The following is a 115,343-nucleotide window of genomic DNA, read 5'->3' as shown; positions in this document are numbered from 1 at the left end:
CGGACAGCCGCAAGGCTGAGGAAGAAGGACCGGTTCACCGCGCTCTTTCACCACATCAATGTCGATACACTGCGGGCGGCGTTCTTTGCGCTCAGGCGTAAGGCTGCTCCCGGAGTGGATGGCATGACGTGGGAGGACTACGAGAAAGATCTCGAGCCCCGGCTCGCCGATCTGCACAAACGGGTCCAACGAGGAGCGTATCGCCCGCAACCGTCTCGCCGGACGTACATACCAAAGGCAGACGGCAAGCAGCGCCCGTTAGCGATCGCGGCTCTCGAAGACAAAATCGTCCAGGGCGCCACCGTCATCGTGCTCAACGCCATCTACGAAGGAGACTTCTGTGGCTTTTCCTACGGGTTTCGGCCCGGCAGAGGACCACATGATGCGTTGGACGCGCTCTGCACAGCGATCGAGACGCGGCACGTGAACTGGATCATTGACGCCGACATCCAAAACTTCTTTGGCGCAGTCAGTCAACCTTGGCTGGTTCGCTTCTTGGAACATAGGATCGGCGACAAGCGCATCATCCGCCTCATTCAGAAATGGCTGAAGGCGGGTGTTCTCGAAGACGGCGTCGTAGCCGCTGATGACAGGGGAACGGGTCAAGGTTCGGTGATTTCACCGCTTCTCGGCAACATCTAGCTGCACTACGCTCTCGACCTGTGGGTCAAACGCTGGCGACAGCGCGAGGTCTCCGGCGGCATGATCATCGTGCGTTACGCGGACGATGTAGTAGTCGGCTTTGAGCGCGAGGATGACGCACGTCGTTTCCTGACGCGATGCGCGCGAGACTGGAGGAGTTCGAGCTGACGCTCCACCCCGCCAAGACCCGCCTGATTGAGTTTGGTCGCCATGCGGCGGCTCAACGCAAGCAGCGCGGACTCGGAAAGCCGGAAACCTTTGCGTTCATGGGGTTCACGTTTATCTGCGGCAAATCACGCCAAGGGCGCTTCCAGCTTCAACGGAAGACCCGTAGCGACCGCTTGTGAACCAAACTCCGCGAAATCAAGGAGGAGCTAAGGCGCCGAATGCACTGGCCGATCCCTGCACAAGGGAAATGGCTGAGGCAGGTCTTGACCGGCCACTTTGCGTACTTTGCTGTCCCGACGAATGGCCGAGCGCTCAATGCGTTTCGGTTCTATCTGACCGATCTCTGGAGGCGGACGCTTCGGCGGCGCAGTCAGCGGACCTGTCTGACCTGGGATCGCATAACGCAGATCACCGATGACTGGCTCCCCAAGGCTCGCATCCTTCATCCATGGCCGAAGCTGCGCTTCGCCGTCAAACACCCGAGGTAGGAGCCCGGTGCCTTAATTGGGCTCGCCGGGATCTGCGCGGGGGGCGCCCAGTGATGGGTGTCCCTACCGCGAACAGAATGCGTTTGCGCTTTCAAGGATTTGCTTTCGGCAATATGGGCACTGCTGAGACGGCGCCCGAAGGATGAGATCGACGATGGCGAAACGTTGAGGCGGAGGCCCGTTGATTCTTTTTTTCGCCCCGCGTATGCGAGGCGATGATGTTGCAGGAAGGCGTAGGCAATCATTGTCATCAGGGCGTGGCGATGAAGACCTTGCCATGATCGCCCTTCGAAGTGATCAAGTCCAAGCTCCTCCTTCAACTGCTGATGCGCCTGCTCACAAATCCACCGTGCCTTAATGGTCTCATCGACGCTGAGGACAATGGCTCGGTTCGGGTAAAGCCAGACAATATCGCGCACCTTATCGACGAATAGCGGATCGCTCGACAGTTTAAATGTCTGGCTGCGGTGCGGCTGCAGGCCGAACGCCGTCCACTTTCGGCGGATCGTGGTGTGAGAAAAGCCAGTTTCCGCAGCCATCGAGCGGATCGACCAGTGCGTCCGTCGCGCGGCGTCGTACGCAATGTCCGCTCGATTACCTCAGCAACCTGATCGTCGTCGATGGTTCGAGGGCGGCCAGGGCCGGCTTCGTCAAGCAGGCCATCACAGCGATCCTTCAAGAATCGGCGGCGCCACTTGCCAACGGTGTGTTCATGGATGCCAAGTTTGGCAGCCACCGACTTGCTTGGCAGACCATCTGCACACCGCAGGATCGCGCGGCAGCGCTCAGATAGCGATCGGGCAACGCGATGACGACGAACCTGCCTCTCCAAGTACGCCCGCTCCTGCGGACTAAGCACCAGCGGCGCGATCGGCCGGCCTCGCACACCCGCATTCGCCACGAGCACTCTCCTCTGTAGAGATTCGAGCTATCAACCAATGTGACGAACTTGCGTTCCTGAGGACTAGCATTACAGTTGCTTTTATTGCGGGCTTCTGAATCCATGGGCAACCATGATTCGAATGTCGTGGGCGCGGGCCGCGTCGGTTGAGGAGACGCTTGCGTTGTGGGCGGCGTCGCTTCGAGAGATCAAGCAACGGATACGTCCGTTGTTCACGCAAGAGCGTGTTGCGACGAATGCAGGCCTGTTCCTGGAAGGTCTGCTCGGAGATGAGCAGCGCAAGACCGGTTGGATGCGCGCGGAGGCGGCTGGCGATCCCGGCCCATGGCGGCAGCAGGCGATTCTGGGTCGTGGAGACTGGGACGCTGATGCCCTGCGCGATATCGTGCACGACTATGTCATCGAGCATTTGGCGGATGACGATGCGGTGCTGGTGATCGACGAGACCGGTTTTCTCAAACAGGGCAAAGCGTCATGCGGAGTGGCGCGGCAATACACTGGTTCGGCAGGGAAGATCACGAACTGCCAGATCGGCGTCTTCGCTGCCTATGTTTCGCGTCATGGCCATGCGTTCATCGATCGCGCGTTGTATCTTCCGAAGGAATGGACCGACGATCCAGATCGTCTGGAAGCCACATATGTGCCTGCCGATGTCGGCTTTGCGACCAAACCAAAGCTGGCGACGAGAATGATCGCGCGCGCGATAGCCGCGTCTATACCATTCAAGTGGATTGCCGGTGATACCGTCTACGGTGTTGGCAACATCGAACAGCAACTACGTCGGGCAGGCAAAGGCTACGTGCTTGGGGTCAGCAGCGCTCATGTGTTTCGATCCTGGGGCAAGCGACCGCCGGTCGCCGGTACGGCTGCAGACCTCGCCCGGACGCGGCGCTCATCCGACTGGAAGCGCCTGTCGGCGGGAGCCGGAACCAAGGGGCCGCGGCTGCACGATTGGTGTTATCTCGAATTGGCCGATCTCGAGGCCGAGCAGTCCAACAGTGCAAATGACGGTTTGTGGACACGCGGTCTACTGATCCGTCGTCGCATCGCCGATGATGACCTCGCCTTCTTCACCACCTGGTGCCCAGCGGGAACAGCCATTGAAACGCTGGTCGCGGTCGAAGGCCATCGATGGGCGATCGAGGACAGCTTTGAAACCGCGAAAAACGAGTTCGGGCTTGATCACAACGAAAGCAGGTCCTGGCATGGCTGGCACCGTCATGTGTCCCTGGTGATGCTCGCCTTCGCCATGATGGCCGCGATCCGACATCGCGCTAATCCGCCACCGCCCAAAAAAACGAAACGGCGCCCCCCGGCAAAAGCCAAAGCATAACCACCCCACCACTGATCCGTTGGTCAATCCAGGAAATACGCCGCATTGCCATCAGACTTGCTCGAAAGCGGATTCAACCCGCACACATCATCGCATGGTCTTTCTGGCGCAGAGCTCACCAGGCTGCCGCTCAACGCGCCCACTTCAAATCAAAAAAGCAACTGTAATGCTAGGGTCTGTACCTAAATAGCGCCACGTGATTCTCTTGCCTACGTGTTGATTCGGGGGCGAGAGAATGCGCGCTGGTTTGTTTTGGCTGAACGACAGGCAATGGGCGCGTATCGAACCGCATCTGCCGAGGGGACTGACGGGGCCGGATCGGGACGACGACCGACGCATCGTCAGCGGCATCATTCACATGTTGCAATCGGGTGCACGATGGCGTGATTGTCCACGTGAATACGGCCCTTACACGACGATCTACAATCGCTTCAATCGCTGGGCCAAGCGAGGACGATGGTGCGCAATCTTCGAAGCGCTGGCCAAGCCTGGCGAAGACGGCGTCGTACTGTCGCTCGACTCGACCTCGATTAAAGCTCACCGGTGTGCCTCCGGCGGAAAAGGGGGGAGCACAATCAAGCAATCGGCCGCTCGCGCGGAGGCCGCACGACAAAAATCCATGCGCTGAGCGATCCGCTCTGTCGGCCGGTCGTCCTGCATCTGACTCCAGGCCAGGATGCCGATATCGCTGCGGCTCCCGATGTCCTGGCGCTCGCGCCACCCATGAGCGTGCTCCTCGCCGACAAAGGGTATGATGGCGACAAGCTTCGCGGCGAAATCATTCGTCGCGGCGCCAAGCCCGTAATCCCCAATAAATCTAACCGTGTCGTCATCCATCGCTTCAACAAACGCGCCTATAAAGGACGAAATGTCATCGAACGCTGCTTTTGCAGGCTCAAGGACTTCCGGCGCATCGCCACGCGATATGACAAGCTCGCCCGTAATTTTTTGGCCGCTGTTCATCTCGCCGCTCTCGTCGCATATTGGCTCAATTGAGTCTCGACCCTAGTCCCATCAGTAGGACTCGGTGAAATTAAATCAACGGCGACACAGCGCCGTAGTCGGGGAAGCGCAGAGGGCTTCCTGTTGAAATCACACGGGCCGGGTCTGCACGCGCCACCGCGCGTACACATTCAGCGCGCGAGCGGGCCACTCTCGGGCAACGTGGCCCTTGTCGGTATCGAGACCAATGTGAGCAACTTGACGCTAAACGCCGCGACGAAGTGCCTGTATAGCCTGTGAATTCACTTCGGCACGCGACTTGCTCTCTTTGCGGCATCATCACCAATCGCAGTGCGATGGTCTTCGGGACGGACTCGGCGCGCGTCGCTGTCAGTGTCTAGTCCGCTCCGACGGTTTGCTGCGGCGATAACTTAAGGGCGCTCGGTCGTGGGCCGAGACAATACAGGAAAGTGTTGGATGCGATCTGGAGTATTTCTGGTAGGAACCACGACAATTGCGCTCGTCGCAAACGGTGCTGCGAATGCGGCAGACCTTGAGCCAGAAGTGAAACTGCCGCCCGCTGTGTGGAACTGGTCGGGAGGCTATATTGGCGGGCACCTCGGCGGCGGGTACGGCCGAACCTCCTTCAGCAATCCCTACGGTCAGTCAATCTATGGCGATGTCGTCGATACCCCAGTGTTTCTCGCGGGTGGCCAGGTCGGCTACAATTGGCAGAAGAACGGCTGGGTCTTTGGTGTCGAACTCGATGCCAGCGGTGTTGTCTCAGACGGCACGAATACTTGCCTCGCCGCCTCCGGCTTTGTCGTGAGTGCAAACTGCAAGGCAGGTCCCAACGTCTTTGCCACCGGGACCGGCCGCATCGGTTACGCGTTTGGCGCGCTGGGCCACACACTGGCCTATCTCAAGGCTGGCGTAGCCTGGCAAAACAATCGGGGCGACGTCGTCAACAACGATGAAGGCGGCGCGCCACAGGAGAAAACCCATTTCGACTATGGTCGCCTCGGTGGCGTCATCGGGCTGGGCGTCGAGCAAGCGCTTACGCCTGCATGGTCGATCAACGTCGAGTATGACTATCTCCATTTCGGCGGGCCGAGTGTCGCAACGCCTCCGACGGTGCAGAATCCGCCGTTCGCAATTCTTCCGGCGAACATAACCAGCCTCTCCAGCAGCTATCACATCGGAAAGATCGGGTTGAACTACCATTTTGGCGCCGACCCGTGGGCGGTGCAATGGCCCGATGCACCGCTGTACGCAAAAGCCCCCGCCAGCGCGCCGCCGATTGCTTACACGGCCGGTTGGTCGTTCGAAGGCGGATCGCGGCTCTGGCTCAGCCGGGGACGCTTCCAATGGGACCACAGCGCAGTCGGCCTTGATGACCCCAGCATTCTTGGATCGAGGCTCACCTATCACGGACTTGACGGACTTTCCGGGGAGCTATTTGGCCGTCTCGACAGCCCGTGGGGAGTGTTCCTGAAGAGCAACGTTGGGGGTGGTCGCTTCAACAAAGGAAACATGAACGATGAAGACTGGGGCGGCGCCTATAGCAACACGATCCATGGCCAGGCAAACGGGAGGTTCACCTATTACACGGCCGATGCCGGTTACGATTTCCTGCGCGCCGCCAACTACAAGGTCGGGGGATTTATCGGCTGGACCTACTACGAACAGAACTCCGACTCGAGGGGGTGTGTACAGATAGCTCGCCCGCGTCCATGCTTGGCGCCGGACGACGACAGGGTCATTGGCAGCCAGAATACTCAGTGGAATGCAGCTCGGATCGGCCTGAGCGCCGAAACCATGCTCACCGAGCGTTGGCGTTTGAACGCTGACGTCGCTTACCTGCCCTGGACCGATTTCAAGGGGCGTGACAACCATCTCTTGCGCCCTATGACCACCTTCGCTGAGCAACGGGGCAATGGTGGCGGGGGCGTCCAGCTCGAAGGCGTGTTGTCCTACTTCATTACCAAGAACTTCAGCGTCGGCGTCGGTGGCCGCTATTGGGCGATGTGGACCAACAGGCGGAGCGACACGTTGTGCAGCGGCAGCGGCTGCGTTGGTGCACCACCCATGTTTGCGAAGCACAGCATGGAGCGCTGGGGTACGTTCTTTCAGGCGTCCTATAGGTTCGATTGAAAAGATCACACCTATAGCCAAGCTCCAGGCGTTCGACGCCCCCCAAGCTTTGGTAGTGGCCATCCACCTCCGCGCCATCTAGACGCCGGCAATATTGGCATTAGCGAACCTCGTCACGTGAGGACGGCAGCGCAAAGAACTAGCTGCAGTTGCCTTTTTGATTGGCTGCGATCCGACATCGCGCTAACCGAGTAGGCCGTAAGCGTGGCGCAAGCTTGCGAAAGATGCGCAGTTCGGTCGATCGTCGGAAAAGCTGGACGCTGATCAACTACAGCCTGTTTTGGAGGACATCGAAGAGGCCGTCGCGGCTCTCGAAGCAGCCGAGGATCACGCCAATCCAAGAACCTGCGAGAAGCGAACTGCCGAGCGCACAGCCAACCGCGGTCAGCTGCCGGAGTATTTGCCGCACATCGTCGAGGCCCTGATGCCCACTGCAACCTGCCGCCCGTGCTGCGCAGGCGTCCTTTTTGAAAATTGGGAGCGATGCCAGAGGCTCGACGTCGTACCGGCGCAGTATCGTGTAATCGTCACTCGCCGGCCCAAACTGACCTGCCGCGCTTGTCATGGCGTCGTCCTCCAGCATGCCGGTCCCGAACACTGCCCACGGAGCGGCTGGTCAGCGCATGTGATCGATGCCAAGTATCATTGGCATTTGCCGCTTTATCGCCAGGCGCAGATGTTGGCGACGCACGGCATCGCCATCGACCGTCAGCCAACCCGGTAGCCTGGCTACGTAGCGGCTCAGGGCGATCACGTCCGCAAGCGTGGTCGGCTTGGAGTGAGCACGTCTGCATACTCCTCGAGAGCCAACCTTCTTTCCTCGCTGATCGCGTCGGCGGCATCAAACTCGGGACCTGCGCCAAGTTTCGCGGATACCGATACCGCGGCGGCGTGCTGCACGGAAAGCTCGCGGTGACGCTCAATCACATCAAAAATCGTATCAAATTCAGTCGCCATGGCGCATTTGCCCCAGGCCACATTAGATCGGCACCAACCAATCCTGGTAGGTGCTTCCAGTCCTTCTCAGCGATACTGCTTGGTAGCACCCTTGGGAATTGAGCCTCTCGGGGCGCCGCGGTGGTCGGTCTCGCTTATCCAGGGGCGAAGGCTGGCCACCGAAGTTTGCAGCGCGTGGTAGGGACAAGCGCTTTCGGAGGCGTGAGCGCCGAGTCACGCCGCCAACTTCACTGGCAGCGCGGGCGCGGTAGGGACAGCGTCGGGTTCTCACTTCCCACGGCGCCGAGTCATGTCCGCGTGCCTCCAAGTCCGCGTGTGCGCCGCAGAGTGGAGCAACCATGATGCCTCGTACGATCTAAAAGAGGCCAGGCTAGACCCCCACGAGCGCTTTCTTACAAATGCGATCGAGTGCGGCTGGTCTCCCGGGAGTCTGGACCATGACGACACTCTATTTGGAGGGTTCGTTTGTCGATCAAACGCAAACGGTCGCAGCACTCAACGCAGCAAGGGGGAGACGAAAAATGAGCTTGGGAAAGATCTGCTGGACCGATCCCGATGCAACGATGGCCACGAATGCCCGCAACCGGCGGCTGGAGCCCTCTTACAAGCAGCATACGGCCGTCGATGACAAGGTCGGCGTCATTCTGGACGTCGCGGTCACAACTGGACAAACGAACGAAGGCGAGATGATCGAGCCGCAATTAATCCGCTCCAGCAATGCCGTGACTAAACACCTAGTTTGGAAAAGCAGTCGCTGTTGGAGCTTGCATACGGACGGCGCGGGCCGCTCGCCGTCGAAGGAGAGCGGCAATCGCCGTTCTTGAACCGGGCCCGTTTCTTGAGCCGCTGGTTGGCTGCTTTCGGGCGACGCTCCCTGTTGCTGATCGCGCTGCTGCTCCTCTGGTAGGCAGCTTCCAGGTTTGGATTGGTAGATCCGGTCTTCCTGCCACCGTTCACGGGGGGCATCGTACGCTTGCGCAAACCGGTGATCAATCACTACTCTTGAGCACAGCCAGCGAATTCACACGGCGCTTTGCGCCATCAGCAATCGATATGGCCATCTTCTCCGGAAATCCTTTTGGAAGCGCATTCAGCACCTGATCTATGGCTTTTGCGGCTGTATCGCCGAGCTGCTGGATGACAACCTTGACTGTTTTGTCGGGTAGACCGCAGCTTTTCGCAGTCTGCACGAAATGTCGGCCGAGAACCGTGTGGACGACGTAATGCCGGTTGCTGCCGATCGCCATGGCCAGCTTCATTTGGTTTTGGCTGATCTGCCCAGCGTCCAAGCTTGGTTGGGTCGAAATGATGTCGTAAAGCGGGGCAAGATGAAAACGTCCGCCCGGCGCCAAATGAATGCTAAAATTCTTCGCGTGGCCATCGGTGGCGGCAAGCAGCCAGAACACGATCTGCGCCTTGCAGAAAATGGTCTGGTCGTCCTCAGGCGTATCGCTGCCCTTGAGCAGATCCGAGATTTTGCGGATGCCGGGTCCGCCATCGGATTCATACTTTCGCGCGGGTGGAACGGACAGCGCCTGGCAGCAGTCTTCCTGCGGCAGCCGCAACAGGCGGTCGTCGCGCGTCCAGATGCGATCGAACCGCTCAACTGCGAGCACGCGGCGCCCGGCGAAATCGATGATGCTTGATTTGGCGACAGGCAAGCCGAGTGCCGCAACCAGCTCAAGGCACAGATGCTCGTTTTCAACGCTGCCGGTCAGGTCGATTCCGTTCGGCAACTTCCCGATCTGCGGCTTGATAATGTGCGTAGTTGCGGTCGTGCCATGAGGCACGTGCCACTTGTCTTTCCAGTAAAGCAGCGCTGTCTTTTCCTGCGCGCCCGCGAGAGAAATGCGGAAGTCCTGGTCGGGGCCGATGCCGAGCGGATTGCTGGCAAGGTTGCCGAGAATGGCGGCGATCTCCTGATCGCTAGCGGCGCGGCCATCAATCGCGCCGGCGCCCCCGGGTGCGGCACTGTCGGGAAGGAATTGCAGCGCCCCGATGCAATCGCGGCCGATTGCGGAGAGCAGGCTGTAAGCGTCGGCGCCATCAGCATGCGCGCGTTCGGCGACGCGTCGGCGGATGTCGTCATTATCGGGCAGAAGATTGTCAAAAACAGCGACGACGGGATCGCCGATATAACGATCCTCCCGCAATGGCAGCGACACGGAAACGGGGATGGCATTTTCCCACGCGAGCCACTGCTTGTCGTACTGGAAATCGACTGCGCCGCTGCTCTCGCGCCGCAGCCGCCCGACCAGCCGTGCGTTGAGGTATACGTTGAGCGGCGCACGGGCAGGGCGACGCGCCATCAGAACAGATCCTCAATCGCTTCAGCCGTCAATTTGGTGCGCGGCCGGATGACCAGCTCGAGGTCGAGCGCGGCCAGCGCATCCATCAAGATGCGCAGCTGCGTTGCAGGTTCACCGGCCTCCAGCTTCGAGACCGTCGCTTGACGCGCATGCATCTTCTCACCAAGGTCCCCCTGGGTGAGCTTCTTCTGCCGCCGGTAGCGCCTGATCCCGGCGCCAACTTGTTGCGGAGTGCGGGCGATCGTATCCATAAAGGCATGATACGCAAACGCGTATAATTTGTCAATATACGCGACCGCGAATATCTATATATTATACCTCTTCGCGTATATTTAGGCATAATACGCAATCGCGTATGAAACCCCGCGATCCCACTGCCGCTCTTATTGAAGTTACTAAAAGAGCTGGTGGCTCGAATCTGCCGGTGGGCGAGAGAGCCTCCTCGACATGTCGAACGTTCGTATCACTATCGTGCCAAGCAACTCCTTGTATCCATTTTGCTGCAATAGTAACCACAACAAATTCAATGACTTGAGGCCGGATTGTTCCCGAGCTGAGACCGGACACTAGCTCCGATCGGACCTTTGGAGTCTCGACAGCGATTGAGCTGGAAAGCTATATTAGAACATACTAAGAACTGATCTTCCGGTTGTATTTTCAAGACCCACTCTCACTAACATGGCCGTGCATTTAGCGCCGCCAACTCAGGATGAAGTCGGGCCCAGGAGCCGCGTCATTGACCTTGTTCCGCCATTTGCATGACGACGCCTTTCTAGCTTTTTCGCGCGATCACAAGCACCTGTACGCAGCGTGTCTGCTCGATCTGCACGAACGCTTCTTTTCAGGCGCGCCGTCGTTTCCGACCCCGCAGCAGGTGGTCCACGCCATCTACGACGTCATGCGAGCCAACCCCGTCCTCTGGAACGAGGGCGATGATTTGGGCAGCCTGCCGGAAATGATCTCCGCGGGACGCCGCCGGATCCGGAAGGCCGACGTCGCGCTCGCTTCCGAGAAGGGCGACAAGGCGCTCGGTCTTGCCCGACAACTGTACGCCCGGCTGCTTGTCTGGGGATGGCTTGAAGAGGAGGAATACGGGCTTCGCGTTACCGTGGACATGGCTATGGGACCGCTGCTCGTGATCCAGCGGCTCGCGAGCCTCAATAAGGATCTCTCGCAGCGATTCGGCGGCTTGATCGTGCAAATCCGCCTCAACCTGGAGGCCGTCGAAAAACTGAGGCCCGAGATCACCGACCGCAAGCAGCGCGAAGCCGCGCTCGCCGTCCGCGAGGCGCGTAATCAGGCCGACCAGTTCACTAAGAGCCTGCGGGCCATTCTGGCCGACCTGAAGCGCGTCCGACGGACCGTCATGGAGTCGAAAACAGTCGCTACCCGGCTGGAAGCCTTTTTCGAGGAGTTCGTCGAACAGCTTCTGCTGAAGGATTTCGAGTCCATCCTCACCGTCAACCATCCGTACCGCTTCCGCGACGCCATCGTCGATCTCGCGCGGAGGATCTCCTACACCCCGGAAACCATGCAGGTCCTCGCCGAGGAGTACATAGCTTCCAGCATGGCAGCCGACATCGAGGACGGTCGAATGGCCGCGGCCGACGACCTGCTGGCCATCGAAAGCATCTTCGATCAGATCGGGGAGATGTTCGACAGGATCGAGGCCTTCCGGAGGCAGCTCGAAGCCCGGGTCCGCAACACCATTAAGTACGCCGAGCGGGGCGGGCAGGGACTCGTCGGCCGGGCCGGCGACCTGGTGCGGCGCCTGGATGCCTTACTGCGGGACGGCAGGCACCACAAGGCGACAACCGAATGGAGCATCGAGCCGCTGCGGTCGCCCTGGTCGGAGCACCATCAGGCTCCGGCCAGGCAGCCACGCCGTCCCGTCGAAGCAAGGGAGCTCGCCGAGCCGCCGTCGGATCCGTTGTATGATCTGCGGAAGAAGCTCCGCCTCGAGTACATCGCTCGCATCGCGCCCCGCCCCGAGGATGTCAGACGATTCCTCGAGGGCCAGGTGCCGCCATTCGCGACCAGGGAAGCCCGCTTCATGGAAATCGATACCGTGGACGACTTTCTCGCCTTCGATTGCGCCCGCCGATATGCGCTGACAGGCGAGGTTCCGGCGCAGGTCGCGGCCGGGTTCGAACTCGAACCGTGCCCCGACACGCCACCACACGATAGCGAATGGCTCCGTTGCGCAAACTTCCTGGTCAAGCGATCGGGCGCACTCCGGAAGGCGAGGGCGGCTCATGCTCAGTGAGTTCGAAAACGTCGAGCGCTCCTTCGGCGCGGAAAAGGCAGCCGACCTCCGCAAAGCGCTGCACTTCCTGCTACGGCGGCAGTTCGTGTTCGCGGGAGACCCCCGGACCGGGACAGTCTACAACACGATCATGGACGGCCGCTTCCGCGACGTGGTCGACGGCTTCTTCGATAGTTGCGGATACCGCGTCCATCGCGATCCGGAGGCGCAGTGGGCCGGCATCGTCGCCATGGACGAGGACGTGCCGCTGCCCCGGATGAAGCTCGACGAAACCATCGTCATGCTGGTGCTGGCGGCATACTGGCAGCAGGAGGTGAACGTCGGAGCAGTCGAGGACCGGGCCGTCGTAGTGGCCACTTTGAACGACCTGTTCGATCGCTACCGCGAGATGGCGCAACACGGCGGCGGAGGCGCGATCTCGCCCGCCCGCTTCCGGGACATCCTGCGCGAGGCTGCCCAACGCAGTTTGGTCGAGATCAGTGATTTTGACGACGAGCAGCAGGACTGCGAGATCAGGATCCGCCCGATGATTAAGCTGATCAGTGGCAGCGATGCCCTCCAACGGCTTGAGCGCTACGTCCGTAGCGAGGAGGCGCGGTTTCCGCAGCCCGCAGGAGACGAGGCATGATGGAACTACGCCACCTGACGATGGTGAACTGGCACCTGTTCGACGTCGCCGACATCGACGTGACAGGACACGTCGGGGTCCTGGGCGAGAACCGGTCCGGCAAATCGACAATCCTCGACATGGCACAGGTCGTTCTCACCGGCGCGAGCCGGCGGTTCTTGCGCCTGAACGCGGTCGCCGGCGACAGCGGAAAATCGCGCAGCGGCTCGAAGCGCAGCGTCGTCGATTACTGCCTTGGCACCCTCGGCGAAGACCAGCGCCGGCGCGACGAGGCGCGCACCTACATCGCGCTCGGTTTCGAAGACACGGAAGGCGCCCGGCCACCGGTCACGATCGGCATGGCGCTCGAGGCGCGCAAGTCCGACAGCAGGGAGACCGTGCTGGCACTCTTCGTCGCCGTCGGGACCGTTCTGAGCTCCAAGGACTTCATCGAGCAGCGAGGAAAGTCGCAATTCCCGGCGCAGTGGGAGGACGTGCGCGCCCGGATCGCCGCGGCGGTCGGTGAAGGCAACTTTGTCAATCATCGCGACCGGGCGAGCGACTACGTCCGCGAGTACATGCGCCATCTTCTGCCGCATTCGCCCTATGGCGAGCAGAACGCCAGCGCCCTGCAGAAATCAATCGTCAACGCGATGACGCTCGACCACAACCAGACGGCCACGCAATTCGTGCGGAACTACATCCTCGAGGACAGTCCGATCGGCATCAAAGAGCTGCGCGAGTCGATCCAGACATACCGCAACATCAGCGAGACCATCCGGAAAATGCACCTCAGGCTCGAAGCCCTAAGGGCGCTTCGGGTCGTCCTCGGCACGCTTGAAGAGGCGCTCGAGACCAAGTTCAGGGAGGAGTGGATCGCAAAACGTGCGACTTGGCTCGCGGCGCGCGCGACAAACCTGGATTTCAAGACCACGCGGCGTACCGAGATGGCGCGCCGGGACGCCGCAGCAAAAGAACTCGAATTCATCGACGACGACGTCAAGGCCATCGATAAGGAGATCGAACGCCTCATGGCCGCGATCGCCGAGCACGATGCCAAGACCGGCAGAAAGTTCCTGCAGCAGACCGCCGATGTGGCCGGGCAGGCGGCGCACCGCGCCTCGGCGGACTTCAAGGCTCGCATGGAGAACATCCGTCGCCTGGAGCCGCTACGCGCGATGTGCGCAGACGGTTTCGAGGACTTCGTTCCTACGCTTGAGCGTCTTGTGACCGCCACCACCGAGGCCGACATCGGGGGCGTCTCCGACGAGGTCACCGCGGCCGAGAAGTCCTTCGCGGCAAGCGGCGCGAAATGGCTGCCGAAGATCGACGAAGCACGTCAAGCGATCATCGCGGAGCTTTCCGGGCTCCGCGGCCGGCGCGACGAGGTGCTCGAACGGATCCGACAGCACGCCGCCGGTGGGGCGCGCGCCTATCTCGGCGACGACACTGAACTCCTCTGCCGCAGGCTGCGGCAGAGGGGAATGGTCCCGCGCGTGCTCTGCGACATCATCGAAGTCGCCGAACCCGAGTGGGTAGGAGCCGCCGAGGCGCTCCTCGGCCGCGACCGGGAAGCCGTGTTCGTGGACAGAGCGGATATCAGCGCCGCCACGTCCATCTTCAAGGAAGGTCGCCGCGAGTTTCGCCATGCATCGCTAGTGAGCCTAAACAAGCTCGAGCAGTTCAGGGCCAAGCCGGAGCGCGGCACCTTCCCCTCGATCTTCCGGAGCCAGGATCCGGACGCGATGGCCTTCATCATGCGCCGCTACGGCAATGTCCGTCTCGCCGACACGCTCGACCAGTTCAACAGGCCCGGCCGGGCGATTATGAAGGACGGCCTCTACGACGACGGACTCGTCCGGAGCCATCGCTGGATTGAATCGTCGCAGCATAAGATCGGAAAGGCAGCCCAGGCGAACGCCCTGCGATCCCTGCAGGATCAGGCCGAGGAGCTGGGTCGGATCCTGACCGACAAGGGGAAGGAGGCCCATGCCGCGGAGCAGGCTTTTGCCGCTCTGAAGAACATCTGCGAGGGACGTAATGACCTGGGGGCTTGCGCGGCCGCCTTCGCGGCCGCGCAGACTGAGGTCGCTGAAGCTCAGGCCAGGCTCGATGCCCTCGACGGCGCGGGGGACGGCGGGCTTCGCGACAAAAAGAGGGCGCAGCAAAAGCTGAAGGAGAAGAGGCTGGAGGAGAGAAAGACACAGCAGAAGGCGTTCGGCGAGCATGACGGCGAGGTCAGGTCGGCGGAGAGGAGGCTCGGAGAGGGCGAGAACGTGCCCGGCTCCGAACTCAACCTCAGGGTCGCCCGGTCGATATACCGCAAGTTCTTCCCACTCTACTCCACCGCGAAAGGCAGGGCCGTCTACCGCGACCGCCTCGATGCCGCAGCCCAAAAGGGCTTCGCGGAGAAACACCGGGCCATCGCCGAGAAGGCCTTGAAGGATGCGAACGCGTCCGACAACGAGCGCGCCCGGATCGAGCGACGGGTCCGCGAGCTTCTTTACGATTACTTCGACCAGTTCGGAATGAGTTCGCAGGTCGGCGCGGAAAGCGAGCCGCTGCAGGAGGTGAAGCCATGGATGGAGCAGCTCATCTCGGATATCGAATCCAACGAGTTGCGCCAGTACGAAAGGCAGGCGCGGGAAGCGGCGGAGAAGGCGTCCACCCTGCTGCGCGGCGAGTTCATCAACGCGCTCACGGCCCGGATCGGAAAGATGGAGCGGGAGCTGCAATCGTTGAACCGTAGCCTCTACGCACATCCCTTCCATAACGAGCGATATTCATTCCACCGCACCCAGATGGTGGAATTCCAGCCCATCCTGAAGATCATCGAAATCGCCAAAACCTCTCCGGAGGCGCTCGATATGCTGTTCCGGGGCGACGTGCCCGATGACTTCCCGCACAAGGATACGATCGTCGCACTCGAGGCGCTGCTCGAGGACCCCGACAAGGACTTCACCCAGTTCGAGGACTACCGCAACTTCTACACCTTCGAGATCCACATGGAGGATGTCGCCACCGGCCGCTCGACCCGCTGGGAGCAGCGGCGCGGCACCGGGTCTGGCGCCGAACAGCAGGTGCCTATCTACGTTGCCATCGGCGCTTCGCTGGCGGCCGTCTACGGCAGCGCGGAGCGTCGTGCCGGCAAGCCCGCCGGTTTCGCGCTCGCCATGTTCGATGAGGCCTTCTCCAAGATGGACGGTAAGAACCAGCGGCAGATGATGAGCTTCTACAAAAACCTCGGCCTGCAGTTCGTGATCGCGGCGCCGTTCGAGAAGCGCGTCGCCGTGCTCGAGCACATGGACACCATCGTGGAGGTGGACCGCATCGGCGAGCAGTCCAGGGCCACTGTGGTGGAACTGAAAGAGAAGGCCAAGCGCGAGCTGATGGCCATCGATCCGGACCTGATGTCCGTAGATGAGCTCGCCAGCCGTCTGGCCGCCGAGTAGCCATGGCTCGGCGTTTCACGGATGCGATCGGCCTGCTGAACGACCTGCTCAACCGCTTCGAGGCCGGGGCCGCAAGCCCGATCGCCCACCCGGACTACCCCGCCTTCCCATCAGTAGTCGCGGCGGACGCCTTCCTGAAACAGATCAGGGAAGCCGAAAGTGCCGGCGCGGTCTCCCTTGGCTGGGGGCGCGGCCCCATGCGCGACCAAGTGGCACATGTGCGGCTGGCCTCGGCGCAGATCCTATACCGATATCTCCGCCGTACCCCCGCGTCGCGCATCGCGGAGGACGCCGCCGTGCGGCTTGTCGCCGGGGCGGCGATGCACGAGTCTCTGAAGAACAGCGCTTCCCAAGTTGCCGAGGTATGGGGGCGGGGGAAAACGTGGCACGGGTTCGCTTCGTCCGATGTCGAGACGCTGCGCGACGCGTTCGTTCTCGCCCAGGCCATCCTGGCCAACAAGCATCTTGGCGTCGACTACAAGACCTTCTCGAGACGAACGGTGGGTCACAGCAAAACGCTCGAACGGATCGAAGGCGCGGTCGTGCGGCTCCTGAGCGGCATCCTGGAGTTTCCGCCCGGCGCGCGGCCACGCGAGGCGCTCCGGGCAATCGGCCTTGAGCGCTTCGCACCGCCGCTGCTGATCGCGGGCAAGATCGACCTCGATGGAGCCGATCTTTCCAGGATATCTCCGCATTATTTCGGAATCACTCCGAAGGAAGCAGATCGCGTCCGCTTCCGGGAGCCGCCGGCCTACGTTCTAACGATCGAAAATTTCGCAAGCTTCAACCGGCACATCGCCGAGGCGGACCCCGGCCGATTAGGAACGACCATGTATGTCGGAGGGTACCCCTCGCTTGCCACCCAACAGGCGCTGCGGACGATCGCAGGATTGGTATCCGAACAGACGCCGATCTTTCATTGGTCGGACATCGATCCGGACGGCACCTGGATCTTCCACACCATCGAGCGCGCCGTCGACCGACCGATCCGTGCCCACCTCATGAGTGTCGAACTTGCCGAGCGTTTGGGACAAGTGCCGTTCAAAAAATCGGCACCCGCTCGATGTCCACCGGACTCCGGTATCGCGGCTCTGACAGCGTACCTGGCGGAAGATGGAGCCAAGACGCTCGAGCAGGAAGAACTCGATCCGGTCCTGCCAGAGCTCCATTAGAAAATGCGCGCGGACCAACGCGGTATCGATCCGGTTGAGCTTCCTCGGTCGACGATCTCCGTTGGCCTTTGTTCAACAACACCTGTGTTCCACAGCGAACGCCATGAGTAGGGCGGCTCCTTGCCGTGCTTCGACAATCCCATTGGCACCATAGCGACCAACGCCCCGAAGCACCGCTTCCCCCCCTCCAGAAGTGAAGAATGGGAATCTCTTGTAACCATGTGTTAGTCCGTCGATTCAAAAGCCCCAGTCGGTCAATGGTTTGTCGACAATCACCGAAACAAGACCACTAATGTTGGTGCCGTCTCCATAAACGCGCGGCGATGATCGCCTGGCAGATCGACACTTGATGTCTTCCTCGGTGGTGATGCCGACCTCGGCCTTCGCCGGGGTCACAACGCCGCTGTACCGGGCCATGTCGGGCAGCGCGGTAGCGCAGGAAAGGCAATTGTCAACTTGTCGCAAGATCAAGCGATTGGTCGATCGCGCTCGGCCTTCAAGCATCAGTCTCCGAGGAGTAAACTTAAGTTCGTTGGAGCGAGACTCGGCCGTCGCCTCGACGTGCTTAGCGCGAAGGCGCGATCGATGGCCCACAGCTCAGGCTGAAGCATCGCTCGTGCTTGCAACCGGAGGTCTGTCCGCCAAAAGCTGCAAGCGCAGTACAAGGAGGGCCGCGTGGACGCCCTTGCCGATCGATAGACCAATCCAGATGCCAACTGCGCCGAGGCCAGTCTTCAGGCCGAGCACGTAACTGAGCGAAAGCCCAACCAGCCAGTAAGCGATGCCAGCAAAGAGGAGCGACAAGCGTGTGTCCTTAAGCCACGAGGGCCGCCAGCCGCGATGCTTTGGACGGCTTCAGTCATGAAGAAGCTCGGGCCAACAAGGATGAGAGTTGCAATCACCTTGATCGTGGCGTGTGCTGGCCGATTGGCCGACGAACAGCTCGGCGATTTCAAACCGAGTGCCGACCACCGCAATCGTAGCAATCGCCGCGATCAGGATTCCGAGCAGCCTGGCGGCAGCACCTGCTCGCCTGATGCCGGATAGATCGTTGCGGCCGAGTGCGTGTCCGACGCGTACACTCACCGCCATGTCGATGCAGAACGGAATCATGAAAAGGGCAGTTGCGACCTGGAAGGCAATCTGATGGGCGGCAACGGCTGTGGTGCTGATCACACCCATCAGAAGCGCCGTCGCAGAAAAAAGGCCCGATTCCATGAAAATGGCAACGGAAACCGGCGTCCCGATCACGATGAGCTGCCGCATCAATGGCCAATCGAACTGCCACAGATATCGGAGCACCTGGTAGTCGCGGAACGGGCGACACCGTGTGACGAACCAAATCCCGGCAAGGAAAGTCGCACTGTTCACAAGGCTGGTCGCAAGGCCGGCTCCGAACAAGTCAAGTTGCGGCAAGCCGAATTGGCCGGTGATCAACAGGTAGGCCAGCGGTGCGTTGGTCGGGATGGCGGCGAGCGTGATCCACAAGGCTGGCGTTGGGCAGTTGACCGCCGACATGAAACTGCGGATCGCCAGGAACCACAATGCCGGCAAGATGCCCCAGGCCAGCCCGAACAGATATTGTTGAGCTAGTCACGCGATGGCTGGCTCGTGGCCGAGCGCAAGCACAATTTGCTGGCCCTGCAGCGGCAAAACCATGATCGGCGCCCACAGAAGGATTGCAGCCCATAGCCCCATGCGCACCGAGCGCTCCGCCGCACCACATGCTTGGGCCGCGAGCGGACCCACCGCCGAGATCACACCGGCTGCGAAGGTCACTCCGACCGACAAGATCATGTCGGCAAGCGCGGCTGCCGCCACTGCCTCGATATGGCCGATCCGCCAGATCCGTCGCGATCGTCGCGATCTGTCCGACCTGCGTGAGCGCGATCGGGGTGGCGAGTGTTGCAGTTGCGGCGAGTTCGTTGGTGAGTTGACGGCCAGCTACCCATTTCGCCAACCGACGAGGCCGCGATGCGGGCGTTTTTTCTGCTGTCTTCCTCATGAACACGCAGCCCCGGATTGCGCGCTTCAGCTATCCTTTGCCCTCGCTGACACGATCTTATCGCTGCGGTCGCGCTCGCATCATCGGCGCTATGGCCTGCGATAGCATGTTCTCACACAACAGCGCACCGCTCAAAAATGGTGAGAGCATTCTGGCGGACGTCCGCAAAATCTTCTCTCTATATTGACCGCTGCCATAATGGGCGCTGCTATGGCCCTCGTGGTTGCGGCTTTGGCTGTCTCGAAGACGTCGTTTGTTTCAAGCGCGACAACAGCACCGCGTGCAACTACGTGCTGCAGGAAAACCGACATCCTTTCTTCATAAAAACGCTCAACCGGCATTGGCATGCCGGTTGCTTGAAGATGTGATGAAACCACTTGTGACTATGATGCTCATTCAGCATCCGGTCGATGTATTCAGATGAAACTTGCCCGCTTGATCGATGGCAGAGGTCTCCTGATGCGCTTTCCAAACCGTGCGCCTGCGTCGCGAACTCTGCCATCTTCGGATCGCACTCCGGTTTGCCGGGCAGAACCCGATTGTCTTGTAAGGGCTCGCAACGAATGGTAGTCCTCAATAAGAGCGCCAGCGTAAAGGCGTCCTCAGGACGATCGTTTGCGTCGCTTTTAGCCCATGGCTCAGGGCGGGACATCTGCGACATGCGGAGCTTGAGTTCTTTGAAGCTAAGTGCCGGCCTTGCATCGGTGCTTGCAGATGGTCAATGAGCTGATGCAGAACGATTGGGATCTTGAGAAAATACTCAGGCAACAGGACGAGCTCAAGGTCAAGCTGCTTCGTGCCCAATCGGTTGTCGCCGAATGTAAGGCAGGATTGGCGGATCTGGAGCGGAGGCTTGAGCGTCGAGCGGTCTCATCGTCGATCGATGAGCGCCAGCGCAACTCTGCGGCAAACAATTCAATACGTAACGCACGACCGCCCAAATCGCGAAGCGTCGATAATCTTGTTGACCAGGATGCTGCCGTGGCGTTTTCGAGTCGATCATGGGACCGTTGAAAGCTGCCGCCGCGCACGTGCTCGGGCGTGCTCGATGCTGCTCGCCAGGTGTTAATGAATGGAGCCGTTGGTTGGCTTGCCGGTGCCTAACTCCCAATAGCCGGTCTCACCCGCGTGGCCCTCGTCGTTGTCCTCCTCACGGTCGTAGGTGTTGATCCGTAGCTTAAACTGTTCAAGGGTTTCAGTCGGTCTGATGACCTTGAAACGGAGCCCGTGTGATGGATAGCCGTATTTCCGGTCCCAACCGCGCTCGCCTGGGCTGGGCTCAGCGAAATAGGACAGCGTAACACGCATCTCTATGGGGGTGTCGAGCGGGAGTGCTTCGAACGCCTCTCGGGGCCAAGGCAAGTGGTGATAATTAATATCACTGCTCTTGATCGAGTTGTCTTCCTCGTCGAGGAAGAAAGGCTGGATTGTGTCCTCAGCCACCAAGGTCAGATTGTTCTGTGCACTATAAAACAGCGTCTCTGGATCTGGAGCACCGTAGCCAAAAGTGCGCAGTAGTCGGGTGGTGTCCACTGAACCATCCTCGTACTTGGCGCGCTCACGCATGGCGTCCGTCCAACGGGCGCTGCGCGAGCGGGCGCGTTCAATGACCACGATGGTCTGCTACGGCCGTAGGGCAAAGCACGAGACGTGCCGGGCGGTGCTGACCGCGGACGCCGACCATGCCACATCCGGCATCGCATAGATGATGACGAGGTCCGGAACAGGGCGGGTAACGGCAGTCATCTAAATTCGTGAGACGCCAGGAAGAGGGTATCCGGTGCGAATGCGATCCGGTGCCGGCCGGAGCCTCGTCAGCTTCTCGAAAGCTTTCTCAAATACTCACTGACCCACTGATCCTGGACGAGAGGCTGGCGTGGATTCACGCGCAATTGTAGATGCAAAAAAGCCGAAATCGGGGACCGGTTGGGAGCTCAATCAGTGTGAGCAGGCAGTCGTTTCGAAGCTGTTGGATTTTCGGACTATCGCAGAACACTTCGTCTTTTTCGCGCACCAGGCAAGGTGCTACTGCGCGATCGCAAGGTCCAGGCGTCTGCTGCTTCGTGTAAATGTCATCTTGCGCGCGCCAGTGACGCGCGCGGCGGCTCGATAAAGCCAGCGCTCAATACCGGAAAAGGGACGCGGCAAGGATCCGCGTGACAAAGCACGAGGAGATCAATGCCAAAGCGTTTTTGCAACTGGGCCCTTTTGTCCCTACTCACCTCCATGGTTGTCTTCCCCGCCGCGAAAGCGCAAGACCGCCGGATTATCACCGAACCTGTTGCACCTTATACGGTGTGCGACCGCCCCGTGCCGTCTGGCAAGCAAGATACGACCATGTTGCAAGATGCTATCGACCAATGCCCCTCCGGGGCCGCCGTGTATTTAGGGCGTGGCGAGTTCCGGTCGGGCCCACTCGAGATGAAATCGGGCGTGACCTTATGGGTCGGACGCGGTGCGACACTGATCGCCATCCCCGAGCCTGCTGCTTACGACAAGGGCCTCGGACAATGTGGTCGCATTGCGGAAATGGGCGACGGTTGCCGGCCATTCATCAGCTTTTCTAAAACGCGCGGCGGCGGCATCTACGGAGAGGGCATCATCGATGGTCAGGGCGGCACAATGATCGGCGGCGGCGCCGAAACCTGGTGGCAACTAGCCCGCCGCGCCCAAGCCCAGGGCGGCAATCAGAACGCCCCACGCTTGATCCAGGTCGATCATGCGCAGGACATCACGTTCTCTGGTGTCACCTTGCGCAACGCTGCCAATTTTCATGTCGCGATGAACCGGGTTGAAGGTGCCACGTTTTGGGGCCTCACGATCGATTCGCCGGCGGATGCCCGCAACACCGATGGCATCGATCTTGGCGCCAGTCAGGATGTGACCATCACCCACAGCTTGATCCGTACGGGTGACGACAACGTCGCAATCAAGGCCGGCGACAATGGCTCAAGCAGCCATATCTCGATCATTGATAATTATTTCGGTTGGGGGCATGGCATGTCGATCGGCAGCGAGGTGAATTCCGGGGCCAGAGACATATTGGTGCGTAATCTGACGCTGGATGGTACGACGTCGGGCCTGCGCATCAAGAGCGATGTTAGTCGAGGCGGTCTGGTCGAGAGCGTGACTTATGAGTACGTGTGCCTGAGGGGCAACCGGTGGCCGCTGGCTTTCGATACAAAATATGATCCGCGCGCTCAAGGCACGAGGATTCCGGTCTATCGGCAAATCGTTCTGCGTCATGTGCATGGCGACACTGGTGTGCTGCTGATGCGCGGCGTAGACGGGCGGCATGCCCTGGACGTGACACTCGAAGATGTCCGATTTGCCAATTCCGCGACTTGGCAACTTGAACATGCGAACGTCACCGCAAATCGCTCTGACGTGTGGCCCCCGCTGCCCGGACGAGCTTCACAACCGCTGCTGCGCGGATCGGAGGTATGTTCCAGGGCATTCCGCGACGGCAATCGGTAAGCACTACACCCGGCGCCGAACTAGGTGGTGAGTTCCGCATCTGGGGCCAAGATTACTGGTGTTGACGAAGGTCGGCCTCACGTCCCGAGTTGGTTGCAATTGGACGACGGTTTTGCAGGGCCGGAAATGCCAAGGTGACGCAGGTTCTGGTTTGGCGATGAAAATCTCGTGTCGATGCGCGGCGGCTATCCCGCTGAGAAACGAAGTGTAAAATCACATGCGAATTTTCGTGCCGTCTGCTGCGCTTCTGGCAGGCTGTTACTGCATCCCGGCAGCGTACGCTCAGCCCCTATTGGTGTCGCATGCCGGAAATGCAGACTATCACTCCGTGCAGCAAGCCATCGACGCATTGCCGGCGGAAGGCGGAAATGTCCGGATTGCGCCGGGCATCTATCGCGAGAAGGTCAAAATCTCCAAATCCGGTATTCATATCGAAGGGACTGGCAGGAAGCCCGAGGATACGGTCATTGTGTATGGCGACGGCGCGATTAATGCAGGAGGAACCGCCCGTTCGGCCACGCTGGATGCCGCTGGCGACGACTTCCGGCTCGAGAATCTGACCATCCAGAACGACTACGCCCTCAATCCGGCCAATCCACCCGCGCAGGCGGTAGCGCTGTCCATTACCGGAGACAGGGACGTCGTTGCGCGCGTCCGCCTGCTCGGCGCCCAGGATACGCTGTTTGCCGGCAAGGGGCCGAACGGCCGAATGTCACGACAATACTTCTCGAACTGCTACATCGAAGGGCATGTCGATTTCATATTTGGCAACGCCAAGGCCTGGTTCCGTAAATGTGAGTTGCACGGTATCGCCAATCAAGCGGTCATCTATACCGCTCAGGGCAAGGCAGCGCCGGATGAGGACAGTGGCTATGTTTTTGATCATTGCAGGCTAAGTGCCGACCCTGCCGCGCGCTATATCGCGCTTGGCCGCCCCTGGCGTCCCTACGCCACAGTGGTCTTCCTGTCGACAAAGGTAGATGCGCAGGTGATTGCGGAAGGCTGGCGCGAATGGGTTCCGGGCGAGACCAACAAGTTGAGCACGAGCTATTATGCCGAATATAGATCCTTCGGCGCCGGGGCTAACCCCTCAGGCCGCGAGCCTCACTCCCATCAACTGACACATGGCGAAGCTGCGAGATGGTCGCTGAGAGTGTTCTTCGGGGGCGCCACAGATTGGCTGCCAACAAACCATCTGGATGGAAGACAGAGCAACGTTCACGGTGAAGGGCTTCGACGGCGATCCTCGGAGGAATGACCGAAGGAGAGCCTGATTGTGATGGAAGTCTTGTGCAGCAACCCAACAGCCGCGGGGGTGCGGCGTGGCAGCGCCGGCTCTTGCTGCATGTTCAGATGAGCTCGTTACGGTCTCGATTGCTCGCTGCGAATTCCTGCCGTTCGTTAGCTTTCTAAACTGACAGCCACGGGCCGTCCGGTGCGACGATCTCATTGGTGGGCTGTCCCCACATTGCTCCAGCTCGCAGTTCATCTTGTCCGCTTTGGCGCATCGGCATCGGAAAGCTCCACGGACTGTCACGTCAGCGCCGTCGTCATCGGTCGAGAACGGCTGATTTGCTTGTTTCGGCGCCCTGCGCAGATCTCCGAAGAACGAAGTGGGCTGATGCTTCAGGGCTATCGTTGTCCGGCCGGTGATAGTCAGGCTCCTCGTAGCTCAGCAAGCAGCCGTATCCTCAATTAGCCAATACGCGCGTGCAAGTACGGTGGAATCTGACGTTCTTCCATGCCGACTCTGAAGCCGTACAAACGCATGTATCGGCTCTTCCGTCAATTCGCCCGCATCCATGCGGCCCTCGATAGCAGCCGACGAGATCCCCATGATCGCCAGATTGGCCATCGTCGCTTGGGGAAAACACCCGCTGCATGAGTCGAGCCATGCCGGTTTCTAGATCGGCGCTCCGCGCACTCGCTGCGCATCACGCGAAGGTTCTCGGCCACCAACCGGCGCACGAGAGGGAAACGCAGCGGGAATTAACAGCCTCCTGCAGCAAAGGCGGCTTCACAGGTTGAGGCCGTGATCATTGAACACCTTGTCTCTTAGAGCGCCCTTGATCTCGCGGGCGATTTCCTTGCGGATCCCGGGTCCTAACTCACGCTTGGCATCGTCAACGAGGTCGGATTCAGCGCCGCTTAGGCCCTTGTTGGCGAGCTCTTGCGTCAGCCGCCTGTCGAACTCCTCACCCATTGCATCGATGAGTTGGTCCTGCATCGTAGCATGGTCTTCAGGTGCAATGCGGCGCACCACATCGTCCCAAGGTTGCCAGTCCGTCGCCAAATAGTCGGCGAATTCCGCCGCCTCCTTGTTCCGCACGGATACTTCCGCAATGTCGACGTCAGCGTCGGTGACGTGGGAGACCTCAAAGAAGCGCATGTCCGGCGCGATGTGCTGCAGGCCCAGCCGCTCGCGCAGCTTGGCCTGATAAGCAAGAAAGACCTCAATGGCGTCGATGTCTTCGGTGTTGTAGAGCGAGCCCAGCGAGAGAGCCTTCTCCCGCGCAATCCCCTCCAGCGCGTCCAGGCGGAACATGACGCGCCCCAGATCGACGAGATCGGGAAGCCGTGCCTTGTTGTCATAGACGCCGTTCTCGACGTCTGCGATAAGGCGTGCGGTTTGCATGCCGTTCCAAGTCAAAGTTCTGCGATCCTCACAGCCGTGGTTGGCGTCCAGGGCCAGTTGAAAGTACTGCGCACGCAATTGCGGGTTTTTTGCCGCCTGTCGCAGATCATTGGCCACCGACTGCCGGAATTCTTCATTGCTAGAGTTGACGGAGTCGAACAGCTTGCCGAGAAAAAGCGCGTACTCCCGGGCGCCCGGCTCTTCTGCACTGCTTTGCCAAGCGGCCAGCACCTCTCGATCGCCCTCCTTTGGATTGCCCCTGAGCCAGTCTGCGACCGTTTCAGTGAGAGCATCGGCCTGTCCATCGTCTGTCCCGGACAGTTCACTTTCGTCCTCGCGCGAAAGGTGGACGGCCGGACCGACATAGCCCTCGGCGCTTAAGACTGTATCCAGGTTCGTCAGCACCTGCTCGGGCAGCGGATTTTCAGTCAGAACTATGCTGGTACCAGCGCCCAGCTGCGTCAGCAGGTCCTCGGGCAGACTGGTCAACTGGTTTTCGCTGACATCGAGAAACTGGAGCGAAGCAGGGAGGGTCGCCGGCAGTCCCGTCAATCGGTTTTCGCTGAGGTCGAGAAACTGGAGCGTGGCAGGAAGGACCTCCGGCAGACTCGTCAACTGATTGTGGCCGGCGTGGAGAAACCGCAGCGAAGCAGGGAGGACCTCGGGCAGATTCGGCAACTGATTGTGGCTGAGGTCGAGAAACTGGAGCGCAGCTGGTAGGGCCCCAGGCAAGCTTCTCAGCCGGTTGGAACTCGCGGCGAGGCCTCTGAGCTCGGTCGGAAGCGCGGGCAGGCCGGTCAGCTGATTGCCCCTAACGTCGAGTCGCTGGAGCGAAGCAGGAAGGCTATCGGGCAGAGTGGTAAGCCGATTGAAGGGCACATCGAGCACGACGATACCTGTCGGAAGTCTAGGCAGGCTAGTAAGAGACAGCGACTCGAGATCCACTCTTGTGGCCTCACCCCGAGCATTCAGTCGCCTTACCGCCTCTTCACGATCCTCGAGCGGACCCACCTCCGGTTCTGCAGCCCAATGCTCAAGCACCTCGTTCTCGTCTCCCTCCGCATGGGCTGAATCCGCCGAGTTTGCTGCATAGCTTGTTACGACTCCGTCCCACTGCGCCGTAGCCCCGCTTCCCGGGTCCTCTTGTTCGGAGGACCCGGAAGGGATCACATCGCCGCGCTGAATCTGTTCTGCCTGAAAACGATCCATTGAACCTCCTTACGAGACTGAGCAGGCTCAGTCCACGACGATACGTTGTAGGCCTAAGACACTTAGCTTTCGATAAGCTGACAAGAGCTATCGCCGGAAAAGGGGCAACGATGGCATCGAAGCCGGCATATCTGTCGGAGCACTGACTCGATGATGGCTGAGGGCGATTTTTCTTCCGCCTCCACGTTACCGCGGATAACCAAGGCAGGAGCGCCTTAGGCATAGAGCCCAGCGCGGCTGGCGCCTCATCTCAACCGCGGCCAGTGGAGCCTTCGGCCGAGTACGTGGCAACGAAAAGTGGCAGGCGCTCCGAACGCCAAAGCGCTGGCGGTGTCCTATGCCAAGGCAATCCGTGCCAAGCTGGTCTTTGCGAAGCTTGACCGGTTCAACCTCAAACCGGCTTGCTTCGATCACCTCTGGCAACCGAGCGACCTGGGGCTGCAGCGACACTCGTCAACTGATCAAACGTTGGTCAGAGCCTAGATTCCGGCAGGTACCCAATTGACTATCATCGGAACGCGCCACCTCCCCATGCGCCTCGGATTATCTCATCACGACGACCTGCATCGGCGAGAAGTTCATCCTGCCCGCGTTCACCTTCAACTATCGTGTTGTCTGGATGACGAGTCTCCCCACGCGCTGCAGCGACACTCGTCAGCTGATCGACAGGTAGGCCTGCTAAGGGCAGAACGCTGCCACGTTGACAGTCCTCCGGGACTTATCTGGTCAACGAAATGGCAGGAAGCCTCGCAGCAGTATCGATCAGTTTGCCGCGTGTGACCCTGTGCCGGCTCGAGTCGGGCGGGAGCCGCAGCGCACGTGCGCTGGCTCTCGAATGATCATGACAACCCGCCTGCTTCGCGACCTGGAGAAGCGGGGGTATTCTTGTTCTGACGATGGAGAAATTGATGAACACAGGACAGGCACAGTGGAGTGCAGGTTCTTCCTCGGCCGCTTCTGAGGCGGGGGAGCAGGAAAGTTACCTCAGCGGCTTCAGCCGAGCCGTGGCGGATTTGGTCGAAGCCATGACAGGATATCGGACCCCGGCCTCCGCGCGCGCGCAGATCCTGGACAACTGGGTTACCGAAGAGGGGCAGGGCGAAGCCGAGAATCGGCGACAGGGGCGCACACGAATTAGGGGGGCAGACAACACGGGCTCGCACTCGCTGGATTTGTCCTCCCTCTCCCTGACCGCTTTGCCCGCCGCCCTGCCGCCAAGATTGCTGGAACTGCGCGCCAGGCACAACGAGCTAAGCAGCCTGCCCGCTAGCTTCCCACCCGGTCTTCAGCATCTTCTCATTAGCCATAACCGGTTGACCAGTTTGCCGGAAGCTCTTCCGGCGACCCTCTCTCGGCTGGAGGTGGCCGATAACGGCTTGATCAGTCTGCCGGCCAACCTTCCGGCTGGGCTCGAGATCCTGAACGCAAGCGACAACCGACTAACTAGCCTGCCGGACGCGCTCCCGAGCAGGCTCACCTCGCTCGCGGTGAGTGGCAATCAGCTGACCGATCTCCCCAACTCCCTCCCATCGGGGCTCATTGAACTCGATGTCAGCAGCAATCAATTGGCCAACCTCCCTGCCCCCCTTCCGAGCACGCTCCAATCGCTCAATCTCAGCGGTAACCGGCTGACCAGCCTGCCTGAGGATCTTCTTGAGGGTCTGGTACCGAATCTTAGTTTCAGCTACCCGCATTTGGAGAACCTCGAGTTCGGGGATAACCCGCTGCCGGACGACGTCCTCGCTAATCTGGCGGCGGCTGAAGCGCCACCGCAGCTTGCGCAGCAATCTCTATATGAGGCTGCCGCGCACTGGCTCGCAGACGACCCGGCGACGCTGGCCGAATGGCAGCACTTTGCGGATGAGCCAGGCGCCCAGGACTACGCGCAGTTCCTGGAGAGGCTACGAGGAACCGTGAATTACGGCAATGACGAGTTTCGGCAGAGAGTGGCTGATGATCTGCGGCAGGCGGCGGCCAATCCGAGATTGCGCAAGCAGTTTTTTGCACAGGCTTCCGAGGCCAACCTGAGCTGCGAGGATCGAGTTACCTTGCACTGGAACGGTATGCAGACCGCGCGCCTCAACGCTGACGTCGAGGACGGCGTCTATGACGATCGTCTTGGCGAACTGATCCAGCGCGGCCGTGTTGCGTTCCGCTTGGAGGCGCTTGACGAGATCGCGCGCGACAGGGTCAACTCGCTCCTCAGCGTCTACCCGGACCTAGACGAGATCGAAGTCTACCTGGCCTATCAACATCGGCTGCGCGAGCCGCTCGAGCTGAGTCACCTCGCCCCTAACATGCAATACCTGGCGGTCTCTCGTGTAAGCGAGGATGATGCGACGGAGGCGCTGGACCTGGTCCGGGCGCGGGAAGCGACCCAATTCACCGACTATATGGCAACCCGCTGGCAACCTTGGGAGACGGTGCTGAGGCGCATCGCACCGGACGAACATGCAGCGATGCAGGACCGGCTCGTCGAAGCCATGGGCGAAGAGTTTCAAAGCCGTCTGGATCGGCGACTGGCCGAACATGTTCTGGTAGGCGACGTCGATGCCGAGCGGGTGCTCGGAGCCCAAGTTCGAAACCAAATCGCAGGCGAGATCAAAGGCGAGGTCATGCACCGGCTGCTCGCAGAGCGCGGCCTAGAACAATGAGACTTCTCAAGAGTCCCGCAGGGATATTTTTCATTGCTCTGTGGGGCTGCCTCAAGATCATCCTGAGCGCTCCCAAGCCGTTGACCAGATGTGTCTCGATCAGCCTGCTGTCTTTCTCATTTAGGCGATCAGGCTTGTCGAACAGCGTCAGCGGAATGGTAGCTTTCCCGACATCATGGAGCATCGCCGCGAGCCCAAGTCGCCCCACTGCTTGCTAGCGAAATCAGCGCCGCCGCAGACAACACGTAAGCAGTGCTGAAAAGCGGCCCTCGTGAGCCAATGCGAACACAGGCTTTGAATTTCGCTTTATTTGGCTGCTCGCAACATTGGCGTGAGCGGCGGCGAAGAACCATGTTGTATTTTGCCAATGACCTCGAAGCCGTGGTTTTTGTAAAAGGGAATGTGCTCGGGATTCGAGCTTTCCAGATAGGCGGTAATGCCCTGCTGATCGCATCGTTGAAGAGCGTATTTCATCAGCAATGTACCAAGTCCTTGCCGGACCCAGTTCGGATCGGCCGCGATGAGAGGCAGGTACCAATGCGGCTCGGGCGGATGATGTTCAGCCATTTCCTGCCGCAGGAGCGCCATATCTCCGGTGATCTCTGGGTTCAGGGACTGCGCCATTAGTTCGTCTAACGCGGACTCGTCTTGCTGCACGCCAGGCGGCAGCCACAGGGCTGCGGCGCGGATTCCTCCCGTGACGTATGCTGTGCCGTGCTCGAATGCTGGTCCACCAGAGGCGTCAACGAACCGAGGCATGCTCCGAAGATATTGGCTTGCGTCAGGCCAACTCCACCGCATCAATGGATCGGCGGCAAAGCCGAGCACAATTGTCCAGACGGTGCTTGTTCGAATGTTTGCATTCGCACATTTAATATCCGACTCCGCGGGCATAATGTGGGTTCCAAAATCTCTGTCTACCTGTCAGAGTTACGTGGCACGACAAAAAGAAGACGTGGCCGATCAACAGACTCCTGATATCAACCGGCTGGACTTGGGTTCCGCCCGCTGATGGCTATGTTGCGTAACGGCTCAGAAAAGATCCATAGTCCGACACCGGCTCGCCGTGCTCAGCTTCCGGAGCGCTTTTGTTTTCATTGGAGCAATCGCTGTGCCATACCGAATGTCGAGCCACGGCATCGTCAATTTAACTGACCGCTGAACTGAAGGAGGCGATTCTCAAAGGTTCGAGAGTCGGCGATAGCGCTTGTCATGGAGATGTCGCGCCAAGTCGAAAAGGCTGGCTCGTGCCAAGCACGCGTGAACTATGAAACTGGGCGCCCGTGGGGACCCAAATTCGGCGTGGCGTTCTCCGATCGGATTCGCCAGCGCGCTGCCGCTCGCCGTGACAAATGGCATCTGGACGAGATCGTTATCTCGATCCCGGGCGAACAACATTGGCTCTGGCGCGCTGTTGACCAGAATGGCTTCGTTCCCGACGTCTTGATCCAGCGCCGAAGAGACTCGCGCGGTGCTCAGCGGCTCATGAAGAAGCTCTTGAAATCCGCCGGCACGGTGCCGCATGACGATCACGGACAAGCGTTCGTACGGCGCTGCGGGGGCGAAGATGGCCTTTTACGTTGAACATCGCCAGCACAAAGCTCTCATATAGCGCGACAATCAGGGGTTCTTCCGCATATTTGGTGCAGCAGCTGGGGTTGGATAGGTTGGGCGGTCGTTCTCAGGCAGCCAGAAGGACGCGTCGACGCAATAGCGGATAGCTTGCCCGGCCATACATTTGTCGTTTGATGGCTTTGATCCTGCTGATCTGGCCTTCGACCGGACTGGTTGTCCAGGGGGTTGTTATTGCCGCTCGGACCGCGTCGATGTCGCGCGCGATGCCGTTGGCGAAGCTCTTGAGCTCGCTGGTGGCTGCTTGTGCGATCCATTTATCGAGCTCGGCGATGTCGCTGCCTCTGAGAAGAGACACAAACCGCTTCGCTAGCTCTGCTGTCGTGGCGAGTTCCGGAGCTCGCGCAAACAAGTGACCGAGGAACAGCCTGGCGTCAGCATCGATCTGATCCAGATCCCGACTCAAATACCAAGCACAGCGACGACGCGAGGGAGCTTTCCAGGTTGGGTGCGGTTGTGCTGCTCCTCCGGAGCCTGCATGGGCACGCCTGTCAGCGGCCCATCGCGCGACGGTCACCCGACTTCCAGTATAACCCTGTTGCTGAAGCTCGCGCCAAAGCTGCTGGCCCCCCTGGCAGCCGGAGGCCCACCGCGCTTCGAGCCATGCCGAGAAGGGCGCGAGAAGATGTGAAGGTCTGTGAGGACGCGAATGCTCTGGTTCGCCGCCAGCGGCCAGCCAGCGCTGAACCGTGCGCCTGTCGACGCCGAGCAGTTGGGCGATCCCAGATGTCGGGCAACCTTGCTCGCGTAGGCGACAGATTTCATCCCAGCGTTCGCGTCGTGCAGCCTTTTGATCCGCCCGCAATTGTGCAAGGCCGGGCGGGAGCGTGGAACTGCCAGTCTTCGGTCGTTGCACGGACGCCATGATTTGCACGGCGGCGGCTACGTTGTGACGATGGCGGCCGACAGCGTGGCGCAGGGCCTCACCCAGACTGTTGAGCAGGTGCCAGCGGTCCGCCACCTGCACCGCGTCGGGCGCGCCGCAGCGTGCGCCATCAGCATAAAGGCCCGCACGGTCGCGGGCTACGACCTTGATGCCCGGCCAGCGCTTCAGCCAGCGCGCAACACTGTCGGCATTACGATCGGGAAGCAGGTCAAGCACGCAATTGCGCTCCAGATCGCAGATGATCGTTCCATATCGCTGGCCACGACGCCAAGCCCAATCGTCGATGCCGACGACGGTCGGGGCCACGAAATCCGGCAAGGGAGCCGAGTGAACCATTCGGAGCAAGGTGTCGCCGCTGACCGGCATGGCCAGTTTGCGCGACAGGCGCGAGCCGGGCTCTCCGCCGACCGCAAAGCCGATCGCCAGTTGGCTCTCGCCGAGACGGGTTGTGCGTCTTGCTTTCGGCCGCACCGTTGCCGGTAGCCGCTCGGTGAATATCTGACGCGAGCATTGCGGATTCGCGCATCGAAAGCGTCGCGCCTGAAGCCGGATTTCGACCACTCGACCTTGCCATGGCAGATCGGCTAAGCGTCGCACGTAATGGCTGTGGACGCGACCCGTCTGGCAGCCGCAACAGGGACAGAGCGAGACCGCTGACTTCGGCCGAGCCACGAGCACCACCCTGTCCGTCTGGGGAAGGATCTGGACAATCGAAAGCTCGGGAGAAGTCAGCGAGCGGAAGGCATGGAGCAAGGCGAATCACGAGCGTCGACTGCGATTCCAACCTTATGCCCTTATTCGCACCGTCCGTGAATCCCGCACCTTGCACCAAATATGCGGAAGAACCCCTGATTGTCGCCGGAGTCTCACCTTGATCGCCGCCGTGCAGTGGCCGGAGCAGCAAAGGCGATTGATGCACTGGGGCGAGTCATTGGGTCAGGTGCTGGCCAGCTCAGGTGTTTCGAACTTCTTCGCCATGGCGGGCGTCTCCGCCCAGGCGTGACCGGGGATACGTTTTACGAACTCGCTAAAGACAGTAACGAACGCGGCCCGCTCGGCTTCGGCATCAAAATCCTCGGCGTCATCCGCGGCAAGTAGCGGGCGCACATCTGCCAAAAACGATGGATCTTCCAGCTTCGCCCACATGCGTTCCTCGGCCTCGGCGCGAGAAATGGCTTGGCTGGAAGCACCTAGATATTTGCCAAACAGCTCCACGATGCGTGCTGCGTCCAATCCGTCGAACAACGCAACAGCTTTCGCAAGGTCGACGAGGTCCCGGCCCTTGTCGCGTTGGAGAAGCGCGCGGAGCTTCGTTGCAAGGATTTCCTCCCGGCTGAATGATGCAATGTCCGCCTTGTCATTGAACCAGGGATTCTTAATCTCGAACGGAAACGACTTTGCTCCGTCATAAGCAATGCGCTCTCGTGTGGCTATCTCGACTTTGACGCGGATCGGCTGCGAGGCGTTTTCATCTTCGGGCTCGATGGTGAAAGTGAGTCGAGGCCCTATCTCTCCGAGGTCGCAATGCGCTCGGCCCAATTCATACCCAAAGCAGAGCCCACCACCGGACTTGCCATCCGAGACGCGGCCGCGCAGCCCGCGGCGCGTCTTGTCGGCGAGATCCTTCAGGAAGAGGGCGTTCATCGTGCCCCGGAGACCGACGTGCAGATGCGTCACGTCACCCTCCGACAGCGTAACGATACGCACACTGCCGAAAGCCATACGCTTGAACAGTCCAGCGATATCCTCCCGATCGCGGCTCAGACGATCCATCGCCTCTGCGAGCACGACGACGAATTTGCCGCGCATCGCACGCTGATCAGTTCCTGAATGCCGGGACGCAACAGCGACGCGCCAGAGATTGCGCGATCGGTATAGCGTGAGCGTCATCTGGCGACCACGCACTGAGGGTTGATCTAGTCGGCTAGGAAGATCTCGTGGAGAGGTTTGTCACGAGGTCACCGGTCACCATGTCAAGAGCGAGTTGTAAGGATGGCGATAAGGATAGGCATACGCCTATCCTTGAGGACGGCTCCGACACGCTGCGGCGCGTCGAGATCATCACGGGGACCGGCCGACGACGGCGCTGGTCGACCGATGCGAAAGCGGCGATTGTCGCGGAGAGTTTTGCGCCGGGTGCAAGCGCTTCCGGGGTGGCGCGGCGACACGACATCAGCCCGAGCCTGTTGTTTCTTTGGCGTCGTCAGACAACGCGGGCGAAGCTCGAGGAGCATGGAGGCATGCCATCAGGCTTTGTGCCGGTCGCAATCACCGACTGTGGAGGCAAATTGCCGCTATGCGAGGAGCAGGGAGCGATTGAGATCGAGGTCGGCGCAGTTCGCATCCGTGTCATGGGAACGGTCGACCGGCGAGCACTCTGCGAGGTGCTTGCGGCAGTCGGGACGGTCGGCCGATGATCGGGCCCCGCGCTGGGTTATCGATCTGGATCGCGACGCAGCCGGTCGATTTCCGTCGCGGCATGGACTCGCTGGCGATGCTGGTAAGCGAGGCGTTTGGAGCCGATCCGTTCGACGGCGGGCTGTGGGTGTTTCGATCCAAGCGCCGAGATCGCGTGAAGATCCTGACCTGGGACGGAAGTGGCCTTGTTCTCTACTACAAGAGAATCGAAGGGCAGTTCAGCTGGCCTCCGATCAAGGAAGGCGTCATGCCGCTATCTCATGCTCAGCTCTCGGTGCTGCTCGACGGCTCGGACTGGAAGCGTGTGCCGATGCGGGTTGTGGATCAACCAACACGAGCTGGTTGATCATCATCAAGAGTAGTTCGTCATTCATGCAGAGCTGTAGTAGAACGCGCTGCATGATTGATTTGCCTTCCGATCGAGCATTGCTCCAGCAAGCCGTGACGGCACTGTCGTCACGGCTTGCCGTGGTGTCGGCGGAATGCAGCACGCTGGCGGCCGAGCGTGATGTGGCGATCGCCCAACGCGATGCTGCAGTCCAGGAGAACGACAAGCTCCTGATGATCCTGTCCCAGTACAAGCGCACGATCTTTGGTCCCCGCTCCGAGACACTGGATCCCGGACAGCTGTCTCTCTTCACCATCACGGCGCAGGCGGCAGGTGCCGCCGCCAACGACGACGGGACCGGAGGCAGGCTGCCTGATGGAGCGGAAGGCCGTAGCAAGCGACCGGCGCGACGCAACCGGGGGAGGCTTCCGGAGCATTTGCCGCGCATCGACGTCGTGATCGATATCGAGAGCCACATCTGCCCCTGCTGCGGCGAGCGGCTGCACAAGATCGGGGAGACCGTCAAGGAAGCCTTCGACGTCATTCCGATGCAGTACCAGGTCAAGCGCATTGTGCGTCCGCGCTACGGCTGCCGGGGATGCCGCCAGGGTGTGCTGCAGGCACCGGCGCCGGCCCAGGCGATCGACGGCGGGATGGTGACGGAAGCCTTGCTGGCCCACATCGCGGTGATGAAATACGGCTACCAGCTGCCGCTGTATCGGCAGGAACAGATGTTCGCCGCGCAAGGCATCACGCTTGACCGGCAGACGCTGGCCTCATGGATGGGCCGCGCCGCCTGGTGGCTGAAGCCGCTTCACACGCTGTTGCGCGACACAGTGATGTCCTACCCGCGGCTGTTTGCCGACGAGACGCCACTGCCGGTTCTCGATCCCGGCCGTGGCAGAACCAAAGTCTGCCAGTTCTGGGCGATCGCCACCGATGACCGTCCGTGGGGCGGCCCCGCGCCGCCGGCGGTGGTCTACATGTTTGCCGAGGATCGCAAGGCGATCCGCGCCAAGCAGCTGTTCGGGGATTACCACGGCATCCTGCAGGTCGACGGCTATGCCGCCTACAAGGGCCTGATCAAGAACGGCGGCCGTCTGGTGCTGCTGGCGTTCTGCTTCGCGCATGCGCGGCGGAAGTTCTGGGACGTTCACGTCGCGACGAAGTCGCCGATTGCCGCGGAAGCGCTGCAACGGATCGCGATGTTCTACGCCATTGAGGATCGCATCCGCGGTCTGCCGGCGGCGCATCGGGCTGCGGTGCGGCAAACCGACACCAGGCCGCTGATCGAGGACTTCAAACCTTGGCTCGAGGCGCGACTGCTGGAAGTCTCGAAGAAGTCCGGTCTGGGCAAAGCCATCCGCTACACCCTCAACCATTGGGACGGCCTGACGCGCTTCATCGATGACGGACGCATTGAAATAGACAGCAATACGGTCGAGCGCAGCATCAAGCCGATAGGCCTGGGAAAGAAGAACTACTTGTTCGCCGGCAGTGAAGGCGGGGCCGAGACATGGGCCATTCTCGCCTCGCTCATCAACACGGCAAAGCTGCAAGACATCGACCCGCGACACTATCTGACCGATGTTCTCGAGCGCATCGTCTCCGGACGTACAAAGATCAATCAGCTGCACATGCTGTTGCCGTGGAATTGGAAGGCCGAGCGCGACAGTTCGCTGGCAAAGCTCGCCGCCTGATCAGTTCGACGGCAAGGACTCTGGAACTTCCTGCGCATCGCTGGTGTCGTCATAGATCTCCTCGCGGATCACGCGCAGCGTCATCTCGTGCAGATAAACTTGCAACGCCCTCTCCAGCTCGGTGAACTCCGGCAACAGAACTTTGTCGACGAAGCCTCGGGACGCACGGATCACCACCGTGTTGCGTCGTTGGCGGTGATAACGAAACGGCCGCAGCCCGTACCGGCGGCAAAGCGCCAAAAACAGGTGCCGCGACCATTGGTCAGGAAGTGAGAATTGCTGCTCGATCGGCGGATCGTGGCGAGCGAGCTCCGCGACCCGGGCACGCACCCGCTGTAGCGCAGCTTCCGCCGCAAGGCGCTCACCGGCAGTTCCGGCACCCGCGAACAACGCCTCGATCTTCCGAAGCTTCTCGCGCAGCTGCGATTCGCTGGTCATTCTGATCCCCGTTGCCCGCTCCGAACCGGGATCACCCCATCACCGCGCGCCGGCAGCGTCAATCATCCAGACCGCGCTATCCAGAGCATTCCGCGCAAGTCAAGCCCAGGCGCCAGTGATCCTCTCGTGACGCTCACGGTATAGCTATCGACGACCGTCCAGCCTTGCTTCTCGGCGTGCAGGCGGCACAGCCGCAACTGATCCTCGATTGAAGCGTCTCGCTGATTGTCTGATGAGTGGCGGGCGTAGAGCGCGACCTTCACGAGGCGACCTCCTTACTCCGGAAGGTGGTCCCGCGTCCGGCTATCAGTTTTGGCTCGAACGAAGTTCCGCGCGGCCTGTCGCGCCCGCAGTCGGACCAGATTGACGAGGCGTGGATCGGGTTTTGATGACGCAAGCGTAACCGGTTCGCGGGTCGCGTCGGCGACCACAAGAAGCCGTTCGGCTGTTGTACGTCTCGGTCGCGCCACGATCGCGTCCTTGTCCTAGCGCGGAATCCCCCGCTTCGCGACCATGATGCCCAGCAACAGCGCGTCGGCAAGGCAAACGAATTGGAGCGGATTCTGGCGGGTGGCAGCGCAGCGGCGGGACGCGGGGCGACCGTCGTCGTAGCCATAATATTTTTGTGATCGCCCCCTTGGAAGGGGCGTCTTGTCATGGTGGCACCCCCCGCGGCACCCATGCCTTTGAGGGGCCATCTTCATTTGGCGAGACCGATAACAATTCCACCAGCCTTGCACTCCAAAGAAAGTACGGTTATATATCTGGATATAGCACGGAGGGACGCGATGAGCAACAGTGCGCAGAAGAGAGCCCTCGAGAATTATCGTTCCCGCCTGACTAAGCGTGGCATCGCGCGGTTCGAGATCCAGGCGCTCGATGCCGACCGCGATCTGCTTCGATCCCTTGCCCGGAAATTGACGGAGGACGGTCCGGAAGCCGGGCAGCTTCGCCGGACCATACGGCAGGCAGTGGCGGGTGAGCCTCCAAAAGCGGGGGGGATTCTCGCCGCGCTGCGTCGCTCACCTATGGTCGGCGCAGACCTCGGCCTCAGCCGCCCGCGAGAAGAGGGGCGTAAAGTCGATCTGTGACGCGCTACCTCCTTGATACCAATATCATCAGCAACATCGTAAAGCCGGAGCCGTCGGACTCGCTTCTGGCTTGGATGGGTGCTCAGAAGGACGACGACCTCTTCATTGCTTCGCTTACCGTCGCCGAAATCCGCCGAGGCATCTTAGAGAAACCAAAGGGCAAGAAGCGCAATAGCCTTGAAACTTGGTTCGCGGGCCCCGAAGGTCCTCAAGCGCTGTTCGCTGGCCGCGTCCTGTCGTTCGACGAGAAAGCTGGCCTCGTGTGGGCGCGGCTGATGGCCAACGGCAAAGCCAAAGGCCGTTCGCGAAGCGCGCTAGACACAATCATTGCCGCTGTAGCCGAAGCCAACCAGTGCGTCGTCGTGACCGATAATGAAGAGGACTTCGAGGACATTCAGATCATCAACCCGCTCCGTAGCTCTGGAAGTCAGGAGGTAGGCAGGTGACGATAGCTCGGACGGTCGGGCCGATTCACTTCGAGGATTTCAGCGGCACCGAGTTCGAACGCCTCGTGTTCGCCTACCACCTTTGCGATGGCTGGACTGACGGGCAGTGACCAAGGGCGTGACATCATCGGCACACGTCCGTTCGACGACCAACCGGACGAGCGCACTGTCATTCAATGCGTCAATCGCGGCAGCCTGACCCACGCGAAGGCGGAGAAGGATATGGCCGCGGCGGTGAACGCAGTAACCGGCAAACCTGACGCCTTCAAGTTCGTTTGCCGCGGCAGTGTCTGCCCGGCGTCGCGATGAGGTTCGCGCGGCGGCCGCGAAACTGGGTGTCCCTAAAGTAGCGATCTGGTCCGGCGCGGAATTCGAGGAGCATCTCCGGCTTCGAGCCGAATTTCTCCCGCGCCGCCTAGTCGAGGGCATTCCGTTTCCCGCCAGCGAAGGCGAGCTGCGCAATTTCGTCGATAAGTTTCAGGACATCGATGACGAGCAAGCCCTCGCTTGTTCGCCCGCGAGTTCGACCGGGCAGCGTTTCGGACGCCATTCCAGCAAGAGACCAATCTACTTTCCAGCAAGCCATCGTCGAAATACACCGACTTCCCTCGCTTCACCACATCCGCGATGTGGGCATCCGCAACGCTCTGGAGCTGACGGCCCGTGAACTGGATCAGCTTCGCCGCCGATTCAAAGCGCTGCTGTCCTCCGGACAAATTAGGCCTTGCGGTTGCGGCAATCCCACTTGCCCAACCTTCACGCTTACGGACGCAGCAACTCGCGAGATGGACCGGGCGCGCGACCGGGTGCTTGCCGCTTTCCGACGGTCGTATCCCTCCTTCAAGGTCGTCCTAGAATGACGTGGCCCCGGCTTCAGGAGCCCATTAAGCTCGCCAACACGCGGCCAGATCGGGGATCTCCACGTAACCGATCTTAGCAATTTTTGTTACGTCGATGGTGGCGGCAATACTGGTCGGGCCGCAAAGATGCTCTCGGCGATCCGCCAATCGGCGGGAGTGTCGATCTCATACCATCTCAGACCATCGCACCGCACTGCCGCAAGCTTCAGGCCGCGTCGATCAATCAGATAAGCGAGCAGTTCTTCAGTATAGGCCCCCATGGCGCCGGAGCCGATGATTTCGTCCAGCGCGGGAACGATCGTGCTCCTGAGGGTCGAAGCCGCAAACCGCAGCAAATTTATCGTCTTGTAGAGGGGAGGGCCGTCAGCGGCGAGGTTTCCTGCAGTTTGTTTCATCCGGAATTCCGAAATCAAGCCACTATCCGACAGTACAACGGCTGATCCTTCCATCAATTCGTTGAACGGAGCTACGGCAGCTGCATCAGGAGCGTCGCTCTTCATCAAATAGCGCAGAACATCCTGCTCGAAAAAGACGTCTCCTTCGAGAATATAGCAGTCGCCAGATAGCAGTATGTCGCGCGCAAGCCAGCGAATAGGCACTTCCGGTACTGTCAAAGGCGGGGGAGTGGAGATACTTGATCTGAAGTGCGCCGAAGCGGTGACCGCATGCGTATTCAATAGCGTCCTTGCGGTAGCCAACGACGATCGCCACCTGTTCCACGCCGGCCGTGTCTAGATTTCGCAAAGCATTATGGAGGATAGTCGTACCGTTGACTTCGACCAAAGGCTTCGGTCGCAGATCCGTTAGCGGATGCAAGCGAGAACCGAGGCCGGCGGCGAGGATGACGGCATTCTTTGGTGCATTGATAGCCATTTCAGTCGCTTTGTCGTCGAGGGATATCTCGTCTTCGTCCCAAACGTCGAGAATTCGACGCGCTATGTCAGGCCGATCGAGCCAAAGACATCAATGGCGTTGGCCCACGCCCCCATGAGCGCTCTTCGTCGGTCCAAGATGTTGCAGGCAGTTGCGGCTGCGGCCCGAGGTCTAGGGAAAGCTTGCAAGGGAGAGGTCCCATTTCAATAAGGACGAAATGTCGTCTGTGTTGGCCGGCTCAGTGCGCTCATAGATCTCAGCAGGTTGTTGCGACGGGTGAGGGGATCGGGACGGGGCACCGCAGGTGCATAGGTCAGCCTGGTAAGAACTTGCGCGCCATGATGAATAACAGGACTGTTGACAAGTACCTCGGCGTAAGGTGAAGCGAAATGCTGTAGCGCAGCAGATGGTTGCATGGCGAGGGTCCTTCGGCAGCTTGTATGCAAATGCGCGAATGAGGCTATTGCCGGGTATCGTCAGAATGCAGATATCGCGCTTCCGCATTGGCGAGTTCATTGTACTTAAGCAATTCGAAGAGCTCATCGAGCGTCGCAATATTGGGCTCAATGCTGCCAGTGGTCTCCTCAGCGAAGATGCGACCGCAGGCCTGCCGCATAGCGGCTATTGCGGCCCGCATGGAGTGGTTGGCCCAGATCACCGTGGAAATGTGGGCCTTGCGATAGGCAGAGACCGGTGTTCGATAGTACTTCGTTGGAACAATCACCACCGGCAACCTGTTCTGCCAGGCGCGCACAAATGCAAGGATCTCGTCGGCAGCGCTCCTTCGCGAGTGAATGAGGATCGCATCGGCTCCAGCGTCGGCGTAAGCGTGAGCGCGAGAAATTGCTTCGTCCATTCCCTGGCCGCCGATCAGCGCTTCTGTGCGGGCCACAAGGACGAAGTCTCCCGCGACTGTATCCTTCACGGCGCGCAAGCGGCTAGAGAATTCATCGATGTCCGCGAGGGGATGCAGATCACCAACGAACGAGTTCATCTTCGGAAAGCAGCTGTCCTCCAGCGCGATCCCGGCAGCGCCACGCTGACGAAGTTTGCGCGCCAGCAGGCGAGCGTTGTTAAAGTTGCCGAAACCACCGTCCCCATCGACCAGAACCGGCAGCTGGCTCGAATCCACGATCCGCTCGACGACGTCGACCAGTTGAGTCCAGGACGCTTCATTGGCGTCGCGGTAGCCCAGAGAGGAGGCTATCGATAGGCCCGATGCCCAGAGGCCCTTGAAACCTGCGCGCTTGGCGATCGCGGCCGACAGACCGTCATGTGCTTCCATGAGAAACGAGAGTTCGCGGCTACAGCAGACCTGAGCGCGTAGCATGTCGACAAGCGAGGAAGCACCGGATTGAGTGAAGCCGTTGGTGAGGACAGATAGTGACTGGTCTTGCATGCTGAGTCCTCGTGCGCTTGGCCGGCCGACGATCGTCATGGAACGTGACATGTGTCTGTCATCTAGATCAATTGCGCAGGTTGGTAGTTGACGCGATCTCAAGCTGTCGGACCCCCCGCTGCAGATGCGCAGGAACTCCGGCTAAGGCCAGACCATCACCGGATCATCAATCGTTTTTGGCGGAAGTAAGCTCCTGCGCTTAGGACGTCTGCCCGCGCGCGCACCGGCTCGGTGTACCAGCATTCCGCGATCCTCGATTGCTCGAGCGCTCGGGTACGAACGAGGAGATGGATGCGTGTCTGAACCGGAGACGCCAGCGGGCTAATGATTGAACCGAGCCAAATGCTCTGATGTCGGCTATGCAACATGCTGTCGCTTTCACGACCCGTCCGATTGGACAAATAGCGTTCAAAAATCAAGCTGAGCGATTGGCACAAGCCTTGATGGAGGCGTGCAAGCAGCAACCCGTGTGCAAGGAGCGGCAGTGGTGGCTTACAAGAGCATTGGATCTAAGTGCAATGTCCGCAACGAGTACGGGGTCGACCGTTCCAGAGATGCAATGTCTGGCAACGCGCGGGTGGTATTGTCCGCATGATCGATTATTGGATACTGGTTCGGGACAACATCGCTGCGCGCTCGCGTTGCGGCGCTGCGCCTTTTCCGGGTCCTGTACCGGCCGGCAACCATATTCGTGAGGCCGTCGAATTCAGATGGATCGAGGCGGAGGTCCGGCGGATGGATTCCGATGGACCAACTGCAGCCGATTGGCGGAAGGTCAGCACGCTGTCGCTCAATATTCTGACGAAGCAATCAAAAGACATTCTGGTTGCCTGTTGGGCAGCCTATGCTTTGTTTCGGGTCGAGGGATATGAGGGTCTTGCCATTGGCCTCAGCATCTTGCGCGGCATGGTCGTGACGCACTGGGAGGGGCTATTTCCACCATTGAGGCAGGAAGGTGCCCGGGTCGGAGCGCTCGATTGGCTCGTTGGTCACCTTGGGCCGGCGGTGTCTAAAAGTGTGCCGACCGCAGCCGACTCTTCGGCGGTCGTCGCCGCCAATGATGCGCTTGATGATCTCGCTCGCCAACTCACTGGGAAATTGGTCAACGGGCAGCTCGTTTTGGAGGGGGCTCCGGGCGCTGCAATCGCATTATGAACGAGCCACTTGCGAGCTGGCCACCGTGACCCAAGCATGAGTCGACCATGAAGAACCTCCCAAGCGGTTGAGCGGGAGTCGACCGTTGGAGCGTAGCGAGGTTTGAGATTGCAAGAGTTTTTGGGTTTGAAGGTCCGAAAGCTTGTAATTTCATTTCTGCGATTCGTCGAATCGCGGGTCGTGATTCCGTGTTCGCATCGGAAAGGACGATGCGACCCAAGGAATTCGGACAGCGGACAGGCCGATCTTCTGCGCTCGCGGCTGGACGCGATCATCGACATAAACCACGCCCTTGTGAAGCTTTCGCGGACGATCGACTGGTCGTTCCTTGAGGAGCGGTTCGGCGCGGTCTACGAGGACAAGCCGGACCGGCCGCCGCTGCCGACGCGGCTGATGGCAGGACTTGCCATCCTCAAGCGCCTGCGACCTCTCCAATGAGGTGTTGTGTGAGTGCGGCTGGAGAAACCCTCCTACCAGTTCTTCTGTGGTGAGGAGTTCTTCCAGCTCCGGCTGATGTTCGATCGCTCTTCCGCTGACGCGCTGGCGCCGGCGCGGGGGCGAGGAGAAGCTGCAAGCGTTGCTGCAGGGGGGCCTCTCGGTCGCCACCAAGACCGAGGCGATCAAGCCGTCCGACCTCAACCGCGTCATGGTCGACACCACGGTGCAGTCCAAGAACGTGATGTTCCCGACCGATGCGCGGCTTCTGAACCGGGCACGCGAAATCATTCGCGGCGTCTTACAGCCAATCTTGGTCTCGGATGTCCCTCGCGACCTTGGTGATGGTGGTGACGTGGTCTGCAACGAATTTCGGGCGGTCATGGCGGCCAATGAGAAAACGTTCGAGCATTACTCATCTCGAATGCTCAAGCGCACCGGAGGCGTGAAGTATCGATATTTGCCGGTAAGCGTTCCATTGACGAACTGAAGGCCGTGATCACCATAGATCATATCCTCACGTACGTAGCCGTCCGTTATGGCCTCTCGATTGTTGCCGCCAACTGTTTTTCGGTCAGTCGTCACTAGATGGCTGGCTGGCGGCGAGCCGAGTATTTCGATTATGGCATCGCGTGGTGTGCCAAGTTTCAATGAATTGAACTGTTTGGAAGGAATTATTCCGGCTTCATTGATGAGCTCGGCTCTCATTCGCGGAAGATCCTCAGATCCAATTGGTCTACGAACCACAACTTTCTCGATGCAGTGTGAATGGATTGGGATGCCAGGGTGCGAGTCCCATTTGATGTAATGATCAGAGCGCAAGATCTCCCAGCCCGCTTCTGTATAGATGGCCTCCAGCTCGCCGCGCCGGAACGATTTCTTGTGACCAGATGCCAAGGACTCCTTCGAAATAGGATGGTCTGGTTGATCGAGCGTGTTCGTGAAGCAATGAAATCCCCCAGGGCGCGTTCGATTTATTAAGGTCGTGACGAGCGGCTTCCAGACTCCCCGTTCGGTGAAATGCAGTACGCAATGCGCTATAAAGACGTCCAGGTAAGCAGGCGGCTGGAAGTCTTCCACACGAGCGACCCCACTCGTTATGTTCACGCCAAGATCACCTGCGAGGCGGTTCAGCTTGGAGATAGCGGTTTCGGAGGTGTCGGTCGCGATCACCTGATGATCAAAATGAGCCAAATAGAGGGCATTGCGGCCTTCCCCGCAACCCAGCTCCACAACCACGCTCTTCGTGCGGAGAGCTGGTGCTATCTCGAAGATTTCGGGACTGGGACCACCCATACACGATACGTTGGGTTCGGCGTAGCCCGAGTCCCACCAGAGTGGTGAATGCTTCGCGCCCCCTTGCATACTGCACCTCACGCTGCCTGATATTGCTCTTCCAGAGCCACTATCGTGCCCGAGTAAAACATCCTCGCCACAATGCTCGAATATGTGAATCCCGAGTGAGTCAGTCGATAAGTATCACCGTCGGCCAGGTCGACGAGCTGCAGACATTCGAGCGCCTTGAGCTCTTCGCTGAAATCGGCGGTCAGTTCGCGTCCGAATACTGAAGCGTAGTTCTTTCTGCTCAGGGCTGACAACGTGAGGCCAAGCAGGACGTAGCGACGCGCGAGATCGTCCGGCGTCAGTTTGATCCCGTGCGATGCTATCGCCTCAGGATCGAAGGAGCGAGCCGAGAAGGCGTTGATGATCGACGAAGCCACACTCGAATCGACTGCATAGTCCGAGCCATAGTGATATTGCCCGAAATAGCTTCTCGCGCCAGCTCCTAATCCTAACAGGGGCGTTCCCTCGAAATCCGAGTTCTCCTGCCGGTAGGCTCGGCCGCCGGCGATCTTGGTGAAACGCGTAAAGGATTCCTGGCGGTAACCTTTGGCTGCCATCAGAGCAACATTCTGGTCGTAGACCTCATACTTTTCCGCATCAGAGAAGAATAATTCGGGGGCGTGCGCCTTCGAGGTCATGATGTTTGTCATCGGACGAACAACAACGGGGTAAAGGGAGACTGTCTGCGGCTCGTAGTCGAGCGCGCGGCCAAGCGAAAAGTTCCAGGAGTCACGGGTTTGACCACGCAGGCCGTAGATCAGATCAAGATTGACGTGGGAAAAACATTCCGTCAGTGCTTTGATTCCGGCTTCTGCAGTCTCGATCGAATATGGTCTACCAGTGTGCGCAAGCTCGCGGGCTACCATGCTTTGGATGCCCATGCTCATTCGGTTGACGCCATGCCCCTTTAGGCATTCCAGAAGGTCGTTGTCGAAACTGCCTGGCGCGCTCTCGACCGTAATCTCACATTTCCGGCTTCGTTTTGGAAATGCAGCGTCGAGGGCGGTAAAAAGATCGCTGAATTGATGTTGGGTCAACAGGGTTGGCGTGCCGCCGCCGAAGTAGATGCTTACAACCTCTCTATCTCCGAAGTATTCTCCATATCGCGCGATGTGCTCTGCCAGCCGAACAACATAAGACTCCCTCGTCGCTGCTGTTTGGCGGGTTGTAAGAAAGAGGGTGCAGTAGGTGCAGCGATAGCGGCAGAACGGGATATGGATATAGATGTTGATTTGCTTGGAACGCCTGGCCTGCTCAACGACTTCAGTTATGCGGAGTGGCTGCGGAAAAGCCCGATAAGCGCGCTTGGAAGGATAACCATAGACGTAGGTCGGCAACTGCTTTTTCGCTATGTTTGTCCGAAGAAAATCCACACAATCCATGACTTAACTCGTTGATTGCCAAAGCCGGTGATTGCCTGAACGCCGTCCTTTGGCCGAACGCCGCCAGTTCATGCTTTGTGATCAACAGTTTCCATGGAAGCTGCCAATCCGCACTCGGTCACGGCGTTTTCATTACTTGTGCTCTACAGGCCTGGCTGTGCGGAGTCCGCCAACGGCTCCTATGAACGGCCAAGACCTGCTTCCCGAAGTGCAGATGCTTCTTCAGCAATTCTGTCACACAGTATGCTGACATCTCAGTCTTCATTAATTGTCTCCCTCTTAGTGAGAGGATCAATCACTAATGCCGGTAGGCAGCTCCCGCCGCCGTGACCCGACGACACTCAAGAGTCGTGCCAAGTGCGTGGGAAGAGGCACCGAAAAGCCGTCCTGCATTTTATTCAACAACTTAACTGCGAGCGCTGCGGCCTTTCGGTCGAACATCATGGGTCGCGGACGTGAGGAACCGGGGAATTGGGAGCGACGAAGTCATGTCGGAACAGCTGCAACCGGAAATGAGTGCTGGTCTTGTCACGGAGCCAGCAATGTTGTTTTGCAGACATCGTTAGCGCGCCGCACGTTTCCGGAGGGGGGCGCTCTGCCCCACGCGTTTGATTAATTCTCGAAGGATTGCTCCTCATGGCCCAGACGCGACTTGCCGGGTTTCTTCGATGCTCAATCCGTGGCATTTCGGGAATGTGCCAATTGCATCGAGGATCGGCTTTGCGAGTCCCGAACACTGAATCGCTGAAAGGGCCGGCTCCGCTTTGAAGCATAATTGCCCTGACTGCGACTGTTCGCGGCGAAACAATTTTGGGCACCGATTTGACAGGTATCGTGGTTGCAGGTGGAGAGCCGCTCGTCTGTCCAGGCGCAGTGAATATCATAGGGCGTCAAAGACGTTGACGGTATGTCAAACAAGCATGGAATCCGGAATGAGACTAGAACCTATCTCAAAATTGAAGATCAGCGTCGATCGGCTATAAAGGAAAGATGATTCGGCTGACGGACGAGCAATGGGAGCGCATCCGGAAACACTTTCCGGAAGAGCACATTGCCGACGGCCGGCCGGGCCGGAAGCCGATTGCGACGCATCAGGTTCTCGAAGCCGCTCTTTGGATTTTGAACACGGGCGCGCAGTGGCACATGCTGCCGCAGTGCTATCCGAACTATAAGACCGTACATCGTCGCTTTCAGAACTGGTGTCGCAATGAAGTGTTGCGACGCGTTCTGACCGATATCGCCAACGAACTTCGCGAGAAAGGCTTGCTCGACGAAGAGGAGTGTTTCATCGACGCGACCTTTGCGATGGCCAAAGGCGGCGGTGCAGAGATCGGCCCAACGAGGCGCGGAAAGGGCTTAAAAATCATGGCGATTGTGGATCGCCACGGTTTGCCGCTTTCAGTGAGCACGCATGCCGCGAACCATCACGAAGTGCGCTTGGTACAGCTCTGCTTCGACTTCTACATGATCGAGGCCAAGCCAGAGAACCTGATCGGCGACCGCGCCCATGACAGCGATGCGCTCGACGATGAACTGCGGTCACAAGGCATCGAGATGATCGCGCCACATCGTTCAAACCGAGTGAGGTCGCTCACCCAGGACGGCCGCAGGCTTCGTCGTTATACTCGGCGTTGGCTGGTCGAACGCTTCTTCGCCTGGATACAGTGGCGGCGGCGCCTGCTGGTCCGCTGGGAGTTCTATCCGCAAAACTTCCCGGCTTCGTCCAGCTCGCTTGCCTGCTGATCCTGTTTCGACAATTTTGAGATAGGTTCTAGTCGATCGCGCGGATTGTCACTGCGCCGTTGCGCGAAGTTCAAGACACGTTTCGAGACCTCGCGATCAGGGTGCGCGCTCGCGCGCTCAACATTGCGCTGGCTAGCGGAAGTCGAGATCCCTTGCGGACGCCCAAATCGTGTGTGGCCGCAAGCCCAATCAGCCTCGAGCCGGGATACAAGCAGACTTGGCGGCGCAATCAAAGTTGAAGCGAGCGCTCGAAATCGGCGGTTAATGGGATCGTATGGCGCGGGATCGGCTCGACAAGTGCGCGGCAGTGAGAAGGCTCATGTCTTGGAGGTGATCGAGTTATCGGTTGGTGTAGGTACAATCTGACAGAGAGAAGGTCGTAAGCCGTGGCAGTTGATCGTCGAACCTTCGCTGTGGGTGGGTTTTCCACGCTCGTGAGTGGATACGCGCTGATGAAGCAGGGGCGGACCGCGCCGGCCTTCAACCCCGTGGTCGTCGGCTATGTCGCCCCGTGGAAGGCCCGGGCGGGCGGTCCAAGCATCAAGACAATCCCGGCTCGCGAGCTGACCCACCTGATATACGCATTCGGCGCCGTTTCTGCGGAAGGATCCGCTGAACTTGCGGATCGTTGCCTCGACACAGGAGCCTGCGACGGAACCTCACGGTCGGGCCCGGTCGGCGGCAATTTCGCCCAACTTGCCGAACTGAAGCGGCGCAATCCGAAGCTTCGGATCCTGATTGCATTGGGCGGATGGAGCGGATCGAAATATTTCTCGGCCGCCGCTGCCACGCCGATTTCGCGCGCGCGGTTCGCGCAATCGGTCATCGAGGCGTTCTTTCGGCCGTATCCCGGTCTGTTCGATGGTGTGGACGTCGATTGGGAGTTTCCCGTTTCGGGAGGGCCTCCAGGAAATCTCGCGCGCCTCGAGGACCGTACGAATTTCACGCTCCTGATCGCGGAACTCCGCCGAAAGCTCGATAAGCTTTCCGCATCGGAGCGCAGGGAGCTGGAGCTCACCATTGCCGTGTCGGCCGCGCCCGACAAAATCGTCAATCTACAGGCAGCCGCTCTCGCCCGGCTGGTCGACCGGTTTCATCTGATGGCCTACGATTATCACGCGGGCTCGGCCCTTGCTGCCTTCAATGCCCCGCTGTTCGCCTGCGCCGGCGATCCAAATCCCGATCTCAATGTCGATGCGAGTGTGAAGGCCTTGATCCGGGCCGGCGTGCCGCCGGCCAAGGTGACGCTCGGGGTCGCCTTCTATGGCCGAGCGGTTGCGGACGTTCCGCCCGAGAACGGCGGGCTCTTTCAAAAGGGGGCGACAGCAAGCGAGGAGTGGGGAGGGAGTGACGGCGTCGATTATCGCGATCTCGTTGCCCGGCAACCGGAAGAGCAGGGCTTTCGCCGGTATTGGAGCGACGAAGCCCAGGTGCCGTGGTTCTATGACGCCGAACGGCGAATATGGATCAGCTACGACGATCCGCTTTCCATTGCGCGCAAGGCGATGTACGCGCGCGCCCATGCACTCGCCGGGATCATGATTTGGGACCTGTTTGCTGACGACGGTTCACTGCTCGCAGTACTCCGCACCGGCACCTTTCCTTCGCAAAAGTCCGAATAGGGGTGTGGTTAGCGCGCCGCGCTTAAGCGCGTCATCGGCGCGCCTCAAGCCAGCCGCGAACTGGGCGGTGCTGGGGAATCAGAGCCACGTCCGATTGAAAGCGGCTCCTGTCGCCAAAAAAAGGCGGCCGGCAGCATCGTTCCAAAGGCATGCCAACGAAAATGCGTGTTTTCTTCCGTGACGCGGCTCCTAATTTGAGGGACTGGCTCGCCTCCAAAGCCTCTTCTGTATTGAGGCTTCTCTAGCGGGGAAGGTGATCTTGGCTACCAAGCACACCAAACCCTGGCAGTGAAGTCGGACAGTCTGAATTGTTTGGTGCTCTTCTCCCTCAAAACGAAGGCGGTTGATGAACGTTAAGAGCCGGGGCGCGCCGAATCTCGGAGCTTGAAGGGTCTAACGAGCTGGCGACACCGTTTGGCGTGATGGGGAAAGACTGAATCCCAGGTTGATGCTCATGAGTACGTGCATGAACCCAGAGCCTCTTGATTGGGCATCTTGAGGCATGTTTCATGTCACCTGCCAGTTGGCGTGGCCTCAGGTTCGATGAAGCGAGCTTGATAATTTCCGAATGCGCCAATCTTCTGCGTCGTACGTTTCCACCGGCAACTGCAATCTTTTGGCCCGTTCGTCGCGGTTCTTCTTTCGAAACTCCCGCTCGCTGCGCTCGAACTTGGCTAGTTCGTCATTCGCGGCTCGCATGAACTCAGCGTGCGAGGCGCTGGCGCTTTGGATACGGTCGGACATATTCATCTCCGGACAATTTGGTCAGAAACGTAAACCGAAATGCCGCGAATGACCCCAACCTTACACCATCTTGAGAACACTGCGAAATAGTAACGAATTGGGTGAAATAACTGCGAACAATGTGAGCGCCACGGCCTATGAACACGACGCATCAACAGCTTAGCGGCTCTTGCCGTGCAACATAGTGGCATGATGCTCGAAGGCCATGTGGCCGAACTGAACGAACACCGAGGCTCTTTCCCATTTTCGCAGCGTCGGGGCACGATTGCTACCGTTGCGGCGCCACAGCAAACGAACAGCCGGTCGGATCGGAGAGATCGGAAAGCGATAAGCCCGGCATTGACGGTCGCGGGACGAACGGCATCGAGGGCATCATCTCGCGGGCAGACCTGGTGATACTCTCTAGCCTGCTAGGGGGGCTGTCGCCGGCCTGAACTGGTATGACAACGAATGTGAAATTGGCCGCAAGCAAAGCAAAGATTGTGAAAACTATTCGCAGTGAAAGCGCCCGCGGCGCCCCTTTTGGGTTCGGATGAAATATCAACCAGCAGATGCGTGCAATAGATGGTGCGCCTAAAGTATAGACCGTCGACGCGCTAAAAGATGTTGAATGCGGGGCAAGGGCACAGCTGCATCACTTTAGGACTGATGGTGGTCCGCATTATGGAAGCACCTATGTTTGATACCATCACAGAAGGAGGCCGCGGGTGAGCCCGGAACGACCGGACCATTGTCCCAGCTCGGTTGAAGCAACTCCAACAGCGGCTCGCCGCCACCAGATGCGGCGGAAGAACGAACGGCAGCAGCTCCACTTAAGAACCGGACCCGGTGGTCCTCAGCAAAGGGTCCACTTCACTGCAGGCCGCGCGAACATTACGTCGCATGTCAAAGTCATAGCATTCTCGTCGCAAACGCGACGCCTATTTGTTGTTGATGAGGCTCCACAGCACAGCGCAGCTGCACGTGCCGACCGGCAGACAGAGCCGAGTCACCGAACCAGGCAAGACAAATAGATCGCAAAAACGAAAAGCGGGCGCGATGGCAGGCTCAATCACCTTTCCTGGTTTGCTACGCTCAACTAAACTACACAACAGTGAGTGAACTCGAGGCCGGTCGTGATGTCCGCCGCCCTCCATGGCGACGCGCAGAACTTGCTCGGAGTGGAGGGCCGAAGCGAGCGCATTCCATTTATCGAACAGCTTTTTTCTTGGCGTAGTTGGCACGGTCTTTGATAGCTGCTCCTCACACAGAAAAGGAGACAACGATGAAGACCGATATGTCAGCCTATGGCGTAACCGAACTAACTCCTCAAGAGGCATCGGCAACTTCGGGAGGCTGGTTTTGAGCGATTGTGGAAGTGTTGGCGGGCCTAGCAGCATCCATCGCCGCTGGCGGCCTCTTGCCTAAATCTTGAAGCCAAAAAAGAGAATGTGGTCCTAGCTGTCGCGGGATGCTGCCGCAGCTGTGCGTTTTGAACCGCAACTCTAGGAAGCGGTCTTGGTCGCATGGAGTTAGAGCCCATCCGATCGAGCGCACCTATAGCGGCAGCTTTGACTGCCAAGCTGGAGGCTGAGCGGGGCGCGCTCACTGACAGATGCAGATAGTCGGACAGCTGTCAATCAGGCCGCTGAACGAGGCAGAATGGGGGGCTTGGGTTCTCACTTCACAGTTGCCGCAACTCTTGAGTCCCTTTTTGCGCGGCCGTAGGGCCGGTCGATCCGGCATCACTGAAAGGACTCAAAAATGACGACCGATGTGTCAGCCTATGGTGTAACCGAACTATCTCCTGAAGAATCATTTGTGACTTCGGGAGGGTTTTGGTAGCGCGACAATCTGGCTGGGAAGCCGTCAATCAACGAGTGTTTTTGAGGTCGCGTGCGACGGTGGCCGACCTGGGCCGCGTTTTCGCTCGAGCGCGGTGCGCCTTCGTCGACGTTCATTTCGATGATGGTGGCGTGGTGAACGAGGCGATCGATGGCGGCGAGCGTCATGGCGGGATGCGGGAAGACCCTATTCCATTCGCCGAAGGACTGATTGGCGGTGATCAGCATCGAACGCCGTTCGTAGCGTGCGCTGATGAGTTCGAACAGCACGCTTGTCTCGGCCTGATCCTTGGTGACGTAGGCGAGGTCATCGAGGATCAGGAGGTCGAAGCGATCGAGGCGATTGATGGCGGCCTCGAGGTTGAGCTCGCGCCGCGCCACCTGGAGCTTCTGCACGAGATCGGTGGTGCGGGTGAACAGGATCCGCCAACCGTTCTCGATGAGAGCCAAGCCGATCGCTGTCGCCACGTGGCTCTAGCCACCGCCAGGGCGGCCCGAACAGCAGCAAATTGGCGCCCTTGCCGACCCAGCCGTCGCCAGCGGCAAGCGCGGTCACCTGCGCTTTGGAAATCATCGGCACGGCCTCGAAGTCGAAGCTATCGAAGGTCTTTTCCGGCCGGCAGCCTTGCCTCGACGAGATGGAGCTCGATGCGACGGCGGCCGCGTTCGGCGATCGCGTGCTCGGCGACGACGGCGAGGAAGCGGGCCGCCGGCCAGCCTTCCTTGTCGGACTGTTCGCCGAATTGTGGCCACAGCACCTTGATGGCGGGCAGCCGCAGCTCGTTGAGCAACAGATTGAGGGGCGCGGTGTCGACGGTGTTGGCCGTGTTCGTGCGGCATCTCCGATCTGGCTGGCGCCGATGAGAAACTCATAGCTGGCGAGCGGGGCGAGCTGCACGATGACCTGCGGCACGCAGGCAGGATCGGGCGCGAAGTGGGCGCGCAGCCGGTTGAGGTCGGGGGCGAGCCGACCGGCGACTTCGGCCTCGCAGCCGCGCTCGTGCGCCAGCGCAAGCAGATCGACCATGAGCCGGCAGGCTTCCCTGTCGGCTTCGAGGAACTCCTTGGACAGGGCATAGTGCATTGAGGCGCGAAATTAACAATGGTGTAGCAGTTTCGCCCGATCCGCATCCCGGTGATGCTCGCTGCCTTCTTCGCGCATGTCGTGTTTCCAACTGCTCGATTAGTCGTGTTCGCAACGCGATGTTCAAGCGGCCCGCTGCACATTCCCTGTCAAGACTCCGAATGACGTGCAAATGCTCGTTTTTGCTGCTCTGCGCGCGGTTGGCCCGAGGCTTGCGTTCCTGCGGTATCGTCGGCAGCAGTTGCTGACCGGCAACGATGTGAAAGGAGAAAACATGGAAAGCGATATGTCAGCCTATGGCGTGAACGAATTGACCCTTGAAGAAGCATGTGCGGCTTCGGGAGGTCACGATGTGATGCCGCCCCACTGCCACCCCATCCTCGGCAAACGCAGTGATTGTAACATCCCAGTCTGCCCGGAGCTCAATAACTAAACGCAAACATTTTGGCGAGCCGGCGAGCGGTACGCGATACCGCTCGCTTGTCCCGCTTCAGTCCGAGAAATTATAGACGTAGTGCTTCGCCAAGATTAAGAAAACGCCTCTGTCTCGGCGGCGCTAAGGTTTCGCAGGTGTGCGGCGAGGCTCTCAGTTGATCGGGTGAATGAGTGCAAAACGGCTTTTCTCGGTCTTTTCGGCGTAATCGCGAGTCTCTTCATTCTATCTCGTCTAGCAGCCGAAGAACGTTGCCGAGGCAGTCGAAGAAAGTTGCTGACGTTGCCGCTGGGCTGCGACTTCAGAAGGTGGGTTCTCGGATTACCGCCCATGCAGCTGCAACGGCGAACATGGTTGCAAGGACTGCTGCAAAAGGCGTCGGTGGTTGGGTTCGGGTCCGAGGATTCGCGCCTATACGTCCGCATTCGTAAATGACTTGCTGGCCCTCATACAATTCGTGACAAGTTACTATGGCTCCGGCGGAGGCCGCCTTGTGTACTTTGCGAGGCGGGTTGAGGATTGACCTTAATTTATGGTCCGGCCGTGCATTGCGAGAAGATTCGAAGATTCGTCGAATTGGCGGCGGCGGTCTTGCTTCAATGTATCCGGCCTCTGATTGGAGCGTTTGTGCTCCCGGCCATCATGGATATCAGCGCGCGCGTTCTGATTAGTCTACAGGCCTCGAACGGGCCCTTAAGGTCACCAGTATCCGCGCGCGCTCGTAAGACCGATCCTCCATTTTGTCTTGTCTTCTCGCAGGCCTCGGCTGGAGACTGTTGATGCGGCAATCGGCCGTTCGGTGATCGCACAGGTGCTAGCCTATCTCGGCCGCTATACCCATCGCGTTGCAATAGCAAACAGCCGGCTCTCGCGAGCCAGGGATCCTGATCCCATTCAAGACTAACGGGAGATCGTCGATTTGCACGGAAATCTCGGCAGTCGGGGACGACGCGTCACCGGCGGCAAATGATTGAGGAACTCCGCCGCTGAATAATGAAAAATAGACGATCTTCAGTGCCTTCGCGCGCGCAACGTATTGCGGAATCCAATTGAATGCGCCGCGAGCGGTGACATGACCGATTTGCACTCAAGAAGCTGCCGATAGTCTGTCAAAGCCTGGGCAAATTCACGGTCGCACTTTTCTCTATGACGAGCCTGTCATCAGGGCGGTCAGCAGCCTTCTATGCAGCAAGTATTTTTTCGCTGCTCTACGCTGGCTCCCCACGACTGCTGAATAGTTGTTGAACTAACCCGTTTCCTGCCTTTTCTATCCATCCCCGTCGCCGATCGCTTGCTGCGATTGGCTCTCGACGGGGGACGATCATGGCGGGCACTTCACTCCATTCGGAAGCGTTCTCGCGTGGCGCGCGCATGCTGCGCACCGCGCTGGGCCCTGCGATCGCGACCTTCCTTGAAGACCCCTCGATCGTGGAAGTGATGCTCAACCCCGACGGTCGGCTCTGGGTCGATCGGCTGTCCGGCGGACTGGAGGATAGTGGCCGCACGATGTCCGCCGCCGACGGCGAGCGGATCGTGCGCCTAGTCGCGCACCATGTCGGTGCTGAGGTGCACGTGTAGGTAAATTTGCCGAGACCCGGAGTTGGCACGTCTACTGTCGCAACGCGCGGACGCTGCATCTTGGCCCCATCTGCGAGACCGCCGATAAATTCAACGCGGGCTTTGGTCATAGGTCTGATTATCCCCGGTCTCTTCAGCGATCACGGTGCGCGACAATTGGAGGGCATGTGCCAATCGAAGCTCTCCGGGTGGGAAATTCGAATCTTCCTTCAGGCACCATCGTTTGACCTCCCGACTTGCGATCGATGCTGATCGATCGCCTCAACCAACGCGATCAGATCGACACTACCGTCGATGATCGTATCACGGGGATTGCCGGCGTCGACATGGACGCCGGCGCCCTTATGTTCCTCGTGCTGCCGGCGCAACTCGGTCAATATGATATCGATCAAGCTCACGGCAGCGCCGTCTCTCGAGTCTCCAGTTTGCTGACGCTGTTGAGTTTGTTGTGCCGCGCGACTTAGTTCGACGGATAGGTCTTGCTCGCCGGCATCCATCAGTGCTTCGTTGAGCGCTTTTACGGCATCAACTATCTTCACGGATGCTGTCTTCTGTTCTGCTGTTGCCAACTCGTTTTCTTTCGCCATTTTCGTTTAAGGGTAGGACGCTGGATTGTGGATCCGGTAGTGGCCGTTCGAGTCGGCCAGGTGGTGCCGGCTTGGCGAGCTATCCGGATGGCTCGGCGTGCTGCGATGAGTGAGGCTCATTGGGGGAGACTCGGGTACACAGCTGTGTGCTCGCTTTATCAATCGGCTAATTCGGAGAGGTCGCCATTGGTAATGCCGAATTATTCGTGTGTTAGCCGTTGCATCCATCCGTTCTGGAGGTCCGGTTGGACTTTGGGCGCCTCACTTGCAATTTTCTCATCCGCTGAACGACAGCGACTTCGCTTCTCTCGAGCAGGATAGAAATACGCTTCGGCACTTCGTTGTTCGAGCCGAGTTCGAGCAGGCGCTCGTCCTCTTCCTTGCTCCATCGCCTGGACCGGTTCCTAAGCGCACTGATATGATTGACTGTCATTCCTTCGCCCTGGTTGTTTGGTGTGTCCTTTGGGTGAAACGCGATTGCCCGCAGACTAGCGGTCTCCAGCGTGCCAGTCCGCGCCGTGAAGGCGGATCATCTCACGATGAGCGCGTTTGATGAAGGCGCGTTCGAACCAAAGGCCAGCACCGAATGACGCGGCAAGCGGCAAGAATGCAGGCGAAATAGCCATTCGCAAAAATCCCAGGTCGCATTGCCGGCAGCGATTGCGAGCAAAGTTCCTACCACGAACAGTATTACGAATACTCTTGATCATGTCGGTTCGGCAAATACCGGATGCAATCTTAGCGTTACAACCACGGCGATAATCGGCGCAAAGCGGCCGTCATCCGCTGTCTTTCTGCTCGGTCGGCCGATGGTGAGACGCGGTCCACACTCGTGAACAGCCGGTGGTTAATGATCTTTCGCACATTGCGAAGGTCCAGCACCGCGTGCGCGGGGATCGTGACATCAAGTCACTTGGCGAAGATATTCGTATAACACGCGCTTGCGCTTGCGAACGCCTATGCTATTGCTGAGAATATCGATGCGGTCATGTGGATACGCTACTCCTGGGCATAGTCGGCCGCGGCTTTCGCGAGCTGAAGAAAAGCGCTCTCGCGGAGGATGCGGATTCGTTGCCCTTTTGCTATCAGCGCTTCAGCTTTGAGATGCTTGCTGCTCTTCGATTGACCGGTTGCGAAACGGGTCACATCTTGATCGCCCACGATGAGCAGCGTCGTGTTTTTCGTGACGCCGCCATCCACTTCGCGGCCTACACGGGCCGCCAGGTCGGCCGCTTTGCGTCGCGGCATCGACAAAGCTCCTGTGAAGACCACCACTTCTCCAGCGAGCAGGCCGTCGAGATTGCCCTCGCGCGTTATATGGCCCTATGGGGTAAGAGGCTGGCAACGTGTGATCCAGTCGTCAATCGACAGGCCTGTCTCTTCCATAGCTTTAAGGAGGATCATGCCCGTGGCGCGAGCATCTTCCGCTGCATGATGATAGCTGAATGTGATACCGAATTCGCGCGTCAGATCTCCAAGGCCATAGCCTGCGCGTGCGAATTGAGCCCAAGCTCGCTGTGCAACGCGCGTCGTGTCCAGCCACCGGCAACTAACGTCTGTGAGGCGGTGTCGAGCGGATGCCTGTCGCATCGCCGCTCGATCGAATAGCGTATGACTGACAACCACCGCGCCATTCAGGCGCGAGGCCAGTTGCGGATAGATGTCCGGAAACTTCGGGCGCTTCGGATTTGGCTTTCACCGATCCCATGAATAGAGACATTGATTGGGTCAAAGTAGTCATCGGGAGTCACAAGTAGGGACCGTTCCGTCAAGGATGTTACTACTAGTGGGCAAGATTTGGCCAAGCAGGTTTTCCAGGTTCATGGCGCAGACGCTGAAGGCGCACCGCTGTTCCAGCGAAAGCTACGGCGTGCGGACGTCTTGCGCTTCTTCGAGAAATTGTCACCGTGTTTGGTCGGAATGGAAGCATGCGCGAGCGCGCACTATTGGGCGCGCGAGATCGCGGCTTTTGGTCATGACGTCAAACTTCTGCTACCTCAATATGTGAAGCCATTCGGTGCGCCCCGACGGCGCGTATTACCAGTGGAGGAAGGATCCACCCAGAGAGTTGTCGATTGATCTGGTAGCTGACGAGCGGTTTGGACGAGCAATCGGACGGATCGAAGCCTCGTGACAAAGGTCGCTTTAGGCGGCCGAGCAATCCAGCGGGCCGTAACGTGAGTGAAGCCTGAGCACGCCTCGAAAGTTACGATGTGAATGCCGATCCGATCGTATGGCGGGGAAGGCCGTGCGGACAGGGAAGCAATCGACGCACGCACCTGTCTGGTTCACCGGGGTAATGGGCACGGCACGTTGGAAAGGTAGTACGGGTAATCGGGGGAGACCCGTCTTGGTCGAAGGTCGCGCCTTCAGCATTGAGTAGTCGATGGACCGGACGGGAGTCGGACAGGGTCAAAGGTACCGATGAAACCGGGTAATTCCGGCGGAGGAAAGGACCCTGACTTCAGGTGCGCTTTTAAAGATGGCGAGGGAAAGGGTAGATTGGCGATGAGCCTTGAAACGCCCGATAAGATCAGGAGCCTTCAGAGAAAGCTTTATTGCAAAGCGAAGGCGGAGCCTGCCTTCCGCTTCTATGTGCTGTACGACAAGATCTGCCGCGAGGACATTCTGAGCCATGCCTACAAGCTGGCCCGCGCCAACGCGGGTGCGCCGGGAGTGGACGGAATAACTTTCGAACAGATCGACGCGTCGGGACTCGAAGCATGGTTGGCTGGCCTGCGCGATGAACTCGTCACGAAGACCTATCGGCCCGATCCGGTGCGGCGGGTGATGATCCCGAAGCCCGGCGGCGGCGAACGTCCGCTCGGTATCCCAACAATCCGGGACCGGGTCGTCCAAGCTGCTGCAAAGATCGTGCTGGAACCGATCTTCGAGGCGGATTTTGAGGACGGAGCTTATGGATATCGCCCGCGCCGCAGCGCGGTCGATGCCGTCAAGGAAGTGCACCGGCTTATGTGCCGGGGCTACACAGATGTTGTTGACGCCGATTTGTCGAAATACTTCGACACGATACCGCACTCGGACCTCCTCAAATCGGTGGCCCGACGCATCGTCGACCGGAATGTGCTGCGGCTGATTAAGTTATGGCTGCGAGTACCGGTCGAGGAGCGGGATAGCAACGGGAAACGGCGCATGAGCGGCGGTAAGAGCAACAAGTGTGGCACGCCACAGGGCGGTGTCATCAGTCCGCTGCTCTCCGTCATCTACATGAACCGGTTCCTGAAGCATTGGCGTCTCAGCGGTCGGCGTGAAGCATTCCATGGCCAGATTATCTCCTATGCCGACGACTTCGTCATTCTCAGCCGCGGCCACGCGGAAGACGCATTGACGTGGACGAAAGCGGTGATGACCAAGCTTGGGCTGACACTCAACGAGACTAAAACCTCGGTGAAGAATGCCCGATTGGAAAGCTTTGACTTCCTTGGGTACACGCTCGGACCCCGCCACTTCCGCAATGGGGGGCGGTGGTATCTTGGCGCGGCTCCGTCGAAGAAAAGCGTGCTGCGGATCAAGAGGAAGGTCAGCGAACTGCTGACGCCGGGCAACAAGGGCGCTTGGCCCGAAGTACAAGCACGACTGAACCGCCTTCTGCGCGGCTGGTCCGCTTACTTCAGCTATGGCTCGCTTGCTACGGCTCATCAGGCCGTTGATCGACACGTCTTTGACCGCGTGCTCGCCTTTCTGCGCAGACGACATAAGACGCCAGGACGTGGCGTCAGACGGTTCTCTGATCAGATCTATGGGAACCCTGGCGTACTTGTGCTGAACCGCGTGCGCAAAGTGTCGCCGACGTGCGCCTTGTGACGAAACCTGTCGGAAAGCCGGATGCGGGAAAACCGCACGTCCGGTTTGATGAGCGGGGAGAGGAAACGGAACGCGCAACAAGCGCATCACCGCGCCTCTCCTCGACTCTACTCAAGCGCGGGAAGACTAATGCTGCCGACGCAGAGGCGATCAGCGAGGCTGCAATACCATGCGCTTCGTCCCGGTTCGTCGAACACTACAATCGCGTCCGCTGTCATGAGAGCATCGACAACCTACTCCTGTCGATGTCTACCTCGGCAGGGCTGAGGCGATCCTTGCAGGCCCGCAGCAATTGGCTCTTCCATTCGGTCGTCCCCCATCGCGGGTGTCAAGCCGGGCACGCGGGCCGCGATTTTAATCGAACCGAAGCTACCGGTCAGCGACCGCAGCCGGCTGCCGGGTCGATGCCCGTAACGGGGCGTTCCCTCATGGCCGGCCTTCACGCCGCGTCCGTAGCGCGGCCGCGCAAGGGCCGGATCGAACTCGCTGCGGAGCAATTCTTCTAATCAATTCCCGCGCTCGTTCCCGCAGCGCCGTTTCGACCGGATCGAATCAATTTCGAAAAGCTGCGGAGCCGTCTCTCTTTCACGCGGTGGGGAAATGCATCTTTGTGATGTTGCTGGTCATGGCATGGATCTCCGATCCGGCGCTCCAAACGGCGGATGATTCGAGGTTGATCACCTCGGAGACTACGCCGCTTTCAGTTCCAACCAATCGCGAGGGGCCCTGGTCTGAAATCCGCCAGCCTGTCGGGAACGCGACCGGAAGCGCGAGAAAAATAGCGACGTCTGGCTCTGCCCATTATGGCCCAACTCTTGCGAGGGGCGAGCGGGCAAAGGTTGGAGATTGAGAATGGCGAGCGTGTCGAAGCTAAAGGTGCTTGTGGTCCTGATTGCTGCCAAGGGTGCGCTTCTCGCGGCATCGGCAAAAGCTCCGATATGGAGTTCGAGTGCTCAATACGGGAGCTTTTCAATCGATGGCTACAGTTGGAATAACGACGTATGGGGCAGGGGCGCAGGGCCCCAGACTATCTCGGTGAGTGCTGTCAACCAGTGGGGGGTGTGGTCGAACCAGCCTGATGCTGGCGGAATCAAGAGCTATCCCCACGAGGGTTTCAATGTCGGTAAACCGCTCAGTTCGATCAACACTCTGATCTCGACCTTCAATCAGGACGTTCCGACTAGCGGCGCCTGGGACGTCGCCTACGATATCTGGGACAGCTCAAATCAGTATGAGATAATGCTCTGGACGAATTACACTGGCAATCCTGATGGTGGCGGCAACGTCAAGCCTATTTCTTACAAGTACGCTTCTTCCGGGGCCGCGATACCGATCTACACAAATGTCGATGTAGGCGGAGCGACTTGGAACGTATTTCAAGGAGAAAATCACCATAAGGTCATCTCATTTCTGCGCACTTCGAAGACCAACACTGGGACGGTGGATATCAAGAGTGTCCTGCTGTGGATCAAGTCGAAAGGGTACTTTGGGGAGATAAACGTCGGCAACGTCCAATACGGCGTTGAGATCACCTCCTCTCCAGGTGGGATGAACTTTAACTTCAATAATTGGACCCTGACATCGAGGTGAGTACTCGCGGTCGCTGAGGTGAAGCGGCCTCGGATTTTGGACCGGCGGCTTAGTCCTACTGCGTCACAAACGATGATCTGTCTGGTGGTCGAACTTGATCGCACAACAAGGAGATCTCGACAGCGTTCGGACGAGCCCATGTTCGAGGCGCCGTCGCATCGTCGCGATCGAATTTGGAATGTGACGTTGGGTCCGCAGCGGCAGATCCCCGGGGTCTGTAATCTGCGGGAATGCGATCGAGCGGGATCGGCCGGGCGCGCCGAGCGCCTGAGGGGGGAATCGTCTCCCGCTCGGAGATCAGGAATCCGTAGCCTGCGATGCACATTGTTGCGTGATGATGAAAGCCGCGCCAGCCGCGTCCCTCGAAGTGGCCGAGCCCGACCTCCTGCTTGAGTTCCTGATAGTCGCGTTCGATGCGACAGCGCAATTTAGCCATCTCAACGAGGGTCCGGAATGCCACATCCTCCGGCAATGTCGAGAGCCAGTATTTGGCAGGCTGGTCCTCGCCTTTTGGCCATTCGATCAGCAACCATTCCTCCAATCGCCGGGTGGTTTGCCAATAATCACGATGCGCGGCACGGACCCGCACGCGTGCAAAGCGCGAGGTCAGCTTTTCGCTCGTTCCTTGCCGCCACGTGATGGTGCGCCAAGCTTTGGCCGGCAGGCCGATCGCGAGCGCCTTGACGGCGGCCGGCTGATGCTGACGGTTGCGGCGCATCAGTTTCGGTGGACGGCCGCGGCCCGACCATGGCTTCGGCGGCAAGGCACCGGTGCCGGGCGCCCATACCGTTGCTCGACAGAAGACCCGCCACATAGGTCAATCCCAGCGCCGTGATCTCCGTGCGCAGGTCGCTGTTGTTGCCATAGCCCGCGTCCATCAGCACAACACCGCGCGGAAGGCCGCTCGCACAGGCCCACCGCAACTGCTCCAGCGCGATCTCCGGCTTGGTCCGGAAGCCAACTTCGGCAGGAATGCCCACCTTGCGCCGCCGATCGCAGTCCTCAGTGCATTCCTTCGGAAGATAAAGGGGATAAGCGACAGGCAGGCTGGCGTGGTGGTTGGCAATCGACAGTGATACCGCCACCTGACAATTATCCTGCTTGCCGAGCTGCCCGCAATATTGCCGTGCAACTCCAACTGAATGTCGCCCCTGCTTGGGAATCCGGTATCGGCGATGATCCAGGCTTCGATGGGGCCCTGGCGTTCAATCGCCGGCAGGACCATCTCACGTACCTTGCCCAGCACCTTCTCATCCGACCAGGCGCCGCTGCCGACGAAATGCAGCAGCGATTGATGCTGGGCGGCCGTCCGTTCCGGAGCTGTCACCGCCGCCATCGGCTCCACGCTCTTGCGACCGCCACAGGCCATCAGGCCGACGCAAAGTCGCGCAGCGGCGCCTTCCGATCAGCATGACCTGAACTGGTCCCGGTTGTCTGAACAAAACTTCCGCGTCGATAAGTGGAGCGTCTGCCGGGGTTAGGCCGCCGCGCGGAGCGGAGGAAGATCGAAGTAGGCTTGATCCGGGGTGCGGTCGTCAAGGCTCGAATGTGGGCGACGGCGATTGTAGAAGTCGAGATACCGGCCGATCGAGTTACGGGCCTCGCTGACGTTTTCATAGGCTCGCAGATAGACCTCCTCGTATTTGACGCTGCGCCACAGCCGTTCGACGAACACGTTGTCCCGCCATGCCCCCTTGCCATCCATGCTGATGGCGATGCCGTAGCTGGCAAGCAGACTGGTGAACGCCGCGCCCGTGAACTGCGAACCCTGGTCGGTGTTGAAGATTTCCGGCCTGCCATGACGAGCGAGAGCATCCTCCAACGTCCCGACGCAGAAGGCCGCCTCCATCGTGATCGACAGCCGCCACGACAGAACACGGCGTGTCGCCCAGTCCAGCACCACGGCGAGATAAACGAAGCCGTGCGCCATTGGAATGTAGGTGATGTCCATGGCCCAGACCTGGTTCGGCCGCGTGATCTCGATGCCGCGCAGCAGATACGGATAGATCTTGTGACTGGGCGCGGGCTTGGTGGTGCGCGGGCGGCGATAGAGCGCCTCTATCCCCATCCGCCGCATCAGCGTCTTCACATGCCGGCGGCCGATCTTGCACCCCTGCAAAGCCAGCAGGCCTCGCAACATACGCGAACCGGCGAAGGGATACTCCAGATGCAGCCGATCGAGACGCTGCATGATCTCGAGGTCGGCTGAAGAGACTGGACGCGGCAGATAGTACACGCTGCTGCGGCTGACCTTCAAAATCTCTGCTTGCTTGGTGATCGGTAGATCGTGTTCACAATCGATCATCGCTTTGCGCTCAGCCATCCCGCCTTGGTGAGGGCGCCTTCTAAAAAACTATGCGCGACGCTGCGCGCCCCCTGTGGGATAGAAACGGGCAACCGCTAGACTGCGGCCGGAAGGGAGCGGCCGATACGATTTTGGTGGCACGTGACCCCGTCAAAAAACCTGGTCCATGGGCTGTTGCGCACTTGAGAGTGGTGACGCCATCTCGGCGATCCCGTTTAGGAATTTGAATGAATTGCGCAGCCCAGCCCTTCCGCCGGAGTCAGGAGGAACTACAGATGAATCCCAAAAGATCGAAGTCGAAGGACGGCGGTAAGATGCCGATGGTGCACCCGAACGCGGCTGCCATCGACGTTGGCGCCACCATGCATATGGCGGCCGTTAGGGCAGATCGCGCACCGGAGCCAGTCCACAGTTTCGGTACCTTCACGGCCGATCTGCATCGGCTGGTCGACTGGTTTACGGAATGCGGCGTCGAGACCGTCGTCATGGAATCGACCAGCGTCTACTGGATTCCAATTTTCGAGCTTCTCGATGCCCGGGGATTTACGGTGTTTCTTGTCAACGCGCGGGATGCCAAGCACGTGCCGGGGCGTAAGACCGATGTCAGCGATGCGCAATGGCTGCAGCGGCTCCATTCATTCGGGTTGCTGCGGGCCAGCTTTCAGCCCAAAGGGCAGATTGCCGAGCTGCGAGCCTACGTGCGTCAGCGCGAGCGTCTGCTGGAGTACGCGGCCTCACACATCCAGCATATGCAGAAGGCCTTGACGGAGATGAATCTTCAGCTCCACCACGTCGTCGCCGACATCACCGGCGCGACCGGCCTGCGTATCATACGCGCGATCCTTGCCGGCGAGCGCGATCCCGAGGCGCTGGCGTGCTTGCGCCATTACAGTTGCCACTCCAGTGCCGAGACGATTGCGAAGGCGCTCACCGGGAGCTACCGCGCCGAGCATCTGTTTGCGCTCGAGCAGGCACTTGCGCTTTACGACACCTACCACGAGAAGGCATCTGCCTGCGACGCCCGGATCGAAGCCGTGTTGAAGGAACTGAGCAACCATCGCGGTCGTGGTCATGGACCAGCACCGCCGGCCTCGCTGCGTCGGAATCGAACCGATCAGGCGAACGCTCTAGCTTTCGACGTCCGCGAGGCGCTATTCGCGTTGCTGGGAAAAGACATCACCACGATCGACGGCCTCGGTCCTTACCTCTCGCTGAAGCTGATCGCTGAATGCGGTGACGACCTCTCCTCGTGGCCAAGTGCAAAGCATTTTACCTCCTGGCTAGGACTGGCGCCGAGCAACAAGGTCTCCGGCGGCAAAAGGCTCTCGTCCCGAACGCGCCGATCCGGCGGCCGGGCGGCGGCGCTTCTGCGCCTTGCTGCCGTCACCGTCGGACGCACCAATACTGCGCTCGGCGCCTTTTACAGGCGACTTTCATCGCGCATCGGTAAGGCCAAGGCAGTGACCGCCACGGCCCGCAAGATCGCAGTTCTGTTCTACAATGCTGTGCGATACGGAATGGACTATGTCGATCCCGGGGCCTCGTCCTACGAGACGCGCTACCGGACGCGAGTGGTCAACAATTTGCATCGGCGTGCCAAGGCATTCGGCTTCGTTCTCCAGCCCTTGGAGCCGAACGTCGGCGATGCTGTTTCTTAGGAATCGTTCTCCAGCGTCAGCTCTCCGATCTTGGCGTGCAGCGACTTCACATCGACCGCGGGCGTGGCCGGTGTCCCGCCTCCCGGTCCGAAAATATCGGAGGCGCCGCCCTCAAGCTGGGATTTCCAGGCCGTAATCTGATTGGGATGAACGTCGAAATGCTCCGCCAACTGGGCTATCGTGCGATCGCCCTTGACGGCGGCCAGCGCCACCTTCGCCTTGAAGGCCGGTGAGTGGTTCCGGCGCGGTCGTCTGCTCATGGTTTCTCCTGTTCACGGCGATTATCGCCGCTGTCAGGCAGAAATTCCACTTATCGTCCTGTCCAAATTTGTGGAGCCGGCTCTACCGATGACACTGGCAAGCCCTTCCAAATACGTCGCAAATCGCTTCTCGCACCGCTCATGTCGGCCTCTCGACTGATGGTCCATGCTTCATCCATCGCTGATTCTGGCCGGCAGTTTTGTGACTCCGTCAGACTAGCAAACATGTGGTGCTGACCGCACTGGACGAACATCGATTCGCACGATGCTCACGCTGCGTAGGTAGCCCGTCGGCGGATGGGTGGGCTTGTTGCGGGGGCCGACAGTCCAGAAGTGGACTCTTAGCCTAATCGCGATTGATCTTCGTTCGCAATCCCCCGGCACGTCAGATCCAGGCCCAGCTTCAAAAACGTACGGTACGATCGTGGTATGACTTTGCCGGGCAATCTCGGCCGATGGCCACTCCGAACCTCATGTTTTCATCGCAATAACTCGGACAATTCCTTGATCTCGCTCAACCACAGTTTGGCGTCTGGAGTTACGGCAAAATTGCCGAAGCCGATAATGCATTCGGGTAATGATAAGGGGTTAGAAACATGTCGCGGAAGACGAGCAATTCTAACGCTCGAAAGCTGCGCGGCTGCTCCTACCTTGCCGTGCGCCCGTTTTTCAAAAGCTCAAAGAAATGGCGAGGGAAATGCGCAATTTGGGATTTTCGCATCATCACCGTACTTTCGGCACTGTTCTTGAAACGAGCCATTCCGCACCTCGTCGAGTTGGGTAAGAACGATCAATGCCCGCTGCGCGGCCTTTCGTGAGCGAAGGTAGCGGGAGATGTCCCGATCGCTATTGAACTACGCCGGGCCGACGTTGCCGTAATGAATGTTGCGTGGCCCTCGTCTGGGCAACGGGCTTGATCGTCATGCGATCGTGGTGAGCTTAAAGGGCCGCGCGCAGAACCGACAATTTCTTATGCGCCGTCAATCATCGGAAGGCCTTGTTGGCTCGATCATGACGGCCACGACCCATCGCAAGGCCATACCGGCATCCCGCCAGCGTTTGACGTTGCGCGTGACGCGGCGAATGCTGCCCTGAAATGGACCCCGGTTTTGGGACGAGAGGCTAAGTTGGAAAAGGGCCGCTCCGTTTTCATGGACGGAGGGCATGATGACGAAGAAGACACGACGGGAGATCGACGCGGCGTTGAAGGCAAAGATCGCGCTGGAAAGCGGCGCGGGCGCGAGAGCGAGGAAACGCGCGAACGCGAGATCGAGAAGCTGCACGCCAAAGACTAGCGCGGAGGTCCGGAAGATGAGCACGCCGGACCGTCGAGGAATGCTCGATCGCGCCAACCAGGCGCTGTCGACCCGCCGGCAATGCATGTTGCTCGGCATCGCCCGTTCTTGCGTCTATCGGCCGCTACAGCCGGCCAACGACAACGACCTTGCCCTGATGCAGCGGATCGACGAGCTGTTCACCGCCTTGCCATTCTTGGACTCGCGGCGAATTACCGCGATGCTGAAGGCTGAGGGGCTCCGGGGCAATCGCAAGCGCGTGCAACGGTTGATGCGCAGGCTGGGCATCGCGGCGCTGGGACCGAAGCCGAACACGACAAAGCCGGCCCCGGGGCCACAAGATCTATCCCTATCTGCTGCGCAACATGGCAATCGACCAGCCGAGCCAGGTGTGGGTGGCCGACATCACGTATCTGCCCATCGGCCGCGGCTTTCTCTATCTCGTCGCCATCATCGACTGAGCGAGCCGTGCGGTTCTGGCGTGGCGGCTGTCGAATACGATGGACGCTCCTTCTGAGTGGCGGCTCTGGACGAGGCGCTGGCGACGCACGGCACGCCGGAGAGTTTCAACACCGAGAAGGGTAGAGGCGTTCTCCGATCGGATCCGCCAGCGCGCTCCCGCTCGCGGTGACAAATGGCATCTGGACCAGGTCGCTATCTCGATCGCGGGCGAACAAACATTGGCTCTGGCGCGCTGTCGGCCAGAAGGGCTTCGCTCTCGACGACTTGATCCAGCGTCGAGAAGAGACTCGCGCGCTGCGCAGCGGCTTTTAAGTCCGCCGGCACGCCGCCGCGCGTGATGATCACGGACAAGCTGCGTTCGTACGGCGCCGCGAGGGTTGAACCTCGCTAGCGCAAAGCTCTCAACAATCGGGCCGAGAATTCTCATCAGCCGACGCGGCGACGCGAGCGGATCATGAAGCGTTTCAAATCGTCCCACTGGGCTCAACGGTTTCAGTCAGTTCACGATCAGGTGCGAACCTTTTCCACATCCGCTATCTCGGAGCTATCACCGCCGACTTCCGTCGTGCTTCGCGCGAACGGGCCTTTGCGACTTGGCGCGAAATCTCCACGACAAGCGCTATCGCCGAATCTCGAACCTTCGAGAATCGCCTCCATGTCTCGGCGGTCGATTAAGTTGACGATGCCCTCCATGCGTCGCCCACGCGTTCTTCCTCGGCCTTGATTCATCATCGGCCGACGAAGACCGAGACTGCAGCCCGCAAAGCTGACCGGCCGCTACGGCAGGACGTTCTGGTGTGTTCGAGGTCAGACATACGGCGTGCCTCAACAATCGCTAGCCCTGTCGCGTAAGCGACATAGCTATCGGAAGCCGTCGGGAATGCGCATCGCTTCGCTGGCATGGATTCTGCTCACCACCAGGGGCGTAGAAGCGAGGCTACGACATCGAGCGTCGTTGCGGTTGGCGCGCACATGTGTTGTTCGTGAGGTGATATGCGACCTGGAGTTCTTGTACGGGGCGCGGCAGCAGTTACGCTTGCCGCCTGCGGTGGCGCTAAATCGGCGGATCTCGATCCAGCGGTGAAGGTTTCATCCGACACTGTGGAACTGGACCGAGAATTACATTGCGTGCACGGCGGTGGCGGCAATGGCCGGACATCTTCAGTGACCCCTACGGCCCATCTATCTATGGCGCCATCGTCCATACCCCTGCATCCCTGGCTGGGGCCAGAGCGGTGATCACAGCTTTAGACCGTGCCGCCCAGTCGCCCACTCAGATGTCTGGAAGATTGGAACCTGATTCTGGCGCAAGACTTGCGTGCAACGTTTAGGACGCTTTGTGCGCACGGGCCAGTGCTGGGCTTTGGAGGAGACACTGAACGCAGCTGCGCCATTTCGTGAGGTCATCCCCAGCCTCCGTTATCCCCACAGAACGAGGACGAGTGAACGAACATGTACAAGCTTGGCGCTTTCATGCTTGCGCTGCTGGGTCAGCAGGGATTGGCAGCCGCGCAGGCTCCGGCCGACAACATTGCAAAGCCGCTGCTGGTGCCGTCCGATTACGAGCGAGCGCTCACGATCGGCGCTCAATATAACCAGCTCACTGTCAATATGCCCGACGTTCCGTTCTGGCTCGCAGAGGGCGAAGCGTTCGTCTACCGACGGACGACTCAAGGCAAGCACCAGTTCATGCGGGTCGATGCCGCCACTGGCGGAAAGCAGCCGGCTTTTGATCATACCCGCCTCGCGGCGGCGCTGGCCAGGGCAAGCCTCGAGAACTATAAAGCCGACAATCTGCCGTTCGACCGTTTCGAGCTGGCCGACGATGCTCGCATGATCACCTTCAACATCGACAACACCCGGTGGACATGCGATCTCGTAAGCTATGGCTGCACAGCCAATGCCATGCACCCGGACGTCCATCAACAGATGGGCTATGATCCCACCCCGCCCGCGGAGAACGATCCGGAGAACACAAGCATATCCCCTGACGGCAAATGGTTGGCCTATACTACAAAATACAATATCTTCCTGCGCAGCGAGGACGGCTTGCAGGACATCCCTTTGACCTGGGACGGATCGGAAGGCAACTACTATGCTTTCTCGACGCTAAGATGGTCTCCAGATTCGCGTCACCTCGCGGCTTACCGCATCCGTCCAGGCCACAAACGTCAGATCCACTACATCGAATCGTCCCCGACGGACGAGCTTCAACCTAGATATTCGACGATGACGTATCCGAAGCCGGGTGATGCCTTGCCACTGCTCCAGCCGGTGCTGTTTGACATCATCATGCAGAGCAAGATTGAAATCGACAATGCTTCCTTTCCAAATCCCTACCACCTTTCGCCGATCAAGTGGTGGAAAGATGGTCGCGGGTTCACCTTCGAGTATAATCAGCGCGGGCACCAACTCTATCGCCTTGTCGAGGTGGAAGCTGCTACAGGTAAGGTGCGCGCTCTGATTGATGAGCGCAGCATTACCTTCATCGATTACCAGCCTCTAGTGATGAACCAGCGGAATACTGGAAAGTTCTTCCGCTACGACGTTGAGGACGGAAAGGAGATCATCTGGGCGTCCGAGCGCGATGGATACGAGCATCTGTACCTCTTCGATGGCCGAACCGGTGAGCTCAAAAACCAGATCACTAGAGGAGATTGGGTGGTTCGCGCGGTCTACTACGTCGATCCGGTCAAGCGCCAGATTTGGTTTGGTGCGAGCGGGAAGGAAAAAGGGGAAGATCCCTATTTTGTCCATGCTTACCGTGTCGACTTCGATGGGAGCGGACTGACCGCGCTCACTCCTGAGCCGGCCAACCATCACATTGAGTTTTCACCTAACGGCCGCTACTATCTCGACCTGTGGTCAGGCATCGATGTCCCGCCGCGCTTGGTGTTGTATTGAGCTGGCCCCGCAAATTCGGACAGTAGCTTGAGTGGATTTTCTGCCTGACAGCGGCGAGGATTCTTGCTGCGAATCAGGAGCGAAGATGACGAAAAAGAGCCGCCGGACGCATTCTCCGGCATTCAACTTGGCGTCGCCACACCGTAAGCAGCCCCCGCGAACCGCCATTGCGCCGCGCAACCTCGGAGATGTTCGCACTCTCCCCAAAGCTCTCCGCCACGATCCGGGCCTTCTCCTCGCCCGTCCACCGACGCCGTCGGCGCTCCCCAGTGATCACCTCGACGCGACGATAGGAGTCATCTTCCTGCCTGGCATCAAGCATGGCATTTGCCATCGTTCCACCTCCACCGATCAGCTCATGCCAGGCTGTATCGCGCGCAAGCCGAGGGGTGGCTAGGTGGGGGCCTCATGCCGGTTACTGCCAATCGCGTTCCTCAACGCACTCAGCTTGGCTTCCTCGCGGCGCAGCAGCCCGCATGATCCACCGAACCGCCGGATACGGACCGTGTGTCCGGTGGTGTGGGAGGGGCGGAGTCGCGAGACTCCCCGTATCCCGATTTCGTGATTTGGGAGCTGCGTGGCTTCACGGGCGAGTGCCTCGTCAGCTTCTCGAAAGCTTGCCCGGGTAGGCTTCTCAGTTGATCTGTAGACGAGAGGCTAGCGTGGACCCGCACAATTTTGACCCCTCCAATGTAGCGGCCTCCTCAGAGGTGCAGCACGCACTGATGGATGATCAGCAGGCAGACCGGGCGGAGCAAGAAGCCTTTGAGCAGCAAATGGCAGCGGCGCGCCTGGCCGATTGGGCGATGCCCGATTGGGGGTCGCGCGGTAGCCTGCGCCCCAATGTGTCTAGCGACGGCCAGCAGTCCCGCGATGAGCTGATGGATGCACTTGCCAGGAGCAACCTCCTGTCAAGCGAGGAGGTCGTAATCAACGATGAGCATGGCACAGCTGAGTTGAGACCGGTAAAGAAGCCGAGGATCCGAAACAATCCGCAAGGCGTTCCGCTTGAGCGGCAGCTAGGCGAGATCGCGAATTCAAGTGGAGGTGGTGGAGCAATGCCGTCAGCCTTGGCGCTGCAGTCGGCTCACTCAACGGGAATTGTGATAACGGAAAAGCGGGACAAGCGGCCTCTTTATTCGGAGGATGGTCCCGTTATCTTGAGCCTTGAGGCGGCCCTCATCAAGGGCGGCATGACCGCCACCCCGGCGAGGCAGTATGCAAGTTCTCTTCTTAACTTCAGCCGTTGGCTCTTCGCAAACAACAGAGCGAGCATTGTCGCTCGGCTCGACAGTGAGGCGCTGAGCGATGACGGTGACGTACGCGAGTTCACCGCAGAGGGTAAAAATAATAAACTCCTTAAGGCGTTAAATCATCTCCGGAAATTTCGGTCGACGGGCGTAACCACGCCCGTCATCCACCCGGGGCGCGAGACGCCGCCTCTTTATGCCGAGGATGTTCCCGTTATCTCGAGTCTTGAGGAGTCTCTCATCGAGGCTGGGATGGCCGCCACCACGGTGAAGCCGTATGTAGGCTCTCTTCGTAGCTTTAGCCGTTGGCTCTTCGCAAAAGACAAGCCGAGCATTGCTGCTCGGCTCAAGAGTAAGTCGCTGAGCGATGACGGTGACGTGATCGAGTTCACCGGAACAGGTAGTCGCGTAAACTTCTTTCGCGCATTAAACCATCTCCGGACCTTCTGGTCGACGGGCGCGCCGATAGGACGCGACACGCCGCCTCTTTATGCCGAGGATGTTCCCGTTATCTCGAGTCTTGAGGAGGCCCTCATCGAGGCTGGGATGGCCGCCACCACGGTGAAGCCGTATGTAGGCTCTCTTCGTAGCTTTAGCCGTTGGCTCTTCGCAAAAGACAAGCCGAGCATTGTTGCTCGGCTCAAGAGTGAGTCGCTGAGCGATGCCGGTGACGTGTTCGAGTTCACCGGAACAGCTAGTCGCGTAAACTTCTTTCTCGCATTAAACCATCTCCGGACCTTCTGGTCGACGGGCGCGCCGATAGGACGCGGCACGCCGCCTCTTTATGCCGAGGATGTTCCCGTTATCTCGAGTCTTGAGGAGGCCCTCATCGAGGCTGGGATGGCCGCCACCACGGTGGAGCAGTATGTAGGCCCTCTTCGTAGCTTTAGCCGTTGGCTCTTCGCAAAAGACAAGCCGAGCATTGCTGCTCGGCTCAAGAGTGAGTCGCTGAGCGATGCCGGTGACGTGTTCGAGTTCACCGGAACAGCTAGTCGCGTAAACTTCTTTCGCGCATTAAACCATCTCCGGACCTTCTGGTCGACGGGCGCGCCGATAGGACGCGGCAACACTAACTCCAATCCTCCCCCCCAGAAGGTCGCCCGCGTCAATTCCGAGAAGGCGGTACGGATGGAGCCGAAAGGCGTCGGCAACGCCGCTGCGCAGCACAGCGCGTGGCAGGAAGCTGGCAGGCGGCCCGAGCAGATTCCAAGACCACGGGATGATCAACCCGCCCCGTCGGTTTTCGTCCAAGAGCACGTCGCGTTCGATCCAGAGCAGATGTCTCCGGGGAAGCTTCGGCGAGTGCTCGAACATCTGGATGATCAATCTATGCCTTCTCCAGCCGATCGAGAGGGGCTTCTCCGACCGGAACAGGAGCTTCGCCAGGACATCCAGGCAGGGCAGAATAATCAGCCCGCTCCATCATTTGCCGTCGGTCCAGATTTCGATTCAGGGCAGCTCGCTTTTGAACCGGAGGAGCTTCGGCAACTACTGGATGATGAACCGGCGCCGTCGGGAGTGGCATCTAACTCAGGCCCGACAGATCAGTGGGCTCACGAGCGGGGGCCACTGCCTGATCTATCAATGTATCTCCCCCTGGACTTCCAGCACAGCCCCAAATGGGCGTCGGAAGAGCACGTCGCGTTCGACCCAGAGCAGATGTCTCCAGCGGAGCTTCGGCGAGTGCTCGAACATCTGGATGATCAATCTATGCCTTCTCCAGCCGATCCAGAGGGGCTTCTCCGACTGGAACAGGAGCTTCGCCAGGACATCCAGGCAGGGCAGAATAATCAGCCCGCTCCATCATTTGCCGTCGGTCCAGATTTCGATACAGAACAGCTCGCTTTTGAACCGGAGGAGCTTCGGCAACTACTCGATGATGAACCGGCGCCGTCGGGAGTGGCATCTAACTCAGGCCCGGCAGATCAGTGGGCTCACGAGCGGGGTCCACTGCCTAATCTATCAATGTATCTCCCCCTGGACTTCCAGCACAGCCCCAAATGGGCGTCGGAAGAGCACGTCGCGTTCGACCCAAAGCAGATGTCTCCAGCCGAGCTTCGGCGAGTGCTCGAACATCTGGATGATCAATCTATGCCTTCTCCAGCCGATCCAGAGGGGCTTCTCCGACTGGAACAGGAGCTTCGCCAGGACATCCAGGCAGGGCAGAATAATCAGCCCGCTCCATCATTTGCCGTCGGTCCAGATTTCGATACAGAACAGCTCGCTTTTGAACCGGAGGAGCTTCGGCAACTACTCGATGATGAACCGGCGCCGTCGGGAGTGGCATCTAACTCAGGCCCGGCAGATCAGTGGGCTCACGAGCGGGGTCCACTGCCCAATCTATCAATGTATCTCCCCCTGGACTTCCAGCACAGCCCCAAATGGGCGTCGGAAGAGCACGTCGCGTTCGACCCAAAGCAGATGTCTCCAGCCGAGCTTCGGCGAGTGCTCGAACATCCGGATGATCAATCTATGCCTTCTCCAGCCGATCCAGAGGGGCTTCTCCGACTGGAACAGGAGCTTCGCCAGGACATCCAGGCAGGGCAGAATAATCAGCCCGCTCCATCATTTGCCGTCGGTCCAGATTCGATTACAGAACAGCTCACTTTTGAAGCGGGGGGCCCTGCTCCGAGCAAGGGGTCATGATGGTGGCTGTCCCCCCGATATGTCAAACGCCATCCGGAACTGCTCAAATTTGCAAACGATGACGTAATTGCGGTCGACGTTCGGGAGGGAGGTACTCTCGCTATTGTCGAGCTCTCGCAATCAAACGATTCGGAGCATCTATGATGAAGCAATACGTTGGGCTGGACGTCTCGCAGAGGGGAACTGCGATATGCGTAGTCGGCGAGATGGGACAAGTAGTTGTCCGTTCTTTAATCGCGGGCACAGTGTCAACCCCGACAAACAAAAGTGATCCACTGCCGGGTTCATGGTTCTTTCCGCGGTCGTCTCGATGCAGGAGCGCCGCATGATGGCGTTCAAGAGGTGTGGCATCTCGATGTGAAGAGCGCGGTGCATGGAAGCCCGCAGGGACGACTTCGAGATTGCCCACACCTTCGTCCCGGCAGGGACGCTTGTTCCGCCGGAGGCGGATCTGAGTTGGTTTAAGACTTGTTCATGCGGTGCGCATCTCTGCCTGGAATTCGGTGCCATCGGTCCAGATGGCATGGAGGATCACAGCCATTTTGCGAGCGACGGCAACCTTGGCCCTCTTTGCGCCGATGCGTTTGGCCAGCTTGCTGCCCCAGCGCTTGAGCGCAGAACCTCGCCTGACAACGGTCAGCAGGACGTTCGCGGCCTCGAACAAATAAGTCCGCATCTGGTGGTTGCCACGCTTGGAGATGCGGCCAGTGCGATCCATCTCACCGGATTGATAACGTCTTGGTGCGCGTTTCGCGGGATCGTGAGCACGGATTTCAGCGCATCGTGAGCAACGATTTCAGAGGATCGTGAGCAGCGATTTCAGGCGATCGTGAGCACCTTTTGGCGGTGCCGGACGCTTCGGCCGACAACTCAACCGGGCTACGGGTTTCTCATTCAACCAATGAGGAAGCCTGATGCCTACCCAGAGATTGTCGATGCGCCGGATCCGAGAAGTTCTACGTTTGAGGCATCAGGGCCTGACCGAGCGCGTCATCGCGCGGACGTTGGGAGTGAGCAATGGTGTCGTGCATGGCTACGTGCGTCGCGCCCGCCTTGCCGGGCTGAGCTGGCCGCTGCCGGAGGGCATGGATGACGAGGGCCTGGAGCTGCTGCTGTTCCCGGCGCCAAAGGCTGCCTCGCAAAGCGACCGACGACCGTCCCCCGACTGGGTTTATGTGGAGAAGGAGCTACGCCGGCGCAGCGTGACACGCCTGCTGTTGTGGGAAGAGTATCGCGCCGCCAATCCGGACGGCTTTGGCTATACCTGGTTTTGCACGACTTTCGAGGCATGGAAGCAGCGGGCGCAGCCGAGCATGCGTCAGACCCACATCGGTGGGGAGAAGGTGTTCGTCGATTTCGCTGGCGACACCATCGACATCTTCGATCCCATCACCGGCGAAGTGCGCGCCATGAAGCTGTTCGTCGCGGCGATCGGGGCCTCGAACTACACCTACGCCGAGGCCTGCCCAAGCGAGAGCCTGTCCGACTGGATCGGCGTGCATGCCAACCTGTTCGGGTATCTCGGCGGCGTGCCGAAGTTCGTGGTCTGCGATAATCTCAAGGCCGCCGTGACCAACCCCGATCGCTACGATCCCGGGATCAACCGAACCTATGCCGAGATGGCCGGTCATTACGGCACCGCGATCCTGGCGGCGAGGCCGAGGCGGCCAAAGGACAAGGCGATTGCTTCATATTGCACCTCATCCTGACAGTTGCGCGGTGGTAGATGTTGTTTGTGGTTTGCGGGAGCGGCGGCCGCCGCGGCCTTTAAGGATAGTCGTATTTGATGGGATCTCCCACAGTCCACGGTTAAGGCTGTCAGCGTAGCACTGTTTGATGAGCCCCTGACGGCCCCACTCCTGCACGGTGGTCTTGGCAATGCCAAACCTCGCTGCGACCTCGCGCGTCGTGAGCATACCACAGTGGCGCAGTCGATCGTATCGACTCGCCAGTTTGTAGGCACCTCGAATGAAGGCGATCTTCTTCAGATTGAACGGCTTTGCCTCCCATGTGCGCCATCCGTTCTGATTGAGAATCTCAGCGATCTCACGATCGCAGTAATGTGTGTTTCGGCGTGGAATAAGGACCCCGTATTCGGGGTGATCGGCATCCAATCGGGACCCCGGGTCAAGGGTCCACAGTGGCTTCCATTGGGTCATGGAAGCCGAGGTTGGGATGCTGGTGGTGGAGACGATTGCCAAGATCCGTCGCGCCTATTTTGTTGATGGTCGCCCGATCAAGGCGATCTGCAGAGAACTCGGCGTGTCGCGGAAGGTGGTCCGCAAGGTTATCCGTTCTCAAGCAACTGAGTTCCGGTACGAACGCGAGACGCAGCCGCTCCCGAAGATGGGGCCGTGGAGTTCTGAGCTTGACCGGCTGCTGGCGGCAAATGAGAGCAAGGCGGCGCGGGAACGGCTGACGCTGATCCGGTTGTTCGAAGAGCTTCGCGGCCAGGGCTATGTCGGCGGCTATGACGCGGTTCGTCGCTACGCGCGACGCTGGAGCCGGGAGCGCGGCGCCTCGACAGCATCAGCCTATGTGCCGCTGAGCTTTGCGCCAGGCGAGGCCTATCAGTTTGACTGGAGCCACGAGGTGGTGCTGTTGAGCGGCACCACGGTGATGGTGAAGGTCGCCCACGTCCGGCTCTGCCACAGCCGCATGCTGTTCGTGCGGGCCTATCCGCGGGAGACGCAGGAGATGGTGTTCGACGCCCACGACCGGGCGTTCGCGCTGTTCAAGGGCACCTGCAGTCGCGGCATCTACGACAACATGAAGACCGCGGTCGAGACAATCTTCGTCGGCAAGGATCGCCTCTACAATCGCCGCTTCCTGCAGATGTGCAGCCATTATCTGGTCGATCCGGTCGCCTGTACACCGGCCTCGGGCTGGGAGAAGGGCCAGGTCGAGAACCAGGTCGGGCTGGTCCGGGAGCGCTTCTTCACGCCACGGCTGCGGTTCAAAAACCTGGACGAGTTGAACGCCTGGCTGCTCGACAAGTGCATCAGCTACGCCAAGGTTCATCGCCATCCGGAGCTGGTCGAGCAGACGGTCTGGGAGGTGTTCGAAGCCGAGCGTCCCAAGCTCGTTCCCTATGCCGGCCGCTTCGACGGCTTCCATGCGGTGACGGCATCGGTCTCCAAGACCTGTCTGGTGCGCTTCGACAATAACAAATACTCGGTCGCAGCCAGCGCGGTCGGGCGCCCGGTCGAGGTCCAGGCCTATGCCGACCGCATCGTGATCCGCCAGGATGGGCGCATCGTCGCAGAACATCCACGATCCTTCGGACGTGGCGAGACGACCTACGATCCCTGGCACTATGTGCCGGTGCTTGCTCGCAAACCCGGCGCCTTGCGCAATGGCGCTCCCTTCAAGGACTGGGTGTTGCCGGCAGCGATCGAACGGATCCGGCGCAGGCTCGCCAGCACCGACGATGGCAATCGGCAGATGGTCGACATCCTCAACGCGGTGCTGACCGACGGTCTGCCGGCGGTGGAAGCCGCCTGTGCCGAAGCGCTCGGCCACGGCGTCCACTCCGCCGATGTCGTGATCAACATCCTGGCCCGGCAACGCGAACCCGCTCCACCGGCCAACATCATGACGCCGGCGGCGCTAACGCTTCGCCATGCGCCGATCGCCGACTGTTCCCGTTACGACAACCTTAGGAGGACCAGCTGATGGAACGAACTCAAATCTTCGACCTCATGGGCGAGCTCAAGCTCTATGGCATGAAGGCCGCCTTCGACGAGATCATGGCGACCGCGATCAAACGCCAGCACGAACCCCAGCGCATCGTCGGCGACCTGCTCAACGCCGAAATCAACGAGAAGCAGGCCCGGTCGATCAAATACCAGCTCACCATTGCCAAGCTGCCGCTTGCCAAGGATATCGCCGACTTCCAGTTCGACGGAACGCCGATCAACCAGACGCTCGTCAATGATCTCGCTGGCGGCGGCTTCATCGCTCAGCAGCGCAACGTCGTCCTGGTCGGCGGTACTGGAACCGGCAAGACCCATCTTGCCATAGCCATCGCAAGAAGCTGCATCCGCAGCGGCGCCCGCGGCCGCTTCTACAATGTGGTCGACCTCGTCAACCGCCTCGAGGCCGAGACCCGCAGCGGACGTCAGGGCCGGCTCGCCGAGCACCTAACCCGGATGGACTTCATCGTGCTGGACGAACTCGGCTATCTGCCCTTCGCCCAGTCCGGTGGCCAGCTTCTGTTCCACCTCGTCAGCCGGCTCTACGAGCGCGCCTCCGTGATCGTCACGACCAACCTTGCCTTCGGCGAGTGGCCTAGTGTGTTCGGCGAGCCGATGACTTCATGATGCCTCCTTCTTCGAACGCTTGGTGCGTCGTACCCGGTTGCGAAGCTGACTCATTTGTTCGTCTGAGAGCTCGATCTGCCAAGGCTGGCCTTTGGTTAATTGGCGACCTGTCAGCATTCCGCGCGCGAGATAATCGAACACCGTTTGCGGAGTTACACCGAGCTCGGCAGCTGCGCCCTGAATTGAGAAGCTCCCATCGGGCCAGCGCATCGGATTCTTGTCCACGCCGTTGATTTTGACGGTAGGAATGCTCCAGCGGGTCCGCAACAGCCAGACATTCTCGCCCTTGAAGGCGCAGCCTCGGGCCGCGACGAAGCCTTCCTGATTGAGTATTGCCGCGATCTCGCCATCCATCTTGTGTTCAGCGTTCAACTCGACGATCCGTTGCCGCAACCGATCAATGTCGATGTAGTTGCGGTAGGCCTGAACGCGCCGTTGCACGTGATGCTCACTGGTTGCGCCGGTCTGCCAGACGATCTTGAACCACACCTGACCTCGGGTCCGCTTCTGATCAAGAACGACTTCGCGGATCACAAATCGCAGAATACGCTTGCGATCGGCTGCCGACGTGGTGGCCGCGTTCCAAATCCGCGGCAGGTTCTCGCCGAGCGCTTGTAGCCCTGTGCGTTCCGCCGGGCCAATCAGAAGCGGCTCTGCGCGCGCCAACGCGCATGCTGCTGCTCGACCGCCTCGACGACACGCAGCTTGTCTTCCCAAGCCCGCTCAAGTGAGCGCGCCACAAGACGGTTCTCGGGCTCTACGGCGTCATACTGACGCCGAGCGCGCTCGGCCTCGTAGCGGGCGCGCTCCACGCGAAGCGCCCACTGGCGCTCGAGCTGACGGTTCTCCTGCTCCAGTTGGCCCGCGGCCGCGAGTGCGATCTCAATCTGATCTGGCACCAGGGCATCGAGGACTATCCGCTCAACCAGCGCGTCAACCGCCAAGGCCCGGACTTCCTGACATAGTGCACTGCCTTGCTGGTCCCGATCCGAGCGGCAGCAATAGACCGGATAGTCGGCATGCGGGCCCGTGTAGCGCATGCTCATGCGCCGTCCACAACGACCGCAGACCGCAATTCCTTGTAACAAGGCTGCCCCCTTGCGCGGTACGCCAGAGTGTCCTGCCTCATAGCGGCAAACGTTATCTGCCAGTCGCCCCTGGTTGGCCATGAACTCCTCCCAGCTGATATAGCCTGGGTGAGCGGCGTGGAGGCAAACCGCCCAATCCGCGATCGCCACCTTGACCGTTCCCGTCAGCGATCCCGGCCGGCATCGGCTCGGATCCTTTTGCCGGCGGCCATAAACATAGGCCCCAGCATAGGCCGGATTCTGAAGGATATTAAGGACGCGTGCACTATCTGGCGCACGCCAGACGACCTCGTGTGGAGATGGTCCAAGCAGCGGCCGAACCGGCAAGGACAATCCATTCCTGTCCAGGTAACGCATCACACGGCGAGCGCTTTGCAGTTCCCGGAATTTGGCAAACACGAGATGAAAACGGGCCTGCACCTCCTCATCGGGATTGAGAATAATTGTGCCCGTTCGATCATAGGCGAGCCCGGCTGGCAGGGGCAGCCGCAGTTCGCCCCGCGCCGCCTTCTGGCGTTCCCCTTGGTGAAGCCGCATCCGAAGCTGATGCAACTCCGCCTCGCTCATGATGCCGGACAAGCCCAACAGCAGGCGGTCGTGGTAGGCGCGCGGGTCGTAAAGCCGTTCGCCATCCGCAATGACCACGCCGAACACCGAGCACAGTTCGAGAAGCTGATGCCAGTCCCGGTTATTGCGGGCCAAGCGAGAAGCGTCGAGACTCACCACCAGACCGGCGTTGCCAAGGCCGATCTCGGCAATGAGCTTCTGGAAACCATGACGATCCACACCGCCAGCACCGGATTTGCCCAGGTCCTCGTCAATCACCTGGACGCGCTCAGGCGGCCAGCCTAGACCGATGGCGCGGTCGACAAGGCGGTACTGTAGCTCGGTGCTCTCCTGATGCTGGCGCACCTGGTTCACGGATGACTGCCGCACGTAGACATAGGCCAACTTGGCTCGGTGTGCGGTCGTGAGCCGCTCGTCAGCGATGTTCGAGCTGATCAGCACGACCCAGTCCCCTTCCGGGCGTGCCGGGGATCGCTTGCATTCGCCGCATCAGCGCGGCGATTGTTTGAGCAATCTGGGTTTGCGTCGCGGTCGACAGATTGGGCCACAGGCGCGGAACGTCGGCCGTCGGACGGCCGGGTGGATCTGCCAAGGTCGGCAGGGGTCGATACGCAACGCGACCTGGAAGCGGTCGGTGGGTCATCGCGAATCACCTTCTCGTCGAGAAGGTCCAGACTCGCGCTCAAATGTTGCATCAATGGGATCAGCGTCCGTGCACTGATGCACGGCAGATCGGCGGCGTTCGGGCGCGAAGTGATCGACGTCTCGGCAAGATCGGTCGACGCGATCCGAACCGCCCGCGGACGTCCGTCCGGCAGCGCGACAACGATGTAGGCAGGACCGCGCCCCGACCGCTCCTTCAGCACCTCAAGCCGGTGCCCGAACAGAAAATGATGCGGGTCGATGATCGTGACGTGAGACACGACCCGTTCCAAAATAGGGGTACTCTGTCGTGTTCGGCGACGCCAAGATGACCACCGCGCTGCTCGACCGGCTGACTCACCACTGCGACATCGTCGAGACCGGCAACGACAGCTGGCGATTCAAAAGCCGAGACGACGATCAAATCACCCGCGCTCGTCTCGCCTCCGCTATCCCGACCAGCTCCGACGAGACGAGCGCTACCAGCAGAACGCGCCGATCAAAGGGGGGCCTTTTGGATGCCGATCGGGGGTCCCAGTCCAATGCCGATTGACAGTCGAAGCGCGGATCTGCGCGCGAACGGTTGAAATCTTCCTGGGCGGCGAGCGCATCGCTGCACACATGCGCGGCAGCGGCAACGGGCGGCACACGACGATCAGCGCCCACATGCCTTCCAGCCACCGGCGCTATGGCGAGTGGACGCCGGCAAAGATCCGCAGCGAGGCAACCCGGATTGGCCCGATGCTGCGCCAGCTGGTCGACCGGATCATCGAGGATCGGCCGCATCCCGAACAGGGCTATCGTTCGTGCCTGGGGATCCTCCGGCTTGAGAAGCGCTTTGGCGCCGAGCGCCTCGAGGCGGCCGCCCTGCGCGCGCTCGAGATCCAGGCGCGCAACTACCCCAGCGTCAAATCGATCCTCGAGAAGGGGCTCGATCGAACGCCCGCGTCGCCCGAGCGCGAGCCGATCATACACACCAACATCAGAGGCTCGGACTATTATCACTAGAAGGGGAGACAATGCTGACACACCCCACACTCCACTTGCTTACCCGGCTCGGCCTTACCGGCATGGCCGAGGCCTTCACGAGCCTCACCGACAATGAGGATGTCCAGGGTCTCGCTCACGCTGAATGGCTGGCGTTGCTGCTGGACCATGAAGCGACTTGGCGTAACAACCGGCGCCTGGCGCTTCGTCTTCGCAAGGCAAAGCTGCGTCATCATGCCGTGCCCGAGGATATCGACTACCGCGCTCCCCGTGGGCTCGACCGCCGCTTGTTCGACACGCTGCTCAAGGGAGACTGGATCAAGAACCATGAGAATTGCGCCATTGTCGGGCCGACCGGCGTCGGGAAAAGCTGGCTAGGCTGTGCACTCGGCCACAAGGCCTGTCGAGACAACTTCTCTGTACTTTACACCCGGTTGCCGCGCTTGATCGAAGAACTGGACCTTGCCCGAGGCGATGGCCGACTCGCCTCGCGGATGAAGAGCATCGCCACCGTCGATCTCCTAATTTTGGACTTATGTGCAGCGCGCAGTGATGTGGAGTTGAGGGTTGACAGTCGGCGCTGGTCCGGTTTTTGACAGCCCCCAACTCCACATAATTTACCCTGTAGGTCATAGCCTCTTCAGCCAATCAACAATGTTGATCGCCGCAGAAGAGACGTGCCCGGCGCGAGGCGGTGCGAGGATCTCGGGGAACACCTGCATAAGCGCTTGGCGTTTTAGATCGATGTCCGCCCTTGCATAGATCATGGTTGTGTTCAGCGACGAATGCCCAAGCCATTGGCTGATGGTCGCGAAGTCGACTCCCGCCTTCAGGAGAAAGATGGCGGTCGTATGCCGCAAGGAATGGGGATGAATCCGCTTCTGCTGCAGCGTGCGGGTTGCGTTGGCTCCGGCCGTGATGTGCTTCTTGAGCAGGTAACGAACGCCAAAGCGGGTCAACTTGTTGCCCTGGCGGTTCACGAACAGCGGAGCGTCGCGGCCTCCCGAATGAGCAGCACTGTTCGACAGTTCTTGCAGAAGTCGTGCGGTTTGCGGCCAAATTGGACACAATCGCGTTTTGTCGCCCTTGCCGCGCAGCCGGATTTGATGAGGAGGATCAGTGCGGATGTCGCACGGCCGCAGATCGAGGATCTCCTGAACACGGGCTCCAGTGTTGAGCATCAGTGCGAACAATGCATAGTCGCGCTTGCCCCGTTCTGTGGACCGGTCGATCGATTTGAGCAACGCTTCGACTTCCTGCGGCTCAAGGTATTCGATCGGCTTGCTCCGCGCGCCGCGTTTGAACGGTACGCCTAGCACGCGCTGCAGTTCGGCGAGATAGGCGGGCTGTTCGGTTGCCAGAAAGCGAGAGAACGTATGCAGCGCCGCAAGCCGCGCATTGCGAGTGGCTACTCCATTGTGACGCTCAGCCTCCAGAAACGCCAGGAAGTCCTGCACCTGCTTCGCCGTGAAATCGACAAGATCGAGATCCTCGATAGCCTTGGCCGTTTGCGACGAAGTAAAGCGCAGGAACAGAACGAGTGCATCCCGGTAGTTGCGTATGGTGTGTCGGCTGGTGCCCCGGAGCGTCGGCAGATACTCTCGGAAGAAGCGCTCGATGCTCTTGCCGAGCTCGTTAGGTCTTTGGGATCTCATGCGGCACCTCCTGTGATGAGGTGGCCGAAATGCCTCTCGAGCCGATCGCTGGCCGCAGCAGAAAGTTGTGGAATCCAACGGAGGTAATAGGCAGTCGAAACAATTGAGACGTGCCCCATGTACATCGCAAGCTTTGGCAGATTGGATTGGACATCCGCCCCTTGCTGGTACCATCGCAACAGCGACCCAACGGCAAAGCTATGACGAAAGTCATGCACCCGCGGGATTCGCCCGTCGGGGCCTCGAACGTTGGCAATTTGGAATAGCGTTTGGACTCCTTCCCGCAGTCCGGTACCTGTGTAGCCGCGCACGCACCCCTTGGTATTGCAAAGTAAGGGTGAATCCGCCGAATGGCTCAAAGGTGATCGAAACCGCTTCCTGAGGTACAACCTCAGCTCCCGACAGGCATCCGGCGACAACGGGACGATCCGCGACTTGTGGAACTTCGACGCACGAATGTGCAAAATGCCATAGCGGGCATTGACGTCGGCCAAGGTGAGACGCAGCAGTTCGCCCCTACGGAGCCCCGCGGTGTAGAGCAGGACCACGGCAAGTCGCATCACCGCTGGCCGCAGCGGCGAACTTGACGTCGGAGCCAAACGATCGGCTATGGCCAACATCCTGGCGACTTCGGCCGCCCCAAAGATGATCGGCGGTGCATGGGGGCTCCGACGTGGGAAGCGATTGATATCCGGAACGAAACAACTTGGCTCGGTACGCTGACGATAGAGACAAAAGTTGCGCACGATACGCTGGCGATTGCGCCGCGTGTTTGCAGAAAGATGACCTTGAGACACGCACCATCCCTCGAAGAGCGCTTGATCGAGGTCAGTACAGGTGTTCTTCTCCAGAAATAGACGCAGAGCGTCGATTACGCGCTCCTCATGAACATAGCCGCGCCCGAGTGAACGTTGCCTCTGCAAATAACGGTCAACCGCTTGGTTGAACGCGCTCGCCGATAAGGTCGCGCTCATGCTGCGTCCTCCTCGATGCCGATGGTCGCCGTTGGCAGAGGAAGCGCGACCTCTCGTAGGGCCCCGGTCTGCAGCCGGAGATAGACACAGGTGCTCTCCAGAGTTCGATGGCCGAGCAGATCACCGATCACCTTGATGCCGACACCACGATCGAGCAGACGCATCGCAAACGAATGGCGCAGGCAGTAGGAGGATGTATCCTGCAGCGGCAGACCGCTCTGACGTGCGCGCTTCTGGTAGAGATCGCCTATGGCGTAGTGCGTGAGGGGACCTACCGGGGTGCTTGCGCGGAGGAAAAGTTCGCGGTGCGCCCCGCCGGGCCGGCCGCGGCGCAGATAGCGCCTGAGGATGCGTATGGTTTGTTCGGCTAGAGGAAGCGCCAGATCTGATCTGGTCTTACACTGCTTGACGCGGAGCGTCCGGCTATCCCAATCGATGGAGCCAGGCGTCAGTGCGATGATCTCGGAGGGCCGCAGGCCGTAATGCGCCATCAAATGGAGGATCGCGTAGTCTCGCCAGCCAAGCCGCTCCGATCGGTCGATGGAGCGCAGCAGCCGCTTTACAAGCGGCCAAGCCAGAGCTCGAGGCGGTCGTTCACCTCGGTAGGCGCGCGGCGCGTCAATTGCGTCGAGCCGTTGCCGGATCTCGCCCTGGTCGAAGCAAAACCTAAGAAAGGCGCGGAGGCGAGCGACAACGTGCTGTAGGGTTTGTCGCTTAATGCGCCGCGCATTGGTCATTACGAACCGTTCGACTGTGGCAGCTGACAACGCATGCAGCGGGGCGCCAGCTGGCAAAGCGTGCGCGAGCAAGCACTTCACTGTTGCGATGTGCTGTTCCACGGTCGCGCTGGTAAGGCCACGCACCTCCGATAGATGCCATCTGTAGCGATCAAGAAGCGCTGAGAACGGCTCGGGTATTGGTTCTTTGACGAACAGCCGTCTCGCGATGAGAAAACGTTCAACGGCGCGTCGGGTGCCTTGCAATGATGCGGGGGCAAATGCTTGCGACAAGAACCCTCCCGAAACGCCGGTATCGCAATCAAGCCGCGTTGAACACATCCGGTCGAGAGCTTCCTTTAGGCCTCGTACGTGGTGGCAGGCCGTAGATCGGGCGTAGCCAGCCGAGATGAGCCAAGTAGCGAAATCTTCCAACAAAGTGCCATTGGGCGATGCCGTGTAACCCGCGTGAACCTTCCGGAATAAGTGTTCGAGCATGGTTGCCTCCTTCGGATGAACGAGAGAGAACCACGCTACCGTCGTCAGTTATGTTGAGTAGGGACGGTCGAAGCGGCTGTTAATAGCGGGGAGATCTATATCGCTCCACATCACTGCGCGCTGCACATAAGTCCAATCACGTTGAGCTCAACGTGACTCGACGATTGGGGCCTCCAAGCCATCGATGCCAACGCCCGCCATTATCTGCTCGAAATCCTCGAAGACCGCTACGGCCGTCGATCAACACTCGTCACCAGCCAGCTTCCAATTACCAAATGGCATGACCTCATAAATGATCCGACTTATGCCGATGCCATACTTGATCGCCTGCTTCACAACGCTCACAGGCTCGAACTGAACGGTGACTCCATGCGTCGCCCACCCGTTCCTCCTCGGCCTTGATTACGCGGTCGGCCGATGAAGACCTAGTCTGCGGCCCGCGAAACTGACCGGCCGCTACGGCACTGTCGGGGGTGCGCGTCCGGTCAGCTTCGCTCCGTCGAGCCAAAATCAAACATCAGACCCGCTCTCTTCGACAGCCGCTTGACCACAGGCTAACGATAGTGCCAATTGCCTTTAACGATCGGGGGCTTTACCTGCGCGCGATCAGATTGGGACGCTGCGCGGCATCAGATTGGAATACCCGCGCGCGATCATTGGAATCCGCAGTATGACGGCCGCACGCTTGCTCCCGTCATCCCCGAGCTCGAAAAGCTGACCGGTGTCGCCGTGCGCCGCATCCACGGCGACAAAGGCTATCGTGGCCACAACTATCCTCACCGCTTCAAGGTCTGGATCTCAGGTCAAGTCCGCAGGGTCACCAAAGCCATCCGCCGCGAGATGCGTCGCCGCGCCGCCGTCGAGCCCGTGATCGGCCATCTCAAGGACGGCCACCGGATGCGCCGCAACTATCTCAAGGGGCGCGATGGCGACCGCATCAACGCCGTCCTCGCCGCGGCCAGCTACATGTGTGGACGCCCCCTTCGATGCAAGAAGAATCTTTTGGATGGTGCGGCGTGTGATCGGGTGCTGACATGTGTCCGACCTCTGATGCGGCCTTTCACATGCCGCGGGCCCGTATGGGAGTAAGCGGATCGGGTCCAAATCAACTTCCCGTGCTCAAGGCACATATAGCCTGGACTGGTTTTCCCGACCTCGTCTCACCGACCGTTGCGCCATACCTCCATTGACCTTCTCACATCTTCGACCGCCTCAGATCCGCAATCTCGCTCACGCGGCTGCGGTCGGAGTTCGATAAATTCCACCCTTCACCATCAGCGCCCAGACGACACGCGCCATCTTGTTGGCGAGTGCGACAATCACAAGCATTCTCGGTTTCTTGGCGAGCATGCGCGTGAGCCACGAGCCAGCCAGGGCGCCGCGGCTGACCGCTTGGCGGACTACGCTGCTGGCTCCAATAATTAGAAGCCTCCGTAGCGTCCGCTCGCCCATCTTCGACATCTTGCCGAGGCGCTGTTTGCCACCGGTAGAGCGCTGCAATGGCGTCAAGCCTAACCACGCGGCAAAGTCGCGCCCCGCTCTAAATACCTCCATTGGCGGCGCGAGAGCCTCAATCGCTGTCGCAACCACGGCGCCTACACCCGGGATCGCCAGCAGTCTCCTGGCAACGTCGTCCTGCTTGGCCCGCCTTGCGATCTCGGCATCAAGTACTTTAAGCTTGGCCTCGAGCGCCTGCAGGGTCTCGACCAAGATCGTAAGAATCGCGCGCGCCGCCTCCGGCAAATCGCATCGGGTATCTTGCACAAGTGCGATCAGTTTGGCGACATGTGCCGGGCCGTGTCGCACGACGTCGCCATACTCGGCGAGATGACCGCGTAGCGCATTGATGACCTGGGTACGCTGGCGCACCAGCAGATCGCGAGTTCGGAACACGACCGCGGATGCTTGCTTCTCCTCGCTCTTGATTGTCACAAAGCGCATAGTCGGGCGTTGCGCAGCTTCGCAGATCGCTTCCGCGTCAGCTGCATCATTCTTCTGGCGTTTAATGAACGGCTTCACGTAATGAGCCGCAATCAGCCTTGTAGTGTGACCGAGCTTTGCGATTTCGCGCGCCCAGTAGTGGGCACTGGCACACGCCTCCATCGCAACTATACAAGCCGGTTGAACGGCGAAAAACCTAAGCACCTGATCTCGCCGCAACTTCTTTCTGAAAACGACCGCGCCACCCGCATCCGCACCGTGCGCCTGAAATACGTTCTTGGCCAAATCCAAGCCAATTGTGCTAACAGTTACCATGGACGCCTCCTTCAAGTGGTTTCAACGTCTCCACTTTGGCACATCGATGCCGTCGGGGGGCGTCCACCCCATCAACTTCAGCCTGCTCCTGCGATGGTTCGCGGAACTCTTGCGTGCCTTGTTGATCCTCTATCGCAGCCGATCAATGCCAGACCCCGCATAATCCGGTCTCAGAAGTTGTTAATAAGCCGAACTGGGCTGAACTGGACAGTTGAGCGTTGGCCAGAGTGAGAGCAGGAAGAGGGACAAAAGGTCTCTGAGCCAAGCTAGGACACGGCGGAGGTTGTGGCCAACGGCCGAGGGAGAACGTTAGCGGCATCTCCGGCGCGGCCTTTGAGATAGCAGCGGCCAAGGTGACCTTCGTTCTTCATGTGTCCGATGATGGGCTCGATGGCGGAACGGCGGCGTAGCTCGCGCTTGATGACGCCGAAGACGCCGCGCTTCTGGCCCGAGATGAAGACGCGGCGGGGATTTTGTGTGTCGTGGCCGCGATATCCCTTGTCGACATAGGCCCGTTCGATCGGGCAGCCGGTGAGGCTCTCGGTGCGCTCGATGACGTCGCGAAGGGTGTGACCGTCGTAGGGGTTGTCCGGCAGCGAGCAGGCGTGAAGCACGAACAAGCCGCCGGGAGCTCTTTGGTTGTTGGTGACGATGGATGCCTTCACGCCTAGCTTGTAAAATTCGCGGGATCCGCATAGCCGACCTCAGCCCCTCAGTCGGTTTTGCAGTGCTTGCCGATCGGGGACGAGTTCGTCGAGGTTCAGCTGGTCCGGCTGCTCTCCTTGCGCCAATTGACTAACCAGCTCCCGCGTGGCGTCGACGACAAAGACGCCGCAATCATAGGTGTTGTCCTGCCGAGGCGCGCGGGGCCACTCCAGACGGGCGCCTAGCCGGCCTGCGAGCTGTCTTGCAGGTGTTGCATTGTAGCGTCCGGCGGAGTCGTAGTGATAGGCGACCGGCTCTTGACGATCGCGTCGGTCAACGAGCAACAGCGACCAATGGCTGCCGCGGAAATCAGGAGGATGGGCATCGTTCACTGGCACGAACAGAAAGTCGGCTCTATCGGGACCTTGCCGATTGACGATGCTTTGGAAGGCACTTTGCGTATCGCCCCAGGCCAGCTGCTGATTGGCTACGATGGGGTCCACGAACTGCGTCCGGCCGGCGAGAATCGGATCGATGTTCCGCAAATCCTCCTCCAGGAGCTCATAATCCCTGAGAATATGGTCATCGGTGAGCCACTCCCTATCGCCGAGCATCAGCCCGCTCCGGCTGGAGACGGTCGGATCCAAAGTCCCGATCTGAGCATTGAAGCTGGTTGGCCCCCGCCACGCAGAATCAGCCTCATCGCTGAATTCGGACAGCGTAGGTGCAGTCAGGTCAACCAATGGGAGACCTGAGGAGAGGTTTGAGCCAGCCCTGGCGACGTGCACCGGCGCAAAGCTCGTATTGTCACCCAATTCGAAGGCTGCAGGTGGATTCGGATTAACGGAACTGCGGTAAATGTCTGACAGCCTAGCCGATGGATCCTCAGACCACATCTGCTCGGTCAGCCAAGCTAATTCTTCCCCGCCCGGGATTGGGGCAAGCTCCTGCGGCGCTTCGCGCTGTCGAGCGCCACGGTGATGCCCTAGTCCTGGCCCTGCAAACGGCGGCGGAACGTCAAGCGGCGGCCCCCAAGTGTCATGCGGCTCGAAGGCTGCGAGCGAATTCGAATTAAACGATACTTCAAGACCATCGTCAGCGTCTGAGTGAGTCCTGACAGCAAAGCGCGCTGGCGCTGTTTCCAAGGTCGGCCACATACTCCAATCAAAGTCGGACGGCATCTGCGGCGACCAGGTTGAGGCGGACCAGCCAGATTCCTGCCCTTCAGCTTGAACTATGTCCTGCTCCTGCTGAGGAGGAATCCCGGGCCACCGCGGGCCGTCTTCCACCATCAAATGCAGACCCTGAACGTAATCTTCCGGGACGACCAATGGCCAACGGACAGCCTGCGGCACGCTGGGCTGCGCAGCGGCGGCGTCAAGGTCAGTCGCGACCGCATGCTGCACCGCGGCGTCTTCGTAGCCGCTCTCTGGCACTATCGGCTGCGCCTGCCAAGGCGATGGACCCAGCTGATCGGCGGAGGCCGGCGTCAGCAGGCGGCCGCCCGAATTGCCGACCGCGCTCAACTGCTGCCCGCTGCCAACGCCTTGCAAAGGGTCTAGGGTTCTCGGCCTCTTCGCTGGCCTCAAATCAGCTGGGTCATGCGCACCGCTGATGGGCAGATGGCCAGCCTGCTCCGCCTCCAGCCAAATGCGGTTGCGATCGCCAGCTTGCAATGGCCAAGGAACGGCTGCGCCAGGCTGATCGACACTGTCCGCTGGCGAATGGCGAGGTGAAGCAAGCGCCTCCAGAAGCTCCGCCAAATTTTCGCTCGGCAGCTGCTCAAACGGGTCTTCACTGTCTTGAAGCTCCGCCGCATTATAGATCGGCTGCGAGGACATCGGCTCGTCATCCAGTAGCCGTCGAAGCTCCTCTGGGTCAACGTTTAAGAGCGGCGACCAGGCCAGATCATCCTCCGCCTGCCAAGGGCCTTGCCCGGGGTCAGCGCGCTCCACCATGCGGTGATCAGGGATGATAAGGTCCCCCTCGCTTGGCAGATCACTCCTGGCACGCGCGCCTATCGGCTCGTCCGGCGATTGCCCGCCGTCTTGGCGAAAGGTCAAGGGACGGACCGACGCTCCGGGGTCGGGTGCCCCGTCATGGCGCGCGGCCGGCTCGACAGATAACACAGCGCCGGGTTCATCCATCAGCCCCAAAAGCGAATCCCGATCGTGGCATTCCGCCGGAAGCTCCTTTGGCCCGCCGCCGACTTCCTGCGGCGCGCTGTGCTGCGCAGCGGCGGCGCCGACCTGCCTCGGCTCCTTCAGGGCTGCGTCTTCGGGATCAATATGGCGCTCAAGCTCCATCGCCTTAGCGCCCGCCTGGGATTTGCGGAGATGAGCGAGCGCGGATAGGGTCCTCCGATCACCACCGTGGTGCGCTTTGAAAGTCTTGGCATCTTCATACAACGACGTTTCGGAAAGCCGAGCAGCTAAACTCGGCCGGTTGTTTCGACGAAGATAGTCACTGAAGCGGACAAGATAAGGGGCATAGTTATTGGTGGTTCGGGTCGGTGTTTCGCTCTTGTACTCTTTGATGAGAGTCACGTCCTCGAAGTGAGGATTTGGGCGTCTGACCTGCGCGACACCGCCCATCAACTGCGAGTCCCGAAGATGACGTATTGCCCCGATGATACCCCTGTAATTCCCCTCTGCGATGAACTGACGCGCATCAGCGATTAGTGACTCATGGCTCAGCCGGGTACCGATCGACTTTTTGTTGTTTGCTAAGAGCCAGTGGCCGAAGGTGATTAGGCGACACACATTGGACTTGGCGGTGCTTTCGGTGGCCCCGCCCTTGATGAGGGCGTCCTGAAGCCCACAAATAAGCGAAGCATCCTCGGGATAAAGAGGCTGCGGGCTGCGCCTTATTGCAACCGCTGTTGGCTGAGCCGGCTGCTCCGGCATTGCTTCACCGCTTCCAAAAACGATCTCGGTCAGGTGCCGCTCAAATATCTCCGCTCCTGGGGACGGAACCGCGGCCGACCTCTGCTGCGGGCCTGCGCTGTCCGATTGTTCACGCACCCACTGGGTCGAGGGGAAATCCATCCGTTCTCACTTTCAAAGATATAGCACTGTTTGAAGCTGGCCTGAATCTGACGTCCCGGGGTTTGCGAACAAAGATCGAGGCCGATTATCTAAGAGTCCACTTCTCGACGTGGCCCTCACACCACAACACCCCCACGAGTATGCCTACACCGTGAGCATCGTGCGATGTGTTCCAGTCCGATCAGCGCCAAGTGTTTAGCCGGGGAAAGCTGTCGGTAACCTGACGATGACCACGTGCAGGGCCGAGAGAGAAGACTGCAACGCGTCCAGCCCTTCTGCGATAGAGCACAAACGCTGGGAGCCTGAGCTTGATCGTCTCCCACGGGACCATCGCAACTGAAATGGCCCTGATTTTGGGACCACGTGCTTGTTGAACGGGCTGCTCCGTTTGATAGACGGAACGCATGATGACGACGAAGACGAGACGCAAGGTCGACGCGGCACTGAAGGCAAAGATCGCGCTAGGTAGTGGTTCACCACAGTGATTTTGACGTTTTGATGCCGAGCCATTCGAGGATCGGCAAGCTTTCCGGCGGCACGAGGATTTCGATGCGTCTGGGGACGCCGGGTTGACGTCGGATGAAGCCGTTTCGTTCGAGGGTGACAATCATCTGGTGGACCGAAGGCGGGCTGACGCGGAAGTGGCGCTAGATGTCGGCTTCGGCGGGTGGGCGTCCGAACATGTGGGCGTAGGTATGGATGAAGGCCAGGTAATGTCCCTGCTTCTCGGTGAAGTGCGCGCCTGATTTTTGACTCATCACTGGATTCGTCCCGGCCTCCGACAAGGAGGCAAAGCATGAATGTACGTTATCGGGTCGAATTGATCCAAGCCGAGCGCGATGAACTGACGGCGATGCTCGGTGGCGGCAAGCACGCCGCCCGCAAGCTGAAGCGGGCGCAGAGCGGCCGATAGGGGCGGCCGCGACGAGGAGATTGCCCGGACCGTGAGTGTCAGCCTCTCCACCGTCGGCCGGACCAGGCGCCGCTTCGTGGAAGGCAATCTGGAGCGGGCCCTGAGCGAGGAGCCGCGTCCGGGCGCTGAGCGCAAGCTGACCGGCAAGGAGGAAGCCCTGCTGGTGGCGACCGCATGCGCCAAGCCGCCCGCTGGCTGCAAACGCTGGACGCTGACGCTGCTGGCCGACACGATGGTCAAGCTCACCGATCACAACAGCCTGTCGGGCGAGACCGTGCGTCGCCGGCTGGCCGAGAACGACCTCAAGCCGTGGCGCAGGGACATGTGGTGCATTCCCCATGTCGACGGCGAATACGTTGCCCGCATGGAGGACGTGCTCGACCTCTACGCCGAGACGCAGAATCCCGCCCGGCCGCTGGTCTGCTTCGACGAGACCCCCATCCAGCTGATCGGCGAGGTGCGCCAGCCGGTCCCGGCCCAACCGGGACAGCGCGAGCGCTACGATTACGAGTATCGCCGCAACGGCACCGCCAATCTCTTCGTCACCTTCGATCCACATCGGGGCTGGCGCAACGTCAAGGTCACCGACCGCCGCGCCGCCGTGGACTACGCCCACTGCATGCGTGATCTCGTCGACGTCCATTATCCCGACGCCGCCTGCATCCGTGTCGTGCAGGACAATTTGTCGATCCATAAGCCTGGGGCGCTGTATGAGGCCTTCGCGCCCGCCGAGGCCCGGCGCATCCTGCGCCGCCTCGAATTCCACTTTACCCCGAAACACGCCAGTTGGCTCAACATGGTCGAATGCGAGATCAGCGTGCTACAGCGCCAGTGTCTCGGCCGCCGCATCGGAGATCCCAAAAGGCTCCGAAACGAGATCGCAGCATGGCAACGGCGGCGAAATAAAACCCGAGCTGACCTGCCACTGAGTTTTCATCCGGTGGCGGTTAGAGTCTCGGGGTTTTGTACGCCAAGTGGCGCGGGTGGAGCAACGGACGATCGGCGGAGCTGGTCGGGGTTGCGCAGCCGGTCGTCCGTTGCGGTGAGGTGGGCGGCATAGGCCGCGGGGGTCAGGTATTTCAGCGACGAGTGAGGCCGCTGGAGATTGTAGTCGGCAACCCAGTTGGCGATCTTGGCGCGAGCATCGTCGAGTTCGAAGAACAAGGTCTCGTTGAGCAGTTCGTCGCGCATCCGGCCGTTGAAGCTCTCGACAAAGCCGTTCTGCATCGGCTTTCCTGGTGCGATGAAGTGCCAGTCGATGGCTGCGTCCTTGCACCAGGCGAGCATGGCGTTGCAGGTGAACTCGGTGCCATGGTCGGACACGATCATTCCTGGCTTGCCGCGCCGCTCGACGATCGCCGTCAGTTCGCGGGCCACGCGCCGCCCCGAGATCGATGTGTCCGGAATGGCGCCCAGGCATTCCTTGGTGACGTCGTCGACGATGTTGAGGATGCGGAAGCGCCGACCGTTGGCGAACTGGTCGTGGACGAAATCCAGCGACCAGCGCGCATTGGGCCTCGCCTCGACCAGGATCGGGGCACGGGTCCCCACGGCCTTGCGGCGAGCCCGCCGCTTGCGGACGGTGAGCCCTTCTTCCCGATAAAGCCGGTAGATCCGGTTGATCCCCGAGGGCTCTCCCTCTCGCCGCAGCAGGACGAACAGCCGGCGGTAGCCAAAACGTCGCCGCTCGTTGGCGAGGTCACGCAGCCGGCCGCGTAGAGCAGCGTCCGGCGGACGGCTGGAGCGGTAACGGACCATCTTCCGATCCGCGCCCACGATCGAGCAGGCCCGCCGTTCCGACAGGCTCATGACGGCCTGCAGATGCGCGACAGCAGCGCGCTTGGCGGCGGGCCCTACCATTTTTTTGAAAGGAGCTCGCGAAGGGCGGCTGCATCGAGCATCTGCTCGGCAAGAAGCTTCTTCAGCTTCCCGTTCTCCTCCTCCAGGGCCCTCAGCCGCTTGGCCTCGGAGACATCCATGCCGCCGAATTTGGCCTTCCAATTGTAGATCGTCGCTTCAGAGATCCCGTGCCTGCGAGCCAGATCGGCCGTCTTCGCCCCGGCCTCATGCTCCTTCAACACTGCGATAATCTGCTCTTCCGTAAACCTTGCTCGCTTCATCTGTCCGTCCTTCTTTGATCTGAGGCCGGAAAACTGGACCAATTTTGGCTAGAGTCTGCGCTGCGTAAATCCCCTCGGCTGGGAGGAGCGGACGACGATGAAGGCCTCGAAGTTTTCGGACGCCCAGAAGGCGTTTATTTTGAAGCAGGGCAATGACGGGGTCCCGGTTGCAGACATCTGCCGCAAGGCCGGGATCAGCCAAGCGACCTATTTTAATTGGAAGAAGAAGTATGACGGGCTGTTGCCGACCGAGATGCGCCGGCTGAAGCAGCTCGAGGACGAGAACGCCAAGCTGAAGAAGCTGGTGGCGGATCTGTCACTCGACAAGGAGATGCTGCAGGACGTGATCCGCCGAAAGCTGTGAAGCCTGGCCGGAAGCGCAAGCTCGTCGATGAGGTTTGCGGTGAGTGGCAGGTGTCGATCCGCAAGGCCTGTGCGGCCCTCGAGTTCGACCGTTCGACCTACCACTACAAATCTCGTCGCTCCGGCCAGGCGACCCTCGAAGCTCGGATCAAGGAGATCTGCCATGTGCGCGTTCGCTACGGCTATCGCCGTGTCCACGTGTTGCTACGCCGCGAGGGATGGCGTCACGGGCAGAACAAGACCCGTCGCATCTATCGCGAATTGGGCCTGCAATTGCGCAACAAATCGCCCAAGCGCCGGGTCAAGGCCAAGCTGCGCGACGACCGACGGCCCGCGACGCGCGTCAACGAGATCTGGGCGATGGACTTCGTTCATGACCAGCTGGCCACCGGCGGCAAGCTCCGGGTGCTCACGATCGTCGATATCTTCTCACGCTTCTCGCCCGCACTGGAGCCGCGGCTCACCTTCCGCGGCACCGACGTCGTGGAGGTGCTGGAAAGGGTTTGCAATGAAGTGGGACTCCCGGCGACGATCCGGGTCGATCAAGGCAGCGAGTTTGTGTCGCGCGATCTTGACCTCTGGGCCTACCAGCGCGGCGTCACGCTGGACTTCTCACGACCCGGCAAGCCGACCGACAACGCCTTCATCGAAGCCTTCAACGGCCGCTTCCGGGCCGAATGCCTCAACGCCCACTGGTTCCTGTCCCTTGCGGATGCCCGGCAAAAGGTGGAGAGTTGGCGCAGATACTATAACGAAGAACGGCCCCACGGGGCGATCGGCAATCGGCCGCCGATTTTGCTGCAAAATCACGTCGGCGACACCAGCCCGCCAACGTGATCAGAGGCGCAAAACTCTAGTTCCGGGTGGTCCAAAGTTCGGTCTCGCTGCATCTTCAGGCCGGACTCTAACTCCTTCTGGAGGAAATACTCAGTGGCAGGTCAGAGCCAGCATAAAATGGATGTTCACAACCGACAAAGCCCGCGCCAAACTCGGCCGCGCTTATCCAGCCACCGCTAAAGAGTCAAAATCACTGTGATGAACCACTAGAAGCGGCGCGGGAGCAGGCGACGGTGGCCGATTTGGCCCAGCGCTATGAGGTTCACCGAACCAGATCTATGCCTGGAAGAAGCAACTGCTGGACCAGGCGGCCCTGGCCTTTGACGCGGGTGTCGGGCGGGAGAGCGAGGACGCTCGCGAAAGCGAGATCGAGAAGCTGCACGGCAAGATTGGACAAAGCGCGATTTTTTTGGCGCGGAGGTCGGAAGATGAGCACGCCGGACCGTCGAGGAATGCTCGATCGCGCCGACATGGCGCTGTCGATCCGCCGGCAATGCATGTTGCTTGGCATCGCGCGCTCTGGGGTTTACCGGCCGCCACGGCCATCTCACGCATCATCCTTGCATCGCTGCCTCCAGCGCCACGGCATCAGCCGATTGCCGGAGGTCGAAGGCAGCAAGCCTTCGAAGAAAAAATTCAAGGCTTATCCGATCGGCTACTTCCATATCGACATCGCTGAGCTCCAGACCGCTGAAGGTAAGCTCTACCTCTATGTTGCTATCGATCGCACCAGCAAGTTCGCCTTCGTGCAACTGGTCAGGAAGCCGGGAAGGACCTCAGCCTCCGCCTTCCTCGAGGCTCTGATCGCGGCTGTCCCCTACAAGATCCACACGGTTCTCACAGACAATGGGATCCAGTTCACTTTCCCACCGCGTTACGCGGGCGGCCCGACGGCACGATACGTGACACATATGTTTGATATGCGCTGCCAAGAGAATGGCATCGAACATCGGCTGACTGAGGTGGTCCCGGTTGTCTGAACAGCAATTCCGCGTCGATAAGTGGAGCTTCTGCCAAAGTTAAGCTGCCGCGCGGAACGGCAGCGGGTTGAAGTAAGCTTGATCCGGGGTGCCGCCGTCAAGGCTCGAGTGAGGACGCCGGCCATTGTAAAAGTCGAGGTATCGGCCGATCGAGGCGCGGGCGTCGGACACGGTGTCGTAGGCGCGCAGATAGACCTCCTCATATTTGACGCTGCGCCACAGCCGCTCGACGAACACGTTGTCGCGCCAGGCGCGCCGGCCGTCCATGCTGATGGCGATGCCGTGACTGGCGAGCGCGCCGGTGAACGCGGCGCCCGTGAACTGTGAGCCCTGGTCGGTGTTGAAGATTTCCGGCTTGCCGTGGCGAGCGAGAGCGTCCTCCAGCGTCTCGACGCAGAATGCGGCCTCCATCGTGATTGAGACGCGCCACGACAGCACCCGGCGGGTTGCCCAGTCGAGGACAACAGCCAGGTACACGAAGCCGCGCGCCATCGGGATGTAGGTGATGTCCATCGCCCAGACTTGGTTCGGGCGTGTGATCTCCATCCCGCGCAGCAGATACGGATAGATCTTGTGTCCAGGCTCGGGCGTGGTGGTACGCGGCCGGCGGTAGAGCGCCTCTATCCCCATCCGCCGCATCAGCGTTTTAACATGCCGGCGGCCGATCTTCAAAACTTCCGCCTGTTTCGTGATCGGCAGGTCGTGCTCTCGGTCGATCATCGCTTTGCGCTCAGCAGGCCGGCTTTGCTGAGCGCGCCTTCTAAAAAACTATGCGCGACGCTGCGCGCCCCCTGTGGGATAGAAACGGGCAACCGCTAGACTGCGGCCGGAAGGGAGCGGCCGATACGATTTTGGTGGCACGTGACCCCGTCAAAAAACCTGGTCCATGGGCTGTTGCGCACTTGAGAGTGGTGACGCCATCTCGGCGATCCCGTTTAGGAATTTGAATGAATTGCGCAGCCCAGCCCTTCCGCCGGAGTCAGGAGGAACTACAGATGAATCCCAAAAGATCGAAGTCGAAGGACGGCGGTAAGATGCCGATGGTGCACCCGAACGCGGCTGCCATCGACGTTGGCGCCACCATGCATATGGCGGCCGTTAGGGCAGATCGCGCACCGGAGCCAGTCCACAGTTTCGGTACCTTCACGGCCGATCTGCATCGGCTGGTCGACTGGTTTACGGAATGCGGCGTCGAGACCGTCGTCATGGAATCGACCAGCGTCTACTGGATTCCAATTTTCGAGCTTCTCGATGCCCGGGGATTTACGGTGTTTCTTGTCAACGCGCGGGATGCCAAGCACGTGCCGGGGCGTAAGACCGATGTCAGCGATGCGCAATGGCTGCAGCGGCTCCATTCATTCGGGTTGCTGCGGGCCAGCTTTCAGCCCAAAGGGCAGATTGCCGAGCTGCGAGCCTACGTGCGTCAGCGCGAGCGTCTGCTGGAGTACGCGGCCTCACACATCCAGCATATGCAGAAGGCCTTGACGGAGATGAATCTTCAGCTCCACCACGTCGTCGCCGACATCACCGGCGCGACCGGCCTGCGTATCATACGCGCGATCCTTGCCGGCGAGCGCGATCCCGAGGCGCTGGCGTGCTTGCGCCATTACAGTTGCCACTCCAGTGCCGAGACGATTGCGAAGGCGCTCACCGGGAGCTACCGCGCCGAGCATCTGTTTGCGCTCGAGCAGGCACTTGCGCTTTACGACACCTACCACGAGAAGGCATCTGCCTGCGACGCCCGGATCGAAGCCGTGTTGAAGGAACTGAGCAACCATCGCGGTCGTGGTCATGGACCAGCACCGCCGGCCTCGCTGCGTCGGAATCGAACCGATCAGGCGAACGCTCTAGCTTTCGACGTCCGCGAGGCGCTATTCGCGTTGCTGGGAAAAGACATCACCACGATCGACGGCCTCGGTCCTTACCTCTCGCTGAAGCTGATCGCTGAATGCGGTGACGACCTCTCCTCGTGGCCAAGTGCAAAGCATTTTACCTCCTGGCTAGGACTGGCGTCGAGCAACAAGGTCTCCGGCGGCAAAAGGCTCTCGTCCCGAACGCGCCGATCCGGCGGCCGGGCGGCGGCGCTTCTGCGCCTTGCTGCCGTCACCGTCGGACGCACCAATACTGCGCTCGGCGCCTTTTACAGGCGACTTTCATCGCGCATCGGTAAGGCCAAGGCAGTGACCGCCACGGCCCGCAAGATCGCAGTTCTGTTCTACAATGCTGTGCGATACGGAATGGACTATGTCGATCCCGGGGCCTCGTCCTACGAGACGCGCTACCGGACGCGAGTGGTCAACAATTTGCATCGGCGTGCCAAGGCATTCGGCTTCGTTCTCCAGCCCTTGGAGCCGAACGTCGGCGATGCTGTTTCTTAGGAATCGTTCTCCAGCGTGAGCTCCCCGATCTTGGCGTGCAGCGTTTTCACGTCCACCGCGGGCTCGCTCGTTCTGTTGCCACCGCCAGGACCAAATACCTCGGCCGCCGCTTCCTGAAGCTGTGATTTCCACTGCGTGATCTGTTCGGGTGCACGTCGAAATGTTCAGCCAGCTGGGCCAGCGTCATCTCACCCTTGATCGCGGCTAACGCCACTTTCGCCTTGAATGCCGGTGCGTGGTGCCGACGGGTTCGTCTGCTCATCGTCTCTCCTGATTCGCGGGACAATCTTGCCCGCCGTCAGGCAGAAACTCCACTTATCGCCCTGTCCAGAATTCCGGAGCCAGCTCTGCCCACGGACGGAGTCACGACCCGAGCAGGATGATGATTGCGGCTTGGTTCGTCGTGATCGAATGGGCAACTTTAGCCCTTGCGAGGCTTACTTCGCCTCCAGGGGAGCGAGCATCCTCCGCTGACGTTTTTCTTGCACCGGCGAAGTCGAGGTGGTCTGGCACGATCTGGTCGATCGTGGTGATATGTTGGTAAGCATTCGGAAGACTACGCCGGCCCACTGGAAGTGATCTCGTAGACGGGACGCCGCCTTTGGTTCTCCAGGACCGAGGAAGCTGCTTTGAAAGGACGTTGGGAGGGGTGGATTGGTCTTCCGGCTAATCCAGCACTTGCCCCGGCTTCCTGAAGAACTCTGCTCTACGTCGCATGTGACGTCCCCCGGGACAAAAGAGCAGGCCGGTCGTGGAGGTGTCAGATTGCATAACGACCGGCCTCCTCCGAGCATCGTTTGCCTCATTGTGTCGCTTCATCATTAGTTGGCAGTGCCGTATTCGTGGTGCTGAAACAGGAGCGCGTCGGCCCGCTCGCTGCGCCTGATTTAAGTCGGCGCCGAAGTTTGTCAGGATACCCGTGCCTGAAGAGCACGGCTCTCACGTCAACTGGTGCCGTCACGTTTACTGATACCGCACAGGGAGGCACGAGCACGCCTGTTTCCAGAATTCCGCCAACTGTCGTTGCGAACAGGCGGATCCGGATCATTTAAGGCGCTAAGTCCGACCCAGCTCGCCAAAGCCACGAATCCCAACAGAAACCAAATCACAAGAGCAGGCGGGCCACAACGAAGGGGAGGCTTTTGGGTTGCGGTTCTGAGTCTTGATGGTCGGTCCAGGCTTCCCATGATCGCCAAGTCTGAGGCGACATCGGTCCGTCAAAGTCATGAAGGCTAGTTTCGTCCACGGCTATCTCCCGCCACAACACCTAATTGATCAACCCATGGTAGAATGGCCTGCCCATGAGAGAACCCGTGCCTCTCGGTACAACACCCCGGCGCCATGTGGGGCGGATCGGCCCTCGCGAAGAAATGGGCGCCAACCAGATAGTTGGCCTCTCCGATGGGCTCGGGCAGGGCAGTAACTTCGCGGTATTCCCGACGAAGGTGAAAGGCGCCGCGGCCGTGTTCGGTTGTGGACTTTCTGAGCCGCATATTGAGCAATCGCCCTGCCGGTCTTTAGATAGCAGACGGGGATAGGGGCCCCCCGCCGCCGACGGGAGCGGGCTGCCTTGCCTGGGCCAAGTGCTGCTCAAAGCCATCTTGTCGGGTCTGGCTCGTCTGCGGCTGTTCCGAGACGGCGTGCTGCACCTGCGACCAAGCTGGTACATTAAATGGGTCAGAACCTTGCGGGTCCGCGCTAACCTCACCTCCAGGATCACCTGAACAGGTCTCGGTAGTCGGGCAAGCTTTCGAGAACCTGACCTGGCCATGGTACCATACAGGGAGTTATTCGCGCTGGCCCACCTCGGAAATGACGGCGCTCGGGACCAGCCTCTCCTCCATCCGCCCGATGCTCCCTGGAGAACTAACGAGATCCTTCTCCATAATCTCTTCCAGCTGGCGTCCGGTCATATCCGACCTAACGGGCTCGTCTAGCGCATTGCGGCCGATCCTTTCAAGGAGATCGCGAAGCTTCGGTCCCATGCGTCACGAGAACGTGGGAGCAGAATGGCGCATGCGATGATCAGAAGAAGATCAACGTAGATACCAACAGATTGAGCGCATGCTCCGTTTGGGGCGTGTGTGTGATGCTTGTCGGGTTGTGAATGTATGACAGTCCGACGCTTGCATATATCCCCGGGGCGAGATGCGCGGTGTATGTCCCCGTGATTGCTGTGGTCTGGCGGTGCGCAAGCTGGCCTTTAGCCAGAGCAGCATCCACTGCATGCTTGCTCCAGGCTGTGTTGGTCGCAACGAGAGCAATCAGATCACTGGGCCGACTATCAAAAGCTCCCTTCGCATAAAGACGCAGCTCATAATACCGGCTGATCCTGTTGAGGTCAGGTGGAGTTCCCATGACGGAGAAGCCGCCATAGATGCCGCGAGACGGCGACCCAGGGGCGTCACTCTGCGAGAGCTGCCTGTCGGCAGCGATGTAGTAGAAATTGTTTCCGCTCTCCCTTTGTTGATTGGGATCCGCCAAATTCGTGTAGCGGCTATTGTTGAAACCGACGCCCGCCCGCAGCCACGTGTCGGTTACGCCCGGAGCAGCCTTGCTCTTGTAGCCGGCTTCTTCAACGAGAAGGATGCCTGCATTGGCCGTGCTCCAGTTCAAGCCGGTGGGATTCTCCGTTATCTGGGCATAGGGACCATCTGGACTGATTGAGCGTTGGATGGAGACCTTGTTGTACAAGCGATCGTCAAAATTGTACTTCAAGTTGACCGCCGGCGTGGGCGCGGCATTGGTGCTCATCCCTGCCTGGAACAAGGCAGACATGTTCGATCCTGTAATCCCTCCGAACAATGTGCCGGTGAACTCATTTTGGTTTCTGAGGTAGCCAAGTTTGAGTTCTAGTGTCCTGTCGAAGAAGGTCTGGTAGTAGGCGAGCGTATTGATTCCCACTCGATCTGGCCCCGGGCGATCCCACGTCCAGTATTGCTGCTCGGCTCCTACGACAATCTGTCCGTCGGCAATGCCAAACCGGCTGAGATCGTAGGTGACAATCATGAAGTTTGCCGACGCGAAGGTCGGATTCTGGCCCATATAGAGCTGGTTTGCGATAGTGCTTCTGGCTGCATTCGGCAGCTGGTTGTTTGCAAAGCTGTTGTGTGTCCAGCCGATGTAGCCGATGCCGACATCTGCCAGCGCCGATCTAACGTTGTCCTGATCAATTGTGTCCGCAGGGCCGGGTATGTTGAGCCACAACCCTTTTTCACGCAGATCGTCGTACCTTGCGAAGGGATCGATCGTCTTTTGCGGTCTCGTCTGAGCAGCCCTGTCCGCATTGCCGCGCTTCTCGAAAGGCACTCCGGGACCTGCTGCTGACGCCGGGGCAGGAGGGCGGATTGCCTGACGGATCAGGTCGATCGGGAGCTTTGCGGCCCGATCGGAAGCCCTTTTGCTGGCCTGATCCACAGGGTGGCTACTAGGATCAAGCCCGCTCGCGGTTTGTGCCAGTACGGAATTGCCGACCAGACAAGCCGTTAGCGAAAGTGCGATAACAAGCCAACATTGCTTTCCCCTTGGTCTAAAATTGGAAGAAAGTGCTGCCGTAGCCGCGTATGTCCGAGGCGAGGTCGTCGCAAGTAAGCAATCACGCATGGCGCACTTCGGGTCCATGTCTGCCGGCCATAAATAGATTGCACTGCGGCCTGATTGGCCCAAAGTGAGCTCCCGGCGTTTTCGCGTCCGAGGGCGAGGGGGACGAGCCAGAATTCGATCTATCCCAAGAGAACCACTCAGGCTTCCCAAACCTCTCCGCTCGCGGCGCGATGATGGTCTGGTCTGCAACTTTCTTGAGCATCACGGCCGCTGCGCCGAGAGCCAGCGGCGAGCGCTGGCTCGGCAAAATGCTCACGCCGAGCGCCCGGGACCTCGCTGTCCTGGCCGCCAAGACATTGCGAATGGCCAGCACTGTGAGTCAGGCGATTCCGGCGGTGCCGCGCATTTGCATCGAAGGCGGCTTTCTCGACGAAACGGCAGCTACCAGAAAGCAAGGCTCGCCCGGCAAGCGGCCTGGCTTCACGAAGCGCTCCATTGGTATCGTTGTCACCGAAAGACGCGACAATCGCCAGGCTCGAAGGCCGGAGAGCCTTTGAATTTGCGCGCCCGGCAACCACACCACAACGTCTAACGTGGTGGCCCAGGAGACCAGAGGAATCAGCCATCGAGCAGCTTTGGCGTGTATCGGCGAGCAGTTGCTGCCTCCGTCAGCGCCGTTGGCGCGGCAAAATCTGTCTTGCATCCGAATCCTTCACGTGCGCGGCGTTCGTTGGTCACGCTTGCCACGTGCCCGTCATCTCGAACAACCTGCCGGAATTGGTAGTTGACCAGGTGCAATGGTTGCCGGTCCAATCGGCCATTGCGGCTCGGCCGCTCAGCCGTGGCGCTCACGTGGCGCGTCCGGAATGAAGTTGCTGGTCTCGGCAACGCGTGAGGCGGGATTCCATCGAACACGCTGCAGCAATCGGTGGACGGTTTGCATTCGTGCAGCGGCAAGGTAGGAAAATCTGCAAGGTTCTTCTGAATGATGAGAAAATGCTGCGCCATCGCCGACGAAGACGAGAACCATTCGATGGTGATGCTATCATGGAGAACGCGCGCAAATTGTCGCGTTGCGTTGCTCAAGAAGGGAGTTTGATAAGAGCAGTGGCAGCCGATCGGGAAGGTCGCCAAGATTGATTATTCTCGACGCTGGCAGCTACTGGAGCGCGTGAGTATCGCAGGCTGTCGCTTCGACGAAATAAGCCTGCTGGAATGGGATGTTGAGCGAGGGACAATGGACTGGATTGATCAAGCGGCCGCTTCAGACTTGCGGCCGCTCTTGCACCGGCCGTCAAGACGGATTCCCCTGGTTTTCCCGCTTGTCCTCGTCGGCTCGTGTGCTGCTGGCGCCTGGCTTTGGGCTAACCTTGAAAAGTTTGTCGAGACGCCGGAAGCCCGGGAAGTCGCTTCAACGATGAGCCTGTCACCGGAGGACAGTGCATCCCTGTCCGACATAAAGTGGGCACAGCAGAAAGCTGGCGATGAGATCGCAGAACTCAACCGCCGGATCGATGCCCAGCGGGATGACCTCAAAGGGATCCTGGATCAGATCACCGTGCTGACTTCGCGGATCGATTCGCTGCAGAGTTTAATACCTGCCCCTTCGGCTGCTTCCGTGCCTCCTTTGTCGTCATCCGGGGCTGTTTCAAGCGTCGCCAGGAAACGCCTCGGGCGGTCCAAACCACAGGGACCTGTTTCCGTCGGAGGCGCGCCAGTGATCGCAGGACCGAAGACCACCGAGCCTTGAGGTCTCAGTGGCCGCTGCAGGCGTGGTCGAGTCTTCAACTGCGCTCGAGGAGGTGGACCGTAACTTCGCAAAGCTGCCTCCGGCCGTAAAATACCCAAAGCTTGTGCGGGTGCCGGCGTCTTCAGCGGCATATCGCTGAGGCCGTCACCATCATCGAGAGCACGCCGAGGGAGGTGGAGCAGAGCCCTTTCCGCGTGATCGAGGCGTGGCCCTGAACAGCGGAATCCGCTGCGTCTTCCTTTAAATCAACTTCCTTTTGATCAGCCCTCGCCGGTTTTGAGGCCATATCTGAAAGTTCATGTCATCACGCCGCCACTGCATCCTCGAAATCTGGCCCGTCTGCCCGAGGCGATTCTTCGGATCGCCCCCTCGCGAAGAGCTTAGATGTTTGGGATCTGCTCACATGCGTGGCTTAGTTAATAGGGGTACGGTCGAGATAAGTGTCGAATGCGGCAGCAACAGCACGAATGACAAACCGGTGCTCCTGCTTGATCCGAATGAATCCGTCTTCAATGTCCACTATCCCGTCTTCGGCAAGCATTCCCAGGCGGTCGGCCGAATCGAGAAGAGGAATCGGATCAAATCCGTGAGCAGCACAGATCGCTGGTACGTCGGCCTGCAAATCGCACATCAGACGCTCGATAATTGCGGCTCGGAGGCGATCTTCGGCGGAGAGAAAGTAGCCTTTTGAGGTTGCCAGACGACCAGCCTGAATGTGTTGGTGATAGGAAGCAGTTGCGATCTCGTTCTGGACGTAACCGTCACGCAGACGGCCGATGGCTGACGGGCCTAAGCCGATCACGGTTTTGCAGGTATCAGCCGAATAACCCAGGGAGTTGCGGCGCAGCCGACCGGCTTTCTGCGCTAGCGTGAGCTCGTCGTCGGGCAGGGCGAAATGGTCAAGCCCGATCTGGCGGTAGCCGGCCGAGACCAGTGTATCTGCAATGGCCGCGGCTTGCTCAGCGCGGGCGACATTGTCCGGCAGCGCCGCCTCATCGATCTGGCGCTGACGTTTCATATAGGAGGGGACGTGAGCATATCCAAAAACTGCAAGCCGGTCTGGCCGCATGGCCAGAGCCGTCCGCGCGGAGTCCACGCAGGACCGGACCGTCTGATGCGGCAGTCCGAAGAGAAGGTCGAAATTGATGCGGCTTATCCCATGCTGGCGAAGACTTTCGACGACAGAAGCCGTCTGCACCTCGCTCTGGACGCGGTTGACCGACCTTTGAACCACGGGGTCGAAGCTTTGCACGCCGATGCTCGCGCGGCTGACCCCGGCTGCTTGTAACGTTTCGGCCATCTCGGCCGTGAACGCACGCGGGTCGATTTCTATGGCGATGGTAGCTGATTTGCTGAACGCGAAGCAGCGGCGCAGGAGTTCCATCAAGGCCAGGAAATCGGTTGGCGCAATGGTGGTCGGCGTCCCACCGCCGAAATGCACGTCGCTCACCGGCAGAGCGCGCGGCGCTTGCTCTGCGACCAAGCGGATCTCCTCATGCATCGCCGCCAAGTAAATGCTGATCGGTCGCTCGCTGCGAGTGAGGCTTGTAGGAAAGCCGCAATACCAGCAGATCGAGCGGCAGAACGGCACGTGGAGGTAGAGCGATACGGGTTCGTCGGGCGGCAGCCGCCTCAACCATGTCTCACAAGTCTCGGCACCGACCATCGCGGAGAAATCCGGTACGGTTGGGTAGATGGTGTACCAAGGCAGGCGAGCATCGCAATACTTGTTTAGGAGGGAGGTCTGCAAGGCTGAACTTTCCTATGCTCAAACAGTATGAAGCTGACCGACGCCCTCTCTTCTGTCCTTGCGTTACGTCAAACGGGCCTACCTGTTCCTCAAGTCTGGTCCCGCTCTCGATGTCACTGCCAACGCGGCTTAGGGGCCGGGAGTGAGAATGGGAATGAGAGCCGCTCGTTAGCGATTATCTGGATGCTTGTGGGTAGAATGAACTTCTCGTATGAGCACGGTCGGAGCGGCTAGTCTCCCCTGACTAGCCTGCGCGCAGTGTCAGTCATTCATCCGAGGGCGCGTCGCTTCCGCATTCCTTGACGCGCAACCTTTCGCGACGAAAACCACGGATCTAAAGGCATCACCAAAAGCGGGCCAGGCTGTCGCTGGGCTTTTCCGAGGAAAAGCCGATGTGGATGCTCATGGCATTCGACCAGGATGTGGAAATCACGATAAAGTCGCATGGTAAAATGCGCCGACGCTGGCGAGATCACGTCTAGTCCGGCAGCACAATAGGGCATGAGGGCTCAGAACCTGAAACACCCGCGGCGGGTGCCGCTCATCGGCCCACCCGAACTGCAATCACGAGATTCACCTCACCGATTCTCTTGCTGCTCCGTGAATGAGGGAACCGGCCGGCGCTTTCAGCAAAACTTGGCGGACAAGGATGCCGAGGTTGCCCGCAAGGCCGAGGCCTTGCCCAGCAGCGAGGGGCCACGCAGCGCGAGCAGTCGAGGACCAGCTCGCCGAGCGGTTAGCTGCCGAGCGCGGCCAGCTCGTCGCCATGGAAGCGAAGAAGGCTCGAGACGCTGCGGCGGCCGAGCTAATGGCACAAACTGCCGAAGCGGCCGAGCTTTGTCAAAACTTGGAGCCAACAATGCCAGGCTTGCCGAGGCGCAGCAGGCTCAAGCCGAGCTGATCCGCAAGCAACGTGCCCTTGATGAAGAGAACGTGAACTCGATCTGCCATCGAATAGGTCTCAATCGGTGATTTCCAGGCGAAAGCCAGGCAGGAAGCTGACGAAGCCGCGCGCTTGCGTGTGCTTGAGAAGGATCAATCGATGGAGTCGATTGCCCAGACGATCAAGGAGTTGAAGCGCAAGGCTGAGCAGCCCTCCAGCAATTCCCGGGCGAAGTGCGCGAGCTCGAGCTCGAAGCCTTGCTTCGCAGCCGTTTCCTACGGAGACGATTGAGGCGATCGGCAAAGGAGCTGGCGCGCACGTCGTCCAGCAGATCAACGGTTCGATCGCTCGTCCAGCCGGTATCATCCTTTGGGAATCCAAGGGCACTAAAGCATGGAGCAATGGCTGGCTTGGGAGGCGGGCGTCTCGCCGCTTACCTTCGATATGCAGCACCTCTCAGCAGATGCCACGAGTCGGATGCCTCCCGTTGAAGGCCGGCGTGTCACGGAAAATAAATTGCTTGCTAGATGAAGAGCGCCAAGTGCGCGATCGTACAACGTGACGCTACGTGCGATTCAAGTGCTTTGGAGCAGCTCACGAGAACATTTATTAATTTCAAGTATAAAATGCATGAGCCTCAATTCCGCCACGCTGCTTGTCTCATTGCCGCAAGCATCATCACGGATGTACTGATGATGTTGGGGCGGGCCCGGCGCGCTTTCAACCCCCGGCAAAGTGCGTCGGGGCGCCTTGGTTCGGCGGCGTCCCGTTCCGGCTCCAATGCAGCTCACCAACTACCGAGCTCCTCGACGTATAGTCGACGCGCGAGTCGAGATTGGCGCGGCCTTCTAGTCACGTGAATCTAAAGTTCGCCACATAAAGTCTGCTGGGCTTTGTGGCAGAAGCGTTTGATGGAAGCCAAGATCTGGTCTGCGGACTTGGTCCATTTGAAGGGCTTCGGGTTATTGTTGTGCAGTTCGATGAAGGTACGGATGTCGGCCTCGAGTTGCCTGACGGAGGTGTGAACACCTCGCTGGATTTGCTTTCTGGTGAGCTCAGCGAACCAGCGCTCGATCTGATTGATCCATGACGCGGAAGTCGGCGTGAAGTGGACATGATAGTGCGGCCGGCGAGCGAGCCACGCTTTGATCTTGGGTGTCTTGTGGGTGGCGTAGTTGATGGGGTGGACGCCCCCTCACGGCATCGCTGTGCCAAAGTGGTGTCGTTGACCATCACTTGAACGGAGGCGTCCATGTCGGAAGTTAGCATAATCGGGTTGGATCTGGCGAAGAATGTGTTCCAGATGCACGGCGCGGATGCATCAGGAACCGTGCTTTTCCGCAAGAAGCTGCGCCGGGATCAGGTCCTTAAATGTCTTGCCGCGCAGCCGACGTGCACGGTCGCCATGGAGGCCTGCGCCAGCAGCCACTACTGGGGGCGCGAGATCGGGAGATTGGGGCATGCGGTGCGACTCATTGCGCCAGACTATGTAAAGCCATTCGGTGCGCCCCGACGGCGCGTATTACCAGTGGAGGAAGGATCCACCCAGAGAGTTGTCGATTGATCTGGTAGCTGACGAGCGGTTTGGACGAGCAATCGGACGGATCGAAGCCTCGTGACAAAGGTCGCTTTAGGCGGCCGAGCAATCCAGCGGGCCGTAACGTGAGTGAAGCCTGAGCACGCCTCGAAAGTTACGATGTGAATGCCGATCCGATCGTATGGCGGGGAAGGCCGTGCGGACAGGGAAGCAATCGACGCACGCACCTGTCTGGTTCACCGGGGTAATGGGCACGGCACGTTGGAAAGGTAGTACGGGTAATCGGGGGAGACCCGTCTTGGTCGAAGGTCGCGCCTTCAGCATTGAGTAGTCGATGGACCGGACGGGAGTCGGACAGGGTCAAAGGTACCGATGAAACCGGGTAATTCCGGCGGAGGAAAGGACCCTGACTTCAGGTGCGCTTTTAAAGATGGCGAGGGAAAGGGTAGATTGGCGATGAGCCTTGAAACGCCCGATAAGATCAGGAGCCTTCAGAGAAAGCTTTATTGCAAAGCGAAGGCGGAGCCTGCCTTCCGCTTCTATGTGCTGTACGACAAGATCTGCCGCGAGGACATTCTGAGCCATGCCTACAAGCTGGCCCGCGCCAACGCGGGTGCGCCGGGAGTGGACGGAATAACTTTCGAACAGATCGACGCGTCGGGACTCGAAGCATGGTTGGCTGGCCTGCGCGATGAACTCGTCACGAAGACCTATCGGCCCGATCCGGTGCGGCGGGTGATGATCCCGAAGCCCGGCGGCGGCGAACGTCCGCTCGGTATCCCAACAATCCGGGACCGGGTCGTCCAAGCTGCTGCAAAGATCGTGCTGGAACCGATCTTCGAGGCGGATTTTGAGGACGGAGCTTATGGATATCGCCCGCGCCGCAGCGCGGTCGATGCCGTCAAGGAAGTGCACCGGCTTATGTGCCGGGGCTACACAGATGTTGTTGACGCCGATTTGTCGAAATACTTCGACACGATACCGCACTCGGACCTCCTCAAATCGGTGGCCCGACGCATCGTCGACCGGAATGTGCTGCGGCTGATTAAGTTATGGCTGCGAGTACCGGTCGAGGAGCGGGATAGCAACGGGAAACGGCGCATGAGCGGCGGTAAGAGCAACAAGTGTGGCACGCCACAGGGCGGTGTCATCAGTCCGCTGCTCTCCGTCATCTACATGAACCGGTTCCTGAAGCATTGGCGTCTCAGCGGTCGGCGTGAAGCATTCCATGGCCAAATTATCTCCTATGCCGACGACTTCGTCATTCTCAGCCGCGGCCACGCGGAAGACGCATTGACGTGGACGAAAGCGGTGATGACCAAGCTTGGGCTGACACTCAACGAGACTAAAACCTCGGTGAAGAATGCCAGATTGGAAAGCTTTGACTTCCTTGGGTACACGCTCGGACCCCGCCACTTCCGCAATGGGGGGCGGTGGTATCTTGGCGCGGCTCCGTCGAAGAAAAGCGTGCTGCGGATCAAGAGGAAGGTCAGCGAACTGCTGACGCCGGGCAACAAGGGCGCTTGGCCCGAAGTACAAGCACGACTGAACCGCCTTCTGCGCGGCTGGTCCGCTTACTTCAGCTATGGCTCGCTTGCTACGGCTCATCAGGCCGTTGATCGACACGTCTTTGACCGCGTGCTCGCCTTTCTGCGCAGACGACATAAGACGCCAGGACGTGGCGTCAGACGGTTCTCTGATCAGATCTATGGGAACCCTGGCGTACTTGTGCTGAACCGCGTGCGCAAAGTGTCGCCGACGTGCGCCTTGTGACGAAACCTGTCGGAAAGCCGGATGCGGGAAAACCGCACGTCCGGTTTGATGAGCGGGGAGAGGAAACGGAACGCGCAACAAGCGCATCACCGCGCCTCTCCTCGACTCTACGTGCGCCCCGACGGCGCGTATTACCAGTGGAGGAAGGATCCACCCAGAGAGTTGTCGATTGATCTGGTAGCTGACGAGCGGTTTGGACGAGCAATCGGACGGATCGAAGCCTCGTGACAAAGGTCGCTTTAGGCGGCCGAGCAATCCAGCGGGCCGTAACGTGAGTGAAGCCTGAGCACGCCTCGAAAGTTACGATGTGAATGCCGATCCGATCGTATGGCGGGGAAGGCCGTGCGGACAGGGAAGCAATCGACGCACGCACCTGTCTGGTTCACCGGGGTAATGGGCACGGCACGTTGGAAAGGTAGTACGGGTAATCGGGGGAGACCCGTCTTGGTCGAAGGTCGCGCCTTCAGCATTGAGTAGTCGATGGACCGGACGGGAGTCGGACAGGGTCAAAGGTACCGATGAAACCGGGTAATTCCGGCGGAGGAAAGGACCCTGACTTCAGGTGCGCTTTTAAAGATGGCGAGGGAAAGGGTAGATTGGCGATGAGCCTTGAAACGCCCGATAAGATCAGGAGCCTTCAGAGAAAGCTTTATTGCAAAGCGAAGGCGGAGCCTGCCTTCCGCTTCTATGTGCTGTACGACAAGATCTGCCGCGAGGACATTCTGAGCCATGCCTACAAGCTGGCCCGCGCCAACGCGGGTGCGCCGGGAGTGGACGGAATAACTTTCGAACAGATCGACGCGTCGGGACTCGAAGCATGGTTGGCTGGCCTGCGCGATGAACTCGTCACGAAGACCTATCGGCCCGATCCGGTGCGGCGGGTGATGATCCCGAAGCCCGGCGGCGGCGAACGTCCGCTCGGTATCCCAACAATCCGGGACCGGGTCGTCCAAGCTGCTGCAAAGATCGTGCTGGAACCGATCTTCGAGGCGGATTTTGAGGACGGAGCTTATGGATATCGCCCGCGCCGCAGCGCGGTCGATGCCGTCAAGGAAGTGCACCGGCTTATGTGCCGGGGCTACACAGATGTTGTTGACGCCGATTTGTCGAAATACTTCGACACGATACCGCACTCGGACCTCCTCAAATCGGTGGCCCGACGCATCGTCGACCGGAATGTGCTGCGGCTGATTAAGTTATGGCTGCGAGTACCGGTCGAGGAGCGGGATAGCAACGGGAAACGGCGCATGAGCGGCGGTAAGAGCAACAAGTGTGGCACGCCACAGGGCGGTGTCATCAGTCCGCTGCTCTCCGTCATCTACATGAACCGGTTCCTGAAGCATTGGCGTCTCAGCGGTCGGCGTGAAGCATTCCATGGCCAAATTATCTCCTATGCCGACGACTTCGTCATTCTCAGCCGCGGCCACGCGGAAGACGCATTGACGTGGACGAAAGCGGTGATGACCAAGCTTGGGCTGACACTCAACGAGACTAAAACCTCGGTGAAGAATGCCCGATTGGAAAGCTTTGACTTCCTTGGGTACACGCTCGGACCCCGCCACTTCCGCAATGGGGGGCGGTGGTATCTTGGCGCGGCTCCGTCGAAGAAAAGCGTGCTGCGGATCAAGAGGAAGGTCAGCGAACTGCTGACGCCGGGCAACAAGGGCGCTTGGCCCGAAGTACAAGCACGACTGAACCGCCTTCTGCGCGGCTGGTCCGCTTACTTCAGCTGTAGAAGTTTCGACTTAATCTGACGGCAAGGTTTGAACTGGCAGGGAATGGAGCTGCGGGCGAGCAGGAGCGCTCACCCAAAGGACGCTCCCGCGCAGCCCGCAGCGTCTCACAGGAGACGTTACCATGACCCAGGAACAGAAGGTCATTCGCGCGAAAGTCGGCATGCTGGAATTGGCCAAGCAGCTCGGCAACGTCAGCCAGGCTTGCCGGATGATGGGCTATAGCCGCGACAGCTTCTACCGGTTCAAGGAACTGTACGACAAGGGCGGCGAGCTGGCGCTGATTGAGATCAGCCGCAAGAAACCGGTCCTGAAGAACCGTGTCGCGCCGGAGGTCGAGGCAGCCGTCGTTGAGCTGGCGATCGACCAGCCGGCCTGGGGTCAGGTGCGGGTCAGCAATGAGCTCAGGAGCCGCGGCCTGTCGATCTCCCCGTTCGGGGTACGGGCGGTGTGGCTGCGTCACGACCTCGCCAACGTCAAGAAGCGGCTGACGGCGCTGGAGGCCAAGATGGCCCAGGACGGCCTGGTGCTGACCGAGGCCCAGCTCGTTGCGTTGGAAAAGGCCAAATCCGAAAAGGAGGCGCACGGCGAGTTCGAGAGCGAGTGCCCCGGCTATTGCGGTGCGCAGGACACCTTCTATGTCGGCAACATGAAGGGGGTCGGGCGGATCTATCAGCAGACCTTCATTGACACCTACAGCAAGGTGGCGTTCGCCAAGCTGTATGATCGCAAGACGCCGATCACGGCGGCCGAACTGTTGAATGATCGCGTGGTGCGGTTCTTCGATGCGCGGGGCATCCCGCTGAACCGCATCCTGACCGACCGCGGCACCGAGTATTGCGGCAATCCGGAGCATCACGAATACGAGCTCTACCTCGCCGTCGAAGACATCGATCACACCCGCACCAAGACGAGGAGCCCACAGACCAACGGCATTGTTGAGCGCTTCCACCGCACCGTGCTCGAGGAGTTCTATCGCGTCGTGTTCCGCAAAAAGATCTATCCGAGCATCCCTGCCTTGCAGAGCGATCTCGATGAGTGGATAGCTGCCTACAATGAGGTGCGCCCGCATCAGGGGCGCTGGTGCTACGGCAAGACGCCGATGCAAACCTTGCTTGACGCAAGTGCTCTGTCGAGAGAGAAATTGTTGCCGGCTGCGTGAGGTCGGACATGAAACCTTTGTCGGACACCTGCCGCGACAAAGCCCTCACTGTCAGCTCAAGTCCCTTCTTTTACACTTCAGCTATGGCTCGCTTGCTACGGCTCATCAGGCCGTTGATCGACACGTCTTTGACCGCGTGCTCGCCTTTCTGCGCAGACGACATAAGACGCCAGGACGTGGCGTCAGACGGTTCTCTGATCAGATCTATGGGAACTCTGGCGTACTTGTGCTGAACCGCGTGCGCAAAGTGTCGCCGACGTGCGCCTTGTGACGAAACCTGTCGGAAAGCCGGATGCGGGAAAACCGCACGTCCGGTTTGATGAGCGGGGAGAGGAAACGGAACGCGCAACAAGCGCATCACCGCGCCTCTCCTCGACTCTACTAAAGCGGAAGAAGAATGATGCCGCCGATGCGGAAGCAATCTGCGAAGCCGCCCAGCGGCCGACGATGCGTTTCGTGGCGGTGAAGAGCGAGGAGCAACAGGCCGCGGCCATTGTGTTCCGCGCCCGCGACCTCCTGGTGCGTCAGCGCACCCAAACTATCAATGCGCTCCGCGGCCATCTGACCGAATTTGGGGTGGTAGCGGCGCAAGGTCCCTTCCATGTTGCCAAACTCGTTTCCGCGATCATCGGCCATGATACCGACATTCCTGAGTTGGCTAGACCGATCCACGGCTGCTCGTCGAGCAGTTGCGATCCCTGAACGAGAAGGTGGCGCTGCTCGACCGAGAGCTCGCCCGCCGCGCCAAGGAGGATGCCGAAGCGAAGCGGCTAATGACGATCCCAGGAATTGGGCCGATCACGGCTACGGCGCTCGTTGCCCTGGCGCCGACAGCCCAGGCCTTCAAGAGGGGACGCGACTTTGCGGCATGGCTGGGGCTTACCCCGCTGCAGCGCTCCACCGGAGGCAAGCAGAAGCTCGGCAAGACGTCACGAATGGGCGAACGAACCCTACGACGACTGCTGATCATCGGCGCGAGCGCGGCCGTGCGCTGGGCAATGCGCAAAGGCTCGACAGCGGATTCTTGGCTTGCGCGCATGCTTGCCCTCAAGCCGCCCATGCTGGTGATCGTCGCCCTCGCTAACAAGATGGCGCGCATCGTCTGGGCATTGATGGCGAGAGGCGGAACCTATCGGGCTCCGGCTGCGGCGAAGTAGTTCCGCGGCAGGGACCGTGAGTGTGAGAAGGTCAACCGGAGAGTATGGCGCACGGTCACGAGACAGGAATGGGAAAACCAGATCATGGATACGCGCCTCGAGCACGCGAAGTTGAATTGGACCCGTTCCGCGAACTCCCATACGGGCCAGCGGCATGTGACAGCCGCAACAAAAGGCCGGACACATGTCAGCACCCGACCACGCTCCGCACTCTTCGAAAGATTCTTCTTGCACCAACGGGGGCGTCCACACATGTCCATGACGATATGGACAGCGAACCCCTCAGGGATTTGAGCGTCGATCTCTTTGAGTAACTTCAAGAACTCGACCGCCCGATGGCGCTTGTAGCATTTGCCAATGACAAAGCGGAAGCGACATCGAGCGCGGCAAACAGCGTGGTCGTACCATGCCGCACATAGCTGTGGGTGCGACGTTCCGGCACGCCCGGCATCATCGGCAGGACCGGCTGCTCGCGATCCAGGGCCTGGATCTGGCTCTTCTCGTCGATGCTGAGGACAAGGGCTCGGTTCGGTGGGGACAGGTAAAGCCCGACAATATCGCGCACCTTATCGACGAATAGGGGATCGCTCGATAGCTTGAATGTCTGGCTGCGGTGCGGCTGCAAGCCGAACGCCGTCCACATTCGGCGGATCGTGGTGTGAGAAAAGCCAGTTTCCGCGGCCCTCGAGCGGATCGACCAGTGCGTCGCGCCGGGCGGCGTCGTACGCAATGTCCGCTCGATTACCTCGGCAACCTGATCATGGTCGATGGTTCGAGGGCGGCCAGGGCGGGCTTCGTCAAGCAGGCCATCACAGCGATCCTTCAAGAATCGGCGGCGCCACTTGCCAACGGTGTGTTCATGGATGCCAAGTTCGGCAGCCACAGACTTGCTTGGCAGACCATCTGCACACCGCAGGATCGCGCTACACGATGACGACGAACTTGTCTCTCCAAGTACGCCCGCTCCTGCGGACTCAGTACCAACGGCGCAATCGACCGGCCTTTCACACCTGCATTCGCCACGAGGGCTCCCCTCTCTAGAGATTCGAGCGATCAACTAATGTCACGAACTTGCATTCCAGATGACTAGAACCTATCTCAAAATTGTCGAAACAGGATCAGCAGGCAAGCGAGCTGGACGAAGCCGAGGAAGTTTTGCGGATAGAACTCCCAGCGGACCAGCAGGCGCCGCCGCCACTGTATCCAGGCGAAGAAGCGTTCGACCAGCCAACGCCGAGTATAACGACGGAGCCTGCGGCCGTCCTGGGTGAGCGACCTCACTCGGTTTGAACGATGTGGCGCGATCATCTCGATGCCTTGTGACCGCAGTTCATCGTCGAGCGCATCGCTGTCATAGGCGCGGTCGCCGATCAGGTTCTCTGGCTTGGCCTCGATCATGTAGAAGTCGAAGCAGAGCTGTACCAAGCGCACTTCGTGATGGTTCGCGGCATGCGTGCTCACTGAAAGCGGCAAACCGTGGCGATCCACAATCGCCATGAT

The 115,343-nt window shown here is 59.8% G+C and carries 71 protein-coding genes, 1 tRNA gene and 39 pseudogenes (2 of these 111 cut by a window edge); 59 read left to right on the top strand and 52 right to left on the bottom strand.

Annotation, left to right across the window (positions count from 1 at the left end; all coding sequences use genetic code 11):
• A protein-coding gene (locus ACVWW6_RS44330) for a reverse transcriptase domain-containing protein (protein WP_246740509.1) crosses the window boundary here: on the top strand, nucleotides 1–642 show its 3' portion. The gene continues 24 nt to the left of window position 1, outside the view; 642 of the gene's 666 nt are visible here — the last part of the coding sequence; its start codon lies off the left edge, out of view; the stop codon is at nucleotides 640–642.
• Nucleotides 643–779: 137 nt separating this feature from the next.
• Nucleotides 780–989: a hypothetical protein gene (locus ACVWW6_RS44325; protein ID WP_246740510.1), complete on the top strand. Its 210-nt coding sequence runs from the start codon at nucleotides 780–782 to the stop codon at nucleotides 987–989.
• 400 nt (nucleotides 990–1,389) lie between these two features.
• Here the strand turns inward: ACVWW6_RS44325 and ACVWW6_RS44320 are convergent.
• Together ACVWW6_RS44320 and ACVWW6_RS44315 are read right to left on the bottom strand one after the other, a co-directional pair.
• Nucleotides 1,390–1,660 (bottom strand): annotated as a pseudogene (locus ACVWW6_RS44320) (IS701 family transposase); the annotation flags it as partial.
• Nucleotides 1,615–2,034 (bottom strand): helix-turn-helix domain-containing protein, encoded by a 420-nt coding sequence (locus ACVWW6_RS44315; protein WP_456683249.1) that lies wholly within the window; start codon nucleotides 2,032–2,034, stop codon nucleotides 1,615–1,617. The pseudogene ACVWW6_RS44320 and the gene ACVWW6_RS44315, both read right to left, overlap by 46 nt.
• 277 nt (nucleotides 2,035–2,311) lie before the next feature.
• On the opposite strand from ACVWW6_RS44315, the gene ACVWW6_RS44310 reads away from it, so the two are divergent.
• The 4 genes and pseudogenes from ACVWW6_RS44310 to ACVWW6_RS44295 all read left to right on the top strand — a co-directional run.
• Entirely contained in the window at nucleotides 2,312–3,532 is a 1,221-nt protein-coding gene (locus tag ACVWW6_RS44310; protein WP_097669484.1) for an IS701 family transposase, read from the top strand.
• A 235-nt stretch (nucleotides 3,533–3,767) separates the two neighbouring features.
• Nucleotides 3,768–4,528 (top strand): IS5 family transposase gene (locus tag ACVWW6_RS44305; RefSeq protein WP_110115998.1). Its coding sequence is split into 2 segments (ribosomal slippage): nucleotides 3,768–4,107 and nucleotides 4,107–4,528, totalling 762 coding nucleotides; the frame shifts between segments, so codons are not numbered across the junction.
• Nucleotides 4,529–4,951: 423 nt separating this feature from the next.
• On the top strand, nucleotides 4,952–6,628 hold the full coding sequence (locus ACVWW6_RS44300) for an outer membrane beta-barrel protein (RefSeq protein WP_456682996.1): 1,677 nt from the start codon (nucleotides 4,952–4,954) through the stop codon (nucleotides 6,626–6,628).
• Nucleotides 6,629–6,839: 211 nt separating this feature from the next.
• A pseudogene (locus ACVWW6_RS44295) lies at nucleotides 6,840–7,337 on the top strand (IS66 family transposase); the annotation flags it as partial.
• Between the two features lie 41 nt (nucleotides 7,338–7,378).
• On the opposite strand, the gene ACVWW6_RS44290 reads toward ACVWW6_RS44295, so the two are convergent.
• A complete protein-coding gene (locus ACVWW6_RS44290) occupies nucleotides 7,379–7,585 on the bottom strand; it encodes a hypothetical protein (RefSeq protein WP_271553256.1) in 207 nt (68 codons plus the stop codon).
• Between the two features lie 533 nt (nucleotides 7,586–8,118).
• On the opposite strand from ACVWW6_RS44290, the pseudogene ACVWW6_RS44285 reads away from it, so the two are divergent.
• Nucleotides 8,119–8,409: pseudogene (locus tag ACVWW6_RS44285) on the top strand (transposase); the annotation flags it as partial.
• A 165-nt stretch (nucleotides 8,410–8,574) separates the two neighbouring features.
• On the opposite strand, the gene ACVWW6_RS44280 reads toward ACVWW6_RS44285, so the two are convergent.
• The gene (locus tag ACVWW6_RS44280; protein WP_456682995.1) at nucleotides 8,575–9,894 is read right to left on the bottom strand and encodes a type II toxin-antitoxin system HipA family toxin; all 1,320 of its coding nucleotides are present in this window, start codon (nucleotides 9,892–9,894) and stop codon (nucleotides 8,575–8,577) included.
• Nucleotides 9,894–10,145, bottom strand: coding sequence for a helix-turn-helix domain-containing protein (locus ACVWW6_RS44275; RefSeq protein ID WP_161533401.1), 252 nt, complete (start codon nucleotides 10,143–10,145; stop codon nucleotides 9,894–9,896). The genes ACVWW6_RS44280 and ACVWW6_RS44275 overlap by 1 nt, the downstream gene beginning before the upstream one ends.
• A gap of 485 nt (nucleotides 10,146–10,630) precedes the next feature.
• Here ACVWW6_RS44275 and ACVWW6_RS44270 point away from each other — a divergent pair, with 485 nt between their 5' ends.
• From ACVWW6_RS44270 to ACVWW6_RS44255, 4 genes are read left to right on the top strand one after another with little or no spacing between them, the layout of a single operon-like run.
• Nucleotides 10,631–12,160, top strand: coding sequence for a Wadjet anti-phage system protein JetA family protein (locus ACVWW6_RS44270; protein ID WP_456682994.1), 1,530 nt, complete (start codon nucleotides 10,631–10,633; stop codon nucleotides 12,158–12,160).
• Nucleotides 12,150–12,788: a DUF4194 domain-containing protein gene (locus ACVWW6_RS44265; protein WP_456679825.1), complete on the top strand. Its 639-nt coding sequence runs from the start codon at nucleotides 12,150–12,152 to the stop codon at nucleotides 12,786–12,788. The genes ACVWW6_RS44270 and ACVWW6_RS44265 overlap by 11 nt, the downstream gene beginning before the upstream one ends.
• Complete coding sequence (locus ACVWW6_RS44260; RefSeq protein ID WP_456682993.1) at nucleotides 12,785–16,219, top strand: SbcC/MukB-like Walker B domain-containing protein; 3,435 nt, start codon at nucleotides 12,785–12,787, stop codon at nucleotides 16,217–16,219. Before ACVWW6_RS44265 ends, ACVWW6_RS44260 begins: the two co-directional genes overlap by 4 nt.
• Before the next feature lie 2 nt (nucleotides 16,220–16,221).
• On the top strand, nucleotides 16,222–17,391 hold the full coding sequence (locus tag ACVWW6_RS44255) for a Wadjet anti-phage system protein JetD domain-containing protein (RefSeq protein WP_456682992.1): 1,170 nt from the start codon (nucleotides 16,222–16,224) through the stop codon (nucleotides 17,389–17,391).
• 237 nt (nucleotides 17,392–17,628) lie between these two features.
• Here ACVWW6_RS44255 and ACVWW6_RS44250 read toward each other — a convergent pair whose 3' ends face one another.
• Together ACVWW6_RS44250 and ACVWW6_RS44245 are read right to left on the bottom strand one after the other, a co-directional pair.
• Nucleotides 17,629–17,895 carry a hypothetical protein gene (locus ACVWW6_RS44250; protein ID WP_161533406.1) on the bottom strand — a complete coding sequence of 89 codons (267 nt, stop codon included), beginning with the start codon at nucleotides 17,893–17,895 and terminating at the stop codon, nucleotides 17,629–17,631.
• 93 nt (nucleotides 17,896–17,988) lie between these two features.
• Nucleotides 17,989–19,396, bottom strand: a pseudogene (locus tag ACVWW6_RS44245) (MATE family efflux transporter).
• A gap of 714 nt (nucleotides 19,397–20,110) precedes the next feature.
• Here ACVWW6_RS44245 and ACVWW6_RS44240 point away from each other — a divergent pair.
• Nucleotides 20,111–20,410, top strand: coding sequence for a hypothetical protein (locus ACVWW6_RS44240; RefSeq protein WP_246740516.1), 300 nt, complete (start codon nucleotides 20,111–20,113; stop codon nucleotides 20,408–20,410).
• A 51-nt stretch (nucleotides 20,411–20,461) separates the two neighbouring features.
• On the opposite strand, the gene ACVWW6_RS44235 is transcribed toward ACVWW6_RS44240, so the two are convergent.
• Complete coding sequence (locus tag ACVWW6_RS44235) at nucleotides 20,462–21,010, bottom strand: hypothetical protein (RefSeq protein WP_456682991.1); 549 nt, start codon at nucleotides 21,008–21,010, stop codon at nucleotides 20,462–20,464.
• A gap of 564 nt (nucleotides 21,011–21,574) precedes the next feature.
• Here ACVWW6_RS44235 and ACVWW6_RS44230 point away from each other — a divergent pair.
• Together ACVWW6_RS44230 and ACVWW6_RS44225 are read left to right on the top strand one after the other, a co-directional pair.
• Nucleotides 21,575–22,873, top strand: a complete 1,299-nt coding sequence (locus tag ACVWW6_RS44230; RefSeq protein WP_456682990.1) for a glycoside hydrolase family 28 protein — start codon at nucleotides 21,575–21,577, stop codon at nucleotides 22,871–22,873.
• Between the two features lie 217 nt (nucleotides 22,874–23,090).
• Entirely contained in the window at nucleotides 23,091–24,131 is a 1,041-nt protein-coding gene (locus tag ACVWW6_RS44225) for a pectinesterase family protein (protein ID WP_161533411.1), read from the top strand.
• Between the two features lie 759 nt (nucleotides 24,132–24,890).
• On the opposite strand, the gene ACVWW6_RS44220 is transcribed toward ACVWW6_RS44225, so the two are convergent.
• Nucleotides 24,891–26,717 carry an NEL-type E3 ubiquitin ligase domain-containing protein gene (locus ACVWW6_RS44220; RefSeq protein WP_456682989.1) on the bottom strand — a complete coding sequence of 609 codons (1,827 nt, stop codon included), beginning with the start codon at nucleotides 26,715–26,717 and terminating at the stop codon, nucleotides 24,891–24,893.
• Nucleotides 26,718–27,625: 908 nt separating this feature from the next.
• Here ACVWW6_RS44220 and nopM point away from each other — a divergent pair.
• Nucleotides 27,626–29,371, top strand: a complete 1,746-nt coding sequence (gene nopM / locus ACVWW6_RS44215) for a T3SS effector NEL-type E3 ubiquitin ligase NopM (RefSeq protein WP_456682988.1) — start codon at nucleotides 27,626–27,628, stop codon at nucleotides 29,369–29,371.
• Between the two features lie 306 nt (nucleotides 29,372–29,677).
• On the opposite strand, the gene ACVWW6_RS44210 is transcribed toward nopM, so the two are convergent.
• Nucleotides 29,678–30,265: a GNAT family N-acetyltransferase gene (locus ACVWW6_RS44210; protein ID WP_456682987.1), complete on the bottom strand. Its 588-nt coding sequence runs from the start codon at nucleotides 30,263–30,265 to the stop codon at nucleotides 29,678–29,680.
• Nucleotides 30,266–30,518: 253 nt separating this feature from the next.
• Nucleotides 30,519–30,636, bottom strand: a pseudogene (locus ACVWW6_RS44205) (IS6 family transposase); the annotation flags it as partial.
• On the opposite strand from ACVWW6_RS44205, the pseudogene ACVWW6_RS44200 reads away from it, so the two are divergent.
• Nucleotides 30,632–30,977: pseudogene (locus tag ACVWW6_RS44200) on the top strand (DDE-type integrase/transposase/recombinase); the annotation flags it as partial. The pseudogenes ACVWW6_RS44205 and ACVWW6_RS44200 sit on opposite strands and share 5 nt — an antisense overlap.
• A 75-nt stretch (nucleotides 30,978–31,052) precedes the next feature.
• Here the strand turns inward: ACVWW6_RS44200 and ACVWW6_RS44195 are convergent.
• From ACVWW6_RS44195 to ACVWW6_RS44185, 3 genes and pseudogenes are all read right to left on the bottom strand, one after another.
• Nucleotides 31,053–32,561 carry an ISL3 family transposase gene (locus ACVWW6_RS44195; RefSeq protein WP_456683248.1) on the bottom strand — a complete coding sequence of 503 codons (1,509 nt, stop codon included), beginning with the start codon at nucleotides 32,559–32,561 and terminating at the stop codon, nucleotides 31,053–31,055.
• 264 nt (nucleotides 32,562–32,825) lie between these two features.
• Nucleotides 32,826–33,428, bottom strand: coding sequence for a nucleotidyl transferase AbiEii/AbiGii toxin family protein (locus ACVWW6_RS44190; RefSeq protein WP_456683247.1), 603 nt, complete (start codon nucleotides 33,426–33,428; stop codon nucleotides 32,826–32,828).
• A pseudogene (locus ACVWW6_RS44185) lies at nucleotides 33,426–33,766 on the bottom strand (recombinase family protein); the annotation flags it as partial. The pseudogene ACVWW6_RS44185 and the gene ACVWW6_RS44190, both read right to left, overlap by 3 nt.
• Nucleotides 33,767–33,859: 93 nt before the next feature.
• Here ACVWW6_RS44185 and tnpA point away from each other — a divergent pair.
• From tnpA to tnpC, 3 genes are all read left to right on the top strand, one after another.
• A complete protein-coding gene (gene tnpA / locus ACVWW6_RS44180) occupies nucleotides 33,860–34,306 on the top strand; it encodes an IS66-like element accessory protein TnpA (RefSeq protein ID WP_060908461.1) in 447 nt (148 codons plus the stop codon).
• Nucleotides 34,303–34,653: an IS66 family insertion sequence element accessory protein TnpB gene (gene tnpB, locus ACVWW6_RS44175; RefSeq protein ID WP_038379303.1), complete on the top strand. Its 351-nt coding sequence runs from the start codon at nucleotides 34,303–34,305 to the stop codon at nucleotides 34,651–34,653. The genes tnpA and tnpB overlap by 4 nt, the downstream gene beginning before the upstream one ends.
• Nucleotides 34,654–34,748: 95 nt before the next feature.
• Entirely contained in the window at nucleotides 34,749–36,335 is a 1,587-nt protein-coding gene (gene tnpC / locus ACVWW6_RS44170) for an IS66 family transposase (protein ID WP_371740533.1), read from the top strand.
• On the opposite strand, the gene ACVWW6_RS44165 is transcribed toward tnpC, so the two are convergent.
• Both ACVWW6_RS44165 and ACVWW6_RS44160 read right to left on the bottom strand, forming a co-directional pair.
• Nucleotides 36,336–36,773, bottom strand: coding sequence for a hypothetical protein (locus ACVWW6_RS44165; protein WP_060908463.1), 438 nt, complete (start codon nucleotides 36,771–36,773; stop codon nucleotides 36,336–36,338).
• 62 nt (nucleotides 36,774–36,835) lie between these two features.
• Nucleotides 36,836–37,036 carry a recombinase family protein gene (locus ACVWW6_RS44160; protein ID WP_456682986.1) on the bottom strand — a complete coding sequence of 67 codons (201 nt, stop codon included), beginning with the start codon at nucleotides 37,034–37,036 and terminating at the stop codon, nucleotides 36,836–36,838.
• Between the two features lie 525 nt (nucleotides 37,037–37,561).
• Here ACVWW6_RS44160 and ACVWW6_RS44155 point away from each other — a divergent pair.
• From ACVWW6_RS44155 to ACVWW6_RS44145, 3 genes are all read left to right on the top strand, one after another.
• Nucleotides 37,562–37,864, top strand: a complete 303-nt coding sequence (locus ACVWW6_RS44155) for a hypothetical protein (RefSeq protein ID WP_028343822.1) — start codon at nucleotides 37,562–37,564, stop codon at nucleotides 37,862–37,864.
• Nucleotides 37,861–38,310, top strand: coding sequence for a type II toxin-antitoxin system VapC family toxin (locus tag ACVWW6_RS44150; RefSeq protein ID WP_161533414.1), 450 nt, complete (start codon nucleotides 37,861–37,863; stop codon nucleotides 38,308–38,310). Before ACVWW6_RS44155 ends, ACVWW6_RS44150 begins: the two co-directional genes overlap by 4 nt.
• A gap of 87 nt (nucleotides 38,311–38,397) precedes the next feature.
• On the top strand, nucleotides 38,398–38,619 hold the full coding sequence (locus tag ACVWW6_RS44145; protein WP_246740518.1) for a hypothetical protein: 222 nt from the start codon (nucleotides 38,398–38,400) through the stop codon (nucleotides 38,617–38,619).
• 637 nt (nucleotides 38,620–39,256) lie between these two features.
• On the opposite strand, the pseudogene ACVWW6_RS44140 reads toward ACVWW6_RS44145, so the two are convergent.
• Both ACVWW6_RS44140 and aepX read right to left on the bottom strand, forming a co-directional pair.
• Nucleotides 39,257–40,043, bottom strand: a pseudogene (locus tag ACVWW6_RS44140) (phosphocholine cytidylyltransferase family protein).
• Between the two features lie 460 nt (nucleotides 40,044–40,503).
• Entirely contained in the window at nucleotides 40,504–41,373 is an 870-nt protein-coding gene (gene aepX / locus ACVWW6_RS44135) for a phosphoenolpyruvate mutase (RefSeq protein ID WP_161536977.1), read from the bottom strand.
• A gap of 660 nt (nucleotides 41,374–42,033) precedes the next feature.
• Here aepX and ACVWW6_RS44130 point away from each other — a divergent pair.
• Both ACVWW6_RS44130 and ACVWW6_RS44125 read left to right on the top strand, forming a co-directional pair.
• On the top strand, nucleotides 42,034–42,597 hold the full coding sequence (locus tag ACVWW6_RS44130) for a type VI secretion system ImpA family N-terminal domain-containing protein (protein WP_456682985.1): 564 nt from the start codon (nucleotides 42,034–42,036) through the stop codon (nucleotides 42,595–42,597).
• 209 nt (nucleotides 42,598–42,806) lie between these two features.
• Nucleotides 42,807–43,318, top strand: a pseudogene (locus ACVWW6_RS44125) (transposase); the annotation flags it as partial.
• A gap of 125 nt (nucleotides 43,319–43,443) precedes the next feature.
• Here ACVWW6_RS44125 and ACVWW6_RS44120 read toward each other — a convergent pair.
• Both ACVWW6_RS44120 and ACVWW6_RS44115 read right to left on the bottom strand, forming a co-directional pair.
• A complete protein-coding gene (locus ACVWW6_RS44120; protein ID WP_161533419.1) occupies nucleotides 43,444–44,271 on the bottom strand; it encodes a class I SAM-dependent methyltransferase in 828 nt (275 codons plus the stop codon).
• Between the two features lie 134 nt (nucleotides 44,272–44,405).
• Complete coding sequence (locus ACVWW6_RS44115) at nucleotides 44,406–45,713, bottom strand: coproporphyrinogen-III oxidase family protein (protein ID WP_456682984.1); 1,308 nt, start codon at nucleotides 45,711–45,713, stop codon at nucleotides 44,406–44,408.
• 1,035 nt (nucleotides 45,714–46,748) lie between these two features.
• Here ACVWW6_RS44115 and ACVWW6_RS44110 point away from each other — a divergent pair.
• Together ACVWW6_RS44110 and ACVWW6_RS44105 are read left to right on the top strand one after the other, a co-directional pair.
• Nucleotides 46,749–47,501, top strand: a complete 753-nt coding sequence (locus ACVWW6_RS44110; RefSeq protein WP_456682983.1) for an IS5 family transposase — start codon at nucleotides 46,749–46,751, stop codon at nucleotides 47,499–47,501.
• A 452-nt stretch (nucleotides 47,502–47,953) separates the two neighbouring features.
• On the top strand, nucleotides 47,954–49,123 hold the full coding sequence (locus tag ACVWW6_RS44105) for a glycoside hydrolase family 18 protein (RefSeq protein WP_456682982.1): 1,170 nt from the start codon (nucleotides 47,954–47,956) through the stop codon (nucleotides 49,121–49,123).
• Nucleotides 49,124–49,657: 534 nt separating this feature from the next.
• Here the strand turns inward: ACVWW6_RS44105 and ACVWW6_RS44100 are convergent.
• From ACVWW6_RS44100 to ACVWW6_RS44090, 3 genes and pseudogenes are all read right to left on the bottom strand, one after another.
• Nucleotides 49,658–49,867 (bottom strand): hypothetical protein, encoded by a 210-nt coding sequence (locus ACVWW6_RS44100; protein WP_456682981.1) that lies wholly within the window; start codon nucleotides 49,865–49,867, stop codon nucleotides 49,658–49,660.
• Between the two features lie 1,848 nt (nucleotides 49,868–51,715).
• A pseudogene (gene istB / locus ACVWW6_RS44095) lies at nucleotides 51,716–52,484 on the bottom strand (IS21-like element helper ATPase IstB).
• A 38-nt stretch (nucleotides 52,485–52,522) separates the two neighbouring features.
• Nucleotides 52,523–52,738 (bottom strand): annotated as a pseudogene (locus ACVWW6_RS44090) (IS21 family transposase); the annotation flags it as partial.
• A gap of 208 nt (nucleotides 52,739–52,946) precedes the next feature.
• Here ACVWW6_RS44090 and ACVWW6_RS44085 point away from each other — a divergent pair.
• The 3 genes and pseudogenes from ACVWW6_RS44085 to ACVWW6_RS44075 all read left to right on the top strand — a co-directional run.
• Complete coding sequence (locus tag ACVWW6_RS44085) at nucleotides 52,947–53,207, top strand: hypothetical protein (RefSeq protein ID WP_161533425.1); 261 nt, start codon at nucleotides 52,947–52,949, stop codon at nucleotides 53,205–53,207.
• An 808-nt stretch (nucleotides 53,208–54,015) separates the two neighbouring features.
• Nucleotides 54,016–54,090, top strand: a pseudogene (locus ACVWW6_RS44080) (transposase); the annotation flags it as partial.
• A gap of 440 nt (nucleotides 54,091–54,530) precedes the next feature.
• Nucleotides 54,531–54,779, top strand: a pseudogene (locus tag ACVWW6_RS44075) (P-type conjugative transfer ATPase TrbB); the annotation flags it as partial.
• Nucleotides 54,780–54,994: 215 nt separating this feature from the next.
• On the opposite strand, the gene ACVWW6_RS44070 reads toward ACVWW6_RS44075, so the two are convergent.
• Nucleotides 54,995–55,372 carry a hypothetical protein gene (locus tag ACVWW6_RS44070; RefSeq protein WP_456682980.1) on the bottom strand — a complete coding sequence of 126 codons (378 nt, stop codon included), beginning with the start codon at nucleotides 55,370–55,372 and terminating at the stop codon, nucleotides 54,995–54,997.
• Between ACVWW6_RS44070 and ACVWW6_RS44065 the strand changes: the two genes are divergently transcribed.
• Nucleotides 55,368–55,438, top strand: a tRNA-His gene (locus ACVWW6_RS44065). The genes ACVWW6_RS44070 and ACVWW6_RS44065 overlap by 5 nt on opposite strands.
• Before the next feature lie 933 nt (nucleotides 55,439–56,371).
• Here ACVWW6_RS44065 and ACVWW6_RS44060 read toward each other — a convergent pair.
• Both ACVWW6_RS44060 and ACVWW6_RS44055 read right to left on the bottom strand, forming a co-directional pair.
• Complete coding sequence (locus ACVWW6_RS44060; RefSeq protein WP_456683246.1) at nucleotides 56,372–56,662, bottom strand: BRCT domain-containing protein; 291 nt, start codon at nucleotides 56,660–56,662, stop codon at nucleotides 56,372–56,374.
• Between the two features lie 33 nt (nucleotides 56,663–56,695).
• Nucleotides 56,696–57,043: pseudogene (locus ACVWW6_RS44055) on the bottom strand (exonuclease domain-containing protein); the annotation flags it as partial.
• 126 nt (nucleotides 57,044–57,169) lie between these two features.
• Between ACVWW6_RS44055 and ACVWW6_RS44050 the strand changes: the two are divergent.
• The 3 genes and pseudogenes from ACVWW6_RS44050 to ACVWW6_RS44040 form a co-directional block, all read left to right on the top strand.
• A pseudogene (locus ACVWW6_RS44050) lies at nucleotides 57,170–57,388 on the top strand (IS110 family transposase); the annotation flags it as partial.
• A gap of 492 nt (nucleotides 57,389–57,880) precedes the next feature.
• Nucleotides 57,881–59,197, top strand: a complete 1,317-nt coding sequence (ltrA, locus tag ACVWW6_RS44045; protein WP_202633193.1) for a group II intron reverse transcriptase/maturase — start codon at nucleotides 57,881–57,883, stop codon at nucleotides 59,195–59,197.
• 852 nt (nucleotides 59,198–60,049) lie between these two features.
• Nucleotides 60,050–60,787, top strand: a complete 738-nt coding sequence (locus ACVWW6_RS44040; protein ID WP_161533429.1) for a glycoside hydrolase family 12 protein — start codon at nucleotides 60,050–60,052, stop codon at nucleotides 60,785–60,787.
• Between the two features lie 55 nt (nucleotides 60,788–60,842).
• Here ACVWW6_RS44040 and ACVWW6_RS44035 read toward each other — a convergent pair.
• Nucleotides 60,843–62,293, bottom strand: a pseudogene (locus ACVWW6_RS44035) (IS701 family transposase).
• A pseudogene (locus ACVWW6_RS44030) lies at nucleotides 62,265–63,140 on the bottom strand (IS3 family transposase); the annotation flags it as partial. The pseudogenes ACVWW6_RS44030 and ACVWW6_RS44035, both read right to left, overlap by 29 nt.
• Nucleotides 63,141–63,367: 227 nt before the next feature.
• On the opposite strand from ACVWW6_RS44030, the gene ACVWW6_RS44025 reads away from it, so the two are divergent.
• Nucleotides 63,368–64,750: an IS110 family RNA-guided transposase gene (locus tag ACVWW6_RS44025; RefSeq protein WP_161533276.1), complete on the top strand. Its 1,383-nt coding sequence runs from the start codon at nucleotides 63,368–63,370 to the stop codon at nucleotides 64,748–64,750.
• A gap of 2 nt (nucleotides 64,751–64,752) precedes the next feature.
• Here ACVWW6_RS44025 and ACVWW6_RS44020 read toward each other — a convergent pair.
• Nucleotides 64,753–65,010, bottom strand: a pseudogene (locus ACVWW6_RS44020) (transposase); the annotation flags it as partial.
• A 596-nt stretch (nucleotides 65,011–65,606) separates the two neighbouring features.
• Between ACVWW6_RS44020 and ACVWW6_RS44015 the strand changes: the two are divergent.
• On the top strand, nucleotides 65,607–65,828 hold the full coding sequence (locus ACVWW6_RS44015) for a hypothetical protein (RefSeq protein ID WP_161533430.1): 222 nt from the start codon (nucleotides 65,607–65,609) through the stop codon (nucleotides 65,826–65,828).
• Between the two features lie 121 nt (nucleotides 65,829–65,949).
• Here the strand turns inward: ACVWW6_RS44015 and ACVWW6_RS44010 are convergent.
• Nucleotides 65,950–66,101, bottom strand: a pseudogene (locus tag ACVWW6_RS44010) (IS256 family transposase); the annotation flags it as partial.
• A gap of 220 nt (nucleotides 66,102–66,321) precedes the next feature.
• Between ACVWW6_RS44010 and ACVWW6_RS44005 the strand changes: the two are divergent.
• From ACVWW6_RS44005 to ACVWW6_RS43995, 3 genes and pseudogenes are all read left to right on the top strand, one after another.
• The gene (locus tag ACVWW6_RS44005; protein ID WP_161533431.1) at nucleotides 66,322–66,822 is read left to right on the top strand and encodes an IS3 family transposase; all 501 of its coding nucleotides are present in this window, start codon (nucleotides 66,322–66,324) and stop codon (nucleotides 66,820–66,822) included.
• Between the two features lie 73 nt (nucleotides 66,823–66,895).
• Nucleotides 66,896–67,442 (top strand): annotated as a pseudogene (locus ACVWW6_RS44000) (IS6 family transposase); the annotation flags it as partial.
• A 777-nt stretch (nucleotides 67,443–68,219) separates the two neighbouring features.
• Nucleotides 68,220–69,668: pseudogene (locus tag ACVWW6_RS43995) on the top strand (DPP IV N-terminal domain-containing protein); the annotation flags it as partial.
• Between the two features lie 76 nt (nucleotides 69,669–69,744).
• Here the strand turns inward: ACVWW6_RS43995 and ACVWW6_RS43990 are convergent.
• The gene (locus ACVWW6_RS43990) at nucleotides 69,745–69,993 is read right to left on the bottom strand and encodes a transposase (RefSeq protein WP_456683245.1); all 249 of its coding nucleotides are present in this window, start codon (nucleotides 69,991–69,993) and stop codon (nucleotides 69,745–69,747) included.
• A gap of 559 nt (nucleotides 69,994–70,552) precedes the next feature.
• Between ACVWW6_RS43990 and ACVWW6_RS43985 the strand changes: the two genes are divergently transcribed.
• Nucleotides 70,553–73,567: a hypothetical protein gene (locus tag ACVWW6_RS43985; RefSeq protein WP_456682979.1), complete on the top strand. Its 3,015-nt coding sequence runs from the start codon at nucleotides 70,553–70,555 to the stop codon at nucleotides 73,565–73,567.
• A 472-nt stretch (nucleotides 73,568–74,039) separates the two neighbouring features.
• Here ACVWW6_RS43985 and ACVWW6_RS43980 read toward each other — a convergent pair.
• A pseudogene (locus ACVWW6_RS43980) lies at nucleotides 74,040–74,309 on the bottom strand (transposase); the annotation flags it as partial.
• Between the two features lie 172 nt (nucleotides 74,310–74,481).
• Between ACVWW6_RS43980 and istA (ACVWW6_RS43975) the strand changes: the two are divergent.
• Nucleotides 74,482–75,249: pseudogene (gene istA / locus ACVWW6_RS43975) on the top strand (IS21 family transposase); the annotation flags it as partial.
• Between the two features lie 18 nt (nucleotides 75,250–75,267).
• Here istA (ACVWW6_RS43975) and ACVWW6_RS43970 read toward each other — a convergent pair.
• Nucleotides 75,268–75,681 carry a MerR family transcriptional regulator gene (locus ACVWW6_RS43970; RefSeq protein ID WP_161533435.1) on the bottom strand — a complete coding sequence of 138 codons (414 nt, stop codon included), beginning with the start codon at nucleotides 75,679–75,681 and terminating at the stop codon, nucleotides 75,268–75,270.
• Between the two features lie 61 nt (nucleotides 75,682–75,742).
• On the opposite strand from ACVWW6_RS43970, the pseudogene istA (ACVWW6_RS43965) reads away from it, so the two are divergent.
• Both istA (ACVWW6_RS43965) and istB (ACVWW6_RS43960) read left to right on the top strand, forming a co-directional pair.
• Nucleotides 75,743–77,233, top strand: a pseudogene (gene istA, locus ACVWW6_RS43965) (IS21 family transposase); the annotation flags it as partial.
• A gap of 8 nt (nucleotides 77,234–77,241) precedes the next feature.
• Nucleotides 77,242–77,868, top strand: a pseudogene (istB, locus tag ACVWW6_RS43960) (IS21-like element helper ATPase IstB); the annotation flags it as partial.
• 15 nt (nucleotides 77,869–77,883) lie between these two features.
• Here istB (ACVWW6_RS43960) and ACVWW6_RS43955 read toward each other — a convergent pair.
• The 3 genes from ACVWW6_RS43955 to ACVWW6_RS43945 are packed head-to-tail and all read right to left on the bottom strand — an operon-like array spanning nucleotide 77,884 to nucleotide 80,467.
• Nucleotides 77,884–78,555, bottom strand: coding sequence for a hypothetical protein (locus ACVWW6_RS43955; RefSeq protein WP_456682978.1), 672 nt, complete (start codon nucleotides 78,553–78,555; stop codon nucleotides 77,884–77,886).
• Complete coding sequence (locus ACVWW6_RS43950) at nucleotides 78,531–79,985, bottom strand: recombinase family protein (protein ID WP_456682977.1); 1,455 nt, start codon at nucleotides 79,983–79,985, stop codon at nucleotides 78,531–78,533. The genes ACVWW6_RS43955 and ACVWW6_RS43950 overlap by 25 nt, the downstream gene beginning before the upstream one ends.
• Complete coding sequence (locus ACVWW6_RS43945) at nucleotides 79,979–80,467, bottom strand: hypothetical protein (protein WP_162131089.1); 489 nt, start codon at nucleotides 80,465–80,467, stop codon at nucleotides 79,979–79,981. Before ACVWW6_RS43945 ends, ACVWW6_RS43950 begins: the two co-directional genes overlap by 7 nt.
• A 29-nt stretch (nucleotides 80,468–80,496) precedes the next feature.
• Here ACVWW6_RS43945 and ACVWW6_RS43940 point away from each other — a divergent pair.
• From ACVWW6_RS43940 to ACVWW6_RS43930, 3 pseudogenes are all read left to right on the top strand, one after another.
• A pseudogene (locus ACVWW6_RS43940) lies at nucleotides 80,497–80,739 on the top strand (ATP-binding protein); the annotation flags it as partial.
• Nucleotides 80,733–81,194: pseudogene (locus ACVWW6_RS43935) on the top strand (IS21 family transposase); the annotation flags it as partial. The pseudogenes ACVWW6_RS43940 and ACVWW6_RS43935, both read left to right, overlap by 7 nt.
• A gap of 11 nt (nucleotides 81,195–81,205) precedes the next feature.
• Nucleotides 81,206–81,706 (top strand): annotated as a pseudogene (locus ACVWW6_RS43930) (ATP-binding protein); the annotation flags it as partial.
• A 96-nt stretch (nucleotides 81,707–81,802) separates the two neighbouring features.
• Here ACVWW6_RS43930 and ACVWW6_RS43925 read toward each other — a convergent pair.
• Genes ACVWW6_RS43925 through ACVWW6_RS43915 form a run of 3 tightly spaced genes read right to left on the bottom strand, consistent with a single transcriptional unit; the run spans nucleotide 81,803 to nucleotide 84,812 of the window.
• Entirely contained in the window at nucleotides 81,803–82,828 is a 1,026-nt protein-coding gene (locus ACVWW6_RS43925) for a tyrosine-type recombinase/integrase (protein ID WP_161532258.1), read from the bottom strand.
• Entirely contained in the window at nucleotides 82,825–83,802 is a 978-nt protein-coding gene (locus ACVWW6_RS43920; RefSeq protein WP_161532257.1) for a tyrosine-type recombinase/integrase, read from the bottom strand. Before ACVWW6_RS43920 ends, ACVWW6_RS43925 begins: the two co-directional genes overlap by 4 nt.
• Entirely contained in the window at nucleotides 83,799–84,812 is a 1,014-nt protein-coding gene (locus ACVWW6_RS43915; protein ID WP_246740240.1) for a tyrosine-type recombinase/integrase, read from the bottom strand. The genes ACVWW6_RS43920 and ACVWW6_RS43915 overlap by 4 nt, the downstream gene beginning before the upstream one ends.
• 360 nt (nucleotides 84,813–85,172) lie before the next feature.
• Between ACVWW6_RS43915 and ACVWW6_RS43910 the strand changes: the two are divergent.
• A pseudogene (locus tag ACVWW6_RS43910) lies at nucleotides 85,173–85,418 on the top strand (ATP-binding protein); the annotation flags it as partial.
• Nucleotides 85,419–85,670: 252 nt separating this feature from the next.
• A pseudogene (locus tag ACVWW6_RS43905) lies at nucleotides 85,671–86,105 on the top strand (hypothetical protein); the annotation flags it as partial.
• A 141-nt stretch (nucleotides 86,106–86,246) separates the two neighbouring features.
• Here the strand turns inward: ACVWW6_RS43905 and ACVWW6_RS43900 are convergent.
• The 4 genes and pseudogenes from ACVWW6_RS43900 to ACVWW6_RS43885 all read right to left on the bottom strand — a co-directional run bounded on the left by ACVWW6_RS43900 (nucleotide 86,247) and on the right by ACVWW6_RS43885 (nucleotide 91,575).
• The gene (locus ACVWW6_RS43900; protein WP_456682976.1) at nucleotides 86,247–87,272 is read right to left on the bottom strand and encodes an IS110 family RNA-guided transposase; all 1,026 of its coding nucleotides are present in this window, start codon (nucleotides 87,270–87,272) and stop codon (nucleotides 86,247–86,249) included.
• A gap of 180 nt (nucleotides 87,273–87,452) precedes the next feature.
• Nucleotides 87,453–87,949, bottom strand: a pseudogene (locus ACVWW6_RS43895) (IS5/IS1182 family transposase); the annotation flags it as partial.
• 27 nt (nucleotides 87,950–87,976) lie between these two features.
• Nucleotides 87,977–90,964 carry a Ulp1 family isopeptidase gene (locus tag ACVWW6_RS43890; protein WP_456682975.1) on the bottom strand — a complete coding sequence of 996 codons (2,988 nt, stop codon included), beginning with the start codon at nucleotides 90,962–90,964 and terminating at the stop codon, nucleotides 87,977–87,979.
• Between the two features lie 473 nt (nucleotides 90,965–91,437).
• Nucleotides 91,438–91,575, bottom strand: coding sequence for a hypothetical protein (locus ACVWW6_RS43885; protein WP_456682974.1), 138 nt, complete (start codon nucleotides 91,573–91,575; stop codon nucleotides 91,438–91,440).
• Between the two features lie 185 nt (nucleotides 91,576–91,760).
• Between ACVWW6_RS43885 and ACVWW6_RS43880 the strand changes: the two are divergent.
• Nucleotides 91,761–92,811: pseudogene (locus tag ACVWW6_RS43880) on the top strand (IS630 family transposase); the annotation flags it as partial.
• On the opposite strand, the gene ACVWW6_RS43875 reads toward ACVWW6_RS43880, so the two are convergent.
• Nucleotides 92,811–93,997 (bottom strand): IS3 family transposase gene (locus ACVWW6_RS43875; RefSeq protein WP_456680096.1). Its coding sequence is split into 2 segments (ribosomal slippage): nucleotides 92,811–93,745 and nucleotides 93,745–93,997, totalling 1,188 coding nucleotides; the frame shifts between segments, so codons are not numbered across the junction. The pseudogene ACVWW6_RS43880 and the gene ACVWW6_RS43875 overlap by 1 nt on opposite strands.
• A gap of 97 nt (nucleotides 93,998–94,094) precedes the next feature.
• Between ACVWW6_RS43875 and ACVWW6_RS43870 the strand changes: the two genes are divergently transcribed.
• Together ACVWW6_RS43870 and ACVWW6_RS43865 are read left to right on the top strand one after the other, a co-directional pair.
• Nucleotides 94,095–95,197 (top strand): IS3 family transposase gene (locus tag ACVWW6_RS43870; protein ID WP_172645944.1). Its coding sequence is split into 2 segments (ribosomal slippage): nucleotides 94,095–94,356 and nucleotides 94,356–95,197, totalling 1,104 coding nucleotides; the frame shifts between segments, so codons are not numbered across the junction.
• A gap of 554 nt (nucleotides 95,198–95,751) precedes the next feature.
• Nucleotides 95,752–96,162: pseudogene (locus ACVWW6_RS43865) on the top strand (DDE-type integrase/transposase/recombinase); the annotation flags it as partial.
• A 54-nt stretch (nucleotides 96,163–96,216) separates the two neighbouring features.
• Here ACVWW6_RS43865 and ACVWW6_RS43860 read toward each other — a convergent pair.
• Nucleotides 96,217–96,945, bottom strand: a pseudogene (locus ACVWW6_RS43860) (IS3 family transposase); the annotation flags it as partial.
• A 227-nt stretch (nucleotides 96,946–97,172) separates the two neighbouring features.
• Here ACVWW6_RS43860 and ACVWW6_RS43855 point away from each other — a divergent pair.
• A complete protein-coding gene (locus ACVWW6_RS43855; RefSeq protein WP_456682973.1) occupies nucleotides 97,173–98,555 on the top strand; it encodes an IS110 family RNA-guided transposase in 1,383 nt (460 codons plus the stop codon).
• A 2-nt stretch (nucleotides 98,556–98,557) separates the two neighbouring features.
• Here the strand turns inward: ACVWW6_RS43855 and ACVWW6_RS43850 are convergent.
• Together ACVWW6_RS43850 and ACVWW6_RS43845 are read right to left on the bottom strand one after the other, a co-directional pair.
• A pseudogene (locus ACVWW6_RS43850) lies at nucleotides 98,558–98,817 on the bottom strand (transposase); the annotation flags it as partial.
• Between the two features lie 1,763 nt (nucleotides 98,818–100,580).
• Complete coding sequence (locus ACVWW6_RS43845) at nucleotides 100,581–101,972, bottom strand: carbohydrate porin (protein ID WP_456682972.1); 1,392 nt, start codon at nucleotides 101,970–101,972, stop codon at nucleotides 100,581–100,583.
• Between the two features lie 380 nt (nucleotides 101,973–102,352).
• Between ACVWW6_RS43845 and ACVWW6_RS43840 the strand changes: the two genes are divergently transcribed.
• Nucleotides 102,353–102,655: a hypothetical protein gene (locus ACVWW6_RS43840; RefSeq protein WP_161536474.1), complete on the top strand. Its 303-nt coding sequence runs from the start codon at nucleotides 102,353–102,355 to the stop codon at nucleotides 102,653–102,655.
• A gap of 61 nt (nucleotides 102,656–102,716) precedes the next feature.
• On the opposite strand, the gene ACVWW6_RS43835 is transcribed toward ACVWW6_RS43840, so the two are convergent.
• On the bottom strand, nucleotides 102,717–103,232 hold the full coding sequence (locus ACVWW6_RS43835; RefSeq protein WP_456682971.1) for a hypothetical protein: 516 nt from the start codon (nucleotides 103,230–103,232) through the stop codon (nucleotides 102,717–102,719).
• A gap of 103 nt (nucleotides 103,233–103,335) precedes the next feature.
• Between ACVWW6_RS43835 and ACVWW6_RS43830 the strand changes: the two genes are divergently transcribed.
• A complete protein-coding gene (locus ACVWW6_RS43830; protein ID WP_456682970.1) occupies nucleotides 103,336–103,848 on the top strand; it encodes a hypothetical protein in 513 nt (170 codons plus the stop codon).
• A 412-nt stretch (nucleotides 103,849–104,260) separates the two neighbouring features.
• Here the strand turns inward: ACVWW6_RS43830 and hemN are convergent, their stop codons facing one another.
• Entirely contained in the window at nucleotides 104,261–105,598 is a 1,338-nt protein-coding gene (gene hemN, locus ACVWW6_RS43825) for an oxygen-independent coproporphyrinogen III oxidase (protein WP_097669941.1), read from the bottom strand.
• Nucleotides 105,599–106,683: 1,085 nt separating this feature from the next.
• On the opposite strand from hemN, the gene ACVWW6_RS43820 reads away from it, so the two are divergent.
• A complete protein-coding gene (locus tag ACVWW6_RS43820; protein ID WP_333927158.1) occupies nucleotides 106,684–107,043 on the top strand; it encodes a DUF2130 domain-containing protein in 360 nt (119 codons plus the stop codon).
• Nucleotides 107,044–107,343: 300 nt separating this feature from the next.
• Here the strand turns inward: ACVWW6_RS43820 and ACVWW6_RS43815 are convergent.
• A pseudogene (locus ACVWW6_RS43815) lies at nucleotides 107,344–107,658 on the bottom strand (IS630 family transposase); the annotation flags it as partial.
• Between the two features lie 75 nt (nucleotides 107,659–107,733).
• Between ACVWW6_RS43815 and ACVWW6_RS43810 the strand changes: the two are divergent.
• The 5 genes and pseudogenes from ACVWW6_RS43810 to ACVWW6_RS43790 form a co-directional block, all read left to right on the top strand.
• A pseudogene (locus ACVWW6_RS43810) lies at nucleotides 107,734–107,982 on the top strand (IS110 family transposase); the annotation flags it as partial.
• Between the two features lie 492 nt (nucleotides 107,983–108,474).
• Nucleotides 108,475–109,791 (top strand): group II intron reverse transcriptase/maturase, encoded by a 1,317-nt coding sequence (ltrA, locus tag ACVWW6_RS43805; protein WP_202633193.1) that lies wholly within the window; start codon nucleotides 108,475–108,477, stop codon nucleotides 109,789–109,791.
• A gap of 602 nt (nucleotides 109,792–110,393) precedes the next feature.
• Complete coding sequence (gene ltrA / locus ACVWW6_RS43800) at nucleotides 110,394–111,545, top strand: group II intron reverse transcriptase/maturase (RefSeq protein ID WP_456683244.1); 1,152 nt, start codon at nucleotides 110,394–110,396, stop codon at nucleotides 111,543–111,545.
• 103 nt (nucleotides 111,546–111,648) lie between these two features.
• Complete coding sequence (locus ACVWW6_RS43795) at nucleotides 111,649–112,686, top strand: IS481 family transposase (RefSeq protein ID WP_456682969.1); 1,038 nt, start codon at nucleotides 111,649–111,651, stop codon at nucleotides 112,684–112,686.
• 360 nt (nucleotides 112,687–113,046) lie between these two features.
• Nucleotides 113,047–113,843, top strand: a pseudogene (locus ACVWW6_RS43790) (IS110 family RNA-guided transposase); the annotation flags it as partial.
• 254 nt (nucleotides 113,844–114,097) lie between these two features.
• On the opposite strand, the pseudogene ACVWW6_RS43785 reads toward ACVWW6_RS43790, so the two are convergent.
• Nucleotides 114,098–114,866 (bottom strand): annotated as a pseudogene (locus ACVWW6_RS43785) (IS630 family transposase); the annotation flags it as partial.
• Nucleotides 114,867–114,941: 75 nt separating this feature from the next.
• Nucleotides 114,942–115,343, bottom strand: partial view of an IS5 family transposase gene (locus ACVWW6_RS43780; protein WP_161533254.1) — the 3' portion only. The gene runs 372 nt beyond the window's last position; 402 of the gene's 774 nt are visible here — the last part of the coding sequence; its start codon lies off the right edge, out of view; it ends in the stop codon at nucleotides 114,942–114,944.

The organism is Bradyrhizobium sp. USDA 3311 (genome assembly GCF_054062495.1).
Note: the sequence above shows the minus strand (reverse complement) of the source record. Positions and strands in the feature narration are given on the sequence as shown.

Coding starts and splice junctions, on each gene's coding strand:
- ACVWW6_RS44210 (WP_456682987.1), bottom strand. CDS start 30,265: ATGCCCGCGGAGTCGGATATTAAATGTGCGAATGCAAACATTCGAACA.
- ACVWW6_RS44225 (WP_161533411.1), top strand. CDS start 23,091: ATGCGAATTTTCGTGCCGTCTGCTGCGCTTCTGGCAGGCTGTTACTGC.
- ACVWW6_RS44240 (WP_246740516.1), top strand. CDS start 20,111: ATGGTCAATGAGCTGATGCAGAACGATTGGGATCTTGAGAAAATACTC.
- ACVWW6_RS43855 (WP_456682973.1), top strand. CDS start 97,173: ATGAATCCCAAAAGATCGAAGTCGAAGGACGGCGGTAAGATGCCGATG.
- ACVWW6_RS44280 (WP_456682995.1), bottom strand. CDS start 9,894: ATGGCGCGTCGCCCTGCCCGTGCGCCGCTCAACGTATACCTCAACGCA.
- ACVWW6_RS43990 (WP_456683245.1), bottom strand. CDS start 69,993: ATGCTTGATGCCAGGCAGGAAGATGACTCCTATCGTCGCGTCGAGGTG.
- ACVWW6_RS44070 (WP_456682980.1), bottom strand. CDS start 55,372: ATGGCGAAAGAAAACGAGTTGGCAACAGCAGAACAGAAGACAGCATCC.
- ACVWW6_RS44085 (WP_161533425.1), top strand. CDS start 52,947: ATGCTCGTTTTTGCTGCTCTGCGCGCGGTTGGCCCGAGGCTTGCGTTC.
- ltrA (WP_456683244.1), top strand. CDS start 110,394: ATGAGCCTTGAAACGCCCGATAAGATCAGGAGCCTTCAGAGAAAGCTT.
- ACVWW6_RS44025 (WP_161533276.1), top strand. CDS start 63,368: ATGAATCCCAAAAGATCGAAGTCGAAGGACGGCGGTAAGATGCCGATG.
- ACVWW6_RS44300 (WP_456682996.1), top strand. CDS start 4,952: ATGCGATCTGGAGTATTTCTGGTAGGAACCACGACAATTGCGCTCGTC.
- ACVWW6_RS44275 (WP_161533401.1), bottom strand. CDS start 10,145: ATGGATACGATCGCCCGCACTCCGCAACAAGTTGGCGCCGGGATCAGG.
- ltrA (WP_202633193.1), top strand. CDS start 108,475: ATGAGCCTTGAAACGCCCGATAAGATCAGGAGCCTTCAGAGAAAGCTT.
- ACVWW6_RS44255 (WP_456682992.1), top strand. CDS start 16,222: ATGGCTCGGCGTTTCACGGATGCGATCGGCCTGCTGAACGACCTGCTC.
- ACVWW6_RS44005 (WP_161533431.1), top strand. CDS start 66,322: ATGAGCACGCCGGACCGTCGAGGAATGCTCGATCGCGCCAACCAGGCG.
- nopM (WP_456682988.1), top strand. CDS start 27,626: ATGAACACAGGACAGGCACAGTGGAGTGCAGGTTCTTCCTCGGCCGCT.
- tnpA (WP_060908461.1), top strand. CDS start 33,860: ATGTCAAGAGCGAGTTGTAAGGATGGCGATAAGGATAGGCATACGCCT.
- ACVWW6_RS44130 (WP_456682985.1), top strand. CDS start 42,034: ATGATCGATTATTGGATACTGGTTCGGGACAACATCGCTGCGCGCTCG.
- ACVWW6_RS44220 (WP_456682989.1), bottom strand. CDS start 26,717: ATGGATCGTTTTCAGGCAGAACAGATTCAGCGCGGCGATGTGATCCCT.
- ACVWW6_RS43890 (WP_456682975.1), bottom strand. CDS start 90,964: ATGGATTTCCCCTCGACCCAGTGGGTGCGTGAACAATCGGACAGCGCA.
- ACVWW6_RS44265 (WP_456679825.1), top strand. CDS start 12,150: ATGCTCAGTGAGTTCGAAAACGTCGAGCGCTCCTTCGGCGCGGAAAAG.
- ACVWW6_RS43985 (WP_456682979.1), top strand. CDS start 70,553: ATGGATGCACTTGCCAGGAGCAACCTCCTGTCAAGCGAGGAGGTCGTA.
- ACVWW6_RS44250 (WP_161533406.1), bottom strand. CDS start 17,895: ATGCTTGAAGGCCGAGCGCGATCGACCAATCGCTTGATCTTGCGACAA.
- ACVWW6_RS44145 (WP_246740518.1), top strand. CDS start 38,398: ATGGCTGGACTGACGGGCAGTGACCAAGGGCGTGACATCATCGGCACA.
- ACVWW6_RS44165 (WP_060908463.1), bottom strand. CDS start 36,773: ATGACCAGCGAATCGCAGCTGCGCGAGAAGCTTCGGAAGATCGAGGCG.
- ACVWW6_RS44230 (WP_456682990.1), top strand. CDS start 21,575: ATGCCAAAGCGTTTTTGCAACTGGGCCCTTTTGTCCCTACTCACCTCC.
- ACVWW6_RS44310 (WP_097669484.1), top strand. CDS start 2,312: ATGATTCGAATGTCGTGGGCGCGGGCCGCGTCGGTTGAGGAGACGCTT.
- aepX (WP_161536977.1), bottom strand. CDS start 41,373: ATGCTACGCGCTCAGGTCTGCTGTAGCCGCGAACTCTCGTTTCTCATG.
- ACVWW6_RS44260 (WP_456682993.1), top strand. CDS start 12,785: ATGATGGAACTACGCCACCTGACGATGGTGAACTGGCACCTGTTCGAC.
- ACVWW6_RS44100 (WP_456682981.1), bottom strand. CDS start 49,867: ATGTCCGACCGTATCCAAAGCGCCAGCGCCTCGCACGCTGAGTTCATG.
- ACVWW6_RS44040 (WP_161533429.1), top strand. CDS start 60,050: ATGGCGAGCGTGTCGAAGCTAAAGGTGCTTGTGGTCCTGATTGCTGCC.
- ACVWW6_RS43925 (WP_161532258.1), bottom strand. CDS start 82,828: ATGAGATCCCAAAGACCTAACGAGCTCGGCAAGAGCATCGAGCGCTTC.
- ACVWW6_RS43885 (WP_456682974.1), bottom strand. CDS start 91,575: ATGATTGTCACCCTCGAACGAAACGGCTTCATCCGACGTCAACCCGGC.
- ACVWW6_RS43900 (WP_456682976.1), bottom strand. CDS start 87,272: ATGGTAACTGTTAGCACAATTGGCTTGGATTTGGCCAAGAACGTATTT.
- ACVWW6_RS44110 (WP_456682983.1), top strand. CDS start 46,749: ATGATTCGGCTGACGGACGAGCAATGGGAGCGCATCCGGAAACACTTT.
- ACVWW6_RS43795 (WP_456682969.1), top strand. CDS start 111,649: ATGACCCAGGAACAGAAGGTCATTCGCGCGAAAGTCGGCATGCTGGAA.
- ltrA (WP_202633193.1), top strand. CDS start 57,881: ATGAGCCTTGAAACGCCCGATAAGATCAGGAGCCTTCAGAGAAAGCTT.
- tnpB (WP_038379303.1), top strand. CDS start 34,303: ATGATCGGGCCCCGCGCTGGGTTATCGATCTGGATCGCGACGCAGCCG.
- ACVWW6_RS43830 (WP_456682970.1), top strand. CDS start 103,336: ATGGACTGGATTGATCAAGCGGCCGCTTCAGACTTGCGGCCGCTCTTG.
- ACVWW6_RS44325 (WP_246740510.1), top strand. CDS start 780: ATGCGCGCGAGACTGGAGGAGTTCGAGCTGACGCTCCACCCCGCCAAG.
- ACVWW6_RS44105 (WP_456682982.1), top strand. CDS start 47,954: ATGAAGCAGGGGCGGACCGCGCCGGCCTTCAACCCCGTGGTCGTCGGC.
- ACVWW6_RS44155 (WP_028343822.1), top strand. CDS start 37,562: ATGAGCAACAGTGCGCAGAAGAGAGCCCTCGAGAATTATCGTTCCCGC.
- ACVWW6_RS44015 (WP_161533430.1), top strand. CDS start 65,607: ATGTCGCGGAAGACGAGCAATTCTAACGCTCGAAAGCTGCGCGGCTGC.
- ACVWW6_RS44290 (WP_271553256.1), bottom strand. CDS start 7,585: ATGGCGACTGAATTTGATACGATTTTTGATGTGATTGAGCGTCACCGC.
- ACVWW6_RS43920 (WP_161532257.1), bottom strand. CDS start 83,802: ATGAGCGCGACCTTATCGGCGAGCGCGTTCAACCAAGCGGTTGACCGT.